Origin of the sequence: Bacillus xiamenensis (assembly GCF_001857925.1) — a bacterium.
GTDB lineage: Bacteria > Bacillota > Bacilli > Bacillales > Bacillaceae > Bacillus > Bacillus xiamenensis.
Genome location: NZ_CP017786.1, coordinates 1,614,802 through 1,730,144, shown reverse-complemented (window position 1 = coordinate 1,730,144; position 115,343 = coordinate 1,614,802). Strand labels below are relative to the sequence as shown.

Annotated in this window: 104 protein-coding genes, 6 tRNA genes, 3 rRNA genes, 6 pseudogenes, 2 riboswitches and 2 other annotated features (2 of these 123 only partly in view); of the genes and pseudogenes, 47 read left to right on the top strand and 72 right to left on the bottom strand. The window is 40.9% G+C overall.

Annotation, left to right across the window (positions count from 1 at the left end):
- Positions 1-47 carry the start of an NUDIX hydrolase gene (locus BK049_RS08765; RefSeq protein ID WP_071168313.1) on the bottom strand. It extends 577 nt beyond the left edge of the window, so 47 of the gene's 624 nt are visible here — the first part of the coding sequence; the start codon lies at positions 45-47; its stop codon lies beyond the left edge, outside the window.
- Positions 48-216: 169 nt separating this feature from the next.
- Between BK049_RS08765 and BK049_RS08760 the strand changes: the two genes are divergently transcribed.
- Together BK049_RS08760 and BK049_RS08755 are read left to right on the top strand one after the other, a co-directional pair.
- Entirely contained in the window at positions 217-423 is a 207-nt protein-coding gene (locus BK049_RS08760; protein WP_008359943.1) for a helix-turn-helix transcriptional regulator, read from the top strand.
- A complete protein-coding gene (locus BK049_RS08755; protein WP_071168312.1) occupies positions 420-1,100 on the top strand; it encodes a DUF3169 family protein in 681 nt (226 codons plus the stop codon). Before BK049_RS08760 ends, BK049_RS08755 begins: the two co-directional genes overlap by 4 nt.
- 43 nt (positions 1,101-1,143) lie before the next feature.
- Here BK049_RS08755 and BK049_RS08750 read toward each other — a convergent pair whose 3' ends face one another.
- Positions 1,144-2,493 (bottom strand): amino acid permease, encoded by a 1,350-nt coding sequence (locus tag BK049_RS08750; RefSeq protein ID WP_071168311.1) that lies wholly within the window; start codon positions 2,491-2,493, stop codon positions 1,144-1,146.
- 162 nt (positions 2,494-2,655) lie between these two features.
- A riboswitch (glycine riboswitch) is annotated at positions 2,656-2,735 on the bottom strand.
- A 278-nt stretch (positions 2,736-3,013) separates the two neighbouring features.
- Between BK049_RS08750 and BK049_RS08745 the strand changes: the two genes are divergently transcribed.
- The 3 genes from BK049_RS08745 to BK049_RS08735 all read left to right on the top strand — a co-directional run bounded on the left by BK049_RS08745 (position 3,014) and on the right by BK049_RS08735 (position 6,716).
- Positions 3,014-4,036, top strand: a complete 1,023-nt coding sequence (locus BK049_RS08745) for a LacI family DNA-binding transcriptional regulator (RefSeq protein ID WP_008359950.1) — start codon at positions 3,014-3,016, stop codon at positions 4,034-4,036.
- Positions 4,037-4,613: 577 nt separating this feature from the next.
- Positions 4,614-5,795 (top strand): MFS transporter, encoded by a 1,182-nt coding sequence (locus BK049_RS08740; RefSeq protein WP_008359951.1) that lies wholly within the window; start codon positions 4,614-4,616, stop codon positions 5,793-5,795.
- An 18-nt stretch (positions 5,796-5,813) separates the two neighbouring features.
- On the top strand, positions 5,814-6,716 hold the full coding sequence (locus tag BK049_RS08735; RefSeq protein WP_008359952.1) for a shikimate 5-dehydrogenase: 903 nt from the start codon (positions 5,814-5,816) through the stop codon (positions 6,714-6,716).
- A gap of 47 nt (positions 6,717-6,763) precedes the next feature.
- Here the strand turns inward: BK049_RS08735 and BK049_RS08730 are convergent, their stop codons facing one another.
- The 9 genes and pseudogenes from BK049_RS08730 to BK049_RS08690 form a co-directional block, all read right to left on the bottom strand.
- Positions 6,764-7,957, bottom strand: coding sequence for an MFS transporter (locus tag BK049_RS08730; protein WP_008359953.1), 1,194 nt, complete (start codon positions 7,955-7,957; stop codon positions 6,764-6,766).
- Positions 7,958-8,348: 391 nt separating this feature from the next.
- On the bottom strand, positions 8,349-8,963 hold the full coding sequence (locus tag BK049_RS08725) for a hypothetical protein (RefSeq protein WP_008359955.1): 615 nt from the start codon (positions 8,961-8,963) through the stop codon (positions 8,349-8,351).
- Positions 8,964-9,376: 413 nt separating this feature from the next.
- Positions 9,377-9,691 (bottom strand): YxiF family protein, encoded by a 315-nt coding sequence (locus BK049_RS08720; protein ID WP_244887381.1) that lies wholly within the window; start codon positions 9,689-9,691, stop codon positions 9,377-9,379.
- A gap of 288 nt (positions 9,692-9,979) precedes the next feature.
- Complete coding sequence (locus BK049_RS08715; protein WP_071168310.1) at positions 9,980-10,399, bottom strand: hypothetical protein; 420 nt, start codon at positions 10,397-10,399, stop codon at positions 9,980-9,982.
- Positions 10,400-10,424: 25 nt separating this feature from the next.
- Positions 10,425-10,712 carry an EndoU domain-containing protein gene (locus BK049_RS19760; RefSeq protein ID WP_244887380.1) on the bottom strand — a complete coding sequence of 96 codons (288 nt, stop codon included), beginning with the start codon at positions 10,710-10,712 and terminating at the stop codon, positions 10,425-10,427.
- 159 nt (positions 10,713-10,871) lie between these two features.
- A pseudogene (locus tag BK049_RS08705) lies at positions 10,872-12,068 on the bottom strand (ribonuclease YeeF family protein); the annotation flags it as partial.
- 155 nt (positions 12,069-12,223) lie between these two features.
- Positions 12,224-12,637, bottom strand: a pseudogene (locus BK049_RS08700) (TerD family protein); the annotation flags it as partial.
- Positions 12,638-12,648: 11 nt separating this feature from the next.
- Entirely contained in the window at positions 12,649-13,167 is a 519-nt protein-coding gene (locus tag BK049_RS08695; protein WP_425304336.1) for an Imm64 family immunity protein, read from the bottom strand.
- Between the two features lie 163 nt (positions 13,168-13,330).
- Positions 13,331-15,517 (bottom strand): Ig-like domain-containing protein, encoded by a 2,187-nt coding sequence (locus BK049_RS08690; RefSeq protein ID WP_071168308.1) that lies wholly within the window; start codon positions 15,515-15,517, stop codon positions 13,331-13,333.
- A 253-nt stretch (positions 15,518-15,770) separates the two neighbouring features.
- On the opposite strand from BK049_RS08690, the gene BK049_RS08685 reads away from it, so the two are divergent.
- Positions 15,771-16,667: a PhzF family phenazine biosynthesis protein gene (locus BK049_RS08685; RefSeq protein WP_071168307.1), complete on the top strand. Its 897-nt coding sequence runs from the start codon at positions 15,771-15,773 to the stop codon at positions 16,665-16,667.
- Between the two features lie 39 nt (positions 16,668-16,706).
- On the opposite strand, the pseudogene BK049_RS08680 reads toward BK049_RS08685, so the two are convergent.
- The 5 genes and pseudogenes from BK049_RS08680 to BK049_RS08660 form a co-directional block, all read right to left on the bottom strand.
- Positions 16,707-17,465 (bottom strand): annotated as a pseudogene (locus tag BK049_RS08680) (LysR family transcriptional regulator substrate-binding protein).
- A gap of 114 nt (positions 17,466-17,579) precedes the next feature.
- Positions 17,580-18,086, bottom strand: coding sequence for a hypothetical protein (locus BK049_RS08675; RefSeq protein WP_071168306.1), 507 nt, complete (start codon positions 18,084-18,086; stop codon positions 17,580-17,582).
- Positions 18,087-18,103: 17 nt separating this feature from the next.
- Positions 18,104-18,604, bottom strand: coding sequence for an LURP-one-related/scramblase family protein (locus BK049_RS08670; RefSeq protein ID WP_071168305.1), 501 nt, complete (start codon positions 18,602-18,604; stop codon positions 18,104-18,106).
- A gap of 105 nt (positions 18,605-18,709) precedes the next feature.
- Complete coding sequence (locus BK049_RS08665; protein ID WP_008347446.1) at positions 18,710-19,051, bottom strand: darcynin family protein; 342 nt, start codon at positions 19,049-19,051, stop codon at positions 18,710-18,712.
- Between the two features lie 71 nt (positions 19,052-19,122).
- Positions 19,123-19,689, bottom strand: a complete 567-nt coding sequence (locus BK049_RS08660) for a Crp/Fnr family transcriptional regulator (protein ID WP_071168304.1) — start codon at positions 19,687-19,689, stop codon at positions 19,123-19,125.
- Positions 19,690-19,789: 100 nt separating this feature from the next.
- Between BK049_RS08660 and BK049_RS08655 the strand changes: the two genes are divergently transcribed.
- On the top strand, positions 19,790-20,038 hold the full coding sequence (locus tag BK049_RS08655; protein ID WP_039962873.1) for a hypothetical protein: 249 nt from the start codon (positions 19,790-19,792) through the stop codon (positions 20,036-20,038).
- Between the two features lie 14 nt (positions 20,039-20,052).
- On the top strand, positions 20,053-20,295 hold the full coding sequence (locus tag BK049_RS08650) for a hypothetical protein (RefSeq protein ID WP_071168303.1): 243 nt from the start codon (positions 20,053-20,055) through the stop codon (positions 20,293-20,295).
- A 57-nt stretch (positions 20,296-20,352) separates the two neighbouring features.
- Here the strand turns inward: BK049_RS08650 and BK049_RS08645 are convergent, their stop codons facing one another.
- From BK049_RS08645 to BK049_RS08590, 11 genes and pseudogenes are all read right to left on the bottom strand, one after another.
- On the bottom strand, positions 20,353-21,201 hold the full coding sequence (locus BK049_RS08645) for an MBL fold metallo-hydrolase (RefSeq protein WP_071168302.1): 849 nt from the start codon (positions 21,199-21,201) through the stop codon (positions 20,353-20,355).
- A gap of 75 nt (positions 21,202-21,276) precedes the next feature.
- Positions 21,277-23,019: an AAA family ATPase gene (locus BK049_RS08640; protein ID WP_083381104.1), complete on the bottom strand. Its 1,743-nt coding sequence runs from the start codon at positions 23,017-23,019 to the stop codon at positions 21,277-21,279.
- Between the two features lie 176 nt (positions 23,020-23,195).
- A complete protein-coding gene (locus BK049_RS08635; protein ID WP_071168300.1) occupies positions 23,196-24,467 on the bottom strand; it encodes a DGQHR domain-containing protein in 1,272 nt (423 codons plus the stop codon).
- 10 nt (positions 24,468-24,477) lie between these two features.
- Positions 24,478-25,356 carry a hypothetical protein gene (locus BK049_RS08630; protein WP_145939403.1) on the bottom strand — a complete coding sequence of 293 codons (879 nt, stop codon included), beginning with the start codon at positions 25,354-25,356 and terminating at the stop codon, positions 24,478-24,480.
- A gap of 130 nt (positions 25,357-25,486) precedes the next feature.
- Positions 25,487-26,474: pseudogene (locus BK049_RS08625) on the bottom strand (IS3 family transposase); the annotation flags it as partial.
- A gap of 138 nt (positions 26,475-26,612) precedes the next feature.
- Entirely contained in the window at positions 26,613-27,092 is a 480-nt protein-coding gene (gene rlmH, locus BK049_RS08615) for a 23S rRNA (pseudouridine(1915)-N(3))-methyltransferase RlmH (protein ID WP_071168297.1), read from the bottom strand.
- A gap of 80 nt (positions 27,093-27,172) precedes the next feature.
- Positions 27,173-27,343: a CxxH/CxxC protein gene (locus BK049_RS08610; protein WP_008360116.1), complete on the bottom strand. Its 171-nt coding sequence runs from the start codon at positions 27,341-27,343 to the stop codon at positions 27,173-27,175.
- Between the two features lie 164 nt (positions 27,344-27,507).
- Positions 27,508-28,335, bottom strand: a complete 828-nt coding sequence (locus BK049_RS08605) for an energy-coupling factor transporter transmembrane component T family protein (RefSeq protein WP_071168296.1) — start codon at positions 28,333-28,335, stop codon at positions 27,508-27,510.
- Positions 28,326-30,041, bottom strand: coding sequence for an ABC transporter ATP-binding protein (locus BK049_RS08600; RefSeq protein ID WP_071168295.1), 1,716 nt, complete (start codon positions 30,039-30,041; stop codon positions 28,326-28,328). The genes BK049_RS08605 and BK049_RS08600 overlap by 10 nt, the downstream gene beginning before the upstream one ends.
- Before the next feature lie 19 nt (positions 30,042-30,060).
- Complete coding sequence (locus tag BK049_RS08595) at positions 30,061-30,618, bottom strand: ECF-type riboflavin transporter substrate-binding protein (RefSeq protein ID WP_071168294.1); 558 nt, start codon at positions 30,616-30,618, stop codon at positions 30,061-30,063.
- Between the two features lie 15 nt (positions 30,619-30,633).
- Positions 30,634-31,494, bottom strand: a complete 861-nt coding sequence (locus tag BK049_RS08590) for an SAM hydrolase/SAM-dependent halogenase family protein (protein ID WP_071168293.1) — start codon at positions 31,492-31,494, stop codon at positions 30,634-30,636.
- Between the two features lie 110 nt (positions 31,495-31,604).
- Positions 31,605-31,875: a binding site (T-box leader), on the bottom strand.
- Between the two features lie 192 nt (positions 31,876-32,067).
- Between BK049_RS08590 and BK049_RS08585 the strand changes: the two genes are divergently transcribed.
- Both BK049_RS08585 and BK049_RS08580 read left to right on the top strand, forming a co-directional pair.
- A complete protein-coding gene (locus tag BK049_RS08585) occupies positions 32,068-32,757 on the top strand; it encodes an ABC transporter permease (protein WP_071168292.1) in 690 nt (229 codons plus the stop codon).
- The gene (locus BK049_RS08580) at positions 32,758-33,639 is read left to right on the top strand and encodes an ABC transporter ATP-binding protein (protein ID WP_008360131.1); all 882 of its coding nucleotides are present in this window, start codon (positions 32,758-32,760) and stop codon (positions 33,637-33,639) included.
- A 39-nt stretch (positions 33,640-33,678) separates the two neighbouring features.
- Here the strand turns inward: BK049_RS08580 and BK049_RS08575 are convergent, their stop codons facing one another.
- The 11 genes from BK049_RS08575 to BK049_RS08525 all read right to left on the bottom strand — a co-directional run bounded on the left by BK049_RS08575 (position 33,679) and on the right by BK049_RS08525 (position 41,816).
- Entirely contained in the window at positions 33,679-34,170 is a 492-nt protein-coding gene (locus BK049_RS08575; RefSeq protein ID WP_071168291.1) for a GNAT family N-acetyltransferase, read from the bottom strand.
- Positions 34,171-34,212: 42 nt separating this feature from the next.
- Positions 34,213-35,400, bottom strand: a complete 1,188-nt coding sequence (locus BK049_RS08570) for a S1C family serine protease (protein WP_071168290.1) — start codon at positions 35,398-35,400, stop codon at positions 34,213-34,215.
- An 81-nt stretch (positions 35,401-35,481) separates the two neighbouring features.
- Positions 35,482-36,276 (bottom strand): MBL fold metallo-hydrolase, encoded by a 795-nt coding sequence (locus BK049_RS08565; protein WP_008360139.1) that lies wholly within the window; start codon positions 36,274-36,276, stop codon positions 35,482-35,484.
- A gap of 6 nt (positions 36,277-36,282) precedes the next feature.
- A complete protein-coding gene (locus BK049_RS08560; RefSeq protein ID WP_008360141.1) occupies positions 36,283-37,146 on the bottom strand; it encodes a two-component system regulatory protein YycI in 864 nt (287 codons plus the stop codon).
- Complete coding sequence (yycH, locus tag BK049_RS08555) at positions 37,133-38,512, bottom strand: two-component system activity regulator YycH (protein WP_008360143.1); 1,380 nt, start codon at positions 38,510-38,512, stop codon at positions 37,133-37,135. The genes BK049_RS08560 and yycH overlap by 14 nt, the downstream gene beginning before the upstream one ends.
- Positions 38,502-40,340, bottom strand: a complete 1,839-nt coding sequence (gene walK / locus BK049_RS08550; protein ID WP_071168289.1) for a cell wall metabolism sensor histidine kinase WalK — start codon at positions 40,338-40,340, stop codon at positions 38,502-38,504. The genes yycH and walK overlap by 11 nt, the downstream gene beginning before the upstream one ends.
- A gap of 7 nt (positions 40,341-40,347) precedes the next feature.
- Positions 40,348-41,055: a response regulator YycF gene (gene yycF / locus BK049_RS08545; protein ID WP_008360147.1), complete on the bottom strand. Its 708-nt coding sequence runs from the start codon at positions 41,053-41,055 to the stop codon at positions 40,348-40,350.
- Between the two features lie 348 nt (positions 41,056-41,403).
- A tRNA-Phe gene (locus BK049_RS08540) sits at positions 41,404-41,476 on the bottom strand.
- 27 nt (positions 41,477-41,503) lie between these two features.
- Positions 41,504-41,580, bottom strand: a tRNA-Asp gene (locus tag BK049_RS08535).
- Between the two features lie 82 nt (positions 41,581-41,662).
- Positions 41,663-41,734 (bottom strand) — tRNA-Glu (locus BK049_RS08530).
- A gap of 6 nt (positions 41,735-41,740) precedes the next feature.
- Positions 41,741-41,816 (bottom strand) — tRNA-Lys (locus BK049_RS08525).
- Positions 41,817-42,158: 342 nt separating this feature from the next.
- Here BK049_RS08525 and BK049_RS08520 point away from each other — a divergent pair.
- Positions 42,159-42,683, top strand: a complete 525-nt coding sequence (locus BK049_RS08520) for a peroxiredoxin family protein (protein WP_071168288.1) — start codon at positions 42,159-42,161, stop codon at positions 42,681-42,683.
- Positions 42,684-42,714: 31 nt separating this feature from the next.
- Here the strand turns inward: BK049_RS08520 and BK049_RS08515 are convergent, their stop codons facing one another.
- From BK049_RS08515 to BK049_RS08490, 6 genes are all read right to left on the bottom strand, one after another.
- Entirely contained in the window at positions 42,715-42,924 is a 210-nt protein-coding gene (locus BK049_RS08515; protein ID WP_008359151.1) for a hypothetical protein, read from the bottom strand.
- A gap of 14 nt (positions 42,925-42,938) precedes the next feature.
- Entirely contained in the window at positions 42,939-44,072 is a 1,134-nt protein-coding gene (locus tag BK049_RS08510; protein WP_071168287.1) for a DUF418 domain-containing protein, read from the bottom strand.
- A gap of 131 nt (positions 44,073-44,203) precedes the next feature.
- Positions 44,204-45,499 carry an adenylosuccinate synthase gene (locus tag BK049_RS08505; RefSeq protein WP_071168286.1) on the bottom strand — a complete coding sequence of 432 codons (1,296 nt, stop codon included), beginning with the start codon at positions 45,497-45,499 and terminating at the stop codon, positions 44,204-44,206.
- Positions 45,500-46,029: 530 nt separating this feature from the next.
- Positions 46,030-46,443 carry a VOC family protein gene (locus BK049_RS08500; protein ID WP_071168285.1) on the bottom strand — a complete coding sequence of 138 codons (414 nt, stop codon included), beginning with the start codon at positions 46,441-46,443 and terminating at the stop codon, positions 46,030-46,032.
- A gap of 130 nt (positions 46,444-46,573) precedes the next feature.
- A complete protein-coding gene (gene dnaB, locus BK049_RS08495) occupies positions 46,574-47,938 on the bottom strand; it encodes a replicative DNA helicase (RefSeq protein ID WP_003214779.1) in 1,365 nt (454 codons plus the stop codon).
- 281 nt (positions 47,939-48,219) lie between these two features.
- The gene (locus BK049_RS08490; RefSeq protein WP_071168284.1) at positions 48,220-49,176 is read right to left on the bottom strand and encodes a DUF4885 family protein; all 957 of its coding nucleotides are present in this window, start codon (positions 49,174-49,176) and stop codon (positions 48,220-48,222) included.
- A 109-nt stretch (positions 49,177-49,285) separates the two neighbouring features.
- On the opposite strand from BK049_RS08490, the gene BK049_RS08485 reads away from it, so the two are divergent.
- The 7 genes from BK049_RS08485 to BK049_RS08455 all read left to right on the top strand — a co-directional run bounded on the left by BK049_RS08485 (position 49,286) and on the right by BK049_RS08455 (position 56,704).
- Complete coding sequence (locus tag BK049_RS08485) at positions 49,286-50,143, top strand: hypothetical protein (protein WP_034739223.1); 858 nt, start codon at positions 49,286-49,288, stop codon at positions 50,141-50,143.
- 499 nt (positions 50,144-50,642) lie between these two features.
- Complete coding sequence (locus BK049_RS08480) at positions 50,643-51,524, top strand: alpha/beta hydrolase (protein WP_071168283.1); 882 nt, start codon at positions 50,643-50,645, stop codon at positions 51,522-51,524.
- A gap of 209 nt (positions 51,525-51,733) precedes the next feature.
- A complete protein-coding gene (locus tag BK049_RS08475) occupies positions 51,734-53,425 on the top strand; it encodes a helix-turn-helix domain-containing protein (protein ID WP_244887379.1) in 1,692 nt (563 codons plus the stop codon).
- Between the two features lie 33 nt (positions 53,426-53,458).
- Complete coding sequence (locus BK049_RS08470) at positions 53,459-54,424, top strand: iron-hydroxamate ABC transporter substrate-binding protein (protein ID WP_071168282.1); 966 nt, start codon at positions 53,459-53,461, stop codon at positions 54,422-54,424.
- 89 nt (positions 54,425-54,513) lie between these two features.
- Positions 54,514-55,251, top strand: coding sequence for an alpha/beta hydrolase (locus BK049_RS08465; protein ID WP_008359132.1), 738 nt, complete (start codon positions 54,514-54,516; stop codon positions 55,249-55,251).
- A 72-nt stretch (positions 55,252-55,323) separates the two neighbouring features.
- Positions 55,324-55,467 (top strand): YycC family protein, encoded by a 144-nt coding sequence (locus tag BK049_RS08460; RefSeq protein ID WP_008347524.1) that lies wholly within the window; start codon positions 55,324-55,326, stop codon positions 55,465-55,467.
- 22 nt (positions 55,468-55,489) lie between these two features.
- A complete protein-coding gene (locus BK049_RS08455) occupies positions 55,490-56,704 on the top strand; it encodes a CynX/NimT family MFS transporter (RefSeq protein WP_071168281.1) in 1,215 nt (404 codons plus the stop codon).
- 43 nt (positions 56,705-56,747) lie between these two features.
- On the opposite strand, the gene rplI is transcribed toward BK049_RS08455, so the two are convergent.
- The 3 genes from rplI to BK049_RS08440 are packed head-to-tail and all read right to left on the bottom strand — an operon-like array spanning position 56,748 to position 60,142.
- The gene (gene rplI, locus BK049_RS08450) at positions 56,748-57,197 is read right to left on the bottom strand and encodes a 50S ribosomal protein L9 (RefSeq protein WP_008359128.1); all 450 of its coding nucleotides are present in this window, start codon (positions 57,195-57,197) and stop codon (positions 56,748-56,750) included.
- Entirely contained in the window at positions 57,194-59,173 is a 1,980-nt protein-coding gene (locus BK049_RS08445; RefSeq protein ID WP_008359126.1) for a DHH family phosphoesterase, read from the bottom strand. Before BK049_RS08445 ends, rplI begins: the two co-directional genes overlap by 4 nt.
- A gap of 30 nt (positions 59,174-59,203) precedes the next feature.
- Positions 59,204-60,142 (bottom strand): YybS family protein, encoded by a 939-nt coding sequence (locus BK049_RS08440; RefSeq protein ID WP_071168280.1) that lies wholly within the window; start codon positions 60,140-60,142, stop codon positions 59,204-59,206.
- 302 nt (positions 60,143-60,444) lie between these two features.
- Between BK049_RS08440 and BK049_RS08435 the strand changes: the two genes are divergently transcribed.
- Positions 60,445-61,371: a manganese-dependent inorganic pyrophosphatase gene (locus tag BK049_RS08435; RefSeq protein WP_008359122.1), complete on the top strand. Its 927-nt coding sequence runs from the start codon at positions 60,445-60,447 to the stop codon at positions 61,369-61,371.
- A 68-nt stretch (positions 61,372-61,439) separates the two neighbouring features.
- Here the strand turns inward: BK049_RS08435 and rsiV are convergent, their stop codons facing one another.
- The 3 genes from rsiV to BK049_RS08420 all read right to left on the bottom strand — a co-directional run bounded on the left by rsiV (position 61,440) and on the right by BK049_RS08420 (position 63,596).
- Complete coding sequence (rsiV, locus tag BK049_RS08430) at positions 61,440-62,294, bottom strand: anti-sigma-V factor RsiV (protein WP_071168279.1); 855 nt, start codon at positions 62,292-62,294, stop codon at positions 61,440-61,442.
- Positions 62,295-62,789 carry an RNA polymerase sigma factor SigV gene (locus BK049_RS08425; protein ID WP_034323891.1) on the bottom strand — a complete coding sequence of 165 codons (495 nt, stop codon included), beginning with the start codon at positions 62,787-62,789 and terminating at the stop codon, positions 62,295-62,297. It abuts the gene before it with no gap.
- Between the two features lie 147 nt (positions 62,790-62,936).
- The gene (locus tag BK049_RS08420; protein WP_071168278.1) at positions 62,937-63,596 is read right to left on the bottom strand and encodes a hypothetical protein; all 660 of its coding nucleotides are present in this window, start codon (positions 63,594-63,596) and stop codon (positions 62,937-62,939) included.
- Between the two features lie 106 nt (positions 63,597-63,702).
- Between BK049_RS08420 and katX the strand changes: the two genes are divergently transcribed.
- Positions 63,703-65,292, top strand: coding sequence for a catalase KatX (gene katX, locus BK049_RS08415; RefSeq protein WP_008359115.1), 1,590 nt, complete (start codon positions 63,703-63,705; stop codon positions 65,290-65,292).
- Between the two features lie 48 nt (positions 65,293-65,340).
- Here katX and wrbA read toward each other — a convergent pair whose 3' ends face one another.
- The 8 genes from wrbA to BK049_RS08375 form a co-directional block, all read right to left on the bottom strand.
- Positions 65,341-65,964, bottom strand: coding sequence for an NAD(P)H:quinone oxidoreductase (wrbA, locus tag BK049_RS08410; protein WP_051009120.1), 624 nt, complete (start codon positions 65,962-65,964; stop codon positions 65,341-65,343).
- A gap of 59 nt (positions 65,965-66,023) precedes the next feature.
- The gene (locus BK049_RS08405; RefSeq protein ID WP_071168277.1) at positions 66,024-66,635 is read right to left on the bottom strand and encodes an alpha/beta hydrolase; all 612 of its coding nucleotides are present in this window, start codon (positions 66,633-66,635) and stop codon (positions 66,024-66,026) included.
- Entirely contained in the window at positions 66,632-67,618 is a 987-nt protein-coding gene (locus BK049_RS08400) for a ring-cleaving dioxygenase (protein ID WP_071168276.1), read from the bottom strand. Before BK049_RS08400 ends, BK049_RS08405 begins: the two co-directional genes overlap by 4 nt.
- 231 nt (positions 67,619-67,849) lie before the next feature.
- On the bottom strand, positions 67,850-68,089 hold the full coding sequence (gene rpsR / locus BK049_RS08395; protein WP_008359105.1) for a 30S ribosomal protein S18: 240 nt from the start codon (positions 68,087-68,089) through the stop codon (positions 67,850-67,852).
- Positions 68,090-68,129: 40 nt separating this feature from the next.
- Entirely contained in the window at positions 68,130-68,672 is a 543-nt protein-coding gene (gene ssbA / locus BK049_RS08390; protein WP_008359104.1) for a single-stranded DNA-binding protein SsbA, read from the bottom strand.
- 36 nt (positions 68,673-68,708) lie between these two features.
- Complete coding sequence (gene rpsF / locus BK049_RS08385) at positions 68,709-68,996, bottom strand: 30S ribosomal protein S6 (protein ID WP_008359103.1); 288 nt, start codon at positions 68,994-68,996, stop codon at positions 68,709-68,711.
- A gap of 108 nt (positions 68,997-69,104) precedes the next feature.
- On the bottom strand, positions 69,105-70,205 hold the full coding sequence (gene ychF / locus BK049_RS08380) for a redox-regulated ATPase YchF (protein ID WP_008359102.1): 1,101 nt from the start codon (positions 70,203-70,205) through the stop codon (positions 69,105-69,107).
- A 216-nt stretch (positions 70,206-70,421) separates the two neighbouring features.
- Positions 70,422-70,628 (bottom strand): DUF951 domain-containing protein, encoded by a 207-nt coding sequence (locus BK049_RS08375; RefSeq protein WP_008347561.1) that lies wholly within the window; start codon positions 70,626-70,628, stop codon positions 70,422-70,424.
- Positions 70,629-70,923: 295 nt separating this feature from the next.
- Here BK049_RS08375 and BK049_RS08370 point away from each other — a divergent pair, with 295 nt between their 5' ends.
- Together BK049_RS08370 and BK049_RS08365 are read left to right on the top strand one after the other, a co-directional pair.
- Positions 70,924-72,243, top strand: a complete 1,320-nt coding sequence (locus BK049_RS08370; RefSeq protein ID WP_071168275.1) for a hydrolase — start codon at positions 70,924-70,926, stop codon at positions 72,241-72,243.
- Positions 72,244-72,258: 15 nt separating this feature from the next.
- The gene (locus BK049_RS08365; RefSeq protein WP_008359097.1) at positions 72,259-72,669 is read left to right on the top strand and encodes a hypothetical protein; all 411 of its coding nucleotides are present in this window, start codon (positions 72,259-72,261) and stop codon (positions 72,667-72,669) included.
- 25 nt (positions 72,670-72,694) lie between these two features.
- On the opposite strand, the gene BK049_RS08360 is transcribed toward BK049_RS08365, so the two are convergent.
- Positions 72,695-73,750 (bottom strand): YkvI family membrane protein, encoded by a 1,056-nt coding sequence (locus tag BK049_RS08360; protein ID WP_083381103.1) that lies wholly within the window; start codon positions 73,748-73,750, stop codon positions 72,695-72,697.
- A 72-nt stretch (positions 73,751-73,822) separates the two neighbouring features.
- On the opposite strand from BK049_RS08360, the gene yyaC reads away from it, so the two are divergent.
- Positions 73,823-74,449, top strand: a complete 627-nt coding sequence (gene yyaC, locus BK049_RS08355; protein ID WP_008359093.1) for a spore protease YyaC — start codon at positions 73,823-73,825, stop codon at positions 74,447-74,449.
- A 25-nt stretch (positions 74,450-74,474) separates the two neighbouring features.
- Here the strand turns inward: yyaC and BK049_RS08350 are convergent, their stop codons facing one another.
- The 11 genes from BK049_RS08350 to rpmH all read right to left on the bottom strand — a co-directional run bounded on the left by BK049_RS08350 (position 74,475) and on the right by rpmH (position 84,821).
- A complete protein-coding gene (locus tag BK049_RS08350) occupies positions 74,475-75,329 on the bottom strand; it encodes a ParB/RepB/Spo0J family partition protein (protein WP_008360886.1) in 855 nt (284 codons plus the stop codon).
- Positions 75,322-76,083, bottom strand: a complete 762-nt coding sequence (gene soj, locus BK049_RS08345) for a sporulation initiation inhibitor protein Soj (protein ID WP_008360890.1) — start codon at positions 76,081-76,083, stop codon at positions 75,322-75,324. The genes BK049_RS08350 and soj overlap by 8 nt, the downstream gene beginning before the upstream one ends.
- 241 nt (positions 76,084-76,324) lie before the next feature.
- Positions 76,325-77,158, bottom strand: a complete 834-nt coding sequence (locus BK049_RS08340; protein ID WP_008360891.1) for a C40 family peptidase — start codon at positions 77,156-77,158, stop codon at positions 76,325-76,327.
- 129 nt (positions 77,159-77,287) lie between these two features.
- A complete protein-coding gene (gene noc / locus BK049_RS08335; protein WP_008360893.1) occupies positions 77,288-78,163 on the bottom strand; it encodes a nucleoid occlusion protein in 876 nt (291 codons plus the stop codon).
- 105 nt (positions 78,164-78,268) lie between these two features.
- Positions 78,269-78,988, bottom strand: coding sequence for a 16S rRNA (guanine(527)-N(7))-methyltransferase RsmG (gene rsmG / locus BK049_RS08330; protein ID WP_008360895.1), 720 nt, complete (start codon positions 78,986-78,988; stop codon positions 78,269-78,271).
- A gap of 13 nt (positions 78,989-79,001) precedes the next feature.
- A complete protein-coding gene (gene mnmG, locus BK049_RS08325; RefSeq protein ID WP_008360898.1) occupies positions 79,002-80,888 on the bottom strand; it encodes a tRNA uridine-5-carboxymethylaminomethyl(34) synthesis enzyme MnmG in 1,887 nt (628 codons plus the stop codon).
- A gap of 17 nt (positions 80,889-80,905) precedes the next feature.
- A complete protein-coding gene (gene mnmE / locus BK049_RS08320) occupies positions 80,906-82,285 on the bottom strand; it encodes a tRNA uridine-5-carboxymethylaminomethyl(34) synthesis GTPase MnmE (protein ID WP_008360900.1) in 1,380 nt (459 codons plus the stop codon).
- Positions 82,286-82,687: 402 nt separating this feature from the next.
- Positions 82,688-83,311: an RNA-binding cell elongation regulator Jag/EloR gene (gene jag, locus BK049_RS08315; RefSeq protein WP_008360902.1), complete on the bottom strand. Its 624-nt coding sequence runs from the start codon at positions 83,309-83,311 to the stop codon at positions 82,688-82,690.
- On the bottom strand, positions 83,308-84,090 hold the full coding sequence (gene spoIIIJ, locus BK049_RS08310) for a YidC family membrane integrase SpoIIIJ (RefSeq protein ID WP_145939430.1): 783 nt from the start codon (positions 84,088-84,090) through the stop codon (positions 83,308-83,310). Before spoIIIJ ends, jag begins: the two co-directional genes overlap by 4 nt.
- Before the next feature lie 158 nt (positions 84,091-84,248).
- A complete protein-coding gene (rnpA, locus tag BK049_RS08305) occupies positions 84,249-84,608 on the bottom strand; it encodes a ribonuclease P protein component (protein WP_008360906.1) in 360 nt (119 codons plus the stop codon).
- A 78-nt stretch (positions 84,609-84,686) separates the two neighbouring features.
- Complete coding sequence (rpmH, locus tag BK049_RS08300; protein WP_008360908.1) at positions 84,687-84,821, bottom strand: 50S ribosomal protein L34; 135 nt, start codon at positions 84,819-84,821, stop codon at positions 84,687-84,689.
- Positions 84,822-85,441: 620 nt separating this feature from the next.
- Here rpmH and dnaA point away from each other — a divergent pair.
- From dnaA to rrf, 12 genes are all read left to right on the top strand, one after another.
- Positions 85,442-86,782, top strand: a complete 1,341-nt coding sequence (dnaA, locus tag BK049_RS08295; protein ID WP_008360911.1) for a chromosomal replication initiator protein DnaA — start codon at positions 85,442-85,444, stop codon at positions 86,780-86,782.
- 196 nt (positions 86,783-86,978) lie between these two features.
- Positions 86,979-88,115 carry a DNA polymerase III subunit beta gene (dnaN, locus tag BK049_RS08290; protein WP_008360914.1) on the top strand — a complete coding sequence of 379 codons (1,137 nt, stop codon included), beginning with the start codon at positions 86,979-86,981 and terminating at the stop codon, positions 88,113-88,115.
- A 150-nt stretch (positions 88,116-88,265) separates the two neighbouring features.
- Positions 88,266-88,481 carry a S4 domain-containing protein YaaA gene (gene yaaA, locus BK049_RS08285; RefSeq protein WP_008360916.1) on the top strand — a complete coding sequence of 72 codons (216 nt, stop codon included), beginning with the start codon at positions 88,266-88,268 and terminating at the stop codon, positions 88,479-88,481.
- A gap of 16 nt (positions 88,482-88,497) precedes the next feature.
- Positions 88,498-89,610, top strand: coding sequence for a DNA replication/repair protein RecF (gene recF / locus BK049_RS08280; RefSeq protein WP_071168273.1), 1,113 nt, complete (start codon positions 88,498-88,500; stop codon positions 89,608-89,610).
- Positions 89,611-89,627: 17 nt separating this feature from the next.
- Positions 89,628-89,873, top strand: coding sequence for an extracellular matrix regulator RemB (gene remB / locus BK049_RS08275; RefSeq protein WP_008360920.1), 246 nt, complete (start codon positions 89,628-89,630; stop codon positions 89,871-89,873).
- A 57-nt stretch (positions 89,874-89,930) separates the two neighbouring features.
- Positions 89,931-91,847, top strand: coding sequence for a DNA topoisomerase (ATP-hydrolyzing) subunit B (gene gyrB, locus BK049_RS08270; RefSeq protein ID WP_071168272.1), 1,917 nt, complete (start codon positions 89,931-89,933; stop codon positions 91,845-91,847).
- Between the two features lie 232 nt (positions 91,848-92,079).
- Complete coding sequence (gyrA, locus tag BK049_RS08265) at positions 92,080-94,584, top strand: DNA gyrase subunit A (RefSeq protein WP_071168271.1); 2,505 nt, start codon at positions 92,080-92,082, stop codon at positions 94,582-94,584.
- A 407-nt stretch (positions 94,585-94,991) separates the two neighbouring features.
- Positions 94,992-96,540: ribosomal RNA gene (locus tag BK049_RS08260) — 16S ribosomal RNA — on the top strand.
- 95 nt (positions 96,541-96,635) lie between these two features.
- A tRNA-Ile gene (locus tag BK049_RS08255) sits at positions 96,636-96,712 on the top strand.
- A gap of 13 nt (positions 96,713-96,725) precedes the next feature.
- Positions 96,726-96,801 (top strand) — tRNA-Ala (locus BK049_RS08250).
- Between the two features lie 98 nt (positions 96,802-96,899).
- Positions 96,900-99,830 (top strand): 23S ribosomal RNA (locus tag BK049_RS08245).
- A gap of 60 nt (positions 99,831-99,890) precedes the next feature.
- Positions 99,891-100,006, top strand: a 5S ribosomal RNA gene (rrf, locus tag BK049_RS08240).
- Together the 16S, 23S and 5S rRNA genes with 2 tRNA genes alongside form the textbook arrangement of a ribosomal RNA operon.
- Positions 100,007-100,017: 11 nt before the next feature.
- Here rrf and BK049_RS08235 read toward each other — a convergent pair.
- Positions 100,018-100,986, bottom strand: coding sequence for a YaaC family protein (locus BK049_RS08235; protein ID WP_071168270.1), 969 nt, complete (start codon positions 100,984-100,986; stop codon positions 100,018-100,020).
- Positions 100,987-101,107: 121 nt separating this feature from the next.
- Between BK049_RS08235 and guaB the strand changes: the two genes are divergently transcribed.
- The 3 genes and pseudogenes from guaB (at position 101,108) to BK049_RS08215 (ending at position 105,328) form a co-directional block, all read left to right on the top strand.
- Positions 101,108-102,574, top strand: coding sequence for an IMP dehydrogenase (gene guaB / locus BK049_RS08230; protein WP_008362147.1), 1,467 nt, complete (start codon positions 101,108-101,110; stop codon positions 102,572-102,574).
- 160 nt (positions 102,575-102,734) lie between these two features.
- Positions 102,735-104,060 carry a D-alanyl-D-alanine carboxypeptidase family protein gene (locus tag BK049_RS08225; RefSeq protein WP_071168269.1) on the top strand — a complete coding sequence of 442 codons (1,326 nt, stop codon included), beginning with the start codon at positions 102,735-102,737 and terminating at the stop codon, positions 104,058-104,060.
- Between the two features lie 106 nt (positions 104,061-104,166).
- Positions 104,167-105,328, top strand: a pseudogene (locus tag BK049_RS08215) (IS3 family transposase).
- Positions 105,329-105,393: 65 nt separating this feature from the next.
- Here the strand turns inward: BK049_RS08215 and pdxR are convergent.
- Positions 105,394-106,872 (bottom strand): MocR-like pyridoxine biosynthesis transcription factor PdxR, encoded by a 1,479-nt coding sequence (gene pdxR, locus BK049_RS08210; protein WP_071168267.1) that lies wholly within the window; start codon positions 106,870-106,872, stop codon positions 105,394-105,396.
- A 246-nt stretch (positions 106,873-107,118) separates the two neighbouring features.
- Between pdxR and pdxS the strand changes: the two genes are divergently transcribed.
- The 9 genes and pseudogenes from pdxS to BK049_RS08165 all read left to right on the top strand — a co-directional run.
- Positions 107,119-108,003: a pyridoxal 5'-phosphate synthase lyase subunit PdxS gene (pdxS, locus tag BK049_RS08205; RefSeq protein WP_071168266.1), complete on the top strand. Its 885-nt coding sequence runs from the start codon at positions 107,119-107,121 to the stop codon at positions 108,001-108,003.
- A 20-nt stretch (positions 108,004-108,023) separates the two neighbouring features.
- Positions 108,024-108,614, top strand: a complete 591-nt coding sequence (pdxT, locus tag BK049_RS08200; RefSeq protein ID WP_071168265.1) for a pyridoxal 5'-phosphate synthase glutaminase subunit PdxT — start codon at positions 108,024-108,026, stop codon at positions 108,612-108,614.
- Between the two features lie 53 nt (positions 108,615-108,667).
- Positions 108,668-108,884 (top strand) — a binding site (T-box leader).
- 49 nt (positions 108,885-108,933) lie between these two features.
- A complete protein-coding gene (gene serS, locus BK049_RS08195; protein ID WP_008360325.1) occupies positions 108,934-110,208 on the top strand; it encodes a serine--tRNA ligase in 1,275 nt (424 codons plus the stop codon).
- A gap of 599 nt (positions 110,209-110,807) precedes the next feature.
- Positions 110,808-111,140 (top strand): annotated as a pseudogene (locus BK049_RS20100) (methyl-accepting chemotaxis protein); the annotation flags it as partial.
- 410 nt (positions 111,141-111,550) lie between these two features.
- Positions 111,551-111,635, top strand: a riboswitch (cyclic di-GMP riboswitch).
- 113 nt (positions 111,636-111,748) lie between these two features.
- Entirely contained in the window at positions 111,749-112,318 is a 570-nt protein-coding gene (gene folE / locus BK049_RS08185) for a GTP cyclohydrolase I FolE (protein WP_071168263.1), read from the top strand.
- Between the two features lie 14 nt (positions 112,319-112,332).
- Positions 112,333-113,166, top strand: a complete 834-nt coding sequence (locus tag BK049_RS08180) for a 6-carboxytetrahydropterin synthase (RefSeq protein WP_071168262.1) — start codon at positions 112,333-112,335, stop codon at positions 113,164-113,166.
- Positions 113,156-113,857 (top strand): SDR family oxidoreductase, encoded by a 702-nt coding sequence (locus BK049_RS08175; RefSeq protein WP_071168261.1) that lies wholly within the window; start codon positions 113,156-113,158, stop codon positions 113,855-113,857. The genes BK049_RS08180 and BK049_RS08175 overlap by 11 nt, the downstream gene beginning before the upstream one ends.
- 12 nt (positions 113,858-113,869) lie before the next feature.
- Positions 113,870-114,808 (top strand): ATP-binding protein, encoded by a 939-nt coding sequence (locus BK049_RS08170; RefSeq protein WP_008360315.1) that lies wholly within the window; start codon positions 113,870-113,872, stop codon positions 114,806-114,808.
- A gap of 45 nt (positions 114,809-114,853) precedes the next feature.
- Positions 114,854-115,343, top strand: partial view of an alpha/beta hydrolase gene (locus tag BK049_RS08165; protein WP_083381102.1) — the start only. 608 nt of this gene lie beyond the right edge of the window; only the first 490 of its 1,098 coding nucleotides appear in the window; its start codon is at positions 114,854-114,856; the stop codon falls past the right edge of the window.

The window sequence follows — 115,343 nt, the reverse complement described above, 5'->3', positions numbered from 1 at the left end:
AATGGCTGTGATTGATGTAAGTCATTTTTTAATTGATCAATGAACATGGGCATCACCTGTTTTCGTTTCTCTTTTCAATAGCGTATCATTGATTCCCTTTTGAATAAAGGCGATCTTTCTGACAATTATTTTTATCATTTTGACAACTATACTTGTCAAAATGAATATGATACTTTACAATTAGGAGAAGATTTTAATCAGAGCTGAGGTGACAGAATGAAAAATCGTCTAAAAGAGCTGCGGGCACGTGATGGTTTAAATCAGACTGAGCTTGCGAAACGGGCAAAGGTTTCCCGCCAGACCATTAGCTTAATGGAACGAGATGAATTGATGCCGTCTCTCTTACTTGCTATGAGGCTTTCTCGTATTTTTCAGGAACCCATTGAACGTATTTTTCTATTTGAGGAGGATGAACTCACATGAAAACCATATACAAAATGTTGTTAGGTGCTCTCCTTGGTTTTCTCGGTGCTTACTGTTTGCTGGCAGCCGAATTTGAGCTGACACTTCTGCAAGCTGCATTTGAAGCGACCCTTGTCATCACTGGATTGACTATCCTATTGATCATTTATTGTGTTTCAGGCATTTCACGTATGAAGAAAAGAGTATCACTTTCGGTATCTGGTGATGAGGAGGATGAACTGGAAGCAAAACAGTATCGAACTTTTACTGATGTAACGTTAGCTAATACGGTGAGTACCATTTTATCCATTATTGCCATTGGTATGGCCATCGTGACTGAGCAGCCACTCTGGCTTATTCTTATCAATGCCGCTTTGTTTATCATCACCATTATCAGTTCGTATGTTGCGCTCTCTGTTCTAAAACTCGTCTACCCTAATCGTCCTCTGCCAAGTCCATCCGATAAGGATTATGGCAAAAAGCTACTCGCCATTTCTGATGAAGGGGAAAAACATGTGATGCTGGATGGGCTATTTCACACCCATCAAATGATGAATATTTTATTGACCGGTGCCATGTTTATTTTGATTGTGTATTCTCTTGGAGCCAATCACTCTCAGCTCTTTTCGATCATCATCATTGGACTCGTTCTGATCATTTTGAATGCACATTATATGTTGAAAATTAGAAATCGGTAAATAGATCAAGCACAGCCACTGGAGAAGGCTGTGCTTTTTTCGTTCATGATGCTGATCGGCGTTTCTTTCGTGCATAAATCAACAATAGGAACCCGAACCATACTGGTGTCAATAACAGCGCTGGACGTGTTGCATCAGCGAAAAGCATGATGACAAGAATGGCAGCAAATAGCACAAGAACCGCTATATTCACAAAAGGTGTAAATGGCGCTTTAAAGGTAGACGCCTTATGCAGTTCAGGACGTGTCTTCTTATATTTCAAATGACATATTAAAATAATACTCCATACCCAAATGAAACAAATCGCACTGATCGTTGTCACAATTCCAAAAGCTTGTTCTGGAATCAGCTTGCTTAAAAGAGCCCCTACAGACACGACAATCGTTGAAACAAACAGTGCATTACTTGGGACAGCATGCTTATTCAAACGGCCAAAGGAAGCCGGTCCCTGCTTTTGGTGACTGAGATTATACAAAATTCGGCTCGTTGAGAACATACCGCTATTACAAGCGGAAGCCGCAGACGTCAGGACGACAAAATTAATGATCCCCGCTGCTACTGGTATACCAATGAGTCCAAAGGTTTTCACAAAAGGACTTTCTGATGCACCAAGCTCGGTCCATGGGTTGATACATAATAAAACAAAGATCGCACCCACATAGAAAAAGAGAATTCTTAATGGAATTTTATTAATCGCAGATGGGATATTTTTTTGAGGATTCGCCGTTTCTGCTGCGGATACACCGACAAGTTCCACTCCCACATACGCAAAAATCACCATTTGGAATGACAGTAAGAAGCCTGTGACACCATGTGGAAATAACCCGCCGTGTGACCAAAGATTTGTGACCGTCACAGGTCCAGCATCTGTTTGAAAACCAATGATTAACAGGACCATTCCAACACCAATTAACAGTAGAATCGTCATCACTTTAATCAGTGCAAACCAAAATTCCATTTCTCCAAAAAGCTTCACCGTTAGTAAATTAAACCCTAGTAAAATCAATAAACAAATAATGGCGGGAATCCACTGCGGAATGTCAAACCAATACTGCACATATACCCCGACCGCAATGACATCAGCCATCGCTGTCATTATCCAGCAAAACCAATACGTCCACCCTGTCACAAAGGAAGCCCATGGGCCAAGATAGTCCTCTGCAATATCCGTTAAGGATTGATAGCCCGTCTTCGATAAGAGCAATTCTCCAAGTGCCCTCATGACAAAAAAGATAGCCATTCCGACAATTAAATAGGCAAAAATGATCGACGGTCCTGCCAATTGAATCGCCTTTCCAGAGCCTAAAAACAGCCCTGTTCCGATGGTTCCGCCAATTGCAATCAACTGTACATGGCGGTTTGATAAATCTCGTTTTAACTCTTGCTGTGCCAATGTCAACGCCCTCCTACGACACGATCCTATACTGAAATAATGAACGCTCAAAAAGTCCATAAAAAAAGAGATTGGATGCGCTCCAATCTCATGGTCATAAAAGAATAGCAAAATAGAGAAAAGCAATACATGGCAACATCCATGCATCACAAATACAATATTTCGTACTCTTCTGTCCTTTTGCCTGAGATTGTGAACCCTTCGGCGCCGCACATACATGCGGTCTCTCCAGAAGCTGCTCCTGCCATAGTGTGACCCATAGCAATCATAGCTTTCGATATTTACTTAAAATGTTTCTATATCTGAATAATTTTATATTTTACGCCTCTAGAAGAAAGCTGTCAATGGTCATCTTTTTAAACTTTTATCCCCCCTATTTGACAATGCAATATGACATCACTTCATCAACACCCCCTGATTAAGGTATAATAAAACTAAGAATGTTCGGCTCGTTTGATGGAGAAATCCATCTTGATCATGAACCAAAGGTAGGCAATTCATTGAAGTTGGTGAAGATAAAATGAAAAAAATGAACAAGCAGCGTGTCACATTACAGGAAGTCGCCCGGCATGCCGGTGTATCGACTTCAACGGCCTCACTCGTTGTTCGCAACAACCCTAGAATCTCAGAAGCAACTCGAAAAAAAGTGCTGCAATCCATGGAAGATTTAGGGTACGTGTATGATCGCGTCGCCGCCAACATGCGGTCAAAAAGCTCAAATATTGTCGGTGTGATCGTTACAGATATTTCAAACACCTTTATTTCTGAATTTTTAATCGGCGTGCAAACCACACTTGAATCACTTGGCTATACCGTTTTGCTTGGGACAACCTTTGACAGTGTCGATAAACAGGAACGGCTCATTTCCACCATGGTAGAGCACCGAGTTGGCGGAATCATCTTAAATCCCGCTTCGAAAAGCTCTACACGGACGGTCAAACAGTTAAACAACATACGCACCCCAAAAGTACTGGCAAACCGTGAATTAGCGGATGTCCATTGTGATTATGTCGGCGCTGATTATGAACAAGGTACTTGGATGGCAGTACATCACCTGCTTCAAAAAGGACATCGACGCATTGCCTTCTTAGGCGGAATCAAGTCCTCATCGACTTGGATTGAACGAATGAAAGGTTTCCAAAGAGCCCATGACGAGGAATGCATAACGATTGATGAATCTCTTATTATCGATATCGAACCTACCCGTGAAGGCGGGAAAGAAGCACTTGCCCAAGTCATGGATCAGCCCAATCCGCCTACTGCTATTTTTTGTTTTAGCGACTTAGTCGCATTTGGGGTCATTCAAGAATTGTCAGCACGCGATATCAAGCCTGGTGAAGACATCGATGTTGTTGGATTTGATAATATTCCTGAAGCGGAGATGTATCACCCGCCGCTCACCACTGTCTCATCATTCCCGCGATCCATCGGGGTAAAAGCAGCGAATCTTTTATATCATAAAATGAACGGGCAGGATGAAGAGTTCCAGCGATTAATCTTAAAGCCACAACTTCATATTAGAGAAACATCTACATCCTCATGAATAGAAAAAGGGCTAAAATGAATGTTGATTTTAGCCCTTTTTTTCGTATCAGCAAGACCTGAAAACCTTTGAAGTCAAGGAAGGACGAGCATTGGTACACAGAACTGACACCAAATGTGAGGATTTGTCTATACGAAGAAAGGAGAATGGCTTCGCATTTCTTCTTTTTTTATTGACCAAGTCAACTATTTCTTTGTTACATTTTTCTTTTTTTAAATCACAAAGTCATAAACTTGACACATTTTAAACGCAGGAGTATATTTATCTCGTTGCTTCTTTTAGTATATCGTTATACTTATTTGGACATATCATTATTTTTTAGTAACGACGGTTGAAAATGAAGTTTTTTGATTCTGATCAAGTCATGAAATGCCATTTTATTATCATAACTGTTATCATTTTTTATATTCTAGTAGAACGATGTACTTATTTGAAAAACAGATGAATATTCATTATTTTTTCATTAATCACACAAGGGGTGTTGTGATGGCCTTAATATTATTTACTTTTAAGGAAATAACAAAGGATAACAAAGAAAATTTGACCCTCAAAGGGTTTCAAATATAGGAGTGGGAACATGAAAAATCCATATATTAAATCATCACTTGGCATGTATTTAAACTATTTCATGCTAGGCATGATCAACATTATTGTCGCATCAAACATGGAAAGCTTATCTGAACGCTACCATGTGGATATTCCGAAAATCAGCTTGCTTGTATCGGCAATCGGAATTGGGAAACTGCTTGCTCTCTTTTTCTCTGGCCGGCTGGCAGACAGCTGGGGACGTAAACCCGTCATTATTACAGGAAACTTTCTATACTTATTATTCTTAATTGGGATTCCAACGACTACCAATTATACATTAGCTTTTATCTTTGCGATTTCCGCAGGGATTGCAAACTCATTGCTTGATTCAGGGACATATCCTGCTCTGACAGAATCATTTCCTAAAAAAGCAAGTTCAGCTTCTGTATTAGTAAAAGCATCCGTTTCAATCGGTGCAACTGTTCTTCCATTTATCTTGGCATTCCTTGTTGCACATGATATCTTCTGGGGCTGGGCATTCTTTGGACTAGGACTTCTTTATTTACTGGTAGGGATTTACTTGCTCTTTATGCCGTTCCCAAATCACAAGCAAGCTGTTTCTCAAAATAACCTTCCAGTACAGGAGCAGATGAAGGCAGAACCTAAAATGTTTGGTGAAGGCTTAGCTGTTGTACTCATGGGTTTCACATCTACTGCATTGTTTGTGGTATGGCAGACGTGGCTTCCACAGCTCGGGTTAAAATTGATTGGGCTTGGCACTGGACAAGCAACACAGCTTCTTTCTTATTTTAGTATTGGTGCACTTGTGTCTGTTCTATTGCTTTCAATCGTACTAGATAAATATATTTCGCCGATTATGGTTGCCATTATTTATCCAATTGGGGCATTCCTTGCCATGCTTTCACTATTTCAAATCGAAACGTACGGTATTGTCATTGTGAGTACCTTTTTCTTAGGATTATTTACAGCAGGGATCTTCCAACTGTCTATGAGTATTATGATGAAATTATTCCCTACAAACAAAGCAACGGCTTCATCATACGTCAACATTGCGGCAAGCTCAGCGTTTATTCTTGTTCCGCTGATTACTAGCGGACTCGTCAGCACGTACGATATTAAAATGACTTTATTCTTCGATATGATCATTGCGGTCATTAGCGTATTGTTAGCAGTCTTTGTTCTAGGACGTATGAAAAAATTGTTTAGATAATTAAAGGAGATGTCAATTATGACAAACATACATGAACGTAATATTGATGGAAAAACAAAATTAGTCGGTCTTCTTGCGACACCAATCGGACACAGCCTGTCACCACGGATGCACAATCTTGGCTATACATTAACAGGGATCAACTATGCTTACCTAGCCTTTGAAGTAGGAAATGATGAGCTAGAAGCAGCTGTAAACGGAATGAAAGCGATGGGTGCAGCTGGATTTAACGTATCGATGCCTAACAAAATGAAAGTATTGGATTACTTAGATGAACTAGATGATTCTGCGAAATATACACGTGCAAGCAACACGGTTGTGAACAAAGATGGTAAGCTGGTTGGCTACAACACAGATGGTCTTGGTTACGTGAGAAACTTGATTGAACATGGCGTTGAACTAACTGGACAAAAGGTTACACTCGTTGGCTCAGGCGGCGCCGCAACACCGATTGCCATTCAGCTTGCACAATCAGGTATTCGTGAAATTAGTATTTTTGCTCGTAATGATCAATACTTTGTTCAAGCAGAGGAAAATGCAAATTACATCAACAACGAAATGAAATCATTTGGTGTCAAAGCTAACCTTTTCCCACTTGAAGACAAAGACGCTTTCCGTCGTGAAGTAGCTGAAAGTGCGATCTTAGCGAATGGAACAAGCCTTGGCATGAAACCATTAGATGAGCTCAGCATCATTGATGATACACTTGATGTACTGCGTAAAGACTTAATCGTGACAGATGTCGTTTACAACCCGCAAAAAACAAAGCTTCTTGCTCAAGCACAGGAAGCTGGCGCCAAAACGATTAACGGTCTTGGCATGATGCTATGGCAAGGTGCTCTTGCATACAAACTCTTTACTGGAGAAGATATGCCAGTTGAGCAAGTGAAACAGATTCTGTTTGAAAACGACCGTTTCTAAACGAAACATATAAAAAAGACGACCTCCTTCTTAGGAAGTCGTCTTTTTTATTCATGTATCATGATACGACGGTAGCGATACAGAATGTACATTGCCCCGATAATAGCGGCAACCGCCACAACAGCATCAAACATAAAGATCTGTAATATGGTCGAATGGCTTTCGATTAAACCAGTTACGACTGGGATGACGATGGCCGACACCCCGCCTGCTGTTGAGATAATCCCTGTCATCGTTCCTTTGTTCTTCCAGAAGAACTCAGCCATCACCGTTAACGTCAGCTGAAAGACACCCGCAGTTGAAAAGCCAAGTACAAATGCATTAACGGTCCCTATGACTGGAGACTTCACGACCAATAGCACACAGATGGAGACAAGTGTAATGATCGGATAGACAAGTAGCACAGTCACCGGACGAACAATGCGGCGCAAAAGAAATGTGAGCAATAACACAGACAGCAAACCACCCATGCTATAGTAACTAAGCAGCTTCACAGCACTGCCAGAAGCCATCCCCAATATTTCCTCACCGTACGTAGGCAGCCAAATTTGCGGCAAGGCGTAGAGACCATTTGACGTAAAACTGATCACAATGAGTGCGATCCCTTCCCTCCAAAACGTAGGCTCTGACGAGAAACGCGGCAGCTCCTCATGCTCCATCACCTGGACTTGCTCCACTTTGCGATGATTGGGAAATGGCAATGTCCACAGCATCAAAACATTCACAAGATAGATAAAAGCAGGAACAAAAAACGCAATCCCGTAAAACAAATCATGCTCCGCTAAAAAGAAAATAGCCAGTGGCAGGATGGTCGCCCCAATCGAAATAAAAGCCTTCACCATCACATTCGCAGATCCCGAGTTTTGCGGAAAAGCCTCCATTAACGCTGGGTACGTTCCTGCATCCATTGCCGAATTCGCCACCCCTGCCAAAATCGCAAACGCAAAGGCGATTTGATAATTTGGAGACAATGGGATTCCAATGAGGAACACCGCCATCAGCACACCTGAAACCAAAATCACCGGCTTTCGCCCAAAACGATCTGACAGCACACCTGAAAGACCATACGTGAGCACCCTGCCAATGCCAAGTGCGGATATCATATAACTAACCCCTGCACTATCGGTATTTAATTGTTTGATTAAAAACGGCATATTCGAAGCCAAAATAATATTGACCATACCTAATAAAAAATAATTGATATAAAGACTAGAAGCCGTTCTCAAATACGGATTCCTCATACTGACACACCCCTCAACACCATTGCAATGAAGTGACAAATAATGGCTACGCTTACAAGATCTCATGCGTGAGGAGGAACAGCTTCACAACCTTCACATGCAAACATCTCATCATCTCATGCAGCTCACAGCTTACATGCCCTTCATTTATCAAGCATTTCTTCAAATTTTCACTAGGTCTTATTTTATATGAATGTGAAAGGTAATGATAGTGAATTGCTTAAATTTGAGGGAAATGATTGATCCAGCGTATGTACCATTGATACAAAAAAGGAGTGGTCCTCTGCCACTCCCCTTTTATCTCTCAATTCTTTTCATCGTTTATTTTCAATCCATTTTGACACTGATTCTTCATTTCATTGAAAGCTTTTTAGGTGTTCGATAGGAAACCTTAATTTTCGATTTTCTCAATCTTGACGCTTGGAATCGTGATGTCACCATCTGTCGTGGATTCATATGTAATGACCCCATCAGAAGTCCCCATAAATGTAATCACGTCACCTTCTAAGACTCGCGATTTGACGAGATCGGCTGGATAATCACCATAAACAATATCATTGTAATAATCATCTACAGCTACTCTTATTTCTGTCGTGCCGTCGCCCTCCATTACTTGGACAACTTCACCTTTAAATTTCACCTTTTCACCTTTATATTTGTCTGGTGTTCTAGCCAATTGATCGTAAGTAATTCCAGTATCGTAACCCTTTTTCTCTTGTTCTTCCGCTTTTTTCTTCGCTAATTCTGCTTTCTTTTTCTCTTCTTCTTTTTTAGCTTTTGCTTCTTCTTCTTTTTTCTTTTCTAATTTCTCTAATTTCTCTTTTGCTTCAGCTTCTGCTAGCTTTGCATACGGAGCTAATTCATCTACTTTTTTCTGCAATGCTTCGTTTTCTTTCTTTAGCTTTTCACTTGCTTTTGACGGTGATGTACCAGACATTGCCGATCCAATAAACAGAGCAACGATGGCAACCACAATATACTTCCAACTTTTCTTTAAAAACTTCATTTCAAACTTCCTTCCTCAAAAAGATATAGTGTTTCATCACAAAATCAACTTCCTGAAACGCACATTTTTGGATGATAATATCTATATCGGACAGAGAAAGAAATTTTTAACAAAAAAATAGATCTTTATACTCAATATTCTCCCTTGAAAACAAAACGACTAATCTTTAGACTTACTTTTGATTTTAAGAACAAAGAGCATATTCATACAAAATTAACCCTGTGAGCAGCAATTGATCACATAACCCCAATTAAAATCTCCATATATCCTTTCACTTCGACTGATTAAACATTCCTGACAATTCTCACAGCCCCCAAGTACTTAACTCATAAACATATTCCGTACGCTCCATGCATAATCCGATTTGTGCTCAAGAAGTTTAGTTACATGATTAAACACTTCATCCACATTCATTAAAAGCGCTTCAATTTCATGCTCTCGGAAAAAAGCAATCTGCCTTGTTTAGGAGTCTCTTTCACCCTTTCGGCCATCTCTTTTAACACTTGTGTAGACTTTTCAATATGCTCTAGATAGTTGTCTCCATGTATTTGAATTTTATGTTCTCTCGATTGAAGAAATGTAAATACCTTCTGACAAAACAATTGATTTTCTTCAATCTCTAACAAAGGGGCTTCTGGAAGTGTCATATAGCTTAATTCGCTCATTAAGTGCTTACTTCTGCTTTTTCTTTTTAAGGTTTCCTTTTTTGTTTTTCGGTTTTTATTCATTACAAGATCACCTCCACAAGGCATATAAACACTTGCTCTCTAGTGAACTCAACCTGGGAATTTCTACTGTGTTTGTGGGGGAATGATGCTAGATAGGCAATCAATATAAATGGGGGTTTTTATAAAATAATTAATCATGACTCTTATATTGTTTAATATCTAGAATGAACGCTCCTACTTACTCTCTTTTTACAATGTATCATTTTTCATCCGTGTAAATGAAATAACCTTAATCAGTATTAAACCAATCAAGGTCTTATTTCATCATTAGACTTCATTAAAAACGAACTAATTTGAATGTGTTTTTGAAATGAAATCTTGAAGAACTATCTTTGCTGGTGGGTTCGCACTAGTAGCCAACATTTGATTGATCCGTTCTAAAATTTGAGGATGTTGCAGTACGATTTTTTTACCCTCTTCAATGGGATAACTTCTTAATGTATCAATACAAATCTCAAATAATTCCGTATCATTGGTATTCAGCAAATCCATTAAAATATTGAACTCATATTCATTGCACTCATTATCCAGACAGTACGCAATTTTCCGCTGCCACTCTATTGGTTTATTGAGCACCTGATTTGATAGTTCTTCCCAATCGTTCAAGCTAAAATCCGAGAGTATCTCACTAGCAATCAAACACCCATCGTCATACCACGAATCTACTGTTGTATCAGCAGATAAAAGATTATCTAATTCCTTAAACACGTTTAATACCTCCATTTAGTTCAAATTAAAATCCTGATGGACGTAAAGCATTTTCTGTACCTGTCGGATAGCCGCTAATTACATCTTTCCCGACTTTAATTACATCAATTTCTACACCATCAATACGTGCTCTATGCCAAGTTGCTCTATCTCTTAACCTTGATGAAATGGCTGCTGTATCGCCAACCTCGGTAATACTTCTGAGAATTCGCTCATCCTTCCACGAATCAGGAAAGAGCGTACTTTTTTTAATTTTGGATATATTTCCATCAGGAAACTGTTTTGTAAATAAAACATTTTTTTCCATCCGCATTTGTTGATAATACTTCAACTGCAAATTTTTCATTATCATTATTAATGTTGGACGAATGCCCACCTATTAACTGATTTTTCGGGACCTTACGTTGCCCTTCAAGAATTTTAGCCTCAATCTCTGGACGAATTACTGTTTTTTCAGTAGAATGTCGACCTTCACTTTTAATCCCCATCTTCCCATGAAACCCTTTCGCCCCAAATGGCAAAAGCATGCCAAGCGCCGCATTCATACTCGCTTCCTGCTGTTCTTTTGAGATCTTATTTCCAAACATGTCTCGGCCTGTAATCGCTTCGCTAAAGCCGTTGGTGGCGGTGAGGCCATACAAGCCTTTTTGAGATGTTTTTAAGGCATCAAAAGACTTCTGTGATGTCTTGTAAATGTCGACTGCTCTGACTGCGGCTGACGTAGCTTGAGTCGTTTTATAGACGGCTTTTCCGCCTTTGAAAATGCGTCCTGCCTAACCGACGACTGGGATATAACCCGCTGCTGCCATGCCGCCTGCAGCGACTCGCTGGCCTGCGGTGAGTTCTTCACCTGTGATCGGGTCAACGCCTGTTGCGGCACGTTTTGCATCGTTTACGCCGGTCAGCTCGTTGACGATATTTCCACCATAATCGAGTGCTTTTTCATACCAAGGACGGTTGGCAAGGGCTTCTTGTTCCTTTGCGATCTCACGAGCTTCTTGTTGTTCTTTTTTGATTTTGAGATATTCAGAAGTTTGCTTTTCAATATCGCTTTTTGCCTTGTAGATTTCACTATTTTGATACGCTTTCTTGTCACAATTCATAGGTGAAATGGCTTTTCCGTCATTTGTGGCATTCATCATTTCTGCGTATAATGCCATTGTAGCCTGCTGCTCCGTCTCTGACAAAGCATATTCATCTTTTAGATTTTGATCAAGCTCTATTAAATCTTTAACCGTTTTCTTCCGTTCATCTTCCGCATCTGCAATCTTTTCGTCAAAGGTTTTACTATCAAATACCTCCAGAGAAATGAGGTCATCAATATCTTGAAAAATCGTTTTGAGTGCCTTTTTTTGATCCTTCACGATGCTTTTGGCATTCTTGATTCCCATATGTACAGCGTTGTCTAAAAAGTGTTTTCTACAAAGGTGTCGCCGCCAAAATTTGTATCATCAAGTGTCCCAGAAACACCTTCATGAAAGGCTTTTTGTTTATCTATGAAGCTAATAAACATGTCCACATTTCCGGCGAGTTCTTTGTAGAAGCTTTTAATGTTATCAGCACCTTTTCCAGTGAAGTCGTCACCGAGGTTGGCAACACCTTGTAATGCCTTTTTTAAATCTATCATTTGTCCGCGGAGTTCCTGATAGTGTTTTGCCCTTGTATCCATGGCACTGGTTAGTGCTTTTGCATCTAAATGACATAAAAAATGGAATTAACCCTCTATCTAATTTACCCACTAATTCGGATAAACGAGTTTATCAATTGTAGGGATATAGAAAAAGCCAGACAGTTCATTATACTCTGTCTAGCCACATGTTCACGTTACTTATAGTCAATGATTGGTCCTTTATCCATCAAAACATCGATCTCATTTGCATATTTCATTTTTAATTTAGGTCTGCGCTCGGAATTTGGTTTGCTATAAAGCTCCAATGGACAGATGACCACACCATCATTCGTGTTTTGAAGAATACCTGGAACACAAGAATAAATTCGATCATTGTCATTTGCATGTTTCGCGTGAATCGTGACAGACGTTCCTTGATGATTATCGATACTCATAGACACTCTATATCTATAGAAAGAACCTGTTCCATTTGATTGAGCAGAGTAAACAACGGGTACCACCGCAAGGATATCATCATTTAACCTTAGTTTAATGACTTCTGTTTTCATTGATTCACGATCTCTACCGACATCTCCCATATGCTCAACAGCCCCGTTACCGTAACTTTCAGTAGGCTTTGCTACTGTTCTCTTTTAACCTTTAAATATTTCTTCCCTCTCTCTTGAGTAGTTAGCCCGTCAATGAGAGTATCACCATAAAAAACGACTAAATAATCCCCCTTACCTATAAGAACAACTGGAAAAGCTTGATGTTTTTGCAGACTCATTTCAACATCATCTGGATGAATCTCGACTTCCATTTCATGTCCAATGAATGCATACTCGAACGTAAGAGTATGATAAAGTTCTACAAGACACTGTACGATCTCCTGTTGAATACGAACTACATCATGTGAAACAACCTCTGTCCACTTTAAATATAGAACGAACCCCACAAAACCAGCTTCTTTTTGTATGTTCATGGTCGTATGTTTTAGACATGTTCCCGCCAATTCAAATTCTGTATAAAAACCTTCCAAGTAATTGTTTTTGATTTTATTCTCTTTTACATCATGTTCGATCCATGCTTCGCCATTAGCGTCCTGACTAAACTTTACTTTTGTTATTGACATTCCTTTTTTTGTTAAGTAGTCAGTCAGTTTGTGAAAAGTGGTTATTAAATGAATGTCATCATAGAATACCTATCCGATATTGATATATCCTCCTAAAGCTATGCTGACCCCCCCCCCCGCTTTCTTTTTGTTTTGTTCAAGCATACTACAAAAAAGCAGATTCTCTTTGAACCTGCCTTTTGATCTATCATTATTTTCTTTCAGCCTTAAACGTCTTTACCGTCTTACTACTCTCTGACATGCCTTTTCCTGTAACGGTGACGTAGATCTTTCCGCCCTTAGCGCCTAGTTGTTTGATGGTCACCTTCACAACCTTACCTTTAGAGACCGTTGACTGACCAATTAATTTTCCTGATTGGTTATAGATTTTAACAAGATCCTGTTTCGCTAATTGACTGACGGTGATCACGTCATTTTTCTTCTTGTTGTTGACGATGTTAATTTGGTTGCCTTTTAATGCAGAGGTTGGCTCACCTTTAAAAGAAACAGCTTGTTTTCCGCTTTCCAGCATCTTATCAGTGCTTCGTGTAACAAGTACTTTGCCGCTCTTAGCCCCAACTTGTTTGACGTACAATTTGATGGATGAACTTTTTGCCGGTTTTGATGTGACAAGTAATTTACCGTTTGTTGAGTAGACTTTGATGATGTCTTTTTTCTTGATCTTACTCACTGTAATGACGTCATTTTTATTTTTGAGATTATTGATTTTGATCTGGTTGACTTTTAGAGCGTCTGATTTTTCACCTTGATAGCGAATTGGTACTCGATTTCCCTCTTTTAGACCAGGCTCTTTCATGCTGATATAAAGCGTTCCACTTGTTTTACCCAATTGTTTCATGGAAATCGTCATGTTCGAGCTCGATGCAGTTTGCTGAGCAATCGCTGTTCCACCAGAAGCTTGTTTAAAGATTTTGATGACGGATTGTTTTTTGATTCCTTTTATCGTCACCGTATCGTTTTGACCTTTATTGTTCGTCACCTTCACTTGAGATGCTGCAAGCGAAGATGTGACGATTTTTTTGACGGTTATAGCAGGCAGGGAGACCTGTCTATTTCCACTTAGCAACGTGATCGTCACTTTAGATCCCTGTCTTAATTTCCCCGTTTTTAATTTGAAGTTTTTGCCTGGCGTAATGGCAAATGGTCCATATTTCTTTTTCGTGGAACTTGTGCTGAGCTTGGACATCGCTTTAATTGTGTTATTCGATGAATCAGATTGCACTTCTACAACAGCTTTATCCCCAAAAGTACTGGTACCATTAATGGTATCACTTGAGTCATCGATTTCTTCCACAAATACTTTCTGTACATCTTCTTGAGATTGATTTGCTTCAGTCGGGTTATCAGCCATGAACGACTTTACGGTCATTAAGTCGCCACCGATTAGCTTTGAAACAGGAACTTCATAAAACCCTTTAGCGTCTGTCTTACCTTCTCCAATGATTTGGCCCTCTCCATTTAGAATATGGACGATACTTTCTGGAGTTGCGGTTCCACTAATTGATGTTGATAGCTGGGTAAATGGGTTGATTGTTGGAGCCGTCGATTTGATACGAAAAAATCTTTCATTCAAAACATTGTCATATGCTGGTTCCATGACTTGTAATTTATTTTGGTCTAAGAGCTTTAGGGTATCTTTGTCTACACTAAATTCAAAATTTCCATCTCCATCTGCTGTCACCGATTGATTAATGACACCAGATTTCTCGTTTTTAAAGACGATCTTTGCATAAGGGATTCCCGTTTGGCCTTTCACTGATTTAGACCATTTTGTCGTAGGAATAAGTGAGATTTTATTAGGATTAACAATTTTTTTGTAAATGTCGATATTGCTTCCAGTCGTCATTTTCACTGTTAGGAATGTGCCTGCATTTAGGACAGGAAGCTTTAAATGAATGGCATCATTAAATGTTCCTGAGGCAATCACTTTACCATCTTTCATGACCTCTACTTTTGTGTTCTTCACAGTTTTCCCAGTTAGCTCCTGAGAAGTATCATATATCGGATCTAATGAGGTAAACGATTCCTTGAAAATATACACTTTGTTTGAAGAAAGCTTTGTCCCATTTTGGTCATACGTATCTAACTCCACCGTTTGGCCTGAACTAAAGTTCTGAGAAAACAACTTAAAGTTTCCGTTACTATCTGCTTTTGCGTAGTGCATATATCTAGATTTCCAGTTACTCGGAACACCCCAATCTACGAATGCAACGATTGCATTTGGCGCTGTTTTACCCGTCAGATAATTATCACCATATTGATAACGATCAACTGTTGTTATTGTTCCACCCTCTGCGGCACTCACATTTTCTTGTATATGAAAACTCAACATCATCATACAAAGAATAGAAGCTACTACTTTCAGGACTATTTTCATAAATATATCCTCTCATTTCCTATTAATGTGTTTATATACAAATATTATACATTTTAACCAATATAGTTACAAGGTTTAATGTTGAGCCTAAAGACTTATATAAAATCCATATTCATAGATATAGAGGATGATGTCGATCGATTTTTCATTTTGCATGAATAATACAAATTCATCACATCAAAAATATTCATTTTACGAATGCATCCTACACACTTATGATGAACACAACAACATGTTTAGGAGGATTCGTCAGATGAAAGATATTAGGGTGTATCATGTCGATGCGTTTACAACTGAGAAATTTCGAGGTAATTCCGCTGGGGTGGTGTTGGATGGGGAATGGTTAACGGAGGATGAGATGCAGAATATCGCCAAGGAGTTGAACTTACCCGAGTCCATTTTCTTGCTGCCGGCACATGATGAGAAAGCCGATTATCGAGTGAAATATTTCACTCCAACGGAAGAGGTCAATTTCTGCGGGCATGCGACGGTTGGGTTGACTTGGCTTTTAGCGACGGAGCTAGGGATGGCTAAAGAAAAATCAGGGGTGGTGTTAGAAACAAAGATCGGCCATGTTCCCGTTGTATGGCACGAAGAGAATGGCAAAGTTGTGGATGTGGAGATGACACAGGTCACGCCAAAGACGCGAGATTTTATCATCGATGTAGAAGAGCTTAGTGACATGCTCGGTATAAGCAGTGACAGGATTGATCCATCCTATCCTATAAAATTAGCAAACACCGGAAACTGGCATCTTCTGGTTCCGCTGAAACACCAGGATGACATTGATCAAGCAGCACCAAACTTAGCAACTTTAGGGAAAATGAATAAAGAGCAGGATATCACAACGACTCATCTTTATACGTTTCAATCCACAAAGGACTGTGATCTTTATACAAGGGATTTTGCACCTGGCATTGGCATACCCGAAGATCCTGTAACGGGAGCAGCAAACGGGGCATTGGCCGGATATCTTTATTTGGAAGGGGTCATTCCTCAGCAAGAAACCACTCATCTGAGCATTGCCCAAGGTGATGCAATCGGCAGACCAGGATTGCTTCGTATCACGGTCATTCCGAATGAAGCAAAGCCGGTCATTAAAGTAGCAGGTGCAGCAGTTATTACCATTCGTGGGATGATCACGCTATAAATTGATCAGCTTGAATAGAGACTCTCGTTCAAGCTGAATCTATTTAAAATGATCTTTGACTGCTTCAATCCATCTTTTAGTAGAGGGAGAGGCTGCGTTAAAAGATTTAAATGCCATATTGATTTCTCGATAAACACTGGTCTCAAGTGGAATTACGTTCGCATGAGGCACCTGAGGCGGCAAAATCAACTTCGGAATGATCGTGAGCCCAAGGCCTTCCTGAACCATAGAGATGAGCGTATTGTTGTCCCCAATCTCAAATAAAACATGGGGTTTTACGCCTCTTTCTTTTAATATGTTCTTAATGAGTTGATCACAGCCCGCTTTTGGCATAATAAATGGTTCATCTTGGAACGAAGCCACTTCCATCACCTTCTTTGTATGGAAACGATGACTCTCTTGCATGAGCACCACCAATTCATCTTGAAACAGTGGAACAGTTTACAAATCTCTAGGTGGCTGCGTTAAAAAACCCAGATCAACGGTGCCAGAAGCGATCCACTCTTCAATCTCTTCATATCCGCCTTCGTATAACTCCAATTGGATATTGGGATAACTTTTCGTAAAACGATGAATGAGCTGCGGAAGCATTTTTGAAGAAAAACTAGAAAACGTGCCGATCTTAATACTCCCCACTTCCATCCCTTGAATCAACGCCGCCTCCTGCTCAAGCAATGACGCATGATGAATGATTTGGCGGATATGTGGCATCACCCGCTCACCTGCATCTGTCAGCGACAGCCCGTTTCGATTCCGATGAAGCAGCACAATCCCAAGCTCTGACTCAAGCTTCGCCATATTATGACTCACCCCAGACTGCGTCAGCCAAGCTTCTCACCGGCTTTTGTAAAACTGCCGCATTCGACGACTGTTTGAAATACTTTGTATGGGAATGTCATTCGTTTGCTCACCTCACTTTAGATCTTGGCAAAACCTACTGTTAGACATGTCTGTGATTTTTCGATTTAATTGTTGTTCGACCAATTGAAAACATGTCTGCTGAATCCATAAACGTTTAAATGTATAGAGTTGTTCTTTTTCATCGCCATGCATCTCTTCATCTTTTTCTAACTGAAAATCTGTCAATTCGATTTTGTCATGAACATGCATATGAATAAAAACATGCGCATTGTGAAAATCATGCATATGCTCTACTAAAGCTGAGATATTGGTGATAAAGTCATCAAATATATCTTCTTCTAGCGTTTTCTTGAGATCTAGATGGCTGTGCACATCCATTGATATGTAATTATCTCTTTCATCCAGTTCTTCTTGAGTAGCCAGAGGGTTATCATGAATCGTTGCTTTTCTATTTAAATCTGTAATCGAGAAATAGACGATGATGTCTTTATTATCGAGAAATTCATACGCCCATATCTCTGCATCTCTTAATCTTAAAATGCGGGTGAGGTTGTCCAACTTTTTAAACCCTCCAATTAATTATTCGTCGACGAAGACCTAGACGCCGCTTCATCCGCTTTCACACAATCAATCGCAACAACCAATGCAATCATCACAGGCTCCATCTCTTCTTTCAAAATATCCACCTTGTAGCTATCCCCCCAAGTAAACCATTCCTTCTTTACCTGACCGATCACTTCGCCGCTTTGCAACACTTGGAAATTCATATCCCACCAGTTCCCTTGTACTTCGATACCAGCAGCATCAATTGAATATTTTGCTTTGAAGAACGTAAACTCTTTTTTGATCGTCAATACCTCTTGCCCACCGACTTCTACTAAAAACTTCGGTAAAAAGCTGAACATTTTCTTCGTGATTACAGCGATGACGTCTCGTTCTGTATTCAAAATGGTAAACGTCTTTGGCACCTTCATAAAGCTGCCTTCGACCACATATACATCATTCTCCTGTTGGTCCTTTACCGTAAACCTGCCGCTCAGACTAAATACCTTTTGCTTCATATATAGCTGCTTCATAAGTACCTCCGATTCCGTTCAAAAATTTATCCGTTCTTCCCTTACCCCTGATTATACCAAATAATAGAATGTGCAAAAAACCACCTGCTATCAGGTGGTTTTCGATTACTGATCCATTTTCAGAGATTCTTTTTCATATGTTTGAAAAGCATCTTCCATTCCCATGATGACCTCTTTTATTTTGACATAACCACTTGTATAAGGAATAGAATCTCTAATCTCTTCCCACATAAAATGATAGAACTTCAGGTCATCTGTTTCACACATCACAAAATCTGTGTAATCCTTACCCGGAAGAGCTTCAGCATCAAAAAAGCGCACCGTCACATGTTCCTCATATTTCTGCATCAACTCTTGCAGCGAAGCCGCATGGGTTCTGCGCTCCTCTCGTGGTAAAGCAAGCCAAGATGGATAGAACTCTAATAAAACAACCATCATATATTTCATCATCAAGCCCCTCGATTCTTCTATGATGTGATGATTGTACGCCAGTTCTAGAGAATGTGCATTAACATAGGTTAATGTTCAGCAGGATGCAGCAGCCTGCTCAGCGAAACTGGAGAAATACCGATATATGAGGCAATATGATATTGAGCGATACGTTGATGTAACCCGGGATATTTCAATAAAAACGCCTGATATCGCTCAATTGCCGGCAAATATAGCAGTTCCCTCTCACGCTCTTCCTTTCTCGTATACAGCCTCTCTACACTAACCCGAACAAACCGCTCCCACATATGACTTCTATCCATCAACATTTGAACAATAGAATCCTCCATCGCTTCAATCGAATAAGGAGAAGGCTGCCCGTTGATCATACTTGCATAAGAAGTAGCAAAATCATCTTCCAACGTAAAAGCCACGTTGTACTCCCTGCCATCCGGTAACAAATAGAAGAGACGGAAGAGACCTGTTATGCAGAAATAGGCATGCTTCACTGGATCGCCAGCCTTGATCATGCATGTACCCGCTTTTAACTGTTTAATCGTTGTTCCATCTTTGAAAGCTTGCCAATGATTTTGTTCAATTGGATATTTCGATATTTTGGTTTTGAAAATGTCGTATGGGTTAGTTATTTTGTCCATCTGTAAGTTACCTCTCTAGTAATAGAAGACTTGATATAAAATAGTGTCAGAAAACACTCAGGTTATAATGGAAATATAAGCGAAGATGAGGGGAGAAACAATGAAAAACATCACTTTTTTTGACTGGACCATCCATTTACAAGCAGACTTAACAGCGATTACCGATCATCATGAAAAGAAAATGGTCATTTTAGAGCCATCTATTGAACTAAATAGCATCATCTGGTTGGATGACAACAACGAGCTACAAATCAAACCTACTTGGGATTGTGTCATTTCAATTGATCCAACCAATAAATCACTGACAATCCGGCAAACAAAAGAAGTATTCGGAGATGTGTACGAATGAAAATAGGAGGAACTATGAAGAAAACTACTTTTTATGATTGGACGATTCACTATCCTGAACATTTAACAGCCGTCAAAGATGATACAGAAAAGAAAATGGTTTTTCTAGAACAAACGGTTGAATTCAAAGGGATTATCCGTATTGATGAGAATGATGAACTGCAAATTAAGCCGACATGGGATTGTGTCATTATTGTGAATGCAAAACAGATGTCTGTCACAGTTCGTGATGCAGAAGACTTTGTAGGTTTACCATAGAAATAAAAAAGTCTCGTTTGAGGAAAATCACTCAAATGAGACTTTTTTATTTATTATTTAATACCCATTTACAAAGTACTCTATAGTTTCTAATTCATCTTCTTTCAGTTCTCTGTTCACGTAATTTTGATATTCTATCGTGATTTTCTGTTGATCTCCACCACAAAGATCAGTGTATTTCGCCATCATCCTCAGCTTGTCTGTTTCCTGACGAAACTCTTCTTTTGACCACGGTCTTTGGTGTGAAGGAATATACGTTTCGGCATCAAAAGCTTCTAACTCATCTAAAAGACGCAAGATTTCTTTTACCGTATAATGTACTTTTTCAGCATACATTTTCGGATAAATGCAATCAGCAAGAAACAGGATTTTTTCCTCTTTCACATACACGATCACTGAATCTGCGGCATGATCGCCCCCAACATGCTGCACAACACAAGTGACCCCGCCAAGATCAATCTCCATCCGACGATCAAACGTCACATCCGGTAAAACGACCTGAATCTCTCGATGATTCTTAAATTCTTCTTTTATCGCCTTCGCGCAAAACTCAATCTCCGTTCCTTCCTTCACCCGCTCATCAATCGCCTCATCTGACCAAGAAAACGGAAGAAGCTTCTCCATTTCCTTTCTGGTTTTTGCAGAAGCAACTGAAACCGCATGAGGCAGCGCCGGCAGACCAAAAATATGATCCCAATGCCAATGCGTGAGGACAACCAGATCAGGCTTGGCGTTCTCTTGTTTTAAGGTCTTTTGGATAAAATAGTTCGCATGATCTTCTGAGTTACCAGCATCGATCATTAATGTTTTGTTATTGCCTACGACCATGCCTAGGATGGGGCGGTCGGTGAGTGATACTGGTGTGATGTAGGAGAAGGTTTTGCCTATTTTTTTGATTTTGTGCAATAATTATTAACTCCTTTCATAAATATAGTGTTATCCTCTTTAATTAAAGAAAGAAATAAATATATAGATAGTTACTTAACTTTCTATCCATTCAAATATACTCTTAATATCCGAAACGTTTGTCTCAACTAATGCTTTTGCTAATATTGAATCTGTTAATGAAATGCCGTATTTTGCTTTTATAAAGGATCTCACTTTTTTAATTATTGGTTTACCTCTAGCCCATTTCAAATATTCTTTTATATTTTGTTTCTTTTTTTCAAGTATTTGTTTAGATTCATTAAGACATTTAGATGGTCCCCATTTAGGATTTAATTGAGACAATTTATCCATTTGTTTATCTAAATGGACACTTTCTGTTTCTTCTAATATATACTTTAAAATTTTAATTATATCCTCTTCGGTTAATTCAAGATCTAGTGACTTCAAAGCGGCTGTTAAAACTTTAGGCTTAATTAATAAGTTCTCAACTTCATGCACATTAAGAACAAATGGAGTTAAATTATATTTATTAGCTTCATTGCAATATTCTACTAAATAATCCTCTGTATCAAAATCTCGATCTATAACAAAAGCAACTTTGCTATTAGGAAAATGTTTTTTATAAAATTCACTCGCCAAAAATAACCCAACTTTATTACTTTTCCCCTTAAATGTATTTACTAACACTTTAGACTCGAAATCATCCCCATATTTTTCTCTCAATATACATTTCCATAAAGTTAAATCCTCATCTTCTGAAAGTAAGTTTTTAGATTTAGGGTTAATTCTTAACTTATCAAGTTTGTCTAAGCCACCTAAATCTATATATGCTTGCACCATAGTTGCATCTGTTCCATCGATTTGAACTTCTTGATTTGAATTTAACCATATTATAGAGTTTGGAGAAGTGTTCTGTAAAAATTCCCTGGAATGAGAAGATATAATTACTTGAAATTCTCTCTCTTCACTAAGTTCTTTTAAAGTTTGGAGTAGTTTCAATTGATTATCTGCATGTAAATGTGAATCTGGTTCATCTAATAATAATATTTTGGGATTATACTCAAATATATATGATAGTATCTGGAGAGTTTGTAAAAAACCAGTTCCTGTAGTAACTATATCGAAATAAATCCCCTCATTACTTTTTTCAACCTCTACACTCAAGTACTCATCTGTGTCCTCATTATAACCCACTCTTAAATTTGTAATATTAGGGAATATAAATTTCAATTTATCTACCAATTCATTAAATTCATCTTTCTTTTCTTGATTTAACCCTAAAGAAACCACTATATTTCTTAACACAAGGTTTGCATCACCAACTGTTATTGATTTAGTTCTAGCGTACCTTCCAACATAGTTTTCTTTGGATAAAATCCCAGCCAATCCTGGAACTAATAGTGTACTAGGGTTTTTAGAATTAGCAAAAGATTCTAGAACTTCTGATTTTAGATTCTCGCTAGTTTCGAACCTTACTGCAACATTACCATTTTTCCCTTTTCTTAGAGCACATTCAATATATTCATCCTCAAAATATAATTTAATTTTTGCTTCATTAGACTGAGTAAATTTATTATCTTTCCAAATAGCATCTACATTCGATAAGGGAATTATTTTCAAATCATCAAATGTTAATGTCGTATTAACCAATTCTAACTTACTTTTTTTCTGAAGAGAATGTTTTATAATCTCGTGCGCTAGTAGAATTGCGTGTAAAATAGTGGACTTGCCACTATTATTTTGCCCAACAATTAATGAAAAGTGAGCTAATTCAATTTTTTTATAAGCATAATTTTTAAAATTTGTTAGTTCACAGTAAGTAATCAAAGTATTCACCTCACCTTTTTATTCTTGCATAAAAATAGGTATATCTATAAAACAATAGATATAACTACTTAATTTTTAAGTTACTTATGATAAGGCTCACCACAATGTATCTAAATGCGGTGAAAAGTTATTAATATTCCACAAAATTAGATGTCTACCTTAGTAGACAAAATAGGGTTTATATCTTAACTCAAAAGTATATCTTTTATTTTTTTCGCTAAATTGTTTATTGCAACTTTATTCGTCCCAGTAATAAAGATAGGTTCTTCATTAATATTGTCTCTAATATTTATATAGTCTGATTCATTCCAAACTATTTTCCCCTCTAGCCCTTTAAAAAGGTTGTACAATAAATTTTCTATTTTCTTTAATAAGTCTATTTTAAAATCTAAATTATTATTAATATCTCTAAATGATTCTTCCATCCTTACTTTAGAAAATCCTATATATTGCATTATTTCCGGAAATATCTGCAGCCATGCTCCAACACCTAATGTCTTAGGAAGTTGTGACTTTTTATGATTCAAAACCATTTCAGTATGCTCTAAATCAGTTGGATCTGTAGCTAAAACTGGCCAATCATTTTGAAATGTTTTCCTTATCATTCTAAAATAAGAGTATAAAACCTCAAATTGATCTTGTTCACTTAAATTTTCAAGAATACCTTTATGTATATGTGGATAGATTTGATCCACAAAAAAGGCTTGCGAGATCGATCCTGTTCCTGTTCCTAGCATTCTAATTTGTTTATAAAAAGGCGATGATTTTGATTTATAAAATGTCACACATATACTATGGCATTTTTTTAAACTGTTTATCTCTTTTTGTTTCAATTTTCCATTATCATTATCCTCACTTAAAACTGGCAATAAATCATACATTAAAGATTTATCTACAGATTTTTGATTTGAGTTTATATCTATAAATATTTTAGATGATACCGTTAGAGAAACCCCGAATAATAAAACTATAGGTACCTCTAACTCATCGATAATTTCTGAATCACTCATTATTAAACCTGCTAAACGATGCTGTCCGTCAATAGCTGTTAGCTCAAAGGTTGGATCCAATTTCATACTATACATATCCAGATTTTCATTTTCTATTTTTACCAGAGAACTGTAGTCTTCAATAAAATCACCATCTCTTTTAAAACACCCTAATATTAATGCATTAGGTAGAAAATTATTATCCCCTTTTATATAATTTGACAATTTTTTCATTTTATCAAGGTTAATCGCTCTTTGAATATTATTAGTACCATAACGATATTCTACTTTTAATTGTCCTAACTGTTCTAAATATGTTTCAAATTTCAATTCATCCATTTCATTTAAACTATCAATATACGGATATCTAAAATTTAAGACTATGTATTTTTTAAGGTCCTTAACCTTCATCTTAGAGATATAAAAGCTTTCTTTTTTTTGTTGTATTTTTATCAATGGTATCTTCATATTTCTCCTCCTAACATCTTTCTAAAGTAGATGCTTCTAACTCTTCTTCTCTTTCTAAAGGAACTGCTCCAGATAAGTTTTCCCCTTCGCCATCTCTTTCAAGAGGCGTTCTTTCTTCTTCAATTTCATCAATAATATTTTTTTCTTTTTGCATGCTATTATAATAAAAATCCATAATATTTGGTAAATCTCTAAAATAAATTATTTCTGAATCCCATTTATATTTAAGAATCCCAACAATTATTTCTGCCAGTACATAAAATCCAAAACTTGTACAAAGATTAATTACTATAGTTTGTAAAACACTGTTAGTTATTAAAAAAACCGCTAATAGGGATATTAAAAATAAACCAGTAAAAATAGCTAATAACCATTTATCTAACTGCTCAATTCTGTTCTTCAAAGTAACATTTATTTTTAAAATCTTTTCGTAGTCAAAATTAACCTTACCTGAATCATCCACTGGATATACACAGCAATTACTCTCTTTCTTGATTTCAAACCCTAATTTATCTCCAATAATATTTCTTATGTTTTTCCTAATACTGTTAATGCATTTTATTACGTCTTTATCCTTGCAAAAAATTATAATATCCAATTTTTTAAATGCTTCAGTATTAGGTGTTATTGATTCAAATATATAATATTCGTAATCGTTGTCATCAAAAGCTAATACTTCACCTAATTCTAATAGTGATTTTATAAAGAATAGTTTTGAAGAAGCAAATGTACGATTAATTAAATTTTTATAATCTTTCTCTGATTTATCACTCTTTAATTTTAAATCAGAATTTTCATAGTATATTTTCACTAGATTTTCATTCACATTTAAATGTTCTATTGATTTTTTAGATCTTCTAAAAATCCCTTCGCATTTAATAGCTAACATAATCTCCCTCACTTTCAAAAAATGATTCCCTTCAAATAATACTAAATATTTCAAATTAATTAAAGGAGAATAAAAAAGCCTAACTAATGGGGGGACTGACCCATAAGATGAGACAGGGATCAAAACACCTTTATACAGCCAATTGCCGATAGTTTATCGGTGATTGGTTGTTTAGTTTCGTTTGAATACGAATGTTGTTATAATAATAAATGTATTCTTTGACAGTGCGTTCTACGATGGTGGTCGTAGTACGATCAATGCTGTTAAGATAGAACGTTTCAGAGACTTTAGTGAGGAATGAAACGATTCGATGGAGGCATTATCAGCTTTCTGATACTCGTAAGATGTATACACAGAAGAACCTTGGTCACTGTGTAACACGCAATTCTCAGGCAGTGCTGGGAGCTGATTAAGTGTGTTTAAGATAAAGTCTGTGTCCTGCTTATCACCAATCGTAAAAGCAATCACTTCTCCATTATATAAATCCAATATGCTGGAAAGGTACAATTGTTTCTGTCCATAAGGCAAATACGTGATGTCCGTTACTAGTTTTTCAAGAGGGCGATCAGACTGAAAATTCCGATCCAGTGTATTACCAGCCACGGCATAGGGCTGCCCATTCTTCTTACGCTTTTTCATTTTAACCCGGCATTGCCACTGGTTTTTCTGCATGATACGTTGAACAGTTTTATGGTTAATACGCATTCCCATTTTTAGTATAGCTGTGATTTTCCGATAACCATATCGATATTTGTGCTTTCGGCACAACGTGCCGACCTGTTTCTCTAGTTGTCTTTTAGAATGATTTTGAGTCAAATCTTTTTTCCATCTATAATACGAAGTACGTAAGATGCCTAAATGGACACAGATGTCCTGTACCGTCATCGTTTTGCACAATTCTTCTACCAGTTTGATTGACGTTTCCTTATCAACTTCCTTTCCAATTCGTTGTACTTTTTTAAAACCTCATTCTGTTGACTCAAATAGTGATTTTCTGCCTGTAGTCTCTCTAATTCAGAAGAGTACTCGGGACCCTTTCCATAGGTATATTGTTTTCCAACAGGCTGTTCGAACCGGTGTGTATCCCCAGCCCTATTCCACCTCACTCTTGTCCCCACAGAAAAAACACCTCCATGTTTTATTTCAAATCACAACGATCCGTTTTCAAACTTGGAGGTGTTTTTTATTTGTCTCATCTTATGGGGTAAGTCCAATTAATAGTCAGACTGTTTTCTTGAAAAAATAAAAAACCTCATTTACTTATGATAAGGCTCCCCCCGCACAATCCGAAACGCCCGATAAACCTGCTCCACCAACACCAGCCTCATCAACTGATGCGGGAACGTCATCTTCGAAAACGACAGCTTCTCATTCGCCCGCTGCATCACAGCATCGCTTAACCCAAGGGATCCGCCTATGACAAAACACACCTTACTTTTTCCGTATGTTGCCAGCTTATCTATTGTATCGGCTAATTCTTCGGAAGTTTTCATTTTTCCTTCGATGGCGAGGGCGATGACGTGGGCGTCTGGGTTGATTTTGCTTAGGATGCGTTCGCCTTCTTTGTCTTTGATGATTTTCATGTCTTGATCGCTGAGATTCTCGGGTGTTTTCTCGTCTGCGAGCTCAATGATCTCGATTTTTGCGTATGCCTGTAATCGTTTTGTGTATTCGGCTATGCCTTGCTTTAAATATTTCTCTTTTAATTTTCCTACTGTGATAATTGATATATTCACAGGTCATCCCCACCTTAAGAACATGTTATTCATATAAGTTATCAACAATTGTGGATAAAATTTGTGTATTTTGTGTCCGATCATTCGTTCCCCACTATATATATTGCAGGTTCATCGCACAATTCACAGGTTGTGGATAAACTGTGTGTATGTTCGATTTTTCTGAATTCTGGCGGTGTTTCGTGATCATCTATGTACATGTCTAGTACGGTTTCTATATGTTCTGCGCAAGCATAAAGTGATTTGTTCATAAGTTTCTGATTCCTCCAATATGTTGTCTGGTTATTCACAAGTATTTCGCTCATTGTTCAATATAACCGATTTATTCACATGTTAATAGTGTTTTGCCATTTTCCACACCTTTTATCCACAAACGAAGCAAAAAAGCCTCCACTCCTGTGAAGGCTTCCTTCTATCAAAACGGATTATAAAATCTCGTTCCTCTAACAAATGTAATCACAAGCGACACGACCAGCACCACGCCAACAAACAATAGCGCGGCATAATCTGCTTTTTGAAAGTCTTTCGCCGTATACCATGTGCGCTTTTTATGCTTTCCAAATCCGCGCAGCTCCATCGCATTGCTGATCGTTTCAATCCGCTCTAAGCTGGAGAAAATCAGCGGCATCACAATCGACAGCGCATTTTTGATTCGTTTCCCCAGTTTTTCATTCTTCGATAAATCAATGCCTCTTGCTTGCTGAGAAATGGCAATCGTGCGAAAATCACGCTGAATATCTGGAATATAGCGCAAAGCAATCGCTACCGCATACGAAATCCGGTAGCTGACCCCAATTCTGCTGAGTGATGAGGCGAATTCACTTGGATTTGTTGTGACAATAAACAATAGCGCCGCTGGCATCACAGTCACGTATTTCAGTGTAATGTTCAATTGATAGAAAAGCTGTTCAAGTGTGACATTATACCAGCCTGCAATGTGAAAGAGCTCGTGCTTCGCTCCATAGATGGCGACACCTTGATGGGGCGCAAAGACGTAAATGGCGATGTTATTGATGACAAGAAAAATCGCCAAGACAATCACTACGAAAGAGATATCACGAAAGCGCACGTTCGACATTTGAAAGAACACGATACTGGCAGCTAGCATAAACACTAAAATGCCTGTATCATACGTGAGCATCGCTGCGGATGACCAGAGGATAAAGCAAATGAGTTTGGTGGCCCCTGTCAGCCGGTGAATCGGCGACGGGCGATCGATATAAGACAGCATGTCTACAGCCATGTCATTCGTTCCTTTCTGTCAACCTCAATGAAACGATCCACGAGTTCATTTGGATTTGGCCAGTCTGCTTTCAGCGCCAGTTCATACAGCGACGTTTCCTTTAAACTCGCCTTTTGGACAAGCCACTGATCTGTCAGCACTTTGGCTGGTGTATCATCTGCGATTTTTTCTCCATCTGAAATGACAATGGTTCTTGTTGTGTATTCGAGCATCAAATGCATATCATGGGTGATCATCAAAATCGTGACGCCCTGCTGATTTAATTGCTCTAAAAACGTCATCATTTCTGTGTAATGTCTAAAATCCTGTCCGGCGGTTGGCTCGTCTAGGATGATGATTTCTGGCTCTAACACAAGAATAGATGCAATGGTGACGCGTTTTTTCTGTCCAAAGCTGAGGGCTGAGATCGGCCAGTTCCGAAATGGATACAGTCCGCACACTTTCAGAACCCGCTCCACACGTTCCTTGATCTCGTCTTCCTGTACACCTCTTAAAACGAGTCCTAATGCGACTTCATCAAAAATCATTTGTTTAGAAATCATTTGATTTGGGTTTTGCATGACGACACCGATTCGTTCGGAGCGCTGTTTGATCGTGTCTCCTGTGATGTCTTCGCCATGTAAAAGGATTGTGCCTTTCGTTGGCTTTTCAAATGCGCAAAGGACCTTGGACAATGTCGTCTTGCCTGCACCATTGGCTCCTGCAATGCTGATCATTTCTCCTTTTTTGACGGTAAAAGAGATATTTTTCAGTGTGTTTGGTCTTGTCGGATAGTCAAAGCTCAGCTCGCGCACCTCTAGTAAATCTTGCGCTTGTTTCTGCTCAACTGACTGCTCAGACGCTTCCATCCATTGCTTGATTTTCTCTTTTGCCTCGTCATTTAAGGTGAGATGCTGTAAATTAGCGATCTGATCTCCTGCTTCAACCGGAATGCCTGCATACTTCATGGCTTTCACATATAAAGGCTCACGCAAATACGCCGCTTCTAAGACATTGGATGCCAGCAACTCATCTGGTGTCATATCCGCTGCAATCGTTCCATCATTGACGACAATGATGCGGTCGACATGACGAAAGAGGACATCCTCTAATCGGTGCTCGACCATCACAACGGTTTTTTTCGTTTCTTTTTGCAGACGGTCAATGAGGTCGATCACTTCTTTGCCTGTTGCGGGATCAAGGCTCGCAAGCGGTTCATCAAACAGCAAAATGTCGACATCATTGACAAGCACACCCGCGATGGCGGCACGTTGTTTTTGACCACCTGACAATTCATGCACAGATGATGCCAGCTTTCTGTCTACTTCTGTTAATCTCGCCGCTTCTTCTACACGGCCTTTCATCTCTTCTCGCGTCACCAGGTCATTTTCAAGTGTAAACGCGATATCTTCTCCGACGGTCAACCCTATAAATTGCCCATCAGGGTCCTGCAGCACTGTTCCAACGAGCTGTGAGAGAGAGAAAATGTTCTCTTTCTCTGCATCTTTCCCGCCGATGTGAAGACTTCCTTCCATAGACCCTTTATAAGACGCAGGAACTAGCCCATTGATACAATGGGCTAGTGTGCTTTTTCCCGATCCAGACGGGCCTGCGATGAGGACTTTTTCTCCTTCATAGATGGTCAGGTTGATATCTTTCAATGTCGGTTCTGACTGACTGCGATACTTGAATCCGAAATGTTCGAATTGAATCATCGGTTTCTTCATTTATGTGTTCCACCTTGCTTCATGATGTTTCTTTCGATAGGCTGCCGCTTTTGCTTCTCGTTTTCGCATAAGCCGCAATGATGATGGTTCCCAGTACACCGACTGTGATGATGTTCGAAACTCCTGCCACGATGCCTTGAACAAACACTTTATTCGCAGGTTCTGCATAGATCACAATGTCGAGGACAGGGGCAATGACAAACCAGCCTAATGCCTGTGCACCAGCTTGTACGGCGTTGAAGAACGCGATCTTTTTCCAGCCAAAGTCTCCCTCTTCTACTTTTAAACGGTTTGAAATGAAGCCGATCAATAAACCAACAATACCCGAAACGATAATCCAGCTCCACCAAGGGCCAAATGTAGTGGCATCTTTAATGAGATGGCCAATAAAACCAATCAGTGCGCCTGCAACAGGACCAAATAATACAGCCATTAACGCAAGGAATGCGTACGATGTTTCAATTTGTGTATTCGGAATTCCAGTTGGAATGGAGACAAAGCGTCCTAAAATGACAAAGACGGCTGCACCAATTCCGATGGCAACGACAGTTTTCGTTGAAAGATGTTTACCTGACATGATGTTTTCCTCCTCTTATTCGTATATAATGCGCGGAGCTTTGCGAATCGAAAGGCGCCATCCTGTGCCTGTACCGATATTATAAGCCTTTGCAAATGACCCTTGATTGATCGCCACGCCTAAATGATCGAGTGAATTGACATATACGAGTGGTTCGCCTACCTTTAAATCGGCAAAAGATCGTCCATAGGTCATGATATTTTTATACACATTTTTCGGCCCGTTGGCAATGGTAACTTCTATTGCATCCCCATAATTGATTGAAAGCTTTTCAAATAACGTATGATGAATGTTTGTCCATAGGTTGCCGAATCTCACATCTAAAATATCAATCGTCCCTGTGATCACTTCTTCTTCCGCATAAGCCTTTACAACTGGAAGATGAATAATATCCTCTATATCCGCCTTTGGCCCAACCTCTTCAAAGGAAATCACACCTGAAGCAATTCTTGCGCCTGTATAGGCGTAAATATCTCTTCCATGGAATGTATGTGATTTGCCCGACTTCGGCAGCCGGTTGATGGTTTCATCTAAATAACGGGCTTCCACAATACCAATATCCTGCGCAACGTGCGTCAGTGTCCCATTATCTGGTGTGATGATATAGTGGGAGCTTGTTGTTTTGACGACAAGACTCTTGCGCTCTGATCCAACGCCCGGGTCAACAACGGAGACGAAAACCGTTTCTTCCGGCCAATATGTGACCGTCTGAAGTAAGCGATAAGACGCTTCCCAAATGTCATATTGGGGAATGTTGTGAGTTAAATCAAAAATGCGGATGCTGCTGCTCACTGTATTTGCGACTCCGTACATTGCGCTGACCGCTCCGTCATCAATACCGAAATCTGATTGTAAAACCAATGCATGTTCACTCATGTTAATCTCCCTTTCATTTGAAAAAATGGTTGTGGTGTTTCACGTGGAACATTTGAACATTTGTATGAAAAAAGTGGAAAATAAAAAATACCCCATCCTTATCTATGAATCATAAGGACGAGGTATTTGTCTCGTGGTACCACCTTTATTTACTGTTTGCTCGCGCTAAACAGCCTCTACAAGTACAAAGCTCCAATTTGGCTCATATACTGTGGTTTTGATAACGAGTACCAACTCTCGTCGTAACCTACTGATATCAAAGATATGTTCAGTACGAGGCTCAGAGACCATTTTTCGAATCATTATTTTTGCTTCTTTTCAGCTGCCGAAGCTCTCTGTGGAAAAATTGATGATTGTACTTTCTCTCGTCATTGCCTGTTCAACTATTTTGAATTAAAGCTATCATACATGATGTGTTTTTAGAAATCAAGATATTTTTCTGAACATTTTTAAAAATGAATCAAGTCTTACTGGAAAAGTCTTCTTTTTATAAAATTTAAACAAATGTTAAAGAGCGAGATATGGTGTCTTTCTTTTCTAGCGTTATAATAAAGATGAAGGGAGGTACAGTGTGTGTGGACCATCTGTATGAATGAATTTAAGCAGCTCTTCAAAAGCACAAAATCCATTTTAACAATTGTTATTATTTTTATTTTATCTACTTTTGTATCAAGTCTTCCATTTATAGCTGCTTATCAAGGGAAATGGGAAGATGCAAAGGACCCTTATTCCATTGGGAATGAACTAGTGATTTCTTTATTTGGTTTCTTCCTTATTTTTTTATTGTCTCATGATATTTTGAGTCGCGAAATTCATTTGAAAACCATTCGTTTTCTCGTCAGTAAAACGACCCGTTTGAACATTGTCATCGGGAAATATCTTGGGCTGATGCTGTTTTGGCTCAGTTGCATTATGACCACATATATATTAAATATGGTGATTTCACATCGTTTTCTGTTCTCTGATGCCTTAAAAATATTAACGTTTATCAGTGTTGGCATCTCCTGTGCTTTGTTTTTGTCCATGCTCTTTCCAACACCACAGAAATCGATGTTTGTTGGTATGTTGTTTTCCTTTCTTTTTCCGATCATCAGTATGATGTCTGTTCTTTCTTCAGAACGGTTGATCCATTGGTTCCAATACGTGACACCTTATTATTATGCGCGCTGGAGTGAACCGCTGACCTATGTGCTGATGAATGCAACATTGACAGTTGTCTTACTCATTGGAACTGCACTGCTGTTTCAGAGGAGGGATGTCTAAATGCTACATACAAAAGGGCTGACAAAAAAATATCGGACAAAAGTCGCAATAGACCATATTGATCTTGATATCCATCAAGGGGATATCTTCGGCCTCATTGGACCGAAGGGTGCTGGTAAGACGACCTTTTTTAATATCATTACAGGAATCTCTCGCCCCACTTCTGGCACGTTTATGATGATGAACATGTCTTCGTTAAAAAAAGTACGGCATCACATCGGTGTTCTGCCGGAATATACGGATTTATATGAATCGCTTACCGCTATTGAGCATATTGCCTATTTATCAAAAATTACTGGCACACGCCAGAAAACGAGCTACTATGAAGAATTACTCGAATTCGTTGGTTTACATCGCTATCATCAAGAAAAGGTCGGTGCCTTTACACCTGGTATGAAGAAGCGGCTTGGAATGGCGCAGGCCATCGCTCATCGCCCTGACTTTATTTTACTAGATGAGCCTTTTGCCAATATTGATTCAGATTCTATCTTGCAGATTCAGCAGGTCATTGAATCGTTAAAGTCTGAAGGAAAAACCGTCTTTTTAACAGCAGATGAGCCAAGGTTCACCAATCATATTTGTACGAAAACTGCGTTCATTTCTGAAGGTAAATTAGTGTCCCCAAGTACTCATCCTCAAGAGAAAACCGTCACGTCCTCAACCATTCGTGCCATTTTCAAGCATGCATGGATTGATGATGAGGTGAGGCCTGTTCTCACGCAGTACTTACAAAGTGTGGGAACAGACCTTGTGATCAGTGATGACGAGACCTCATTGTTGATTCGCTCAGAAGCCCAAGTCCCAGCCATCATCCGTGCTTTCGTGAAGTGCAAAGTAGATCTATACCGAGTCACGGCTCAAGATGCCATGATCTCCTCATAAGAAAGTACCGTACGGTTTCCGCACGGTACTTTTTCTTTTTTATAAAGGTTTGCTCATGTAAATGCCGGTTTCCGCAAATCCTGTCTTTTCGTACAGTGAGCGGGCGATTTGATTATGAGCAAAGACATGCAGTGATAGTTTTTGCACACCTAATGACTTTGCTTGCTCTTCTAACGCTGCAATGGCCTGCTTCGCAAACCCTTTTCCTCGGTAAGCTTCAAACAAAATAAAATTATAAATAAATCCTTCATGTTGAGGGTGATTTGGATCATAGCAAAGCCAGACCCACCCAATGGCTTCTTCTCCATGTAAGAAGGTACACAGCTCATGATGCTCTGTCTGGAGGCCTTCAGGAAGCAGCCGATCAAATTGTTCCTCTGCGTTCTCCTGCGCCTCTCCCTGATCCCATGTCCCTGCCAGCACCTTTTCTTCTGCGTACCGTTTAATGGCTTCCTCTATCAAAGCGTCATAATCCGTCTGTGACATCGGCTGTAATGTGACCAATCGTACCTCCCCCCTTTCCTTTATCATATGCCGAGCATGCCAAAAAAACCAGTCCCCTATAGGAACTGGCTAGCCTCCGAATCGATCAGTTTGGGAGAGTTTGATCTCTACTGATTTTTTCTTTCCGCTTCGGTAAAATTGCACCTTTACCTTGTCGCCGACTTTCTTTTGATATAAATATTTACGCAGATCGACGATATTTTGTACATCCTTGCCATCAAATGAAGTCACGACATCTAGCTCTTTTAGTCCCGCTTTTCCTGCTGGGGACAAAGGCTCGACACTCATCACGACGACCCCGGTTGTGATCTTCGCTGGGAGTTTCAACGTTTCCTGCCAATGATAGCTCGCGATATCTGCGAGTGATTTCATGCCAACCCCAAGGTACGGACGTTTGACTTCACCATAGCGCTCTAAATCCTCTATGACAGGGATGACCAGATTCGCTGGAATGGACAGCCCAATCCCTTCAACTTCTGATTCGGCAATTTTCATTGAATTGATGCCGATTACTTTGCCGTCCATATTGATCAAGGCTCCACCACTGTTCCCAGGATTGATGGCCGCATCTGTTTGCAAAACTTCCGCATTCCAATCCGTCTGTCCATCGCCATTAGAATCAACAGGGATCGCACGCTCCGTTCCAGAAATCACACCTTGTGTGACGGAGCCTGCAAATTCAAGCCCTAATGGATTTCCAATGGCGATAACAGGCTCACCTGGTTTCACATGGTCTGAATTGCCGAAGGCGGCAGTTTTCTTGATCTTATCACTTTTGACTGTGAGTACAGCTAAATCCATGAGCTGGTCGCTTCCGACAAGATTTGCCCCAATCCTTGTTCCGTCCTGAAGGCTCACTTCAAGCTGGTTAGCGCCTTTGATGACATGGTGGTTGGTCACGATATAAAAGGTGTCACCCCTTTTTTTATAAATCACACCTGACCCGCTGCCTGCTTCTCCGCCTTCTTCCCAAAAGCTAGACTTTTGGATGTTAATCACACCGACAACCGTATCCGACATACTCGACACCACTTTTATCACCGCATCATTGACGTTTACATTGACGGTCTTTAAAGTGCCTTCTGATGCTTGCTGATCTCCGGCGGACTGCCATCTGAATGGACTGCCGCTCTGTCCAGATACATAAGGGAAAAAGAATCCCATTAAAAAAGCTCCTACCAATACACCGATCAAACCAGATAGGAAATATCCTTTTCTGCTTCGTCTCGGCTTCCACTCTACATCGCGATAATCCACTACGTTTCCTTCCTTTCAGTGAATAGATGATGTATATAGTGTTGGTAAGAAGCTCTTATCTTAATCATACGATTATAAAAATCATACGGCGCAAAGCGGGGTTGCTTTTTTCGGGTCCGTATCATATAAATCAAAGCCATCCCCTACAACAAAGCCCTTCATTTCAAGAGTCTGCTGAACCGCCATACGGGCTAAGTCCTTCATGTTGTTGTCTTGACTTAGGTGAGCCAAATAAATGCGTGAGGTGGCATCTCCAATCACATCTGTCATCGCAAGAGCCGCATCTTCATTCGATACATGTCCAACATCGCTCAGGATTCTGCGCTTAATACTCCATGGGTATCGCCCCATTTGCAGCATGCCGACATCATGGTTGCTCTCAAATACGAACGTATTGGCTGACTTAATAATCCCTTTCATGCGATCACTCACATAGCCTGTATCCGTCATGAGGGCAAGCTTACGCCCACCATAATGAAACACGTAAAACATAGGCTCTGCCGCATCATGTGACACGCCAAATGACTCGACATCAAGACCGCCAAACGATTGAACGGTCTCCATATCAAAGTGGAACTTCTGGTCCGTATCCACTTTCCCAATATGTGACTCCATCGCCTTCCATGTTTTCGCATTTGCATAGACAGGAAGCTTGTACTTTCTTGCCATGACACCGAGCCCTTTAATATGATCGGAGTGCTCATGTGTCACAAAAATTCCGTCCAAGTCTTCAGGCTTACGGTCAATTTGACCAAGCAGCTCGACCATCTGTTTGCCGCTTAAGCCCGCATCTACTAAAAAGGCATGCTTGTCTGTTTCTAAATAAAAAGCGTTCCCCGTACTTCCGCTCGCTAGTACACTGAACTGCAAGCTCATGTTCTCTCACTCCATTGAAGATTTGTCATCTTTCTCTATATGATCAAGTGTTGAGCCATCAATGGCATTGATCAAATACTCTTCCTCGGTTTTTTTCTTTGAACCAGCTGCTACGCCTTCAAGCTCCACTCGCCATACAGGAACCATGACTTGCGTACTTGCACCTGGATATTGCGTATAGTAGCCGAGTTCCACTTTTTTCACGGTCGTGTTTTGGCTCAGCATATTTTGTGTATACAAGTCCTTCACGGTTTCAAGCGCCGGGACAAGCGTTTCTTTTCTCACTTCATTAATGGATGTCACCATCGACTGCTGATACGATACGACTTCGTTTTGATCGTTCAAATCCAATGTGATTTTTCCGATGGTTTCATTGTCATCAAGACCTTCTTGGAAGATGTATTTCCCTTTATACGTTTGGAAAAAGACGATTTCACCTGTCTCTTCATCAATGCTCCAGAGCTTATAATTCTTTCCATCCAGCAAGCGCTGGTTCACGAGGTTTGTCGCTGCTGTACTCATGTCTTTTTTAGGCAATGCGACTGGTTTATTGAAGGTCATTTCAAGCAGCGTGACAGGATCATCTTTCTCTGTTTTCGGGAATGTGCTTTTCGCCTTTTGATCAGCTAAACCGTCCACATCCTTCTTTGTATATTGCTTCTTCTCAGCTGTAATACGGTAGCCAATCTTCGCTTCATCTGATAGATTGCCATATTTGATTCCGTCTGCCTTCATTTCTTCCAGCGTATCCGTTTTTTCGATAATTGCGAAATGATCGGTTGATCGTTTTTCAAAGTATTGAAAACCAAGAAAGATATCGAGAACGAGAAAGGCTAGGATAAAGATCGTTTTGGTCTTATTCCACTCCATTCTTCTCGCTCCCCTCTGTCAACAGATCCTTCGATAAAATCACGGTTTTGCCGTTATATTTCATGCACCATACTGGCTCCAGCCAGACAAACATCGCTTCATCCTGATCTGATGCCGTTGACGTTGCTTGATAGGCAGGGAAAATCTGTTCAATTTTCTCCAAGTCATCATATTTCGTCTGCTTGGTGATCAAGTCCTTCAACTCTGTCCCGTTCATCAGCTTAACCTGTTCACTCTGACTCGCTTTGTTGCCAAGAATGTAGTTTGGACGCTTGTAACTCAAGATGTCATCATTCGCCCATTGTACTTCAAGGGAGGTCATTCCAAATGGATGCTTTGTGCTGTTAACGATCGGCAGACCATCCATAAACATATTAAAGGACAGCTGCTGGTTGCTGTTGATGCCAAAGTATTGATAATCATCGGTAAAGCTTCCGGTATCATTGAAATACTTCACGCTCCGCTTGATCAAATCCCCCGTTTGGAATACGTTACTGGAATTGATATTGCGGTGCTGATATTGGATGCGGTGGTCTTTTTGATTGGCTTCAAGACGACTTGTTCCATCTGTATACACCGTCCGGTTTAAATTAGACTCCTCCCCAACAAGACTTGGGTCTGTAAACAAAGCGTCCTTGAATTTGCTTGTCTTAATCGTTTCGATAAAGAACATTTTCGCTTCAAGCTGCTTTTGTTTCTGCGGCAGGAGAAAATCTCGTTTCGAATTCGCAGAGAATGTATAAAGATCATAGCGCGGCATCTCGTTTTGAGCAGCTGCGATGCTATCCATCAGATTACGATAGTTGGCCGACTCAATCGTCAGCTCAAGCACCGTTTCCTTGCTGTATGAGACCAAATAGACTTTCTTATTAGCCTTATCCTGCTGGGAGAACGGCACAATCATTCGATCAAACGAGTTATATTCAATGGATTTATTCGGCCATTTAAACAGGGCTTGGAAAATATCAATCGGGATCGAATCATTGAACACAAGATCCAATGTCTTCCCTTGTCCTCCTCGTCCATAGAAGAAATTCTTAAATCTTTGCTCGGAATATTGATCCGACACGTCGGAAATCTCTTTAACATCCCACAGGCTCACATCATTCCAAAAGTTTTGGAAGAGTTCCTTTTGATCCACTTTGAAGTGCTCACCATTCGAATGGATGAACATCTCACGCGGCTTTACGACATCAATGAGACTTCGAGGCTCGTCGCTTGAAATCTTCTTCGTTTCCACGACCTGTGTGCCGGCATCTGCCTGGTCCTGCATGACGGGCTGGAACATCCAGATATTCCACGTAAACACAAGACTGATCGCAATTAGGATTGTCAATATAATGGTTTTAAAGGTCTCACGCTTCATCCCAATCATCCTCTTGTTCTTCATTGTACGGAAGGGTAAAGGTTACCGTTGTTCCTTTTCCTTCAATGCTGTCAGCCCAAATATCTCCGCCATGAGCCTGAACCATTTCTTTTGCAATCGCAAGGCCTAGGCCGGTTCCGCCAAGCTTTCTTGTTCTCGCTTTATCCACTCGATAAAAACGTTCAAAGATTTTATCCATATCCTTCTTCGGAATACCGATTCCTTCATCTTTGACGCTGAATAACACAAGACCTTTCTCCTCATCGAGATCGACAGTGAACGTAATGTGTCCACCCTCTGGTGAGTATTTCAAGGCATTGGAAATGATATTATCGAGCACCTGTGTGATTTTATCTTGATCAATTTCAACATACACTTCACGCTGCGGCAGGTTGCGGATGAATTCGACATGCTGCTCCTTCGTCATTTCAAAACGATCAATGACGAGCGAGATAAACCTGATAAAATTCGTCCATTCCCGGTTGAATTGATAATCCTTGCTGTCGAACTTAGACAGCTGAAGCAGGTCATTGACAAGCCTGATCATGCGCTCTGTTTCATTTTGCGTGACACTGAGGAATCTTGGTGCAAGCTCTTTATCACCAATCGCCCCTTCAGCGAGTGCTTCAAGGTAGCTTCGCATCGTCGTGAGCGGTGTGCGCAGCTCATGCGATACGTTCGCCACGAATTCACGGCGTTCAGCATCAATTTTCTCCTGCTCTGTTACGTCATAAATGACCGCAATTAAACCATCAATCTTCCCATGCTCTTTCTGAATGACTGAGAAATTAACACGCAAAACTGACAGCTGATCCTCGCGTTCAATTTCTAGCAGCATAGAGTCTTGATTTTCGACTAAATCTTCAAATGTATGAGTGTCCTCTAAACCAAGTAAGGACGTAATCGGCATCTCTAGTGCTGTTTCACGTGAAACATTCAAAAGCTCTAATGCCGGGCTGTTTAATAGAATAATGGCGCCGTTTTGATTCGTTGCGATGACACCATCTGTCATATAGGCAATGACAGAAGAAAGCTTTTTCCGCTCCCCTTCCGTCATCAGCTGCGCTTCCTCCAGCTCTCTCGTCAGATGATTAAAAGTCGTCGCAAGCTGCCCAATTTCATCATGTCCATACTTTCGAACCTTTCTGGAAAAGTTCCCTTTGGCGAGTTCGATCGCTTGCTTTCTCATATCCGAAATTGGGTGTGTGATCGTTCTGAAGATGAAGATACCAAGGAGAGCGGTTGTCCCAAGTGCGATCAGTGTACCAGTCGCCAAAATGGTGTTGATCGTTCGCATTTGGTTAAAAACACTTTCCATAGAAGAGACCACATAAATCACGCCAACTGTCTCTTGGTTCTCATTTTTCACGGCTGTCGCTGAAATACGCACCCGTTTATTTGATTCTGGGTCATAAAACTTCTTTTCATAGTCTTTGCCGACCGCAAAAATACGGCTAATGATTTGATCGGTGATTTTCTTACCGGCAATCTCTTGATTTCCGTTGTTCACAGAGGCAATAACCTCTCTGCTTTCGTCAATATAACTGACTTCAGAAATTTCATTAGACTCATCTTTATTGTTAAAATCGTTTAATATCTTTTGAGCATCCTCTTTTAATTCAGCCTTGCTTTTCGATGAATCTTGTTCCAGGTAATACGATAACGAGTAGATTCGCTGATTCAAGGAATTATCATATGAATTAATTAAGGACTGCTCTAGCTGCTTTACAAAGTACACGCCAATGATCTGCATGGCGACAATGATCAGCAGCACGTAGATTAAGGTCAATTTGAAATGAATCGAGCGAAAAAAACCTACTTTACTCATAAGAATCTTAGTCCTGCTCTGGGTTTCTTAAATAGTAGCCGACGCCTCGTCTTGTCACGATCCAGCTCGGGTGGCTAGGGTTGTCTTCAATTTTCTCACGAAGACGGCGGACTGTGACGTCTACTGTACGGACATCTCCGAAGTAGTCGTAGCCCCAAACAGTTTGCAGTAAGTGCTCACGTGTCATGACTTGTCCAATATGCTTCGCTAAGTAATGAAGCAATTCGAACTCACGATGCGTCAATTCAATCGTTTCGTCACGCTTAGACACGACATACGCATCTGGATAGATGACAAGTGATCCAACCTCGATATCATTTGATTCAGATTCTTCCTCCGATTGAGGAGTAGCAGTCTGTCTTCTTAAATTCGCTTTTACACGTGCAAGCAGCTCGCGTGTGCTGAATGGCTTTGTGACATAATCGTCTGCGCCAAGCTCAAGACCGATGACCTTATCAATTTCAGAGTCTTTTGCTGTCAGCATGATAATCGGCATATCATATTTCTTTCGCACTTCGCGGCATACTTCAACGCCATCTTTGTTTGGCAGCATGATGTCGAGCAAAATGATGTCCGGCTTCATTTCTTCTACCATTTCAAGGGCTTCATTTCCGTCATACGCACAATGAACCTCATAGCCCTCTTTTCTTAAGTTAAATTCCAATATATCCGCAATCGGCTTTTCATCATCTACGACAAGAATCTTTTTTTCCATTGTGATTTCCTCCTGCATGTTTAGCATCTATATCATTCGATTTTGCATGTCTCATTATGCCTTTTTCATTTGTGAAAAAAAGGCTCACTGTCTATTATAACGTTTTACGAGGCAAAGTTAAAAATAATAACGGCTTTCTTTTCTAGTAAACGTTGGATAAGAAGGACCCTGTTCAAAAAATTTGATGACTTTTTCCTTTTTTATTGAAACTTTTCCAATCGTCAATCGTCTATATACATGTAACGTCTTCTTCTTATGGAGCCGGGCCCTACCTAGGTCCGGCTTCTCCCTTTTTATGCCTTCTTTTCATAATAAAAACGCACCTGCGATTGCAGATGCGTTTGGAAGTGGCTCGGGACGGAATCGAACCGCCGACACACGGATTTTCAGTCCGTTGCTCTACCAACTGAGCTACCGAGCCATCATCAAAAAGATGAATATGTATAAATGGCGGTCCGGACGGGACTCGAACCCGCGACCTCCTGCGTGACAGGCAGGCATTCTAACCAACTGAACTACCGGACCTCAGTAACTTGCCCGAAAAAGCAATCGTGGTGCTCCTTCAAGCAAGTGAGGAAAAATTTAGCTTAACGCTAAAGTAAATCAATGACCCGTACGGGATTCGAACCCGTGTTACCGCCGTGAAAGGGCGGTGTCTTAACCGCTTGACCAACGGGCCAACACATGGTGAGCCATGAAGGACTCGAACCTTCGACCCTCTGATTAAAAGTCAGATGCTCTACCAACTGAGCTAATGGCTCTCGGTTTGTGAAAAGTGAATCTGAAGAAGCTGTATTGCGCCAAACCAATCGCTTTAAAAAGCTGGAACATCGCATGCTAACAAGTTTCAGAGACCTTTGCAACAACGAGATTTATAATATCATAGAGTCATTACATATGGCAATACGTTTTTCGACATTTTTTTTAAAAAAAGTGTTGGACTGGATCTCTTCTGTCAAACTACCTATTCCTGCAATCGCCTTCAATGAATCCTTTCTATGAATGGTCAATTCCTATTCAGCACACAGAAACGTTTGCTTCCAATCGAAAATGGTTATACAAGGAACAAACAGCATGGTGATTGAAAAAGGAGGAAGCACAGGATGAGTTCATTTAAATTAGGAGACAAAATGCCCGATTTTTCACTGCCAACCGTACAGGGCGATCACATTGATTTTTACAAACATTTAGAGGAGCACCAAAGCTGGCATCTGATCGTTTTCTTTAGAGGATCTTGGTGCCCGGTATGTGTAGAGGAATTAAAAGAGCTGGAAAAACAGCAATCCTATTTTCAAGACAAGGATATTCACTTAATGACGATTTCAACGGATACCCCTGAAAACTTGAAGGAACTTGCAGACAAAGAGGGACTTTCTTTCCCAGTCATGTCTGACCAAGACCTCACTTCATTAAAAGCTTATGAAGTCTTCTATCACGGGGAAGATGCCCCATACGAAGATCATGGGGTGCACGGAGAACCTGCCTACTTCTTATTAAATGAAAAAGGGCAAGTCCTCTATCAACAAAGACAAACAAGTCCGTTTGGCAGACCGCATGCCAACGAACTGCGCAAAATCATTCAATACATTCGCAAAAACTTAAAAGGCCAATATAAAAGCCTAAAATAAGAAAGAAGCTCTCATCAAGAGGGCTTCTTTTTTATGAATGTCTTTTGTTAAATAGCCAATCTGCGGCGAAAAACACAAGGAGACCCGCCATTAAAATCACAAACGTGACGGGTGGTCTGTCACCTTGAAAAAAAGCGTACAACGCATGTCCTCCTAATGCCAGAAGATAAAAGACAAACGCCGGCACTGCTGCTTGATGTGCGTTCACTTCTTCTCTTTTCGTCATTTTTTTAAAAAACATTGAGTCTATCTCCTTTATGATGCTTTCTTCATCGTCACCCGGCGAAGTGCCCGCGATCGAATATATTCCATTGGTCCCATTCGCCAGACGTTTAAGCAGCATGCCGAAATGGCAATTTGCAGCAAGGAGATCAACAGCCATGCCAAGACGATGAGAGGTGCGTTGATTTGACCGCCAAGCCCCAATCCCCAGCTGTAAAAAAGGATAGAGCAGATGACATTTTGCAGGATGTAACAGCTAAGTGCCATTTTCCCTACATATTCAAACCAAGTCCACATGAACCAAGATTCCGTTCGCGCCAAAAGCTTCGCCATGACAGCGATATAGAAAATAGAAAGGAATGGAGAGAACACATAGCGCACCACGAATTCCACTATTTCATTTGGTACGAAGACAAGTGCATTCAGCGGCAAACCAATCCACAAACCGATTCGGAATAAAGTTTTCCGCAGAGATCGTCCACGCTCATTTGCATAAAATACACCGGCTCTCATCATCCGTACACCTAATAAAAACAAAAATGTATTCATCGGGATAATAAAGATCGCTTCTTCTCGGTACATAAAAAAGTGCTGTAATCGGTCTTGAACTTGAGAAATCCATGTCTCTGGCATCTGTTCTTCTAACGCTGGTTCGCTGCTTTGGTCATAGGATTCAGTCTCCAATTCAGAGGGAGAGAACACAACCAGAAAAGCCATCACCAACAGATGGATTGCACCAGAGAAGATCATGCCTTTTTTAATGCGCCGATTCCCTCCACGTACAATAAAAGCCACAAGGAGACCCGTGACGGCATAACTCATGAGCACGTCATATTCCATCACAAGAGCAAAATGGACAAAGCCCTCGATGAATAAGAATAAAAGAATCCATAAATATGTACCCGGCCAAGGCGTATTTTTTCTTTTCGCCTGCTGATATTTCAGCTCTAGCCCTACACCAAACATGATCGTGAGCAGCGATAGCATTTTGCCATAAACGAACATAGAGACAAGACTTTCAAGAAAACTGCCATTCTCATATTCATCCGCAATTTGATCTGTTGCAAAGGTATCCCCTGCGTATGCGAAAAACCAGACGTTCGTACCCAATGTGCCTAATATCGCAAAACCTCGTAAAATATCTAATAATCGTATTCTTTCTTTCACTAGAACGCTCCTTCCCTTTTATACAGTTATCATATTTTGGTAATGACGGGAAGTCCGTTCCGTTGAAATTAAGGAACATTTAAACAAAAAAACACCAGTAAAATGTGTGATTTTACTGGTGTCTGATCAGTCTATAATGATGGACGGTACACGCTGCGGACAACGTTCGTTTGGGAACGGTCTGGTCCGACTGAGAAAATAGAAAGTGGAATACCTGTTAATTGTGAAATGCGCTCTAAATAATGGCGGGCATTTGCAGGCAGTTCACTTAAATTCTTCACACCTGTAATATCCTCTGTCCAACCTGGCATTTCTTCAAAGACAGGTTCACATTTCGCTAATTCCTTTAGACTTGCTGGGAACTCTTCAGTGATTTCTCCGTTTAATTTATAAGCGACACAGATTTTCAATTTCTCAATCCCTGTCAGTACGTCGATGGAGTTAAGAGATAAATCTGTAATTCCGCTCACACGGCGCGCATGACGGACAACCACACTGTCAAACCAGCCAACACGGCGCGGGCGGCCAGTTGTCGTACCGTATTCACGGCCAACTTCACGGATTTGATCGCCAATTTCATCATGAAGTTCTGTCGGGAATGGGCCATCACCAACACGAGTTGTGTAAGCTTTTGATACGCCAACCACATGTTGAATTTTCGTAGGACCTACACCAGAACCAATCGTCACTCCTCCAGCCACTGGATTAGATGACGTGACAAATGGATATGTCCCTTGATCGATATCAAGCATAACGCCTTGCGCTCCTTCAAACAGAACACGACGGCCTTCATCTAAAGCATCGTTTAATACAACAGATGTGTCCACGACATATTTTTTCACTTGCTGGCCATATTCATAATACTCATCTAAAATATCTTCAATTTTGAAGCCTTCGGTGTCGTACATTTTCTCTAAAAGACGATTTTTCTCTTCTAGATTACGTGCAAGCTTCTCTTCAAATACTTCACGGTCTAATAGATCTGCGATGCGGATTCCGACGCGGGCAGCTTTGTCCATATAAGCTGGTCCAATTCCTTTTTTCGTCGTACCGATCTTATTAGCCCCTTTCCGATCTTCTTCTACCTCGTCCAATTTTAAATGATAAGGCAGAATGACATGGGCTCTATTGCTGATTCTGAGGTTATCTGTACTCACATTCCGTTCGTGAAGATACGCAAGCTCAGTGACCAACGCTTTAGGATCAACCACCATTCCATTACCGATGACGCAAGTTTTCTCTTTATAAAAAATACCAGACGGAATGAGGTGTAGCTTGTAAGTCACTCCATCAAATTTGATTGTGTGACCTGCATTGTTTCCCCCTTGATAACGGGCAATCACCTCTGCATTTTCTGAAAGGAAATCAGTAATTTTCCCTTTCCCTTCGTCACCCCACTGCGTACCTACTACGACTACTGAAGACATATCGTGCACCTCCGTTAACCTTTCAAAACGTTATCTCTTTCAAACACATTTATTTTATCAATGCACAACGAAAAAGTCAACGCGAAATCCGAACATTAATATCTCGAAATCAAATTTTGTTCGTTTTACATGTGAAGAAAAGCGCTTTAATGGCTCCTTCCACGCTTAAAAAGGGAGATTTCGAGCAAAACAACTGTTTTATCGTTTCACACTGCTTATTGATTTTTAGTCATTTGAATCATTGGGCTTGCCATGACGTCCGGTGAATGGGGTCTACCTTTCCTCAGCTGTTCCAACATAAACAGAAATCACAAATTGGCGGGTCAGGCTTTGACCCTGCAACTTCTTTAAAATGGCTGTCTGACCCTCTATGCTCCTGCAAATGCTGATAGAAACGGTACATGTTGCATGGTAGAACATGCGGGATTAAGGCGAAGCTGGGATGATCGAAATTTTTTCTGACATCATTGAAGAAAAGCAGACAGCCCTTTATCAACCAACTAAAAAACTCCCGGTCGTGGGAGTCTTTTTTAAACAGGTGTAATGCCTTCTGTATTCATGAGCACCACTCGATATCCATCTGGATCTTCAATGGTCACTCCTCCTCGATCCCAGTACGGATTAGCAGAGATCACGCGGCGTCCGCCAAATGTGATCAGCTTCTCTTTCATCTGCTGAAACTCATCTTCATCAGGAATATAGAACACAAGCAGCTGCTCAGGATGCGGAATGGGAAGGGTCTCTTCCTCCTCATGCTTTGTGATTTCTAGATGGACATGCTGGTGAGGAAGCCCAAGCATGACCCCATCATACCCTTCATGCTGATCAAATGAGCCTATTCGTTTAAGCCCTAAACCTTCTTCATAAAAGGAAACAGCCTCTTTCATTTTGACGGTGGGGCGTGCGATGCGTAATTGAGCGGCTTCGAACAGTTGAAATTTCATCCGTTATCACTCCTTTTCTCCTTTTAGTATACGCTCTCTTTTTCTCCCTCTCCTCCTCATTTCGATGGTTTTTCAGTCATTCTTTCGATGTAGATGGATCAAAAAAAAGCCCAGCTTCTTGAGCTGGGCTTTAAGCACCGGGCGGAACACCCGCATCGTCAAACCTTCTTTCCAGGTTGACGAATTTGTTATATTCTTTGACGAACGCTAGTGATACCGTGCCAACTGGACCGTTACGCTGTTTCGCAATAATAATTTCAATAATGTTCTTATTCTCTGATTCTTTGTCGTAGTAATCATCACGATAAAGGAATGCCACAATATCAGCATCCTGCTCAATACTTCCTGATTCACGAATATCAGACATCATCGGACGTTTGTCCTGACGCTGCTCTACCCCGCGGGAAAGCTGAGATAGGGCAATGACTGGCACTTCAAGTTCTCTTGCGAGTGACTTTAAAGCCCTAGAGATTTCAGATACCTCTTGCTGACGGTTATCGCTTGATCGTCCGCTTCCTTGGATCAGCTGCAAGTAGTCAATCAGAATCATGCCAAGCCCGTTTTCTTGCTTCAAACGGCGGCATTTCGAACGAATTTCACTTACTCTAATGCCTGGTGTATCGTCAATGAAAATCCCACTGTTTGATAACGAGCCCATCGCCATTGTCAGCTTACCCCAGTCCTCTTCAGTCAGATTACCGGTTCTTAGGTTTTGTGCATTGATATTCCCCTCTGCACAAAGCATACGCATGACCAGCTGTTCAGCACCCATCTCTAAACTAAAGATGGCGACACTTTCATCTGTCTTGGTTGCGACGTTTTGTGCAATGTTCAAGGCGAAGGCTGTTTTCCCTACTGACGGACGAGCCGCTACAATAATCAAGTCATTTCGCTGGAATCCAGCTGTCATCCGATCAAGCTCTGAGAAACCCGTTGGAATCCCTGTAATATCACCTTTTCGGTTATGAAGCTGTTCAATATTATCATATGTTTGAACAAGAACGTCTTTAATGTTTTGAAAAGCCCCTGAGTTTTTACGCTGAGCCACTTCCATAATGGTTTTTTCAGCGTCACTCAATAGATCTTCTACTTCATCCTCACGCGTATACCCATCCTGTGCAATGGTTGTCGCTGTACGGATCAAACGTCTTAAAATGGATTTTTCTTCTACAATTTTTGCATAGTATTCAATGTTTGCAGCAGTTGGAACAGAGTTCGCAATATCGGTTAAATACGAAATCCCGCCTACCTCTTCTAGTAAGTCTGTATTGGCAAGTTCTGATGTCACCGTGACAAGGTCAACCGGTTCCCCTCTATCACCAAGTACAAGCATCGCATTGTAAATCTTTTGATGCGACATTCTATAGAAATCCTCTGGAATTAATACTTCAGAAGCGAGCGTTAGCGCAGATGGTTCTAAAAAAACAGCACCTAATACGGCCTGCTCGGCTTCTATATTTTGCGGCGGCAGCCGGTCATCGAGAAGTTCCGTCATGCCAAGCACCGTCCTTTCATAAAAAAATACGCTACTCATCATTTTAACATTTTCAGCAATAAAAAAGTGAAAAACATCGACTATAGTCAAAATTACCATGTTGATTTTTCTTTGAACAGCAAACCAACGCATTTCAATAGAAAAGACTCTGTAACATAAATTGTTAAAGAGTCCTTTGTATCGTTAATAGGATTTGTAGCTGTTGTTCACACATGTGATCGATACTCCAACATGGCATGTACACGCACATGATCAAATATTGAAAATATCAGGTGCGTTTTTTAATCTATCGTTTTCTTAACTCCGTAATTCACCTTTTGTCCAATGTCTTGTAAGGAGCCATTTTGATAACCAATAGATAGCACCAAATCGGGAATAGAATCATATCCGTTTTTGGCTAAGTCAAAGAGCTGTGCACCATAATGTGATGCAGCAATGCGGGCATTTTCTGCTGTGTATGGGTTTTTCAGAAGTTCTTCTTTGTAGATATCAAAAATATTCGCTCCGGTATCCGTTACAAATTGACCGTTTACAATGCTTAAATCTTTTAAATTGTAGCCTGTCACCGTTTTGATTTGATTGACAAGGTGGAACTTTGCAAGTGAATCCGGCGTGAATTGAGTCGAATCATCATTTCTACTTTTCATAATATGAAAAAATAGTTCTCTTGTATTGTTACTTGTATTTAATATGTCTTCTATTTGTTTGATCAGTGATTCATCAGTTGCTCCACTCACCACTAATTTGAAATGATTTGGGTCAATGGTAAAAGTTAAATTGGCGTTTTTAGGAATGTTCAAACCATTGGTAGAAAACAAAGCTTGCAGTTGTTCATTCACCTTTTGACGATTTAATAGTTTCTTTTCTACACTTTCTTGGGTAGGATCGTACCGTTTTTCATTACGGAAGATAGCATCATTGAAGTCATATTGTCCGCCTTTATTATTCCTTGCCCAACTCATTTCCATCGTATAAGCAGCTTCTCTCTCCACTTTAGTTAGATCACTTCTGAAATAAGAAGAGTATGGATTTCGATACTTATCATATATATGACTCTGAGGATCTTTGAATCGTTTATTTTGTTCATTTATTTTTTCGTATTTTTCATCTAATATTTTCATTCGTCTATCAGATTCGGTCATCACTTCGTTTGTACTTTTAATAGCTGATTGACCTTTAGAGTTTATTTGGTTCAAATTGTTCGAAGAACTGGCTGTATATGACGTATTAATATTCATTTTGATTCTCCTTTTTTAAGAAAATAGTGATTATTAAATATATCGGCAATTCAGTTAAAATTTGTTAGTTTAATGTCGATATAGTAATTATTACAAGGAGGGTTAATATATGACAATTACTATCTTTAAACGTTTATTATTACCAGCATTATTATTGGCGCTTGTTACTAGTTTTTTTGCACCTACTTCAGCGGAAGCAGCAATTACGGGGAATAACAGTCCTAACACTGCAAGTTCAATGGGATATTGGAAAAATAGTCGTTCAGACACGACAATCTTACCTGAAGGTGAAAATGAAGCGTATTATCAGTTTACGATCAATAAAGGGGAAAGAGTATATGTCAGAAGTTCGTATAATAAGCAATATACAGGGATGAATATCGAGGTGTATAATTCGAAATATTCTAGGACAGGATCCGAAGTTATAAATCCTGATTCAGTAACGCCTTTTATTTTTGCAAATACTGGTGACGTGACTTCAACTTCAGAAACTTATTTTGTGAAAGTAACCCGTGGTACATATACCGGTAACATGTATTTTACTGTTTCCATTCAAGATCGTATTAAATCTGGAAATGGGACATTCAATTTTACAGGGACTGCTACGAACTTAGGGAATTCTTCTTTAAATTTTTTAGGAGTTGACTCTTCAGTCATTACAATGGATTTAACGAATAATTCCACAGTTCCTAAACGCGCTGTAGTTAAATCAATTACGACAACTAGCACTCAAACGCCCAACCAAGGGAATGTCACACACAAACTGATGGCTAGTGATAGTAATATTTGGTATCAATCACTTTTCTCCTCTGCAACAAGTGGTTCTTATCGTATATCTCTGGATGATCAATTAAGAGTCGCTCAAAAATGGAGCTTTAAGTACAACGCAAAAGCTACCGCGAGATCTACTATGAGCAATGTCAAAGCCGATATCCGTTACGAATATGATGTTACCGATGGATTTTAATTGAATGATGTTTACAGATATGTACACCAATATGATCAAAAAGTAAGGGTACATCCCTTACTTTTTTTATTGCCTCGTTTTTGATGCTATATGTTATTTCGCCACTTTTAAAACAGCCCCTCCTCTTTCAACACGCTCTCTAGCAGAACCCCGACTGACCATTTCATTTTGTTATGAATGAAAATGTTAAAAAGAAGAGTAGTGTATTTTTGTATGAAAGGACGGTGCTTGGTATGGCGGAACTTCTCGATGACCGGCTGCCGACGCAAAATATAGAAGCAGAGCAGGCCGCATCAATGAATTGGGCGAAATTAACATTTACATAACTTTATGAACATTTGACTTTATAATTAATAACTATTATTATTTGGTTTGCTCACATGATAATTGAGAATCATTTTCATTTGAAGTTTTCAAGTAATACTCTCATCCAACCAATATTCACAAGTCTGCTTTTATCACCATATGAGGATCATTTTGAGGAAGGGAATTTTTATATATGTTGAAACACCCTGAAGGAATGGGTACTGAGAATTCACTTTTCGGAGAAAGCCGTCCCTTTTTTATACCTGGGACAGAGCAACTGGATATCACAGCACACCCATACAGACTTTTTATATTTAAACCGAATACCACTCCTCCCGCCGCTGGTTTTCCAGTCATGTACGTGCTTGATGGGAATTCACTTTTTGGCACAATGGTCGAAGCCATTCGTTTACAGTCAAGAAGACCTGAAAAAACAGGTGTCGTACCTGCCATCATTGTTGGGATTGGCTATCAGACAGAAGCGCCCTATCATCCGCTTAGGCATTATGATCTCACTCTTACTGGCCCTGACGCTTCCATTGGGGGCAAAAGAAAGGACTTCTCCATTCATACATATGGCGGCGCCTCTTCTTTCTTTTCTTTTATAGAAAAGACGGTAAAGCCTTATATCGAGCAGCGCTTTCCGATCAACCAGAGTCGTCAAACACTATTTGGGCATTCTCTTGGTGGTCTTTTTGTATTACACACACTATTTGAGCACCCTGATGCTTATCAGACATATATTGCAGGCAGTCCTTCTATCCACTGGAACAAAGAATTATTTCTAGAAAAAGAACATCAATTCACCAACCGTATACGTCAGGTGCCTATAGATGTCAGGCTGCTTGTAGGTGTAGGTGAGTTAGAAAAACATCATCCATGCCAAATGAATGCTTATGCAAAGTCACTAGCAAATCGTATGCTGCCTTTATCCTCATATGGCTTGCATACGGCCTATCACGAGTTCCTTGAAGAAGGACATACATCCGTTTTACCAGTGCTGATGAATTACGCTTTTCGTTTTGCACTCTATCATGATGGTCCTTTAACAACCACAGACATGAAAAAAAGCTAGTGAACACACGAAACATAGTAATCTATCTCAAAAGATTGCCCTTATCACAGGCGCAGGACGGACAACGAATACAAGTGTTTCTCTACACCCTATGCACCCTGATCTCCATCAGGGTACTTTTTTGACAGAATAAACACACCATTTTCCAGCTCTTTCTGATACAATTCAATTGAGAATGTTTATCAATTAATAAGAGATCAGGTGGTTTTATGGGAAACAATCATCAATTATGTACAAAGGTAAATGCTGAACAATGCATTTACCGATTAACATATACTGAAAAAATAAATAATGCAGATCTTCCACATACGGAGCAGCAGCTATCAGATACATTCTGCCTTCTTTTCAGCATAAGCGGCAGCGGTTTACTCACATTGAACGATCAAAAATGGCGATTGAAACATATGACACTCTATACGATCATGCCTGGGGAAACATTTATGCTGAAAACAGAACCTTATCAAAAACACGAGCTCTTTCTGTTTCGCTTTCAGCTCTACACGATGCAAGATCAAAACATAGGAGAAGTATCAACTGATCATGCCCGTTCTTTACTGAATGTGTGGCAATTTATCGATATTAGCTCGATTGAACAAATTCATTCTTTACTGTCCGACATGACAGAGGAATGGCAAAAGCCTGAATCCATTAGCTTTTTTAGAAGTCAAACTCTTTTTCAACAGCTCATTTTGCAGCTTTTCACACTGCATAAAGAAGATATTTGTGACACGGCACACGCCCTTTTCAAAACAAAACAATATATCGATCAACATTCCGAAGAACCTCTCAGCCTTACAAGTCTATCTCATATGGCTGGAATCAGCGCCAACCATTACAGTGAGCTATTTAAAAAGCATTTTGATGTGAGTGTGACTGATTATATCACCAAGAAAAGAATGGCTAGAGCCAAGCAGTTAATGGCAAAAGGCAATGCAAAGCTCAAAGACATTGCACTGGAAATCGGCTATCAAGATCCCTATTATTTCAGCCGCATCTTTAAGAAAAAAATGGGCATAACCCCTTCTACTTATATGAGAAGCCGCCAGCGAAAAATCGCAGCCTATGGACATTCCATACTCGGTCAGCTCACACCCATTCATATCATCCCATATGCTGCCCCTCTTCACCCTAAATGGACAGCACATGATTTTGAGCATTATGCAGAAGAAATTCCGATTCACTTGAGTGCACATCGTATCAACGAGCACGCTGAAGCCAATTTACAGCAATTAAAGGAAGCACAACCTGAGCTGATCATTGCCAATGATCATGTGACAGAGGAAGAAAAACAAGTGTTGAAAACCATCTGTCCTGTTCACTTTGTTCCATTCACACAAGTGGATTGGCGCACTCAATTCAGACAAACAGCTCTGTTCTTAAACGAAACGAGGGAAGCAGAAGAAGGGCTGCTTCATTACGAAAAACTCGTTAATCAAGCGAAAAAGGCATGCGTTATTGATCATCCACCAAGAACTGTCCTGCCTCTTCGTATCTTTCAAGATCAGCTCTACTTATCTGTCAATCGCACCATGTCAGAAGTAATTTTTCATGAAATTGGCCTTCTGCCAGCTTTTCAGAATGATGGCCAGCTCATCGAAAAAAAAATCAGCATTCACTCTATACAGCAGTTAGACCCAGATGCCATCTTCCTCTTGTTGCATAAAGAACCAAAAACCATTGCTTTTTATCAAAAATTAAAGCAACAGGAGGCTTGGCAAAATCTCAAGGCTGTGACGCAACAAGCCGTCTATCCACTCGCTTCTGACCCTTGGCGTGAGTACACAGCAGCTAGTCATCAACGAGTCATTCAGGACCTTTTATCTTTTTTTTCCGTAAAAAGTCCATCACTAGACAGATCATTGTCTATGGATAAAAGGATGAAAGACTACTACAATCTTTAATTGAGAACAATTATCATTTAAAGGGGAAAACAAATGAAAAAATGGTTTGCATTGCTTATCCTTTGTATCATGACGATCACCGCAGCAGCCTGTGGTGCTGCAGAAAATAAACCGGCTTCAAACACAACCAAAAGCAAGTCAGCTGAAGCAGCAGAAACAAACATCCAATATTTAGATCAAACGTACAAACTGAAAACACCAGTGAAACGAATCGTCATTGCTGGAAGCCTAGAATCGATGGAAGATGCAAAACTACTTGGTATCGAGCCTATTGGTGCTTCTACTGTCGGCGGCACTTTCCCTGAATTATTTAAAGACATTACAGCAAAAACAGAAGGCATTGGGGAAAAAACAGAACCGAACCTAGAAAAAATCTTAAAACTAAAACCAGACGTGATACTCGGATCAACCAAGTTCCCGCCTGCAACAATTAAAAAACTAGATAAAGTTCAAACGACGATCCCAGTATCTCATGTCTCGTCTGACTGGGAAAGCAATCTATTATTGCTCGGTGAGCTGACTGGAAAAAGTAAAGAAGCAAAAAACAGCATTGCTGATTATCAGAAAGATCTTAAACAAGCGAAAGAAACCCTGAAAGACAAAAGCAGCAACAAAACAGCTGTCATTTTACGCATTAGACAAGGCGACCTGTACGTGTACCCTGAAGATGTATACTTCAACTCTACTTTATATGGGGACTTAGGGTTTACAGCACCAAGTGATGTCAAAAAAGCCAAAGCACAAGCAATGATTTCATTGGAGCGCCTAGGCGAACTAAATCCTGACTATATTTTTGTTCAGTTCTCTAAAGAGGAAAACTCATCGAATCCAAATGCATTGAAGGACTTAGAACAAAATAAAATTTGGACAAGCCTAAAAGCTGTGAAAAATGGGCACATCAATGAAAATGTCGTTGACCCTATGCTTCAAGGAGGAACAGCACTAAGCAAAACAACCTTCCTTGATAAGGCTGTCAAATGGTTAGATCAAAACAACTAAAAAGATGCGCATCTTGACAAAGGGCTAAACATTTTAGCCCTTTGTTCTTCTTTTCAGCGGAGCTTGAAAACTTGAAGGAGAGAATACACATGAACGGAACGTTTCTATATGACGAATTGAACGGGCGGCAGCTCGATATTTACCTTCCACCGGACACCTCTATTGATGTTCCAGCTGTCTTTGTACAAGATGGCTCTTCTTTGTTTAGAACCCACCTGCCAGAGATCGAAAGCATGATTGAAGCCAAAACCATCTCGCCAATCATCATCGTCGGCATACACCCCTTCAATCGACTTGACGAATATACACCATGGAAAGCATCATCACTGCGTTCTAGATTCCCTGACTTTAAAGGTGAGGCACAGACATATGTGTCATTTTTAGCAAATGACTTGCTTCCATATATCAAAAGAGAATACCCAGTCAAACAGACCGGTCATGAACATAGCCACGTAGGTGCTTCACTAGGTGGGCTATTTGTTATTTATACCCTATTGATGCACCCTACCCTTTTTCAACGTATCGCATCTATCTCCGGGTCATTTTGGTATCAAGATTTTCTACCGTTTGCTAAACAACAAAGCATTCAATGTGTTGTGGATCACCTTATTTATTTGTCTGTAGGCAGTGAAGAAGGGAAAGGCAAAACATCTGCTCAACAGCACATGCCTTTATTCAACAAACAACTACATGACCTTTTATTACAGAAAGGGGTGCCGGAATGGCAGCTGCACTATCACATCGAACAAGGAGAGGGCCATCATCGGAAACAATTTCAAAAAAATTTCTTATCGGCCATCAAGTGGTTTTATAATAGAGAACGCTAATTTTTTATCAGCAAGGTACAAAGCCGATATGGTATATTGGAACGTATAGATTGAAAGAGGAGGGATTTGCGCATGAGACCTTTACAAATCTCAGCCGATACCGCACAGAAGCTTGCCGCATCACTCAATGTACCGTTAGAGCAAATCATGCATATGCCACAGCACATCTTATTAGCTAAATTAGCGGAGCTTGAACAGAAGAAAGATCGTTCTTAAAGAAATAAAGGAGTTTACATTCATGGAACAACAACTAGAAAAATCAACATTTCATCCTCGCAGTACAGGGCAAACCATTTTGCTGATTGCCGGGATTTTACTCATTGCCTTTAACCTGCGCCCTGCCATTACGTCCGTTGGCCCTGTGATTGGCGCCATTCGTTCTGATTTACAGCTTTCAAATGGACTTGCTGGTTTCCTCACGACATTACCACTGCTCTCATTCGCATTGCTATCTCCCATTGCACCTAAAATGGGAAAACGTCTTGGGAATGAACGAACACTTTGGCTTGGGCTTGCTGTCCTGCTCTTTGGGATTGTCATTCGTTCGTTTGGCACAATCACCTTTTTAATGATGGGAACGGCGCTAGTCGGCGTAGGAATTGCGATTTGTAATGTGCTCTTACCGGGGCTCGTGAAGCATAAATTCCCTGCACATGCTGGATTGATGACAAGCGTGTATACAACCTCGATGTCCGTCTTTGCTGCACTTGCATCAGGTGTCAGTGTTCCGCTCAGTCATGCGTTGCCCGGCGGCTGGAATACGTCATTTCTTGTCTGGGCTGGACTTGCGCTTATGGCCATGATGGTTTGGGCGCCTCAGCTTCTTCATCAGAACACAGCAGCTGCGAAAAGCATTTCGCTCACAGAGCAGCCGATTTGGCGTTCACGTGTCGCATGGCAGGTGACCTTTTTTATGGGCTTGCAATCATTTCTTTTCTATAGCAGCATTGCATGGTTTCCTGATATTTTGACATCTCATGGCATGAACCTCTCAACAGCTGGATGGATGCTGTCTATTATGCAGTTCGCTGGTCTGCCATCGACCTTTTTAACACCCGTTTTTGCAGAAAAATTAAAAACGCAAAGACCGCTTGTGTGCGGCCTTGTGCTCGTTTATTTATTAGGCATGATCGGTCTTCTTCTCGGAGGATCTACGCCTATTCTTGTGATCTCTGTCTTATTGATCGGGATTGGACAAGGGGCCAGTATTAGTCTTGCCCTCACACTTATTGGACTACGGACTACCCATATGGAACAAGCAGCTGCCCTTTCTGGAATGGCGCAGTCTCTCGGTTATTTATTAGCCGCTATTGGCCCTTTCATGATCGGTATTCTCTTTGATTTCAGCCATTCATGGACACCATCCATTATCATCTTTATCGTCATTTTATTCTTCATGTTCTTATCAGGCATGCGTGCCGGGCGAAATGTCTCTATATCCGATCCTTCTTAAACAGAACAGACCCCGTCTCACGAGGAGACGGGGTCTGTTCTGTTTATGCTTGTTCTGTCACATGCACCTTTAACGTTGCTTGTACTTCTGGGTGAAGCTTCACCGGTACATTTGTGTATCCTAACGCACGAATCGCATCATTCAGCTCGATTTTACGTTTATCGAGTTTGATTTGATGATCTTTTTGCAATTTATCAGCGATTTGTTTGCTTGTAATCGATCCAAACAGACGACCGCCTTCACCTGATTTTGCAGTGAGTTCCACTGTTAACGCCTCAAGTGTTTCTTTGAGTTGTTTCGCTTGTTCAAGCTCCTGGATGGCATTCTTTTTCTCTTTGTTTTTCTGCCCTTCCAATGCACTTAGGTTCGTTGGAGTTGCTTCAACAGCTAACCCTTGTTTGATGAGAAAGTTGTGAGCGTATCCGTCAGCTACATTCTTCACTTCGCCTTTTTTCCCTTTGCCTTTTACGTCTTTTAGAAAGATCACTTTCATCTTTGAACCCCTCCTTCGAAATATTCGTCTATGGCAGCTTTTAACTTCTCTACCGCTTCTTCAATGGTTATACCATAAATCTGGGTCGCAGCGTTAGTCAAATGACCGCCGCCGTCTAATGCTTCCATAATAATTTGAACGTTGATATCCCCTAATGATCTTGCACTAATGCATACGGTGTCGTCATCTCGTCTAGCGACAGCAAATGACGCTTCCACCTCACTCATTGACAAGAGAGAATCAGCTGTCTGTGCAATCGTAATTTGATCATAATATTCAGAGCTGTCAGACGGCAATGAAGCGATCGCTACCTGGTTTTGATACAGCTCTGTATGCTGAATGAGTTTTGCCCGTTTGATGTAATGATCGACGGTTTCTTTGAGAAACTTTTGTACAAGGACAGGATCTGCCCCCTTTGCACGCAGGTAAGAAGCTGCATCGAAAGTTCTTGACCCTGTTCTCAGTGAGAAACTTTTCGTATCCACAATGATCCCAGCAAGAAGGGCGGTGGCCTCAATCATGTTAATCCGCAATTTCTTCGGCTGATACTCTAACAGCTCTGTTACAAGTTCTGCTGTAGATGAAGCATAAGGCTCCATATAGACAAGTAAAGGATCACGGATAAACTCCTCACCACGTCTATGGTGATCAATGACAACGACATTTTCAATTTTATTGAGCAGTCGTTCTTCCATGACAAGAGACGGCTTGTGTGTATCGACGACCACCAGCAATGTATCATCCTTTGCAAGCTCCATGGCTTCCTCTGGTGTGATAAAACGTGACCAAAGCTCTTCATAATTCTTAATTTCACTAATTAAGCGTTGAACACTATCTCCAATCTGATTGGCATCAATGACGATATAGCCTTCTTTCCCATTGGCCTGAGCGACCTTTAAAATACCAATTGATGCACCAATTGAGTCCATATCGGGAAACTTATGCCCCATGATCATGACATTACCGCTTTCAGATACAATTTCTTTTAATGCATGAGAAATAACCCGCGCGCGCACTCGTGTCCGTTTTTCCATTGGATTGGTTTTCCCGCCGTAGAATTTCACTTTCCCATTCGGCTGTTTAATGGCTACCTGATCCCCGCCTCGTCCGAGGGCAAGGTCAAGACTCGATTGGGCAAGCGCTCCAAGCTCTTTTAAAGATGGAACCGACGCACCGATTCCGATACTAAGGGTAAGCGTTGCGCTATGTGCCCCTGTTTTCTCACGGACCTCGTCTAAAATGGAGAACTTCGACGCTTCAAGCTCTGCTAAGATGCTCTCATTTAATACCGCCATAAATCGTTCAGATGAAATTCTTTTCAAGAAAATGCCATATTCTTGTGCCCAATTGTTTAACAGCGATGTCACTTCACTATTAATGGCGCTGCGCACTTGATCATCAAGACCTTGCGTGACATCGTCGTAATTGTCTAAAAAGATATACGATAACACCGTTCGTTCATTTTCGTACTGCCTTTCAATCTGCACCTGTTCCGTGACATCAAAGAAATATAAAAGGCGCTCGGACCGTTTAATAATGACTTTGAATTTCCGGTCATTCAGCGTCACATTCTCTGTCTCGACCTCTTGCTTAATCAGAGGCACAATTGACTCAAATGTATCGTACAAGGATCTGCCGACAAGTGTGCTTTCATGAAAGCACGAAGCGAGAAATGGATTGGTCCATTCGATATAATACTGGTCATTAAACAGCATAATACCAATTGGCATCTCCATTAATGCTTCTTCTCCAACCTTTTTGACTCGATAGGATAATGTTGAAATATATGAATCAATCTCTTTTTGCACTTGCGTATCTGCCCACTTTAAGAAGTAAAGCACACCTGCAAGGACTAAAAGACCAACCGCTCCTATGATCCAATTAAAATAAAGGTTGAGGAGGACTGTGACCACCGCAAGAACAATTAACGCGAAGATCGGATACTTGATGACAGGTTTTCTATAGAAGCTTGGCACTGATATCAACTCCTCAACATTCAGAGTGAATTATTTGTTTTTTACTTTTTCTCTTAAATCAAAGCCTATGTCAGCAATCCCTATAATTCGCACAATCACACCGATCGGCGGAAAGAAAACCGTTAACACGACAGCGAAAATGGGTACCGCTTTTGAGATGTTTTTTTCGTGGCAATAATAGAAGATAAAAGAAAAGCCCTGAATAAGCACCAGTATATATAAAATTTGAAACGCACTCGTTTGCACGAGCCATAAAAAGCTGCCTTTCTCTGACTGAATCAGCATCAAAAGCAGTGTGAGTAAATAATACCATACCATGCTTTTTGGCAGACGCATATCCTTAAATTTCTTCAGGACTGGCATGTCTGGAACAAACCGTTTGAGCAAGGGACGAACGAACCAATGATTCACAAAAGACACCAGCGTGACAAAAATAAGCAGCGTGACAGGTAAAGCACTTAATGCCGTATCCTGCATCTCTCTAAACTGCTTGAGTTGTTTCGCTATGTCCTGTTCAGAAGCGCCGGATTGCTTTAAGACACTCTCTACCATCGGCATCATTTGGTCAATTGATTCTTTAGCAGCACCAAGTATATCTATCTGGAAAAGCTGGACACTGACGACAAAGTAGATGAGAAAACTGAATAAATAAATCAGCGCACCGGTAATGATGGCATTACCTGGCTGCCTCCTGCTGTAGAAAACACCCATTCCTATTCCGACAGCGATCAGTATTGGTGCACTCATCAGCCCGTTAATAGACCCAATTAAAAAGCTGATCACTATGCCAATAGCGCCAGCCGCAATTCCTTTTTTCAAGCCATGCCTGATTGTATAGAGAATGATCGGAATCGGAGCAGCTAGGCAGAAAATAATGGATAATAGCGGCACATACAAATAAAACAACGTCATCACCGCAAAAATGCTGATCATGATAGCGCCTTCTACTAACGCTTTTGTTTGTTTCACACCTTCACCTCTATCCAATCATTTGTCTATATCTTGCTCAATGTGTACTTCTATGTATACGTGCGATGTAAGCTCCGTCATATCTTGCCCCAACCTTTATTTTACCATAGCGGCAAATCGCAAGTAAAATGCAGGCTATTCTCGGAACGTTTCACGTGGAACACTTATATGGATGAGTGCATGCAAGTTTTCAGACAGCATGTTACAATTTTTTAGATTATTCTTAGCTATAAACCCTGAATTCAAGGTCAAAAGCTGTTAGAATAGAAACATCATCAATAAATGTAAGAAGGAGAATTCACATGGGAAAAACACTCGTATTCGGACACAAAAATCCTGACACAGACACGATTTGCTCTGCTATCGCTTACGCTGATCTAAAAAACAAAATCGGCACTGAGGCAGAAGCTGTCAGACTTGGAGAAATCAATGGAGAAACACAATATGCATTAGATTTCTTTAAACAAGAAGCACCGCGTCTTATTGAAACGGCTGCCAACGAAACAAAACAAGTCATTCTTGTCGATCATAACGAATTCCAGCAAAGTGTAAGCGATATTGATCAAGTACAAGTAACCGAGGTCATTGACCATCACCGCATTGCCAACTTTGAAACAAGTGAACCTCTTTACTATCGTGCTGAGCCAGTTGGCTGTACAGCAACGATCTTAAACAAAATGTACAAAGAGCATCAAGTCACAATCGAAAAAGAAATCGCTGGTTTGCTTTTATCTGCGATCATTTCTGATTCCTTACTTTTCAAATCCCCAACATGCACACAGCAAGATATTGATGCTGCGCATGAGCTGGCAAAAATCGCAGGAGTTGACCCTGAAGTATACGGTTTAGACATGCTGAAAGCAGGCGCTGACCTAAGCCAAAAAACGGTTCAAGAATTAATCACACTTGATGCAAAAGAATTTGCACTTGGGAACAGCAAAGTCGAAATTGCTCAAGTGAATACAGTGGATATCGCTGAAGTCACAGCAAGACAAGCTGACATTGAAGCAAAAATCAATGAAGTCATTACAGCGAAAGGCCTTGATCTATTTGTTCTAGTGATCACAGACATTCTAGAAAATGACTCTCTTGCGCTTGCACTTGGTGCTGAAGCAGCAAAAGTAGAAAAAGCATTTAACGTCAAGCTTGAAAACAACACGGCATTACTCAAAGGTGTCGTATCAAGAAAGAAACAAGTCGTGCCTGCACTTACGGACGCTCTTTCTTAATCAATAAAAAAAGGCTGCTGACCCGGGGACTGACCCCCGTTCAGCAGCCTTTTTTGTATGTCTTCTTTTTAATGAATATACACATCGCTGACGAGAATATCCTTTAGAGCACTTGTTGGAATCGTGAATTCAACCACCCCCATGTAGCCAGGCGCCACATCATATTCGTTGAAGGAAATCACGAGCTTGCCTTTCGAATTGATATAGAAGCTTTGTTCCGGCTGGATTTTCTTAAATGGGTCCATATCCTCTTTGCCGATCCAGTAAATCTTATTGGAATCCTCTTTCATCTGTTTTTTCATTTGTTCTTTAATGTTCTCACTAATTACATCAATATAACGCTCATCTTTAAACAAGCTTGGTAATGTAAGGAGTACATGGTTCTTCTTATCAACCGTATCGTACGTCATTTCTTCTGCCGCTGAAGCCTCAGTGGTCACTTTGTACCGGCCTATTGAGAGAATTTGATCATTGTTCGTTTTCACTTCATACCCGCTCTCAACACTCAAATGGCCATTTTGATAGCCCTTGGTTTCCTTTTCAAAATCTTGATACAGCTTTTTGTTTTCAGCTAAATATTTTTGATTCAGGCTGTCTTGTAATGTCCCGTCCCCAAGCCCTGAAACGTGTGGTGTTTTGAGATCAATATTTGTTCCCTGATTGCTCTTTTTAAATTCTGTGAACGTCACGACTTTCACAAGCTCACCAATGACAGGTACCTCTGAGATCGCTCTTGCTGCCTGTGGACTGACATTCACAGTGGTCACAAAAAGAGCAGCCGCAGCGGCGAGTCCAATGGCCCATTGCTGAAAGTGTAGTCTTTTATTTTTTCGCTTCAATGTTCGTTCAACCATAGCATCATATTCTGGCGGGATAGGGATTTCTAAATATCCCTCTTTTAACTGTTCCAAATGCTTATCCATTTATATTTCCTCCTGGGATAATTCTACTTTTAAAAGCCGCAACGCCTTATATAATCTTGTTTTAATGGTGTTTTCATTTTCTTCGAGAATATGAGCAATGTCCTCTAGTTTTAAATCTTCAAAGAATCTCAATATAATGATGACCCGATACATCTCCGGCAAATCTTCTATGGCCCGTCTGACATCTTGATCCTCATAGACATCCGATTCGCCCTTTGATAAGAATTCAAGTGTGTCATCATCTGTCACCTGCACCCGCTTCTTCTTTCGTAAAAAGTCTAGCGCAGCATTCACGACGATTTTATAAAACCAGCTATGCATTTTGCTTGCATCCTCTAGTCGGTGGACAGATTTGAGTGCTTTATGAATAGCCTCTTGAACGACATCCATCGCATCTTCCGGGTTTTTGACATAGCTATAGGACAACCGATAAAAACTGTGTTTATGCTCCATGACGTAATCCGCAAATTGATCGTCTATTTTTCGTTTCTTCATTTTACAAAGAGCTCCTTTATCTTAAATGCGCATCTGTTATTTCTTACATCGGATAGACGCGCACTCTTTCAAAATAGTTTGCGCTCGATTATTTTTACCATGTCAAAGTATGTATCTTTCTATACAAAAAAAGCGAACCTGTTGGGTTCACTCTTTCGTAGCCGCTATTGTTTGATGAACAAAGGATTTTAGTGGAGACAGCGGATGAATGATAGAAATGCCTGTCTCCTCCTCCACCTGCTGGGCAGCGTGAACCATCGAGAGCTGCATCACACAAATGTCTCCGTTTTTTTGCTTCATACATCTTTTCAGCTGCTCCTTGATTCGCTCGTCATAAGCTTGCATATGACCATCTAGGCAAAGATGAAAGGCATCCTCCATCACAACCATTTCTACTTCAACCTGCTTTTCCCGCTCTGTTGCATATGAATACAGCCGATTCATCGTGCCTTCTACTGTATCTGGGTTTGAAAACACTAACTGAAGCGGCCCTTTTTTCTCACAAATCTGCTCGAATAACGGCTCATCTATCGGAACAATCGGTTGTTTAAAAAGGTGCTGCTGATCCCCCAATGCCGCAATGTATTGAGTACACGTTAATAAGATCAGATCCGCCTCCCGCTCTTGCATCAGGCTACTGATGGCATAGGTTTGCTGCTTGTGAAGATCAAAATCGGGATCTTGTTTGGCCCGTTCCATAAATGATGAATCGACGATGTGATGCAGATCAAATCCTGTGTCATAGAAAGCGTCGTCAATGTAAGAAATATTAGATGGATGTGCGTGAAGGCAGTGCAATCGAATCATTAGGCCCGCTCCTCATAAAAGTTTTCACTCATTATATCAATCCTTGTATGAAATAGGGAGCAACATGGCCATATTGTTAGGGAGAAATTGAAGGAGGGATTCTACCTTGAAAGAAGAACAACAGCCTACATCATCTTCAGAGTCAGAAGAAACCTTGACGAATCGACAAGGTCACCCGGTAACAGATAATCAAAACATGAGAACCGTTGGGAATAGAGGACCGACTACGCTTGAAAACTACGATTTCCTAGAGAAAATCAGTCATTTTGATCGTGAACGCATCCCTGAACGTGTCGTTCACGCACGAGGTGCCGGCGCACACGGATACTTTGAAGCCTACGGTACATTCGGTGACGAACCCATTTCCACTTATACAAGAGCCAAATTATTTCAAGATAAAGGAAAAAAGACCCCTGTCTTCGTTCGATTCTCTTCTGTTATTCACGGCGGACATTCACCAGAAACTTTACGCGATCCGCGGGGATTTGCGATCAAATTTTATACAGAAGACGGCAACTGGGATCTCGTTGGGAACAATCTCAAAATTTTCTTTATTCGAGATGCTTTGAAATTCCCTGATTTGGTTCATGCCTTTAAGCCTGACCCTGTCACCAATCGTCAGGATGGAGAGCGCATTTTTGATTTCGTTTCACAATCACCTGAAGCAACACATATGGTGACATTTCTCTTCTCACCATGGGGTATTCCTGCCACATACCGGCACATGCAAGGCTCTGGCGTCCATGCCTATAAATGGGTGAATCATGAAGGAAAAGCAGTACTGGTCAAGTATCACTTTGAACCGAAGCAAGGGATTCGGAACCTGACACAAGAACAAGCCCAGGCCATTCAAGGGGAAAACTTTAATCATGCCACACAGGATTTATATGAAGCCATTGAACAAGGGGATCATCCTGAATGGGAAGTATACGCGCAAATCATGGAAGATGACACCCACCCCCATCTAGACTTTGATCCACTAGATCCGACAAAGCTCTGGTACAAGGATGATTATCCATGGAAACCGATCGGACGAATGGTGCTAAACAAAAATCCAGAAAATTATTTTGCAGAAGTGGAACAGGTTGCCTTTGGGACGGGGGTTCTTGTAGACGGATTAGATTTCTCAGATGATAAATTGCTGCAAGGACGTACCTTCTCATACTCTGATACGCAGCGATATCGTGTCGGGCCAAATTATTTACAGCTGCCGATCAATGCCCCGAAAAAGAATGTTGCCACCAATCAGCGAGATGGGCAAATGGAATATCATGTGGATCAAGGAAAAGGACAAAACCCCCATGTGAATTATGAACCGTCCATTCTAGGGGGATTAAAAGAAGCGCAGCAAGATGGAAAGGATCATACGCCTTTTGTAGAGGGTGAAGTCAAACGAGAAGCCATTGACCGCCCGAACAATTTCGGACAAGCGGGAGAAACCTATCGCCGCTTCAATGATTGGGAACGTGAGGAACTGATTAAAAACTTAGTCAACACCTTAGCTACCTGCCAAAAAGACATCCAAGACCAAATGATCGAAAACTTTACAAAAGCTGATCCTGACTATGGAAAACGTGTGGCCGATGGCTTAAAAGCCTTCAAACAAGAGGAACCAAGCGGACCAATTGGATCAACAGGCGTCGCACAGGCTGTAAACGATGCGATCAACAACAGCACACCTTCAGATCCTTATTAATGAAAAAAGAATGCAGCGGCAAGGCTGCATTCTTTTTTTATACATCTATTAAGCGTTTTGACCTTTTTTGATCCATTCTGCCACATTCACTGTACGTTTCGCCTGATGTTTCACGGCAGCTTCTGCATCCTCTTGAATCTTGCCATTTTGGTCCACTGTGACACTCACACCGTAAGGGTTACCCCCTGCGCCGTATAGGGAATCATCTGTGTATCCAGGAGCGGCAATAATAGCTCCCCAGTGGAACATGGTTGTATAAAGGCTTAGAACTGTCTGCTCCTGTCCGCCATTTGGATTTTGTGCAGATGTCATCGCACTCACTGCTTTGTTTGCCAATTTGCCTTGGAACCACAAACCGCCTGTTGTATCTAAGAATTGCTTCATTTGAGCCGGTAAGTTACCGAAACGTGTCGGCATGCTGAAAATAATGGCATCTGCCCACTCTAAGTCACTTAACTGAACCTCAGGGACATCTTTTGTTTCATCTAAATGTGCTTTCCATGCTGGATTTGATGCAACAACTGATTCTGGTGCCAATTCAGGAACCTTTAATATTTTGACTTCAGCGCCAGCTTCTTTCGCACCAGCCTCAGCCCATTTCGCCATCTGATAGTTTGTACCTGTTGAACTATAATAAATAATCGCTAGTTTTACGTTTTCCACTTGTTCCATCTCCTTTTGTTTGGTTTGCCCAAAAAGCTTCTGTAAAAATCCCACCTGTATTCCCCACCTTATTTAAATTGACGACGATACCACAATGCCGCAGCATCGACTTCTTCTCTCGTTAGCTGATGTCCACGATTTTCCCAATGAAGCGTTACGGATGCTCCCGCCTCCTGAAGCAGTTGCTCCAGTTCCTGAGATTCCTCAGGACGGCACATTGGATCATTTTCACCAGCTGCTATAAAGACTTGTTTCCCCGCTAATGAAGGTAATGAAACCCCTCGTCTTGGGACCATTGGATGATGCAGGATCGCTCCTTTCAACGCATCTCCGTAATGGAATAACAGACTTCCAGCAATATTCGCCCCGTTTGAATAGCCGATGGCTACAACATTGTGACGATCAAATGCATACTTATCTGCTGCTTCCCCGATAAATGTATATAATTCCTCTGTACGCTCAATTAAATCTTGCTCATCAAAAACACCCTCTGCCAAACGCCTGAAAAAGCGCGGCATGCCGTTTTCTAACACATTTCCTCTTACACTAAGAACAGATGCGTCAGGATCTACCACCTCTGCAAGCGGCAATAAATCATGTTCTGTCCCGCCAGTTCCATGCAGCAGGAGCAGGACCGATTTTTGTTCATTCTTTCCTTTTTGAAAAAGATGCTTCATCATGAATCTCCTTTCCCTTTTATTTCTCTTACCTCAATCGGAAGCACAATTTGTTCAATCTGACTGCGCTGCTCCTCATATTGCGGCGGCAGTTTCAACGCTTCACCCATTGTTTCCACAGATTCATCATGTGCAAAACCTGGGGGATCGGTCGCAATCTCAAATAATATGCCGCCAAGCTCTCGAAAATAAATGGAATTGAAGTAATTTCGGTCTTGCACAGGTGTCACTTGGTACCCGCTTTGCGCAATATGTCTTTGCCAATCTAATTGATCCTGATCATCTGTTGCTCTCCACGCAATATGATGTACAACACCCACGCCCATACGGCCTCGTGCAACAGGTGTCTTTTTCACATCAATAACATTCCCAATATCACCGAACGAACGGAATCTCACATAATCCTCATCTTCGCCGACTCGTTCAAGCCCCATCGTTTGCTCTAACAGCTGCATTGTTTGCTCCGGCTGTGATGTGAATAAAATAGCTCCCCCAAACCCTTTAATCGCTGCATCTGGAGTGACCCCATTAAATGTCCACTCATTTGGCTTTCCTTCCTCACGCTCTACAAGCTCAATCAACAAGCCGTGCGGATCTTCAAATGAGAGAAAGACCTCACCAAAGCGTTCAACCGTTTGATAAGAAACATCAAACTGCTCAAGACGTTCCTTCCAGAAAGAGAACGCGCCTGTCGGTACGACATAGGTTGTCACACCGACTTGGCCTGCTCCAATTTGTCCCTTTTGTGCGCCTGGCCAAGGGAAAAACGTAATAATGGTACCTGGAGATCCCTCTTCATTCCCAAAATATAAATGATAGGTGCCAGGATCATCAAAATTCACGGTCTTCTTCACAAGACGGAGACCTAAAACACCTGCATAAAAATCAACGTTCTCCTGAGGATGACCCACGATGGCTGTAATATGGTGAATTCCTTCTGTTTTCTTCACCTCTAATGACCTCCTAATACAAGTAACTCTATTCATTATGTCTTAACTGATGCCTTTATATTATCTCGAATTCGAGATATTAAACCAAAAAAATATATTTATCTCGAATTAAGGATATGATGTTTTTAAATAAATGTCAACGATTTTTGTTTTTCTTTTTAAAAAAACAGGGTCACTATACAAATAGCAAACCTGCTTTTCTTTTGATCTATTTTATTTAATAAAAAAAGCGAAGAGCTCAAGGCTCTTCGCTTTTAAGTCAACGACTTACTCACCAGTCACGTATGGAAGTAATGCCATTTGACGTGATCTTTTGATCGCTAAAGTCAATTTACGTTGATACTTAGCGCTAGTTCCTGTTACACGACGAGGTAAAATTTTACCACGCTCAGAAACAAACTTTCTAAGAAGATCAACATCTTTGTAATCGATGTGCGTGATACCGTTAGAAGTAAAGAAACATACTTTACGACGTTTCGCACGACCGCCTCTGCGTCCACCTGCCATTTGTTTTCACACCTTTCCTTTAGTTATTTTTTCAGTTCAATTAGAATGGCAAATCATCATCGGAGATGTCAATCGGTTTACCGTCATTCGCAAATGGGTCATCATTGAAGCTATTCCCCTGATTACGATTTTGGTTGTTTTGATTGCCATATGGACTTTGATTTGGTTCATTTCCAAATGGATTCTGATCGTTTTGGCTGCCGCCATAATACTGGCCTCCGCTATTGCCACCGCCGCTGTATCCACCTGAACCAGCACCGCCACTTTTCGGCTCAAGAAATTGAACACTTTCAGCTTGAACTTCTGTCACGAAGACACGCTGTCCTTGCTGGTTTTCATAGTTTCTTGTCTGCAAGCGACCGTCTACACCGGCAAGACTTCCTTTTTTCAAGAAGTTAGCCACATTCTCGGCTTGTCTTCTCCAAGTAACACAGTTAATGAAATCGGCTTCACGCTCTCCAGATTGATTCGTAAACGTACGATTCACCGCTAGAGTAAACGTGGCTACAGCCGCACCATTAGGCGTGTAGCGAAGCTCAGGGTCTTTTGTTAGTCTTCCGACCAATACAACACGGTTTAGCATATTGAAAGACCACCTTTAGATATATATTTCAATGATTTATTCTTCTTCTTTCACAACAATGTGGCGAATGATATCGTCACTGATCTTAGCTAAGCGGTCAAATTCTTGAACTGCTGCAGCGTCAGATTGAACGTTTACGATTTGGTAGAAACCGTCACGGAAATCGTTGATTTCGTATGCAAGACGACGTTTACCCCAATCCTTTGTTCCAGTGATCTCCGCACCGTTAGAAGTTAACACGTTATTGAAACGCTCGATAACTGCTTTTTTAGCCTCATCGTCAACTGTTGGGCGGATGATGTACATAACTTCGTACTTTCTCATCTGATTGCACCTCCTTTTGGTCTAAGCGGCCCTAAACGGGCAAGGAGCAATAAATTATATTACTCACAATTGTATATTATAACAAATCACTTGGTCTATGACAAGAACCTATACGTTAAAACGGAAATGAATGACGTCTCCATCTTTCACTTCGTATTCTTTACCTTCTAAACGAACTTTCCCTGCCTCTTTCGCAGCAGACATGCTTCCGCCAGCTAGTAAATCCTCATAAGCAACCGTTTCAGCACGAATAAATCCACGCTCAAAGTCCGTGTGAATAATTCCAGCACATTCTGGTGCCTTCATTCCTTTTTTAAATGTCCAGGCACGTACTTCCTGCTCACCTGCTGTGAAATACGTAGCTAAGCCTAGAAGTGAATAAGACGCTTTAATCAGCTGATCTAGTCCTGATTCTTTGATGCCGAGTTCTTCAAGGAACATCTGCTTCTCTTCTCCTTCAAGCTCTGCAATTTCAGACTCGATCTTAGCACAAACAACGATCACTTCAGCATTTTCGCCAGAGGCAAACTCACGAATTTGCTGCACATATTCATTACCGTCCTGATCCGCAACTTCATCCTCACTCACATTTGCTACATAAAGAATGGGTTTAGACGTTAGTAAATGAAGCTGTTTCACAAGCTTTTGCTGCTCATCTGTAAATTCTACAGATCTTGCAGATTTCCCAGCTTCAAACGCGTCCTTTAGCTTCGTCAAAATCTCAAATTCAGCTACAGCTTCCTTGTCCTTTTGTTTCGCAAGCTTACTCACACGAGTTAATCGCTTTTCAACCGTTTCTAGATCAGCCAAAATCAATTCTAAATTAATCGTTTCAATATCTGATACTGGGTCAACCTTACCTGATACGTGTGTAATGTTATCATCGGCAAAAGCTCTTACCACATGACAGATCGCATCTACTTGGCGGATATGAGAAAGGAATTTATTTCCTAACCCTTCACCTTTAGAGGCACCTTTGACAATACCAGCAATATCAGTGAATTCAAAAGCAGTCGGAACTGTCTTTTTCGGCCGCACCAATTCTGTCAGCTTTTGTAAACGTTCGTCTGGAACTTCTACAATTCCGACGTTTGGATCAATGGTACAGAACGGATAGTTAGCAGACTCCGCTCCAGCCTGTGTAATTGCATTAAATAGCGTTGACTTCCCGACGTTAGGTAAGCCAACAATACCAGCTGTTAAAGCCATTCTTTCATCTCCTCTATATGAAACGTGCTCGTTATACTGCGTAATATGAACCTAGAGCAATTATAAGTAGGTTTACATGAAAAGACAAGCTAACCGTTATGCATTTTCAATAGTAGAAACATCACCAAAAAGACTAAATCAGAACTTTAAAACGGAATATTGCATCTTTTTCTCTATACAAAAGACAAATTTAATCAAAAAAAGCATGAGGCCTACTTAAGCAGTCGGCTCTTCATGCTTGACGAGAATTTTTTTCATTTTTCGTTCAAAATCTCTTCTTGGGATCATCACGCTGTGCCCGCACCCTTCGCACTTAATGCGAATATCCATGCCCAAACGAATGACTTTCCACCGATTGGCACCACATGGATGGGGTTTTTTCATTTCAACGACGTCATGTAACCCAAATGCTTTGTCTGCCATCAGCCTTCACCTCTCTTGCTCACTTCATTGAATCTATTGTACAAAAAAACGGTGACGGAGAGCAATGAACAAAATAAAGAGATACTTTCTTGCGTCAGTCCCGTTCTTTTTTTATAAAAAAAATACTCCTTTTAGATCATTTTATTTGTGACCAATAGTTACTTAAACTCCGCTTTTTTTCAATATTGTCACAAACACTGTAGGTCAAAAGGTTTTTATTGGTAGAACGCTGTGGTTTTTCCATATTTTTTGATTTATGATATCTCCATAAATGTTATGTGAGGGAGCAGGTACGATGGTCAATCGAAAGGATAGATTAACCGATAAAGAATATAAAATCATATCCGATCATGCTGGAAACGCAGACAATTACCAGCAGCACCATACGATAGAAATAGGTCAGCAAACGCTCACTGTCCACGATTTTCTACAAATCGATCATCAATTATATGGTTTAACAATGCAGCATGAGCGTTCAGATGAATATATTGTCGCTTTTCACTGTCCGCTGCCAAAGCAAATGAAGGTCACATCCTCACAAGATGTTCACACGGCCGCCCTTTCATTGCTCAAAACGGATTATGTCTATCCCATTGAAAGGAAGTCCTTGGCTGGGAATCAAGATCATGTCTTTTTTAAAGGAAAAGAATACATTGAGCAAGTCTGTCAGAAGCACCCAAATGCAGCCATCTATCTCACTGGACAAGCTCTTGCCGGTGCTGTTTGTGCTTATATTGCGACAGAACAGCCAGCTGTCAAAAAAGCGATCACATTTGATAGCCCAAATATATGGAGCAGCCTGTCTCCAATGATTCAGCAACAGGCGCTGCAAGGAAAATATACTCATGTTCTCACGGAATATATTCAACCCAATCATTACGTAGGTTTACTTAATCGCCACGATCATGGGATTGGACAAGTGAAGTACACTGTACCGCCTCGGGACCAAGGCACAGTCCAAGACTCCAATCAATATAACAAAAGAGAAATGGACACCTTTTTAAAATCAGCTTTTGCGTCTATGAATATAGAATGGAACCCATCATTTGATACAAATGCATTTTTAGCTCTCGTATCAGGAGATTTCAAGGTAAATGGGTATTCATTCCATTCGAATGGAGCTGCTCGTATTTTAGATGAACAGCTTGATCACAATACAAGCTTTACGACCATGCTTTTGCAAGAAATCCATTCAGGCCGTGCATATGCACAAAACGGGCTTGAAATTATCATAAAATCCCATTTACTAAAAAATTCATCGTATGACCTACAAAGCATTATTGATCATGAGGTGCAAACGATATTTGAAAAAATAGATGGGATCGATGAAAGTGTAAAAGACGCTGTCCATCATGTAAAACAAGAGCTCAAAGGCCTTGTTGGCTTTGGCCACTATGATCTATTAAGTCATAGCGATGTAGAATCACTGTTAGAAGAAGTCAGGATGGAGCAGCACCATTCATCCTTTTATTCACATGAAAAACAACTGAATGCCTTGTACACCCTGAGAGACTATGAACAAGAACTTTCTACCCTTTCAAGACATATGTACACAATGGGTGATGACTATGCCAAGGCAGATCGACGCCTTGCGATGCAAATGGGTATTCGGTAAGAAAGGAGTCAACGTATGATCAACCAAAATAAACCTCCTAGTGACGCCCAGCGTTTTCTGCAAAATGTGAGTGCCCGCCGCTCGATGTCTGTATTCGAAAATCAGTCCGCACCTCAAGCACAATCGCAATCTCCTGAAGAAATTGCCGCCATCCAGGCTATGCGCAGAGAGGGACAGCGAAAGGATTTAAAGCGATTGCTGAAAATGCGGCTGCATGACGAATTGGCAAACACCCGCGTGCACTTGGAGTACCAATTGTCGAAAACAGAAGATATGATGAACCAGACAACCATTGTCAAACAACATCTATCCCAGCATTTAAAGGGACAAGCCATCTCAGAATTAGAGGAACGTCTTCAGCGTCTTCAGCACATGCCCGTATATGACGATATCAAAGAAGCCATCGATTCCATTCGGATCAAATAAGCACTACTCTTGGTAAGAGAGGTGCTTATTTTATTTTATCAATATAATTTTTAGACCGAGAGAATATCTTTTTACTTAAAATCGGATACAGCATTAAACAAACGAGCAAATAAAGGTTTAACAAGCTATAAATCGGATACAAAAAAGCAATCAAATCAGCAAATCCTAGCGAGGTTAAAGGCGCCATCAAAAGAAGCATAACGAATACAATAAACCATCGAGGCATTCGTACAAAAGAGAGCATCCGGCTGGATAACCCAAATAAACCCGCAGCTGTTGTTGTATAAATGGCTAAACAAAGGACAATGGTCATAAACACAAACAATGACGTTGGCGCCCCCTCTAATACTGTAAACAAAGGAATTCCCTCTGCTGAAAGACTGCCAGAAATATCGACCAGTATTTCATTATATACATAAGAGATGACGCCAAAAATCAAACCGCTTAGTATACTCGCAACCTTGGCTTCTCCAAGCCCCTTCATTTCTTTTCCAACCGAAGACAGCACCGCCACAACAGATAATATATTCAAAGAGGCAAAGGCAATACTGGCAGGCCAATTGTACTGCTGACCGAAATCAATTCTCCACATATGATCATGATTCATATAATAAAAAACAAACGCATAGATGAGCCCCACAACCAAAATTGGTATAATGAAAGCGTTCACAGATAAAAGCCCTTTCACGTCCCAGAAAAAAATCATAAATGAAAAGAAACAAAACGCTCCGATTCCAATCCAAAATGGCACATGATACATCTCAAGTGTGACCCCGCCGCCAGCAATCATGACCGTTGTGGTCGTGAATAAATAAAGGACAATTAAAATGTCATACACCTTAGCCAGCCATGGACCTACAAGCCGCTCTAGCACTGGCACAAAGTGATCGGCACGCACCTCATAGCTAATTTTTAACACCACATAGGTAGACAGCATAAACATCAGCGTAAACAGTAGAATGGCTAGTCCACTATCAAGGCCAAAAAACTGCCAAATTTCTTGACCGGAAGCATATCCCGCTCCTATTAAGCTTCCTAATATTAAAAGTGTCCACCTTGAACCAGCCTTCCACACAATCATCACCTCATAGGTATAGAATTAAGCTTGTTTCCGTATACTGTTACTAACTACTATGACAAGGAAGTGAGACCTATGAATAGCAAGAACGGTCTTTTTTTTAGAAATAGGGTGAAAGAATACGTGTCCCATACGGATACAAATGCCATTCAGCAGCTTAAAAGTATTTTATTCTCGCATCTTCAGAAAGCAGGGAAAAGACCCGTTGCCATCGTCTGCATTGGAACAGACCGCTCAACTGGCGACTCTCTAGGTCCACTTGTTGGAACAAAGCTTTCAGGTCTCGATTTGAAAAAGCTTCATGTATACGGAACCCTCTCTGACCCAGTACACGCTGTCAATTTAAAGGAAAAGCTCGCCGAAATTGAACAAGCTCATAAACATCCATTTATCGTAGCGGTTGATGCCTGCTTAGGAAGAGTGAAAAGTGTAGGTTCGTTCCAAATTGGAGAAGGACCGTTAAAGCCTGGGGCAGGTGTGCAAAAGGAGCTCCCGGAGGTAGGAGATATTCATATCAATGGGATTGTCAACGTGAGTGGGTTTATGGAATACTTCGTTCTCCAAAATACACGTCTTCATCTTGTCATGTCTATGGCCAATACACTTTCTGAAAGTCTATCTCACATTGATCAAATGGATTGGACAAGAGAAAAAAGCCGTTCTCTCTTCAGTCCTATTCAAAATATCACTGGGAGAATATAAAAAAGACCATCTCATATCAAGATGGTCACTCGGATGATTCTCTCGCAGACAGTAATTCAAGAATTCTTTCTAAATCTTCATTTGAGAGAAATTCAATCTCTATTTTCCCTTTTTTCTTCTGTTTTTTGATCGTCACTGAAGTACCAAAATAATTTTGTAAGAAGGACTCTCTTTCTTTCAACACTCGATCCTTTGGTGCTTCTTTTTTCTTTGTTTCACGTGGAACATTTTCATTTAATTGCTGAACAAGCTTCTCAACCTGACGTACATTTAACCCCTCGTCCACGATTTTCTTTACCAAAGGCGCAATCTTTTTCTTATTTTTCAAGCTAAGCAATGTGCGTCCATGTCCCATGGATAACGTTCCATCCGCAATTCGTTTTTGCACTTCTTCTGGTAATGTCAATAGACGAAGATGGTTCGCTATATGCGGTCTGCTCTTCCCTAGCCGCTTCGCTAATTCCTCCTGAGTCACACTTAAATGTTCCAGCAAGGAGGCATAGGCTTCCGCTTCCTCTAAAGGAGATAAATCCTCGCGCTGTAAGTTTTCCAAAAGCGCAATCTCTCTCATCAGCGTTTCTGAAAATTCTCTGACAATCGCAGGAATCGTTGTCAGGCCAGCTTGTTGTGCTGCTCTGAAACGTCGCTCTCCTGCTACAATGTCATATCCTTTAATCGACTTTCGAACAATAATTGGCTGTAAAACACCGTGCTGCTGAATTGATTCTTTGAGATCAGACAATGCATCATCGTCGAACGTTTTCCTCGGCTGATACGGATTCGGACGTAAATCCTTTAATTTGATTTCTTCGACAGTTTCTTCATTTGAGTCTACGTTGGTAAATAGTGCGTTAATACCCTTTCCAAGACCTTTAGCCATTCGCATCCACTTCCTTTGCTAAGTCTAAATAGACATCTGCACCTCTTGAACGTGGATCATACAAGATAATAGGCTTCCCGTGACTAGGCGCTTCACTCAGTCTCACATTTCTCGGAATGACGGTCTGATAGACTTTGTCTCTAAAGTATTTCTTCACTTCTTCAATAACCTGAATCCCAAGATTTGTTCTTGCATCAAGCATTGTCAGCAAGACACCTTCAATGGCAAGATCGGTATTTAGATGTTTCTGCACAAGACGAACTGTGTTTAACAGCTGACTCAATCCTTCAAGCGCATAATATTCACACTGAACCGGTATTAAAACGGAATCGGATGCAGTTAACGCATTAATCGTCAGTAATCCAAGTGATGGCGGACAGTCAATAATCATATAATCATAATTTTGCTTAACAGATTCAAGTGCTCTCTTCAGCCTCACTTCACGAGAGATCGTAGGCACAAGCTCAATTTCAGCCCCTGCAAGCTGTATTGTCGCAGGAATGACATCAAGATTTTCGACCTCTGTCGTCTTAATCACATCAAGTACATCTGCATCATCAACTAAAATATCGTACACACATTTCTCTACGTCGGCCTTCTCAATCCCAATACCACTCGTGGCATTGCCCTGCGGATCAATATCAACTAACAACACTCGTTTTCCTATGTATGCTAAACACGCACCCAAATTAACAGAAGTCGTCGTCTTCCCAACGCCGCCCTTCTGGTTGGTAATCGCTATGATTTTCCCCACGATGTCACCCACTTTCAACTTAACAAGTTTCTCATTCATTCATACTTTCTATTCTATCAAAAAAAGTATGAAACGTTTGCTTTTTTTGTTTCTCCATTATAAATTCGTCGGTGAATATCTATTTTCGTACATGGACGGATGAATGAACATACACACAAAAGATATATTAATATATCTTTTTGAGAGGAATGAATATACATAAAAAACCCCTCACTTTCATTAAAAGTGAGGGAGATCCATATCAAAAATGTAACCCGCCAATTTTACGTCCTTCGCTCACAATGACTTTAGGGGTCACTGTTTTATAGTTTTTCTTTTTCAAAAATCCATAGGGCGCCTTAATGGTAAATGTCGCATGACCAACAGCATCACCTGTTTTGGCGTAGGCCTGCCAGACAATCTTTGAACAATACGTCGGGTCCAACGATTGAATAGACATTGTGATCGAATATCGAGCCTTCGGATGGTCTTTCACATAATCGTGCGCCCAATCCCCTGCTAGACTCGCCTTTTCCTGATGATTGACCCGTATCACCTTTGTATTGGCACTATAACGAAACCAGCTATGGATGGAATCAATATTTGGATGCTGTCTAAACCCAGGAATAGATGCATAGTTTTTCTCGTTAATGACGATACCTGCATGACCAATTAAACCATTCAAAGCACCAGTGCTTGTCACCAATATATCCCCTTTTTGAGGCATAATATCGGTACCAGGATACGGCTTACCTAAAAGATGGCGAACAGTATGCGGCTTTTCATCAGATACCACCTCATCCTGTTTGTTTTGCCGTAAGCCATAATTCTTCAAAGCATCATCAGCCGTGATCACATCGATCGCATCACCCTGAGACCCCTGCTCAAGATTTAATTGTTGAACCGTCACATCTTTAGAAACCACGCCTTTTTTCTTCAGAACGTTCAGTTCTTCCTTCGTGATCGTTTCACCATCTGAATGAGCGTCCTGTCTCGGTGACGTACTCACAGCAAATACGGTCGTTTCATTTGAATAAAGAGAAAAAGAGAATAGTAAATAACAGATAATAGAAAAAATAGTCTTTTTCAACTTCATCAGTTAAATGTCACCTCCTTTCTACTATGAAAATCACATTTTACCAATTAATGAATAATAAGTAAATATGATGCATTTAGAAGTAAGGCATACAAAAAAAGCTGACGAGTGGATCTCATCAGCTGCTTTCTATTTAGGAATTCGAATGGTTAATTGGATATATTCCTCAAATTCTTCTTCCTCGGTATTTATTTTAAGTCCGCTGTCTTCTACCATGTGGAGAGACTGCCGAATGGTATTCATCGCAATTCGTGTGTCACGGCTAAATGCCTTGCGTTTTGGCTTCGGTTTGCGATCTGTTTTTTGTTCAAGCATTTTCACTACACGCTCTTCAGTCTGTTTCACATTCAGCTGCTTTTCGATGATTTCCTGTAATAGCGTGATTTGTAATTCTGGCAGCTTTAGGGGTACAAGTGAACGTGCATGTCTCTCAGAGATTTTCTTCTCCAAAATAGCCTGTTGTACCTCTTCAGGTAACTTTAAAAGTCTTAATTTGTTTGCAACTGTCGATTGTCCCTTACCTAAACGCTGAGCAAGCGCCTCTTGCGTTAAATCATGAAGCTCTAAAAGACGTGCATAAGCATGAGCCTCTTCAATTGCAGACAGCTCTTCCCTTTGCAAATTTTCAATCAATGCCACAGATGCCGTTTCCGTATCAGTAAAATCTTTTATAATAGCGGGGATCTTCTCCCATTGAAGAGTTTGTACCGCCCTCCAACGTCTTTCGCCGGCGATCAGTTCATATTTTCCTTCTTCTTCTGTTGGTCTAACAACAATCGGTTGAATAATGCCATGGGTATGAATCGTCGTGGCCAGCTCTTGTATTTTTTCTTGTGAAAAAATGGTGCGTGGCTGAAAACGGTTTGGCATAATTGTGTCGACCGGGAGCTCCTGTATCTCTTCCTTTAATGTATCATGCTCAGCAATCTCTGCCTCTAATTCGGTTTCATGCTCAGGATGTTCTTTGTCACCAAGCCCGAAGAAGCGTGAGAGTGAATGCTTCATGAACCTACACCACCTTTAAAAACTACCTTTTTATAATTCTATTTTCTCATGTTTTTTCCTTCTGTAAAATCTTAAATATTGAAGAAAAACCGACCTTTTACATGATCAACCTTCTATTGGTGATTTATTAGGTGTTCCTGGTTTTCTAGGATATTTTTTTGGTGTTTGCTTTTTCTTTTCAATGACAATGATGTTCCGTTCGCTTTCTTCTAAAGGAAGAACAAAGGAATGCTTTTCAACAACCTCTCCTCCAAGGACAGTGACGGCTTTTTTTCCTGCTTGCATTTCTTCATCAGCTGCAGATGCTTTTAATGCCACAAACAATCCGTCCTTCTTCACAAGGGGCAGGCAGAGTTCGCTCAAGACAGATAAACGCGCAACCGCTCTAGCAGTGACAAGGTCGTAGCTTTCACGCTGGTCCTTACGTTGGCCAAAGGTTTCCGCACGATCATGATAAAAAGTAGTATCTTGTAAGTTTAACCCTTTTGCTAACTCATTGAGAAACGTAATGCGTTTCTGAAGAGAATCAACAATGGTCACATGTAGATGAGGGAAACAAATTTTAAGAGGAATGCTTGGAAAACCAGCACCAGCTCCAATATCACAAATCGTTGTCACATTGTGAAAATCAATAAAAAATGCTGCTGATATCGAATCATAAAAATGCTTTAAATACACTTCTTCCTTTTCTGTAATGGACGTTAAATTCATCTTCTCGTTCCATTCTACAAGCATGCGGAAGTATGTTTCAAATTGTTCAAGCTGCACTGGAGAAAGAGTGATCCCTTTCTCCTCTAGTGCTGCTGTAAATTGATCAATGTTCATGCCGACATCCTTTCTACTCTGCTATCTTCGCAATACGTCCCTGCTCCAAATACACTAAAAGGATAGAAATATCAGCAGGGTTAACGCCTGAAATACGAGAAGCCTGTGCAACAGAAAGCGGTCGGACTTCTTTCAGCTTTTGTTTCGCTTCAGTTGCAATCCCTTTGATGGCATCATAATCGATTCGATCCGGAATCTTTTTGTTCTCCATCTTTTTCAGCTTTTCAACTTGTTGGAGCGACTTTTCGATATAACCTTCGTATTTCATTTGAATCTCTACCTGCTCACACACGTCAGCAGGAAGCGGTGTTTCAGCAGGCGCTAGTTTCACAACAGATTCATAGTTCATCTCTGGACGTTTCATCAAATCACTTGCACGAATCCCGTCCTTCAATTCACTTCCGCCAAGTGAACGAATATATTCTTGTGTTTCTGCTGTCGGTTTAATGATGACAGAATATAAACGTTTTTTCTCTGCTTCAATAGCTTCTTTTTTCTGCATGAATGCTTGATATCTTTCTTCAGAAATTAAACCAATGTTATATCCAAGTTCAGTTAATCTTAAATCAGCATTGTCATGACGTAGAAGTAAACGATACTCTGCGCGAGAGGTTAACAGGCGGTAAGGTTCATTGGTCCCCTTCGTGACAAGGTCATCAATGAGAACACCGATATATGCATCAGATCGGCTTAAAATGACTTCTTCTTTACCCAATGCTTTTCTTCCTGCATTAATCCCTGCCATAATTCCTTGACCTGCTGCTTCCTCATAACCAGACGTACCATTAATTTGGCCGGCCGTATATAAACCGGAAATTTTCTTCGTCTCAAGTGTCGGCCAAAGTTGTGTAGGCACAATCGCATCATACTCGATCGCATAACCCGCCCGCATCATTTGTACATTTTCAAGTCCTGGGATGGTTGAAAGCATACGCTGCTGTACATCCTCTGGAAGACTTGTAGATAAGCCTTGAACATACACCTCTTGCGTATTACGGCCCTCTGGCTCTAAGAAAATTTGATGTCTCGGTTTATCATTAAAACGAACCACCTTATCTTCAATGGAAGGGCAATATCTCGGACCAGTTCCTTTAATCATACCTGAATACATTGGAGAACGGTGAAGATTCTCATCAATAATTTGATGTGTCTCTAAACTCGTGTATGTTAACCAGCATGGCAATTGGTCTGTAATATATTCAACAGTTTCATAGGAAAACGCACGTGGTACCTCGTCACCTGGTTGAATTTCTGTCTTACTATAATCAATCGAGTGGCTGTTCACTCGAGGCGGTGTTCCTGTTTTAAAACGAACCAAATCGAATCCTAATTCTGCTAGATGATCTGATAATTTAATGGAAGGCTGCTGGTTATTAGGACCGCTTGAATAAGAAAGGTCCCCTAAAATAATGCGGCCTTTTAAGAAAGTTCCTGTCGTTAGGACAACCGCTTTCGCACGATAATTCGCGCCTGTTTGAGTCACAACACCTTTACATTGATCATCTTCTACAATTAAATGATCTACCATACCTTGCAACATTGTCAGGTTTGGTTCATTTTCCATTGTTTTTTTCATTTCGTGCTGATATTGGAACTTATCTGCTTGCGCTCTTAACGCACGGACAGCAGGTCCTTTCCCGGTATTCAGCATGCGCATTTGAATATGCGTCTTATCTATATTTCGTGCCATTTCTCCGCCCAGCGCATCAATTTCTCTGACAACAATCCCTTTTGCGGGACCACCTACGGACGGATTACATGGCATAAAAGCAACCATATCGAGATTAATGGTCAATACAAGTGTTTTGGCGCCCTGTCTTGCAGAAGCAAGAGCAGCCTCAACACCAGCATGACCGGCACCGACGACGATTACATCATATTGGCCAGCTTCATAACCCATTTCTTATGTTCCTCCCTTTACTTTCCTAAACAGAATTGAGAGAATAACTGATCAATTAAGCTTTCATGAACAGCATCCCCAATAATTTCACCTAGCTGCTCCCAGCAGCGCGTTAAATCTATTTGAACAATGTCGATCGGTACGTCCATTTCAATTCCTTCAAGAGCGTCCTCAATGGATTGTTTTGCTGCCTGAAGGAGCGCAATATGCCTCGTATTGCTCACATACGTTAAATCTCCACTTTCAATTGAACCTGTGAAGAATAATGATTGAATCGCCATTTCGAGCTCATCAATCCCTTTTTCTTGTAATAACGATGTCGTCACGACTGGACGATCCTTTGCTAACTGCTTGACCTTTTCTACATCGAGTTTAGGCTCAAGATCTGTCTTATTTATAATCACAATGACATCCATACCTGAGACAGCCTCAAAAAGCTTAATATCTTCTTCAGATAATTCCTCACTATAATTGAGCACAAGTAAAATCAGGTCAGCTTCTTTTAAGACCTGTCTTGATCGTTCAACTCCTATACGCTCAACTATGTCCTCAGTCTCACGTATACCCGCAGTATCTACTAGACGGAGAGGTACACCTCTTACATTCACATATTCCTCGATGACATCTCTCGTTGTTCCAGGAATATCCGTCACAATCGCCTTTGTTTCCTGTACAAGACTATTCAACAAGGATGACTTCCCAACATTCGGCCTTCCGATAATAACAGTGGATAAGCCCTCACGTAGAATTTTCCCTTGCTGCGAAGTCATTAGCAGCGATTCAATTTCCTTTTTCACAGATGTTGCCTTTTCAACTAAGACTCGATGTGTCATTTCTTCGACGTCGTCATACTCTGGATAGTCAATATTCACTTCAACATGGGCAAGTGTCTCCAATATCTCACCACGGAGTCGTTTAATCAAACCGGAGAGACGTCCCTCCATTTGAGTAATCGCTACATTCATCGCACGGTCTGTCTTTGCACGAATCAAGTCCATTACTGCCTCTGCTTGTGAAAGGTCGATCCTCCCATTTAAGAAAGCACGTTTTGTAAACTCACCTGGCTCCGCTAACCTTGCTCCTTCTCTTAAAGCAAGCTGCAATACTTTATTGACCGTCACAATTCCGCCATGGCAGTTAATCTCAATAACGTCTTCTCTCGTAAATGTTTTTGGCGCTCTTAAAACAGACACCATGACCTCTTCTATCACTTGCTCAGTACTCGAATCCACAATATGACCATAATGAATGGTATGAGAATCCACCGATACAAGTTTTTTCTCCTTAGGCCCCTTATACATACGATCAGCAATCTGTACCGCATCAGGCCCGCTTAAACGAATAATTGCAATTGCCCCTTCACCCATTGGCGTAGAAATTGCTGCAATTGTATCCACCGAACGTTCACCTCTTTCTCTGCTTAATAGACAGTCTTTTATCTATTAAATGGACGTTGTCCATCTCTATATCAAAAACGCTTAATCCAAAATTTAAAGATACCACAAATGAATGCGAAGCGAAAGTGCCCCACATCTAATTATCCACAGCTTTGCACCCTGTCTATTTTAACACTTAACTTATCCACATGTGAATAACGACGTTCTAAACTTGTCTTCACATCTTACACCTAAATCCAATAAATTAAAACGTCTTGATCCCGTTACTAGCTGCGGAAAATAACATTTTCCACGCAATTCATACACTAATTTTTTAGAAATTGAGGATGAATCTTCTATAGAAAGAGTATTTTTCAATAAAAAAAGACTAAAATCCAGCTTTGCTGAATCTTAGCCTTTCTGCTATTTTTTATACATCACAACAACATGACGTTTGCTGCCTGTATCTTCAGATGCCGTAGCGAGTTCTTTAGAAAATGCGGCAATCGTATCATGAACGACTTTTCGTTCATTTGAAGGCATAGGCTCTAAATGAACCTTTCTCTTCGTTTTCAAAACACGGTTTGCCGTCTTGATGGCATATTGTTCGAGTGCTTCTTGACGTTTCTTCCGATAATCTCCAATATCAATCGTAATATGATGATACTGATCGGAATAACGATTAAACACTAACTGTACCAATGTTTCTAAAGAGTACAACGTTTGTCCTCTTTTCCCAATCATTAATGACGTTTTGTCTCCATCAATGTGGAAAGAAATCTTTTTCGATTCTTTTTTCGACACAATTTTTGCTTTAGGATCAATTGATTTAACAATTCTATCCAAATACTGTGTGGCTAATTTTAGAGCATCTTTCTTTTCTACCAATTTGACAACAGCTTGTCTTTTACCGAATAATCCTAAAAAGCCTTTGTTACCTTCATCTACTATTGTGATATCTACTTCTTCTTGTAGTAGCTGAATTTGTTTAAGTCCGGAATCTACTGCTTCTTCGATTGTGCGACCGACAGCAGTTATTTCCTTCATTTTTTATTCCCGCCGGCTTTTTCTTTTGTATCAACTTGTACTTGAGGTGTTCGAATGACCAATGTTTGAATGATCATGAAAATGTTACCTACAACCCAGTACAGTGAAAGTGCAGCCGGGAAACTGATGGCAAATACAACGATCATGATCGGCATAACCCAAAGCATAATCGCCATTTGAGGGTTGTCCGAAGGGTTTCCAGCCATCATCAGCTTCTGCTGAACAAAAGTAGCTACACCCGCAATAATCGGTAATAGGAATAATGGATCTGGACTACCTAAGTCAAACCATAAGAAAGTATGTTTTTTGATTTCAGCTGTTCTCATGATCGCATGATAAAAACCAATGAGGATTGGCATTTGAATCAAAATTGGGAAACACCCTGCTAATGGGTTTACACCATTCTTTTGGAAAAGAGCCATTGTTTCCTGTTGGAGCTGCTGCTGCGTTTTTTGATCTTTTGAGCTATATTTTTCACGAAGCTTCTTCAATTCTGGCTGCAGTGCTTGCATTGCTTTTGTACTTCTTAACTGTTTAATCATTAATGGTAAAATGAGCAAACGGATCAAAATGGTCACGATAATAATCGCTACACCATAGTTTTCACCAGTCAAGTTTGCCATGTACGTAATTAATTGAGATAGCGGGTAAACAATATAAGAATTCCAGAATCCCTTACTATCTGATGTAATTGGTTCATTGATTTGTGTACATCCTGCCAATAGAACCAACACACCAATCAAGCTAAATATTAGTAATAATCGCCTTTTCAACAAGATTCCTCCCATTACTTCAAACTTTATTTAAGTTGGAATTGATTACGAAAGTGACTCACCTAATCAGTATGGTAACATTTTTTCATTACAAAGTGGTGGTTTCATTTTAATTCACTAGATGAAGGAAGCGCTTTTAAAAATTGATTCAACGAAAGTTTCTATTACGAAGACTTTTTCGGTTGTTGTTGATAAACAGCGGATTTTCTAAATAAATGCTGGAGAGACTTCTTAGTTTCCTCAAAGGTCAATTCGCTTGCTGGTTTTCGTGCAATGACTATGTAGTCTTTTTCTTGCTTTAACTTATGACCTTCCTCTAAAAACACTTGGCGGATCAGTCGTTTAATTCGATTTCGTATCACTGCATTACCTATCTTCTTACTGACAGACAATCCTAAACGCAGCTCATCTTGATTTGGTTGATCCAGCTGATAAATAACGAATTGGCGGTTCGCCATTGATTGACCTTTTTTGAACACTTTTTGAAACTCTTCATTTTTTTTTAGCCTGTTTCGCTTCTTCATGTTTTCTTCCACTCCGATAAAAACTGACAGTTCATTTACGATTTTATGTAAAAAAGACCACTGACATTATTCAGTGGCCTAAGCTGATAATTTTTTTCTACCTTTGCTGCGGCGTCGCTTTAAAACTAGACGTCCGTTTTTAGAACTCATACGGCTGCGGAAGCCATGAACTTTACTACGCTTACGGTTATTTGGTTGAAACGTTCTTTTCATTTATGACACCTCCCTGAGGAATAGCTGTTTAAGACAGTCTAACTCATTATATTTGTGTAACCCATCGATTGTCAATATCAATGATAAAACTCTTATTATCAACCTTATTAGCATAACACAAGTTATCAAGCGAAGAAACCTTCTTTTTCAGTTTCCAGCATTTTATTCTTTTTTTCCTCCTAAAAGACCTTCACAACAAGGGTGTGGATATTTTTCTAGCATATTTAGACTATCCACACTCATTATCGACATTTTTTTCACACAAATCACCTATGTGGATAATTATTTTTCAACAGGATGTAAAGTATGTGGATAAGTTTGCAACACCCATTGCACCATCTTGTTTATTTTGATATTATATTTGTGTTTTAACTCTTAATTACTTATCTGACCTATTTATATTATCCACAATTTGTGGATAACCTGTGGAAAGTTATTACACAGCTTGTTGAATTGTTTATCCACAACTTGTGTAATTTGTCGAAAAGACGTTTTTCTACTATATTAATTGTTTTCAACAAAATATGTGCACGAATGGTCTTGACCATTTTCTCTTTTTCGTGTTCTATAACAGTTTGATACTGGTCATTTTAAAAAGAAAAGGAGGGGGGAGAAGCCTTATGGAAAATATTTTGGATCTGTGGAATAAAGCACTTCAAAAAATTGAGACAAAATTGAGCAAACCTAGTTTTGAAACATGGATGAAGTCGACAAAAGCACATTCTCTTCAAGGAGATACGCTGACTATCACTGCACCTAATGAATTTGCTAGAGACTGGCTGGAGTCAAGATATCTTCACTTAATTGCAGATACCATCTATGAACTGACAGGCGAAGAGCTCAGCATCAAATTCATTATTCCTCAAAATCAGGACGAAGAGGAAGCAATGCCAAAGTCTCCAATCAAAAAAATGTCGAAAGAAGAACCTGTTGAAATTCCACAAAATATGCTGAATCCAAAATATACATTTGACACTTTTGTTATTGGTTCAGGTAACCGTTTTGCTCATGCCGCTTCACTTGCAGTCGCAGAAGCACCAGCAAAAGCATATAATCCGCTCTTTATTTATGGGGGCGTTGGTTTAGGAAAGACTCACTTGATGCATGCAATTGGTCATTACGTCATAGACCATAATCCATCAGCAAAAGTGGTCTATCTATCATCTGAAAAATTTACAAATGAATTTATCAACTCAATCCGAGACAACAAAGCAGTCGACTTTCGTAATCGCTATCGGAATGTAGATGTGCTTTTGATAGATGATATTCAATTTTTAGCAGGAAAAGAACAAACACAAGAAGAGTTTTTCCATACATTCAACACACTTCACGAAGAAAGTAAGCAAATCGTCATTTCTAGTGACCGGCCGCCAAAAGAAATTCCGACACTTGAAGACAGATTACGCTCTCGATTCGAATGGGGCTTAATTACAGACATTACCCCGCCAGATTTAGAAACACGTATCGCGATCTTGCGAAAAAAGGCAAAGGCAGAAGGTTTAGACATTCCGAATGAAGTCATGCTTTATATTGCCAATCAAATCGACAGCAATATCCGTGAGCTGGAGGGTGCTTTGATTCGTGTCGTTGCTTACTCTTCTTTAATTAATAAAGACATTAATGCTGATCTAGCAGCTGAAGCTCTAAAAGATATCATTCCTTCATCGAAACCAAGGGTTATTACGATTAAAGATATTCAAAGAATTGTAGGACAGCAATTTAATATTAGATTAGAGGATTTCAAAGCGAAGAAACGTACGAAATCAGTTGCTTATCCAAGACAAATTGCCATGTACCTCTCTAGAGAAATGACCGATTCCTCTCTACCTAAAATTGGAGAAGAATTTGGCGGACGAGATCATACGACTGTCATTCATGCTCACGAGAAAATTTCGAAATTAATCGTTGAAGATGAACAGCTTCAGCAGCATGTGAAAGAGATCAAAGAACAATTAAAATAAATACGCTGATATTGTTAGTACGGGAAAATGTGAATAACTTCAGCATAGTCATACACAGTCTGTCCACATGTGGATAGGCTGTCTTTCCTTTCTTTTTACCGACTTATCCACATATTCACAAGCCCTACTATTACTTCTACTATTTTTATTAAATAAATATATATACATGTCACTAAGAAAAATTAGGAGGACCACTATGAAATTCACGATTCAAAAAGATCGTCTTGTTGAAAGTGTCCAAGATGTATTAAAGGCCGTATCCTCTAGAACGACGATTCCTATTTTGACGGGAATTAAAATTGTTGCATCTGATGAAGGGGTATCTTTAACAGGGAGCGACTCTGATATCTCAATTGAATCTTTTATTCCTCAAAGAGATGGAGATTTAGAAGTCATTACAATTGATCGACCAGGAAGTATTGTGCTGCAGGCCCGCTTCTTTAGCGAAATCGTTAAAAAGCTGCCAATGTCTACTGTCGAAATTGAGGTAGAACAAAATCATCTAACAATCATCCGCTCTGGTTCGGCAGAATTTAATTTAAATGGCTTAGATGCTGAAGAATATCCACATCTGCCACAAATTGAAGAGCATCATGCATTTCAGATTCCAACAGATTTGCTTAAAAACCTCATTCGCCAAACCGTTTTCGCAGTGTCCACCTCAGAAACACGACCTATCTTGACAGGTGTAAACTGGAAGGTCGAAAAGGGTGAATTAATATGCACTGCAACGGATAGCCATCGTCTCGCTTTAAGAAAAGCGAAATTAGATATTAACGAGGATAGCTCGTATAATGTGGTCATTCCAGGGAAAAGTTTAACAGAACTCAGTAAAATTCTTGATGATGTACAAGACCTTGTGAGCATCGTCATTACAGAGACACAAGTTCTCTTTAAAGCACAGAACGTACTGTTCTTCTCAAGGTTGCTGGATGGGAACTATCCAGATACAGCTCGCCTGATCCCGCAAGAAAGTAAAACGGATGTAGTCGTGAATACGAAAGAGTTTCTTCAAGCCATTGATCGCGCCTCGCTTTTAGCAAGAGAGGGACGTAATAACGTCGTGAAGCTGTCTGCTGATCCTGCGCAAAGTCTTGAAATTTCTTCTAATTCGCCGGAAATCGGTAAAGTGGTTGAAACTGTTGAAGCCGATGAAATTAAGGGGGAAGACCTAAAAATTTCCTTCAGTCCGAAATATATGCTTGATGCTTTAAAAGTATTAGAGGGAACAGATATTCATGTAAGCTTCACTGGCGCAATGAGACCATTTCTTTTGCGCACACCGAATGATGATTCTATCTTGCAATTAATTCTTCCGGTGAGAACATATTAAATCAATCTAAAATGGCTGCTGTGTGAGTGCACAGCAGCTTTTCTTCTCGTTTCCCATGCTTTCTTTCATCACAGTTCGCTTTCCCCCTTTCCTTCTTGTCTTGTTTTTTAGTACAATTAGATATTAGTGATATTGAAAGAGGTCGATACAATGCCTAATCTTATAACCATTGAAACAGAAATGATTACATTAGGGCAGTTTTTGAAATTAGCTGAAGTCATTCAATCTGGCGGGATGGCGAAGTGGTTTTTGAGTGAACATGAGGTGTTCATTAATCAAGAGCCAGATAATAGACGGGGGCGCAAATTATACCCAGGAGATGTTGTCGAGATAGAAGGTTATGGCACATTTCAAGTTGTGAATTAGAAACGGGTGACAATACATGTACATTCAAAGTCTGGCGTTAACTTCATACCGAAACTATGAACACACCGAGCTTCAATTCGACAATAAGGTGAATGTCATGATCGGTGAGAACGCCCAAGGTAAAACGAACCTGATGGAAGCAATCTATGTATTGTCGATGGCAAAGTCTCATCGTACGTCAAATGATAAAGAACTTATCCGATGGGACGAAGACTATGCTAAAATAGAAGGTAGAGTCATCAAAAAAAACGGTCCACTCCCCATGCAGCTTGTGATCTCAAAAAAAGGAAAAAAGGGAAAAGTCAATCATATTGAACAACAGAAACTCAGTCATTATGTTGGTGCTTTAAACACCATCATGTTTGCACCAGAGGATCTCAGTCTTGTGAAAGGCAGCCCGCAAATCCGCAGAAGGTTCCTCGACATGGAGATTGGACAAGTTTCTGCTGTCTACTTACATGATTTATCGCTCTATCAAAAAATCCTCTCTCAGCGAAATCATTACTTGAAACAATTGCAAACAAGAAAGCAAACAGATCAAGCGATGCTGGAGGTTTTAACAGAGCAATTGATTGATGCAGCAGCGAAGGTTGTCAAAAGACGACTTACTTTTACGAAACAACTTGAAAAATGGGCGCAGCCGTTGCATTTTGGGATTTCTAGAGAACTAGAAACACTCACGCTCCAATACCAGACGGCGATAGAGGTATCAGAAGCGTCAGACTTGTCGAAAATAAAGAATAGCTATGAAGAATCGTTTCGAAAATTAAGAGACAGAGAAATAGACCGAGGGGTGACGATGTGGGGACCTCACAGAGATGACCTTCTTTTCTTTGTGAATGGTCGTGATGTTCAGACATATGGCTCTCAAGGGCAGCAAAGAACAACAGCTCTTTCACTAAAGCTGGCAGAAATTGATCTGATCCATGAAGAAATCGGTGAATACCCAATTCTTCTACTCGATGATGTGTTATCTGAACTTGATGATTACAGACAGTCTCATTTGCTCCATACCATTCAGGGACGTGTACAGACCTTCGTCACCACAACAAGTGTTGAAGGCATTGATCACGCCACCCTGAAAGAAGCGGAAATTTTCAGAGTAGCCAGTGGAAAAGTAATTGACTGATAAATGAGGTGTGAGTCTTGTATATTCATTTAGGTGATGATTGTGTTGTTTCTACACGAGAGATTGTCGCAATTGTTGATTACAAAATGAGGTCATCTTCTGTCGTAGAGGAATTTCTTCAAAAACAAGAGGAGCAAATCATTTCGTTATCACAAGGAACACCCAAATCCATCGTCGTCACAACTGAATCCGTGTATTACTCTCCTCTTTCCTCAAGCACGCTCAAAAAACGTGCTTCATTTGTGATTGAAATTGAAGTCTAAAAGCTCAATTCATATAAATATATCGTTTAAGAAAAGTGTAGGTGAATGTACGTGGCAATGGAACAGCAACATAATAGTTATGATGAAAATCAGATACAGGTGCTCGAAGGACTAGAAGCTGTTAGAAAACGTCCAGGAATGTACATTGGGTCAACCAATGCAAAAGGACTTCACCATCTTGTATGGGAAATTGTCGACAACAGTATTGATGAGGCATTAGCTGGGTATTGTACAGACATTACAGTGCAAATCGAAAAAGATAATAGCATTACAGTGAAAGATAACGGCCGCGGGATTCCTGTTGGGATTCATGAGAAAATGGGACGTCCTGCCGTAGAGGTCATTATGACTGTTCTTCACGCTGGCGGTAAGTTCGATGGCAGCGGTTATAAAGTATCTGGCGGTCTGCATGGTGTAGGGGCATCTGTTGTAAATGCGTTATCTACTACCTTAGACGTGACAGTATACCGTGATGGGAAAATTCATTATCAGCAATTCAAACGCGGCGTGCCAGTTGGAGATTTAAAGGTCATTGGCGACACAGACGTAACGGGGACAACCACTCATTTTGTGCCAGACCCAGAAATTTTCACTGAAACCACTGAATTTGATTACGATACACTGGCCAATCGTGTACGTGAGTTAGCTTTCTTAACAAAAGGCGTGAACATCGTTATTGAAGACTTACGTGAAGGCAAAGAACGTAGAAACGAATACTGCTACGAAGGCGGAATTAAGAGCTATGTAGAACATTTAAATCGCTCGAAAGAAGTCGTTCATGAAGAACCGGTTTACATCGAGGGTGAAAAAGACGGAATTACTGTTGAAGTTGCGCTGCAATACAACGATTCCTATACAAGCAATATCTATTCTTTTGCCAACAATATCAACACGTATGAAGGCGGAACACACGAAGCGGGCTTTAAAACGGGTCTGACACGTGTCATCAATGATTATGCTCGTAAAAATGGCGTATTCAAAGATGGAGACTCGAATTTGAGCGGTGAAGATGTGAGAGAAGGCTTAACTGCGATTATTTCGATCAAACATCCAGACCCTCAGTTCGAAGGACAAACGAAGACAAAGCTTGGGAACTCAGAAGCGAGAACCATTACAGACTCTCTTTTCTCTGAGGCATTAGAAAAATTTCTATTAGAAAATCCTGATGCCGCGAAGAAAATTGTGGAGAAAGGACTGATGGCAGCTCGTGCAAGAATGGCTGCCAAAAAGGCACGTGAGCTTACAAGACGTAAAAGTGCACTTGAAGTCTCCAGTTTGCCTGGAAAACTGGCAGACTGTTCTTCTAAAGATCCTTCCATCTCTGAGCTCTATATCGTAGAGGGAGATTCTGCGGGCGGGTCTGCTAAACAAGGTCGTGATCGCCACTTCCAAGCGATCTTACCGCTAAGAGGGAAGATCCTAAACGTTGAAAAAGCACGATTAGATAAAATTCTATCTAACAACGAGGTTCGTTCAATGATTACAGCGCTTGGGACTGGAATCGGAGAAGACTTCAATTTAGAGAAAGCACGCTATCACAAAATTGTGATCATGACAGATGCCGATGTTGATGGAGCGCATATCCGAACGCTGCTCTTAACATTCTTCTATCGTTACATGCGTGAAATCATTGAAAACGGTTATGTGTACATTGCGCAGCCGCCTTTATATAAAGTGCAGCAAGGAAAACGTGTTGAATACGTGTATAACGATAAACAGCTAGATGAGCTGTTAAAGACACTGCCTCAAACACCAAAGCCTGGACTTCAGCGCTATAAAGGTCTTGGAGAGATGAATGCTTCTCAGCTTTGGGAAACAACAATGGATCCTGACGCAAGAACACTTCTTCAAGTCACGCTTGAGGATGCAATCGATGCTGATGAGACATTTGAAATGCTAATGGGAGATAAAGTAGAGCCGAGACGAAACTTTATCGAAGAAAATGCACAATACGTGAAAAATCTTGATATTTAGATAGGTACCCCCTTAAGAACAACCTTATTTCTTGTTTGGAATAAGGTTGTTTTTCAAGAAACAGGGGCGTGAAACGAATGTCCTGGTTTTCCACGTTTCGCTGATTTTCTAGTAAATAAATGTGTATAAAGGCAAGATTATTGATATAATGGAGAATAGTCTTGAGAAGATAAATACATATTTTACTCCCACATAATTTATTTCATGTGATACGTAAAGGGAGGTTCTTATAGTGAGTGAACAACATACACCAAATGTACGTGAAGTGAATATTAGTCAAGAAATGCGTACGTCCTTTTTAGATTATGCAATGAGTGTTATTGTTTCGCGTGCATTACCAGATGTACGAGACGGATTGAAGCCCGTCCATCGAAGAATTTTGTATGCGATGAATGACCTAGGTATGACAAGTGATAAACCATTTAAGAAATCTGCACGTATCGTTGGGGAAGTTATTGGTAAGTACCACCCTCACGGTGATAGCGCTGTATACGAAGCAATGGTTCGGATGGCGCAAGATTTCAACTATCGGAATATGCTGGTTGAAGGTCACGGAAACTTTGGTTCAGTCGATGGAGACGGTGCAGCCGCGATGCGTTATACCGAGGCACGTCTTTCTAAAATCTCAATGGAGATCCTGCGTGATATCACAAAGGACACGATTGACTATCAAGATAACTACGATGGCAGTGAAAGAGAGCCAGTCGTCATGCCAGCTAGATTCCCGAACTTATTAGTCAACGGAGCAACAGGAATCGCTGTTGGGATGGCCACCAACATCCCGCCTCACCAACTAGGTGAAGTCATTGATGGGGTACTGGCAGTCAGTCAAAACCCAGAAATCACAACGCAAGAATTAATGGAGATTATCCCAGGCCCAGACTTCCCAACTGCGGGACAAATCATTGGTCGAAGCGGTATTCGTAAGGCTTATGAAACCGGGCGTGGCTCTATTACATTACGTGCAAAGTCAGACATCGAAGAAACATCTAGCGGTAAACAACGAATCGTCATCAATGAAATTCCTTATCAGGTCAATAAAGCTCGTTTGATCGAAAAAATTGCGGACCTTGTACGCGATAAAAAGATTGACGGCATTACAGATCTTCGTGATGAATCTGACCGTAATGGAATGCGTATTGTCATTGAACTTAGAAGAGATGCGAATGTTCATGTTCTATTAAACAATCTTTATAAACAAACAACACTTCAAACGTCATTCGGTATTAACTTGCTTGCACTTGTTGATGGACAGCCGAAAGTGTTGTCTCTCAAACAATGTCTTGAATATTATCTCGAACATCAGAAAGTGATCATTCGTCGAAGAACAGCGTATGAGCTGCGTAAAGCAGAAGCAAGAGCTCATATTTTAGAAGGCTTAAGAATCGCCCTTGATCACTTAGATGAGGTCATTGCTTTAATTAGAGGCTCTCAAACTGCTGAAATCGCGAGAAATGGTTTGATGGAAAACTATACCTTGTCTGAAAAACAAGCACAGGCTATTCTCGATATGCGACTCCAGCGTCTGACTGGTTTAGAGAGAGAGAAAATAGAAGATGAATACAAAGGACTTGTTGAATTGATTGCTGAATTGAAAGCCATTTTAGCAGATAATGAGAAAGTTCTTGAAATCATTAGAGAAGAATTAACAGAAATCAAAGAACGCTTCAATGATACACGTCGAACAGAAATTGTGACAGCGGGTATAGAAACAATCGAAGACGAGGACTTGATTCCTGTTGAAAATATTGTGATTACGCTGACTCATAATGGTTATATTAAACGCCTACCTGCATCAACATACCGCAGTCAAAAAAGAGGCGGTAAAGGTGTCCAAGGAATGGGAACCAACGAGGATGATTTCGTTGAACAGCTGATCTCAACATCTACGCACGATACGATTCTCTTCTTCTCTAATAAAGGGAAGGTCTATCGAGCGAAGGGATATGAGATTCCTGAATTCGGACGAACAGCCAAAGGAATTCCGATTATTAACCTTCTTGAAGTAGAAAAGGGAGAGTGGATTAACGCCATTATTCCGGTGAGCGAATTTGATGAAGATTCGTATCTCTTCTTTACAACAAGACACGGTGTATCAAAACGAACATCATTGTCTCAATTTGCAAACATCCGGAACAACGGTTTGATTGCACTGAGCCTGCGTGAAGAAGATGAGCTGATGGCCGTTCGTTTAACCAATGGTGAAAAACAAATCATCATCGGAACGAAAAAGGGCATGCTCATTCGTTTCGACGAGACAGATGTTCGTGAAATGGGACGTACGGCAGCTGGGGTTAAAGGGATCACACTTTCTGAAGACGACATCGTCGTTGGAATGGAAATCCTTGAGCCAGATGCAAACGTATTGATCGTAACTGAAAAAGGTTATGGTAAATTAACGCCTGAAAAAGAATATCGTGTTCAAAGCCGTGGCGGTAAAGGTCTTAAAACATGCAAGATCACTGACAACAACGGTCCGCTTGTTGCAGTGAAGGCGACCAACGCTGAAGCTGAAGAAGACTTAATGATCATTACAGGCAGCGGTGTCATCATCCGTATGGCCGTTTCAGATATCTCCACAACAGGCCGAGTCACTCAAGGTGTCCGCCTGATCCGTCTAGGTGATGATGAACATGTCGCTACAGTGGCATTAGTTGAACAATCACAAGAAGACGATGAAGAAAGCACTGAAGAAAACATAGAAAATGTAGAGTCAGATCAAGAGCAATCTGAGTAAAAATAAAGCCGGGTTTTCACCGGCTTTATTTTTTTGAAGAAACATGATTTTTTTTGAAATTTATAATGCTTTTTTCATAGATATGTGTTAATCTTTCAAAGGAGCAAAAAGAGGCTCTATTTTTTATCTCTTTCACAGCAAAACTTCTTAAAAAAAATAAAATGTTTTTCAAGAAAAACATTGACTGTTAATAGAGATATATGATATATTTAAGTGGTCGCTTTGAGAGAGTGACAAACAAGTTCTTTGAAAACTAAACAAGACAAAACGTACCTGTTAATTCGAGTTTTAATAAAAAAATCCTATGAAACATCATAGGTAGTCAGTCAAACTGACGAGGCAGGAAATGATCACATGCTAAGTTCGCTACATCGTGTAGCAACGCATGTGTGATATGCATCCTGCATACCTCGGAGAGTTTGATCCTGGCTCAGGACGAACGCTGGCGGCGTGCCTAATACATGCAAGTCGAGCGGACAGAAGGGAGCTTGCTCCCGGATGTTAGCGGCGGACGGGTGAGTAACACGTGGGTAACCTGCCTGTAAGACTGGGATAACTCCGGGAAACCGGAGCTAATACCGGATAGTTCCTTGAACCGCATGGTTCAAGGATGAAAGACGGTTTCGGCTGTCACTTACAGATGGACCCGCGGCGCATTAGCTAGTTGGTGAGGTAACGGCTCACCAAGGCGACGATGCGTAGCCGACCTGAGAGGGTGATCGGCCACACTGGGACTGAGACACGGCCCAGACTCCTACGGGAGGCAGCAGTAGGGAATCTTCCGCAATGGACGAAAGTCTGACGGAGCAACGCCGCGTGAGTGATGAAGGTTTTCGGATCGTAAAGCTCTGTTGTTAGGGAAGAACAAGTGCAAGAGTAACTGCTTGCACCATGACGGTACCTAACCAGAAAGCCACGGCTAACTACGTGCCAGCAGCCGCGGTAATACGTAGGTGGCAAGCGTTGTCCGGAATTATTGGGCGTAAAGGGCTCGCAGGCGGTTTCTTAAGTCTGATGTGAAAGCCCCCGGCTCAACCGGGGAGGGTCATTGGAAACTGGGAAACTTGAGTGCAGAAGAGGAGAGTGGAATTCCACGTGTAGCGGTGAAATGCGTAGAGATGTGGAGGAACACCAGTGGCGAAGGCGACTCTCTGGTCTGTAACTGACGCTGAGGAGCGAAAGCGTGGGGAGCGAACAGGATTAGATACCCTGGTAGTCCACGCCGTAAACGATGAGTGCTAAGTGTTAGGGGGTTTCCGCCCCTTAGTGCTGCAGCTAACGCATTAAGCACTCCGCCTGGGGAGTACGGTCGCAAGACTGAAACTCAAAGGAATTGACGGGGGCCCGCACAAGCGGTGGAGCATGTGGTTTAATTCGAAGCAACGCGAAGAACCTTACCAGGTCTTGACATCCTCTGACAACCCTAGAGATAGGGCTTTCCCTTCGGGGACAGAGTGACAGGTGGTGCATGGTTGTCGTCAGCTCGTGTCGTGAGATGTTGGGTTAAGTCCCGCAACGAGCGCAACCCTTGATCTTAGTTGCCAGCATTCAGTTGGGCACTCTAAGGTGACTGCCGGTGACAAACCGGAGGAAGGTGGGGATGACGTCAAATCATCATGCCCCTTATGACCTGGGCTACACACGTGCTACAATGGACAGAACAAAGGGCTGCGAGACCGCAAGGTTTAGCCAATCCCACAAATCTGTTCTCAGTTCGGATCGCAGTCTGCAACTCGACTGCGTGAAGCTGGAATCGCTAGTAATCGCGGATCAGCATGCCGCGGTGAATACGTTCCCGGGCCTTGTACACACCGCCCGTCACACCACGAGAGTTTGCAACACCCGAAGTCGGTGAGGTAACCTTTATGGAGCCAGCCGCCGAAGGTGGGGCAGATGATTGGGGTGAAGTCGTAACAAGGTAGCCGTATCGGAAGGTGCGGCTGGATCACCTCCTTTCTAAGGATATATGGAGCAGTGTGCGTTTTGGTCTTGTTTAGTTTTGAAGGAACTTGGAAAAGATCCTACAACATCATATCTTCGATATGAAAGATGGGCCTGTAGCTCAGCTGGTTAGAGCGCACGCCTGATAAGCGTGAGGTCGGTGGTTCGAGTCCACTCAGGCCCACCATCTTCTATAAATCGGGGCCTTAGCTCAGCTGGGAGAGCGCCTGCCTTGCACGCAGGAGGTCAGCGGTTCGATCCCGCTAGGCTCCACCAACGTGTTCTTTGAAAACTAGATAACAATAAGTAATACATTCACATTGAATGCAATGCAAAGTTCATCACACATAGTGATTCTTTCTAAAGTAAGAAATGGTTAAGTTAGAAAGGGCGCACGGTGGATGCCTTGGCACTAGGAGCCGATGAAGGACGGGACGAACACCGATATGCTTCGGGGAGCTGTAAGCAAGCTTTGATCCGGAGATTTCCGAATGGGGAAACCCACTGCTCGTAATGGAGTAGTATCCATACTTGAATACATAGAGTATGAGAAGGCATACCCGGGGAACTGAAACATCTAAGTACCCGGAGGAAGAGAAAGCAAATGCGATTCCCTGAGTAGCGGCGAGCGAAACGGGAACAGCCCAAACCAAGAGGCTTGCCTCTTGGGGTTGTAGGACACTCTATACGGAGTTACAAAGGAATGATATAAGCGAAGAGGTCTGGAAAGGCCCGCCAGAGAAGGTAACAGCCCTGTAACTGAAATGTCATTCTCTCCAGAGTGGATCCTGAGTACGGCGGAACACGTGAAATTCCGTCGGAATCCGGGAGGACCATCTCCCAAGGCTAAATACTCCCTAGTGACCGATAGTGAACCAGTACCGTGAGGGAAAGGTGAAAAGCACCCCGGAAGGGGAGTGAAATAGATCCTGAAACCGTGTGCCTACAAGTAGTCAGAGCCCGTTAACGGGTGATGGCGTGCCTTTTGTAGAATGAACCGGCGAGTTACGATCCCGTGCAAGGTTAAGCAGAAGATGCGGAGCCGCAGCGAAAGCGAGTCTGAATAGGGCGCATGAGTACGTGGTCGTAGACCCGAAACCAGGTGATCTACCCATGTCCAGGGTGAAGTTCAGGTAACACTGAATGGAGGCCCGAACCCACGCACGTTGAAAAGTGCGGGGATGAGGTGTGGGTAGGGGTGAAATGCCAATCGAACCTGGAGATAGCTGGTTCTCTCCGAAATAGCTTTAGGGCTAGCCTCAAGGTAAGAGTCTCGGAGGTAGAGCACTGATTGGACTAGGGGCCCCTACCGGGTTACCGAATTCAGTCAAACTCCGAATGCCGATGACTTATCCTTGGGAGTCAGACTGCGAGTGATAAGATCCGTAGTCGAAAGGGAAACAGCCCAGACCGCCAGCTAAGGTCCCAAAGTATACGTTAAGTGGAAAAGGATGTGGAGTTGCTTAGACAACCAGGATGTTGGCTTAGAAGCAGCCACCATTTAAAGAGTGCGTAATAGCTCACTGGTCGAGTGACTCTGCGCCGAAAATGTACCGGGGCTAAACGTATCACCGAAGCTGCGGACTGTTCTTACGAACAGTGGTAGGAGAGCGTTCTAAGGGCTGTGAAGCCAGACCGGAAGGACTGGTGGAGCGCTTAGAAGTGAGAATGCCGGTATGAGTAGCGAAAGACGGGTGAGAATCCCGTCCACCGAATGCCTAAGGTTTCCTGAGGAAGGCTCGTCCGCTCAGGGTTAGTCGGGACCTAAGCCGAGGCCGAAAGGCGTAGGCGATGGACAACAGGTTGATATTCCTGTACCACCTCCTCACCATTTGAGCAATGGGGGGACGCAGGAGGATAGGGTAAGCGCGGTAATGGATATCCGCGTCCAAGCAGTTAGGCTGGGAAATAGGCAAATCCGTTTCCCGTGAAGGCTGAGCTGTGATGGCGAGCGAAATATAGTAGCGAAGTTCTTGATTCCACACTGCCAAGAAAAGCCTCTAGCGAGGTGAGAGGTGCCCGTACCGCAAACCGACACAGGTAGGCGAGGAGAGAATCCTAAGGTGATCGAGAGAACTCTCGTTAAGGAACTCGGCAAAATGACCCCGTAACTTCGGGAGAAGGGGTGCTTCTTAGGGTGTTAAAGCCCCGAGAAGCCGCAGTGAATAGGCCCAGGCGACTGTTTAGCAAAAACACAGGTCTCTGCGAAGCCGTAAGGCGAAGTATAGGGGCTGACGCCTGCCCGGTGCTGGAAGGTTAAGAGGAGCGCTTAGCGTAAGCGAAGGTGCGAATTGAAGCCCCAGTAAACGGCGGCCGTAACTATAACGGTCCTAAGGTAGCGAAATTCCTTGTCGGGTAAGTTCCGACCCGCACGAAAGGCGCAACGATCTGGGCACTGTCTCAACGAGAGACTCGGTGAAATTATAGTACCTGTGAAGATGCAGGTTACCCGCGACAGGACGGAAAGACCCCGTGGAGCTTTACTGCAGCCTGATATTGAATGTTGGTACAGCTTGTACAGGATAGGTAGGAGCCTTGGAAACCGGAGCGCTAGCTTCGGTGGAGGCATCGGTGGGATACTACCCTGGCTGTATTGACCTTCTAACCCGCTGCCCTTATCGGGCAGGGAGACAGTGTCAGGTGGGCAGTTTGACTGGGGCGGTCGCCTCCTAAAATGTAACGGAGGCGCCCAAAGGTTCCCTCAGAATGGTTGGAAATCATTCGCAGAGTGTAAAGGCACAAGGGAGCTTGACTGCGAGACCTACAAGTCGAGCAGGGACGAAAGTCGGGCTTAGTGATCCGGTGGTTCCGCATGGAAGGGCCATCGCTCAACGGATAAAAGCTACCCCGGGGATAACAGGCTTATCTCCCCCAAGAGTCCACATCGACGGGGAGGTTTGGCACCTCGATGTCGGCTCATCGCATCCTGGGGCTGTAGTCGGTCCCAAGGGTTGGGCTGTTCGCCCATTAAAGCGGTACGCGAGCTGGGTTCAGAACGTCGTGAGACAGTTCGGTCCCTATCCGTCGCGGGCGCAGGAAATTTGAGAGGAGCTGTCCTTAGTACGAGAGGACCGGGATGGACGCACCGCTGGTGTACCAGTTGTTCTGCCAAGGGCATCGCTGGGTAGCTATGTGCGGACGGGATAAGTGCTGAAAGCATCTAAGCATGAAGCCCCCCTCAAGATGAGATTTCCCATTCCGCAAGGAAGTAAGATCCCTGAAAGATGATCAGGTTGATAGGTCTGAGGTGGAAGCGTGGTGACACGTGGAGCTGACAGATACTAATAGATCGAGGACTTAACCTATATTTAATGTGAAGCATGAACATTGTTATCTAGTTTTGAGAGAACATTCTCTCCATCAGGTTTGGTGGCGATAGCGAAGAGGTCACACCCGTTCCCATACCGAACACGGAAGTTAAGCTCTTCAGCGCCGATGGTAGTTGGGGGTTTCCCCCTGTGAGAGTAGGACGCCGCCAAGCTTTTCTAAGGATCAGTTCCATTTGGAACTGGTCTTTTTTGTGTTTTCTTCTAGCAGCATCATGATATAAGCTGGAAACTTGTCCTCTGCAATCTCCATATAGCGTTCAATCATGACGTAATCATCACTAATGTATTGAGATAAAAGCTCGTACCACCATTCTGTTTCGTAGCGGGCAATCATACTGAGGTTATACATTAACAAGTAATGGCTGATGATCTCAGGAATCCCTAAAAAGGCATCTCGTGTTGATGGGATAAACCACTGATTCATTTCTAAATCATAATGAAGATGAGTAGCAAGAGCAGGATTTTCTTCTGAAAATACGTCAAATGTCAGTTTCTTTGCTTCTCTCTGTTTAAGCTTCCAACTTGTATGAAACTCAAAATATTCAATAAAGCGTTCAGCCGACATGTTATAAAGCAATGGAATATGGTCTTGAATCAACATGCCATTTGCTTGTTCTACCTTCACTAATGTTGAGGGCTGCTTTTGGAACTCAAGAACATGACTCATTTCTGGTATTTTTGAAAGGAGATTGATCATCGTAAATCGCTCATCTTCAAGACCATTTAAATGAAATAAGTGCTTTAATACATGCATACATAATCCGTTTCGCTGAATCTTTACTTCATCCTCACTAAAACGATAATGTTGCTTCTTTCTTTTTCTTGAGGTTACACCGTGAGCTAAGACAGAGGTTTGAGATGGATAGTAGGGATCTACTGTCAGTAAACATGCCTTTAACAGCTGTGCCATTCCATAAAATAATAAAATCGGTTTTAGTTCGAGTGGAGCTATGGCAGCTTGTTCATAGAATGTATGACCATGTTTTAAAAAGTAAATAAATCGCTCACAGTTTTTATAGGCGTGTTGGTTTGCATCCTGAATGTTCCGTTTCTCGTATTGTTGAAATAGAAACTTCTGGGAAGTTTCGAGTGAGTAAAAACGTTTTAAATCCTTCCATCCTGAACTGTTCATCTTCTTCCTCAACTCTCTAATTATTTTCTAAAAATTGCAACTGTTTGTTGCTTCCTTGACATGCTGTTTCCTAGTTGATAATCTACATATAATATTTTGCCGAAAAGAGGGGGATTTACTAATGTGGGAAAGTAAATTTTCAAAAGAAGGTTTGACGTTTGACGATGTGTTGCTTGTTCCAGCAAAATCTGAGGTGCTTCCGCGCGACGTCAATTTATCAGTTGAGTTAACAAGCACTTTAAAGCTGAACATTCCGATTATTAGTGCGGGAATGGACACTGTGACCGAATCACAAATGGCGATTGCAATGGCACGTCAAGGTGGTCTTGGAATCATTCATAAAAACATGTCCATTGAGCAGCAAGCAGAACAAGTGGACAAAGTAAAACGCTCAGAGCGTGGCGTTATTACCAATCCATTTTTCTTAACACCAGATCATCAAGTATTCGACGCAGAACATTTAATGGGTAAATATCGTATTTCTGGTGTACCGATTGTCAATAACGAACAAGATCAAAAGCTTGTTGGGATTATTACGAACCGTGACCTTCGTTTTATTTCGGATTATTCAATGAAGATTAGCGACGTGATGACAAAAGAGGAACTTGTAACAGCTTCTGTTGGAACAACATTAGAAGAAGCTGAAAAAATCCTTCAGCAATATAAAATTGAAAAATTACCTCTTTTAGATGACGAAGGAACATTAAAAGGTCTCATCACCATCAAAGATATTGAAAAAGTGATTGAATTCCCTAACTCCTCTAAAGATGCACATGGCCGTTTAATTGTAGGTGCCGCTGTAGGTGTCACTGGCGATACAATGACTCGTGTGAAAAAATTAGTAGAAGCCAATGTTGATGTGATTGTCATTGATACAGCACACGGTCATTCTCAAGGTGTTCTAGACACTGTATCGAAAATCCGTGAAACGTATCCTTCTCTTAACATCATTGCTGGTAATGTTGCAACAGCTGAAGCAACAAAAGCATTGTTTGAAGCAGGAGCAGATATTGTGAAAGTTGGTATCGGACCAGGATCCATTTGTACAACACGTGTTGTTGCAGGTGTTGGTGTGCCACAAATCACAGCGATCTATGACTGTGCAACAGAAGCAAGAAAACATGGTAAAGCTATTATTGCAGATGGTGGAATTAAATATTCAGGTGATATCGTGAAAGCATTAGCCGCTGGTGGACATGCTGTTATGTTAGGAAGCCTTCTTGCTGGTACATCTGAAAGCCCAGGAGAAACAGAAATTTTCCAAGGTAGACGCTTCAAAGTTTATCGCGGTATGGGTTCTGTGGCTGCAATGGAAAAAGGCAGTAAAGATCGTTACTTCCAAGAAGATAATAAAAAATTCGTTCCAGAAGGTATCGAAGGCCGTACACCATACAAAGGACCAGTTGTTGATACTGTGTACCAACTTGTTGGCGGAATTCGTTCTGGTATGGGCTATTGTGGAACAAAGGACTTACGCTCACTTAGAGAAGAAGCTCAGTTCATTCGCATGACTGGTGCTGGTCTTCGTGAAAGCCATCCACATGATGTACAAATTACAAAAGAATCACCAAACTACACAATTTCTTGATAAATTGTGACAATCAAATTACATTTGACAGGGTCTATGACTCTGTCTATTTTTTTTGTCTTTATTGTGATAAAATTTATACTGTTGTGTTGAAATAAGCCCTTGTGGATTAAATATATATGAAAAACGTCGAAAAAAGATGAATACGGAGGTATGACGATTGAACAGCAAGATGTTGAAACAGCTTATGGTCTCTATCCTTGCACTGACATTGATTGTTACAGCGTTTACACCAATGTCCAAAGCAAAAGCGGCTGAAGATCCATTCAATGTGAATGCGAAAGCAGCCATCCTTATTGAAGCTTCTACAGGTAAAATTCTTTATAGTAAAAACGCAGAACAAAGACTGCCTATTGCAAGTATGGCAAAGATGATGACAGAGTATCTATTGCTAGAGGCTATTTCTGAAGGCAAAGTGAAATGGGATCAAACATATACGCCAGATGATTATGTGTACGAAATTTCTCAGGATCGCAGTTTATCAAATGTTCCTTTGAGAAAAGACGGCTCGTATACAGTGAAAGAACTTTATCAAGCAACGGCTATCTATTCAGCAAATGCCGCAGCAATTGGTTTAGCAGAGGTGATCGCTGGTTCAGAATCGAAGTTTGTTGAAAAAATGAACGCAAAAGCGAAAGAACTTGGTTTAACCAATTACAAATTCGTGAATGCAACTGGACTAGAAAATAAAGACTTGCATGGCAAACAGCCAAAGGGTACGGGTCCTAATGAAGAAAGTGAAGTATCTGCAAAGGATATGGCATTGCTTGCACAGCATCTCATCAAAGACCATCCAGAAATTCTTAAAACAGCAAGCATCGCAAAAACAAAGTTCAGAGAAGGCACAGATGATGAAATGGACATGCCAAACTGGAACTTCATGCTGAAAGGACTTGTGAAAGAATATGAAGGAGTAGACGGTTTGAAAACAGGCTCTACTGATTCAGCAGGTTCTAGCTTCACAGGTACAGCAAAACGCGGTGACATGCGCGTGATCGCAGTTATTCTGAATGCAAAAGGTAATCTTCATACAGCTCGTTTCGACGTGGCGAAAAAACTGTTCGACTATGCTTTTAAAAACTTTACGATGAAAGAAATGTACAAAAAAGGTCAACAGATCAAAGGACATGAAAACATCGAAGTCGATAAAGGGAAAGATAAAGAAGTGCCCGTTGTCACGAAAGAAGCTTTCTCTGTGCCAGTCAAAAATGGAGACGAGAAGAGCTATAAAGCAAAAGTGAATTTTGATCAAAAGAACTTAGAAGCTCCTATTAAAAAAGGAACGAAAGTTGGCATGCTGACGACTTCTTATTCTGGTGATGAGAAGGACTACGGCTATTTGAATAGAGACCAATCAGGTGTCGAGCTTGTGACGAAAACAGGCGATGAAAAAGCAAACTGGTTTATCCTTGCAATGCGCGGTGTAGGTGGATTTTTCGCCGGCATTTGGGGCGGAATCGTTGACACAGTAAAAGGTTGGTTCTAATAAAAAACTGCTCTCATGCATTAGACTAACCTAGTCAAATGGGACATAAAAAAACACCCTTCAAGTGGTACACTTAAACTAAGTGCTAATTTGGAGGGTATTTTTTATGAAAAAAAACAGATATTCAGCTGAAATAAAATGGGCGGTTGTAAAAGATAAATTAAGCGGACAGTTTACCAATCAACAAATTATGGATAAATATCATATAAAGAATGTATCTCAGATTAAAACATGGATGAAGTGGTATCGAGGAAATCAGCTACATCGATTCGATCAGCCAATTGGAAAACAATATAGCTTTGGGCATGGACCTGACAATGTATCCAAAGAGGAAAAAGTGAATAGGCAGATTGAACACCTTAAGATGGAGAATGACATTCTAAAAAAGTATTTGGAGATCGTAGAGGAGTTGAAAAGGGAGTAGCCTTGTGTTTGATCGAGGGATTACGGAAGAACTATACAGTAACGTCTGTCTTAAGTATTTTGCAGATCGCCAGATCGACCTATTATCGTTGGGTACCCGAAGGAATATGTAAAAAATCACAAGTGGAGAAGGCTGTTATTTCCTTATGCACCGAAACGTCGTTCCGGTACGGCCACCGTAAAATCCGAAAGCTGCTTCAGTGTCATATGATATCAAACGAAACCGAAATACTGTACAGCGCATCATGCAAAAATACCATCTTCAATGTCGTGTGAAGCGTAAAAGGAAATGGAAATCACAAGGGGAATCTGTCGTCATTGCCCCAAATATATTAAATCGAAACTTCACTGCAATACATCCGAATTTAAAATGGGTAACAGATATTACTTATATTCAGTATGGACCGAGAACGCTCTACCTCTCGACCATTATGGATTTGTACAACAACGAAGTTGTTGCCTATACCCTAGATGATCACCAACAGACATCACTCATATTGGACACATTGAGGGCAGCTTTAGAGAAAAGGAATTTGCCTAAAGGTGTACTTGTACATTCAGATCAAGGGAGTGTATACAGTTCGTATGCATATCAAAAGGAGCTGGGGGCAAGGAACCTCACAAGCAGTATGTCTAGGCGAGGTAACTGTTGGGATAACGCAGTGATTGAATCATTCCATTCTAGCTTAAAATCAGAGGAATTTATGTTTACTAAATTCAACTCTATATCAGAAAAAGATGTCAGGCAACGAGTCGACTGTTACATCAAATATGATAATGAAGAGCGTATCCAAGAAAAATTAGGCTACCACGCACCAAAAACATTTGGTAGCATGTCAGCCTAATAAGGGTGTTTTATTTGTGTCTCATTCTGCTATGTCAGTCTACATGGAGGGCAGTTTTTTTTATATTAAAAGAAAAGGGACTTTTTGTGGTTATGAGGTGTGGACAAGGCTTGCTGAAAAATACCACATAGCTTTTCCACCCCTTCAGTCAGTGCCTTTTCATTCACATATGAAAAGCTGAGGCGGATATAATTCTGTTTTGGTTCCCCAGGATAGCAGACAGAGCCTGGCAGGAAGGTAATTTGCTTCTTTCGTGCCTCATGTAACAGTGCACGTGTATCGACCCAGGAAGGAAAGCTGAGCCACAAATTGAGCCCGCCCTGAGGAATTTGCCAAGTGACGTCCTTTGGCGCATGCTTCGTTAAAACATCCATCATTAAATCACGTCTGACCTTCAAGGCTGTTCTTAATTTTTTTGTATGATCAATCATTTTCTTCGATGTGAGAAACGGTAAAATGGCCTTCTGTGTGAGAAGTGGACTGCCTAAATCATTATTGGCCTTTGCAGCAAGTAAACGGTTAAATATAGAACCTGACGCTGTAATAATTCCAATTCTGCACCCTGGAGCCAATGTCTTACTTAAGCCTCTTAAATAAATGACATGTCCATCGTGATCCAGACTTTTAATAGGAGCCGGCGGCTTTTTCTCAAAATAAAGTTCACGGTAGGGATCATCTTCTACGATAAGACAATCGATGCTTTGTGCCAATAAGAGAAGCTGTTTTCTTCGTTTCATGGACATACTGGCGCCTGTTGGACTGTGAAAAGTAGGAATTGTATAGATGAGCTTCGGTTTATATTTATCACAAATGCTTTGCAGCTGCTTCATGTTCATTCCTTCATGATCTACAGGAACTGTAATGATTCTTGCCCCTCTGCCCATAAAGACGTCAATCGCGCCTGGATAGGTTGGTGCCTCCATGACGACGACATCGTCCGGTCCGATGAACGTCCGGGCCACTAAATCAAGCCCTTGCTGAGAACCACTCGTCACAAGAATATTGTCAGGAGTAGAAGGCACATCTAATTTTTCTAAAAAAGATTGAATGACCTGACGAAGCTGAAGATCACCTTGTATTTCCCCGTATTTCGACATAATTTGAGGATGGCGTGCCAGTACATGCTGCATTTCTTTTTCTAGATAACGGTTAGGTAAAAGACCAGGATCAATCATAGAGGAAGAAAGGTTAATGGCTTCTTCTACATAGTGATACTGAGCGAATTGAGACCTTGGTAAATAATCTGGAATCGACAATTGCCAATCGAAAGAAGTAGATGGTGGAACAGGGGTGTCTGTGTGCTCTTGCAGTTCATCTACAAATGTTCCTTTCCCTTGTACAGTCGTTAAATATCCGTCGTCCTTAAGGCGTGTATATGCCTTTGCTGCCGTGACAAGACTCACATTGAGCTGTTTTGCTAAATCACGTACAGTTGGCAGCTTATCCCCTTGCTGAAGAAGTCCAGATTGAATGTGATCAATAATGGAAAAGTAAATCTGATTTGAAAGAGATGTATCTGAGTGTCGATGGATATCAATATGCATGAGAATCCTCCAATGAGTGCAAAATTGTTATACATTGTGTTGGATTGTTATAGTTGCATTATAGCATGTAAATCACACTTAAAAGAGAAAATGATACCTTTATAGCTGTAAAACCTTGATATATAAAGGTTTATCCTTTTTTATCAGCTAATTGAATTGTTATACTATTCTCTTTATTGTTATACTACCTCGCTTGTATGATAAAGATGTTGAATCAATCGAATAGACAAATGGGAGGAAACAATTGTGAGCAATAAGGGAACTGAACGAGTAAAACGTGGAATGGCAGAAATGCAAAAGGGTGGCGTCATTATGGATGTCGTCAATGCTGAGCAGGCAAAAATCGCAGAAGAAGCAGGTGCAGTGGCAGTGATGGCGCTAGAACGAGTGCCAGCTGATATCCGTGCAGCAGGCGGTGTTGCCCGTATGGCAGACCCAAGAATCGTGGAAGAAGTGCAGAATGCAGTAACGATTCCAGTCATGGCAAAAGCACGTATCGGCCACATCGTGGAGGCTCGTGTTCTTGAAGCACTTGGTGTCGATTATATTGATGAAAGTGAAGTGCTAACGCCCGCAGATGAGGAATTCCATTTAAATAAGAAGGAATACACAGTACCTTTCGTATGTGGATGTCGTGATTTAGGCGAAGCAACCCGCCGTATTGCAGAAGGCGCATCCATGTTGCGTACAAAAGGTGAACCAGGAACAGGAAACATTGTAGAAGCTGTACGTCATTTGAGAAAGGTCAACGCTCAAATTCGAAAAGTAGCGGCGATGAGTGAAGATGAACTGATGACTGAAGCAAAGAATCTGGGAGCACCTTATGAATTATTGCTTCAGATTAAAAAAGACGGCAAGCTGCCAGTCGTGAACTTTGCAGCTGGAGGCGTTGCGACACCAGCTGATGCGGCGTTAATGATGCAGCTAGGGGCAGATGGTGTATTTGTCGGATCAGGAATTTTTAAATCAGAAAATCCTGCTAAATTCGCAAAAGCGATTGTAGAAGCAACGACTCATTTCACAGATTATCGTCTCATTGCAGAACTGTCTAAAGAGCTGGGAACAGCTATGAAAGGAATTGAAATTTCAAATCTACTGCCAGAAGAACGTATGCAAGAACGTGGCTGGTAAGTAAGGGAGCGCAAACGAACATGCTAACAATTGGTGTACTAGGGCTTCAAGGAGCGGTGAGAGAGCATATTCAATCGATTGAAGCTTGTGGCGCAGCGGGAAAGGTCATCAAACGAGTAGAGGAGCTAGAAACTGTTGACGGTCTGATTATCCCTGGTGGAGAAAGTACGACGATGAGAAGACTCATGGATACGTACCAATTTATTGAACCGATCAAAGCGTTCGCAGCTCAAGGGAAACCGATTTTTGGGACATGTGCTGGTTTGATTATGCTTGCAAAACATATAGAAGATCGAGAAGATGCTCATCTTGGACTGTTAAATGTATCTGTTGCTCGTAATTCGTTTGGCAGACAGGTAGACAGCTTTGAAGCAGATGTAGAAGTGAAAGGGCTGGATGCACCGTTTACAGGGGTGTTCATCCGTGCGCCTCATATTATCAGCGCAGATGACAGCGTAGAGATCATGGCTAAGTACGATGGCAGGATTGTAATGGCGAAAGAAAACAATATTTTAGGTTGCTCTTTTCATCCAGAGCTGACAGACGACCACCGGTTAACACTGCTGTTTGTTGAGATGGTGAAGTCCTACAAAACGAAGCAAGCTGTATAAAACGGTTGAAAAGAGATAAAACTTATAGTACATTAAAATCACAATCAAAGATCGAAAAAGCGTTGACGGGAAATAGTAAGAAGCCCCTCTTTCTCAGAGAGCCGATGGTTGGTGTGAATCGGTGAAAGATGCATTCTGAATCCATCCTTGAGCGAAATGCTGAAACACGAGAAGTAAGCATTTACGGTGATGCCGTTACAGAGGAAAGAGGAAAGCATGCTTTTGCATGTTTTCAATCAGGGTGGCAACGCGAGAGCTCTCGTCCCTTTCATGGGATGAGGGCTCTTTTTATTTTTCGATAAAAAAAGGAGTGTAACACATGCTGGATATTAAACAACTGCGCACGGACTTTGATCAAATCAAAGAAAAATTAGCACACCGAGGCGAAGATTTGGCGGATTTTGATAAATTTGGTGAGCTGGATCAAAAAAGAAGAGAATTAATCGGTAAAACAGAAGAATTGAAGAGCCGAAGAAATGAAGTATCACAGCAAGTGGCTGTTCTAAAAAGAGAAAAGAAAGACGCCGATCACATTATTCAAGAAATGCGCGAGGTAGGCGATGAGATTAAGAAGCTGGATGATGAATTAAGAACAGTAGAGGAAAGCCTGAAAACCATCCTGTTCTCCATTCCAAATATCCCTCATGACTCTGTACCAGTTGGTGAAACAGAAGACGACAACATTGAAGTGAGAAAATGGGGCGAACAGCCAGCATTTTCATTTGAGCCAAAGCCGCATTGGGACGTAGCAGATGAGCTAAATATTTTGGATTTTGAACGAGCAGGAAAAGTGACAGGAAGCCGCTTTGTTTTTTATAAAGGGCTAGGCGCACGTTTAGAGCGTGCACTTTATAACTTTATGCTCGATTTACATGTGGATGAGTTTGGTTTTACTGAAGTACTTCCACCTTACATGGTCAACAGAGCAAGCATGACGGGGACTGGACAGCTTCCAAAATTTGAAGAGGATGCTTTTAAAATTCGGGAAGAAGATTATTTCCTCATTCCAACGGCTGAAGTGCCAATTACCAACATGCACCGTGACGAAATCCTTGAAGGGGATCAGCTACCAATCAATTATGCAGCATTCAGTGCTTGCTTTAGATCTGAAGCTGGATCTGCCGGCAGAGATACACGCGGACTCATTCGTCAGCATCAATTCAACAAAGTAGAGCTCGTGAAATTTGTCAGACCAGAAGAGTCTTATGAAGAATTAGAAAAACTAACAAATCAGGCAGAAAAAGTTCTTCAATTATTGAACCTGCCATACCGTGTCATGAGCATGTGTACGGGAGACTTAGGTTTCACAGCTGCGAAGAAATACGACATCGAAGTATGGATTCCGAGCCAGAATACGTATCGTGAAATTTCTTCTTGCAGTAATTTCGAAGCGTTCCAAGCAAGACGAGCAAATATTCGTTTCCGCCCAGAACCTAAAGCAAAGCCAGAACACGTCCACACATTAAATGGATCTGGTTTAGCGGTAGGAAGAACAGTGGCAGCCATTTTAGAAAACTACCAACAAGAGGATGGAACAGTGATTATTCCTGAAGTACTACGTCCTTATATGGGTAATAAAGATGTGATCAAATAAGATGCCGCCTTGGCATCTTATTCTTTTTACCTAAACTTCTACAGCTTTTATAAAATAAGCCGATAAAAAGACTAAAAGCTTCTAGGAAAGAAGGAATAATCTTGAATAGGCTTGACTATTATGTTGAAATGGCACATTTACTCAGAAAAGTTCTAGATGACAGTATCCTTTTCGGCATCTCTGATACAGAAAAGGTGCTTTGTTATTACCCGTCGAGTACAGTAGATTTTGGCATTAAAGCCGGGGACCCATTGAACCCAGAAGACCAAAACGTGGCGACAACATTAAGTGGACAAGAATACGACGGTTATTTACCGGAGTCTTTATATGGCTATGAAATTGCTGTAAAAGGTTATCCTATTTTTGATGAAGATAAAAAGGTGATTGGTTCTTTTTTAGTGGCTTTTTCACATCATCGTGAAAAGCAATTAAGCGGCTATATGGAACATATCAATAAAGTAGCGAAAGAACTACAAGGTGGAATTGAGCAAATTGCTGCACAATCACAAGAGCTGGCTGCTACGAGCTTAGAAATAAGCGAGCAGGCTGGAAGAGCAGAAGAGAAATCGGCGAATATTGAAGAAGTCGTCAAAACCATTGGCGGGATCGCGAGACAGACAAACCTGCTAGGGCTCAATGCTGCAATTGAAGCGGCAAGAGCAGGTGAAAATGGAAAAGGCTTTGCTGTTGTTGCAGATGAGGTACGTAAGTTATCAGATGGATCGAAGGAAGCAGCTGAAACCATTAATACATTTTTAAAAGAAATCCAAGACAGCATAGGAACTTTGTCTGAAAACATCTCACAAATCAGCAGCTCAACAAACGAACAGGCCAAACAAGTGACAGACTTTACTAAGATTATCGAATCATTAAATGATTTTAAAGAAGAGATGAATCATTTTATTGAAGAAATTAGACAGGATACGAAATAGATCAATCATCACGTGAGAATCATTGCAACCTAATATAATGAGCATGAATATCTATGCCTTTTAAAAAAGATCGTCATTGAATTGACGATCTTTTTTTTGTGCTAAATGAAGGGAAAGATGAGATATGGAGAAAAATCTAGAATAAATATATGAAGTCAGTTTTGCATTTTTTTTAAAAAAAACTAAAAAAATCAATTTTTTCTTGATTATTTCTATAATTGATCGGATAATGAGATTATAGGCCTATTTTAAAAATAAGATTAAACAGGATTTTATACCTATTAATTGCTGTTTTTTGTCATAGTAGTTGAATTGATGATTTTAGTGCCAAGGGAGATAGAGCGATTGAATAAAAAGACGTGTTCTAACGTCTCTATAAAATTATAAATAAATATATTAGAGAAGAATACCTTCGATAATGGCAAACTTGTTGAAAGATAAGGACGCAAAGCTACGGGTCTAAGGCTGAAAAGCTACGATCGCCGGGTTACCGAAAAAGGATTGAGAAGTGAGAGGAATAGCATGACAAATTGCTACTCCTCTTCAGAGAGACTCGACAATCTTTTAGTCGGGTCTTTTTTGTGCGTAAAAAATAGGAGGAAAGTACTATGAATGATGATTTGAGAATGGGTCTATTGGAGGATCAGATTCGAAACATGCTGGAATTGCTCGGGGAAGATCCAACTCGAGAGGGTTTACGTGATACACCGAAGAGAGTAGCAAAAATGTATAAAGAAGTGTTTGAAGGGATCGGAGTAGATCCTGAAACGGCTTTAACAACAACATTTGAAGAAGAATATGAAGGTATGGTAGTTGTCAAAGACATCAATTATTACACATTTTGTGAGCATCATCTTATACCGTTCTTTGGAAAAGCACATATTGGCTATATTCCAAAAGGGAGAGTCGTAGGATTAAGCAAATTTGCAAGGCTGGTCGAATTGATTTCAAAGCGCCCGCAAGTTCAGGAGCGTATGACACAACAAATGGCGAATGCCATTATGAATGTCTTGCAGCCAGAAGGCGTTATCGTAAGTGTGGAAGGACAACATCTATGTATGTGCGCTAGGGGAGTGAAAAAACCAGGTAGTTCCACAGTCACAACTATTAAAAAAGGTTTATTCAAAGAACAACAATCTTTGGTTCATGAGTTTGAGCAGGCTTTGATAAGAGATTAAAAGGAGGGTATCACATGCTTTATTTATCTAGAAAGATGTATTTCTCATCACTTCATTCCTATAGGGTGAAAGAATGGAGTGATGAATATAATCAGCAAGTATTTGGCCCTTGCAGTAACCCAAACGGACACGGCCATGATTATACACTTGAAGTAATGGTCAAAGGGAAACTTAATAGACAATCCGGGATTGTCGTGAATATCACAGATATTGATAAGGTAGTTAAATCATTTGTAGCTGAAAATCTAAATGGGAAATTTCTGAACATGGAGAACGATTATTTTAAACATCACATTCCTACAACTGAAAATATCGCAACCTATCTTTGGGAATCTTTAGACGGGAAAATCGATCACTGTCAGATTCATAAAATTCGCCTTCATGAAAACAACTTTTTATATTCCGAAAAGGAGGATGGACAAATGGTCCGATTAACACGTAAATATCATTTCTGTACAGCACACCGTTTGCATAGTGAACAACTTAGCGAAGAGGAAAATCAGGAACTCTTTGGGAAGTGCAACAATCCATACGGCCACGGTCATAACTATTATTTAGAAGTCACTGTAAACGGGGAGCCTGATCCAGTGACAGGAATGATCGCAAATTTAAGTGACATCGACAGTGTCGTAGAGAAAGAGATCATGGAGAAATTTGATCATAAACATTTGAATTTAGATACGGAAGAATTTAAAGACCTGAATCCGACGTCTGAGAATGTAGCTGTCGTAATTTGGGATCTGTTATCTCCCCAACTGACTAATTTATTTAAGATTGGTCTTTATGAAACAGAAAAGAATTACTTTGAATATTGCGGCCCACAAGAGGATATGAAGTATGGCGCATGATGAACGATTAAAAGGTAAAACAATTTTAATCACAGGTGCCAGTAAAGGAATAGGACAGAAAACGGCTCTTCTCCTTGAAAATGAGGGAGCAAATCTTGTACTTGGAAGTCGTAATTATCAAGAAAAACGTAGACAAAACGTACTCGAACTACCGCTTGATGTAAGGGATGAACAGTCTGTTCAACAATTTGCAGCAAGGGCTATTCATGAATTTGGTTGTATTGATGTCCTGATTAACAGTGCAGGATTGGGTGTATTTGACAGTATTCTTGATACGTCCATTGAAGCATTTGATCAAATGATATCAACCAATTTACGAGGATCTTTTCTCATGTCCAAATGTATAGGAAAACATATGGTAGAAAGAAAAAATGGTCATATCATCAATCTTGTATCTGTAGCAGGTACAACGGCTCTTCCAAACTGTGGTGGATATTCCTCTTCTAAATTTGGTTTGCTTGGTTTAACGAAAGTGATGCAAGCTGAATGGAGGAAGCATGGTGTGCAGGTAACGGCCATCATTCCCGGCGCTGTCAGTAGTGATTTTTGGGAAAACATTGAACCAAAACCAGATCTCGATGCTATGATTCCGACTGAAACGGTGGCAGCTTATCTACTCGGCTTAATTGCTCAGCCTCCAGGTGCATACGTTGATGAAATCACGATTATGCCACCATTAGGCATTCTATAGGGAGGGAGCTTTATGAGGCGGCTGATAGATAAAGTGTTCAAAGATCACACGGTTGAAAGAGGATTTCAGTCTCTTCCCCTCGATCTTTCATATAAAGAGGTTGAGTATCGAACGAAGAGGGGGTTTCTCGCCAGAAAACTTTGTTACTACACAGGTACAAAGGTGGCAGATGGTGAGGATGTATTTTATAAATCTCTGGCGCGTTCTGTGTGTGATGAGGAAAGCGATGGACAAGAATACTTTCTTTTTATGAGCGAACAGATGCTGACATGGGCAAAAGAGAAAGATCACAATATACGAGAGAACATTTTAAGGATGAATGTTAAGGCCAATTTTCAAAATGCGATGTTAAAGGCCTATGAAATATTTAAAGAAGATTTGTTAGCACCTGAAAAAAGTGGACCCGCACCTCAGTCCTCCATGTGGGAAGAATGGAAAGTATACAGAGATGTCATCTTGGCTTCTACTCAAGGGAAATTTCTTCTGGCTTCAGAAGAGGACCTCGTAGGTTTTAAAAAAGGCAGGATATTTTGTGAAGGAGAAATCAAACAGCTTTCTGATATTCCGAACTGTCGCCATATGGCTCGGGATAGCCTTGAAGCCATGGGGTATAAAAATTCTACGACTATGGGATGGCTGCTTGTTCTCTCAGAAGCCATTACCAACACAATTAAGCACGGTGAAGAAGGAAAGATGACACTTATAGAGGATAAAGATCAAAATGAAATTCGGTTTATCATTGAAGATCGCGGACCCGGATTTTCACTAAAAGAACTACCTAAGATGACATTGCTTGCTGGTTATTCTACTAAGAAATCAATGGGACAAGGCTTTACATTAATGATGAAAATGTCAAAACAGGTTTCTTTGTATACGACATCTGAAGGCTCCACGATCATTCTATCTTTTAATAGAGAAGAATTTTCAGGGGATGTAAAGGTAGAGGGATAGAGCACACTGCCTATCCCTATCATATTTTAAAAGGAGTGAAGATGAATGATAAAGATGGATTCCGTTGTCATTTCAAAAACCATTCATCGAACATTGAAAACGGCAAGATTATTTGATGTTTTTTGGGAAAGATGGCTCGTGCATGGTTTAGATGAAAATGATCTGCAAGGGGCCAGATCCGATATCCATTCTTTAGAAGGATGGTATACGACATGGTCAAAGCTTGCAGAAGACAAAGAAAAAAGAGGAAGAGAATTGGAAGTGCTACAAAACTATAGGGAAGCGGAAAAGAATTATCGCCAAGCAGCACTTTATTACATTCTAAACTATTGGATCGATCCCTCTTACTCAGACGTTAAAATGGGTTGGTATCAAAAAAGTTTAGATTTTATGAGGAAAGCAGATTCTCTTTCAGATACAACAACAGTGTATCAGAAACTGTTATTAAAAAATCATATCATTTGTTCTGGCCGAATTAGGGTTCCGAAAAACCAAAAAGGGGTCATCATCATTGTAAACCCTATCGATTCAACGA

Excerpts from the sequence above, each read along its gene's own strand:
- BK049_RS08760 (WP_008359943.1), top strand. The coding sequence starts at position 217 with ATGAAAAATCGTCTAAAAGAGCTGCGGGCACGTGATGGTTTAAATCAG.
- BK049_RS08755 (WP_071168312.1), top strand. The coding sequence starts at position 420 with ATGAAAACCATATACAAAATGTTGTTAGGTGCTCTCCTTGGTTTTCTC.
- BK049_RS08745 (WP_008359950.1), top strand. The coding sequence starts at position 3,014 with ATGAAAAAAATGAACAAGCAGCGTGTCACATTACAGGAAGTCGCCCGG.
- BK049_RS08740 (WP_008359951.1), top strand. The coding sequence starts at position 4,614 with ATGAAAAATCCATATATTAAATCATCACTTGGCATGTATTTAAACTAT.
- BK049_RS08735 (WP_008359952.1), top strand. The coding sequence starts at position 5,814 with ATGACAAACATACATGAACGTAATATTGATGGAAAAACAAAATTAGTC.
- BK049_RS08730 (WP_008359953.1), bottom strand. The coding sequence starts at position 7,957 with ATGAGGAATCCGTATTTGAGAACGGCTTCTAGTCTTTATATCAATTAT.
- BK049_RS08725 (WP_008359955.1), bottom strand. The coding sequence starts at position 8,963 with ATGAAGTTTTTAAAGAAAAGTTGGAAGTATATTGTGGTTGCCATCGTT.
- BK049_RS08720 (WP_244887381.1), bottom strand. The coding sequence starts at position 9,691 with ATGAATAAAAACCGAAAAACAAAAAAGGAAACCTTAAAAAGAAAAAGC.
- BK049_RS19760 (WP_244887380.1), bottom strand. The coding sequence starts at position 10,712 with ATGCGGATGGAAAAAAATGTTTTATTTACAAAACAGTTTCCTGATGGA.
- BK049_RS08690 (WP_071168308.1), bottom strand. The coding sequence starts at position 15,517 with ATGAAAATAGTCCTGAAAGTAGTAGCTTCTATTCTTTGTATGATGATG.
- BK049_RS08685 (WP_071168307.1), top strand. The coding sequence starts at position 15,771 with ATGAAAGATATTAGGGTGTATCATGTCGATGCGTTTACAACTGAGAAA.
- BK049_RS08670 (WP_071168305.1), bottom strand. The coding sequence starts at position 18,604 with ATGAAGCAGCTATATATGAAGCAAAAGGTATTTAGTCTGAGCGGCAGG.
- BK049_RS08665 (WP_008347446.1), bottom strand. The coding sequence starts at position 19,051 with ATGAAATATATGATGGTTGTTTTATTAGAGTTCTATCCATCTTGGCTT.
- BK049_RS08660 (WP_071168304.1), bottom strand. The coding sequence starts at position 19,689 with ATGGACAAAATAACTAACCCATACGACATTTTCAAAACCAAAATATCG.
- BK049_RS08655 (WP_039962873.1), top strand. The coding sequence starts at position 19,790 with ATGAAAAACATCACTTTTTTTGACTGGACCATCCATTTACAAGCAGAC.
- BK049_RS08650 (WP_071168303.1), top strand. The coding sequence starts at position 20,053 with ATGAAGAAAACTACTTTTTATGATTGGACGATTCACTATCCTGAACAT.
- BK049_RS08635 (WP_071168300.1), bottom strand. The coding sequence starts at position 24,467 with ATGAAGATACCATTGATAAAAATACAACAAAAAAAAGAAAGCTTTTAT.
- BK049_RS08630 (WP_145939403.1), bottom strand. The coding sequence starts at position 25,356 with ATGTTAGCTATTAAATGCGAAGGGATTTTTAGAAGATCTAAAAAATCA.
- BK049_RS08610 (WP_008360116.1), bottom strand. The coding sequence starts at position 27,343 with ATGAACAAATCACTTTATGCTTGCGCAGAACATATAGAAACCGTACTA.
- BK049_RS08605 (WP_071168296.1), bottom strand. The coding sequence starts at position 28,335 with ATGGCTGTAGACATGCTGTCTTATATCGATCGCCCGTCGCCGATTCAC.
- BK049_RS08600 (WP_071168295.1), bottom strand. The coding sequence starts at position 30,041 with ATGAAGAAACCGATGATTCAATTCGAACATTTCGGATTCAAGTATCGC.
- BK049_RS08595 (WP_071168294.1), bottom strand. The coding sequence starts at position 30,618 with ATGTCAGGTAAACATCTTTCAACGAAAACTGTCGTTGCCATCGGAATT.
- BK049_RS08590 (WP_071168293.1), bottom strand. The coding sequence starts at position 31,494 with ATGAGTGAACATGCATTGGTTTTACAATCAGATTTCGGTATTGATGAC.
- BK049_RS08580 (WP_008360131.1), top strand. The coding sequence starts at position 32,758 with ATGCTACATACAAAAGGGCTGACAAAAAAATATCGGACAAAAGTCGCA.
- BK049_RS08575 (WP_071168291.1), bottom strand. The coding sequence starts at position 34,170 with ATGATAAAGGAAAGGGGGGAGGTACGATTGGTCACATTACAGCCGATG.
- BK049_RS08565 (WP_008360139.1), bottom strand. The coding sequence starts at position 36,276 with ATGAGCTTGCAGTTCAGTGTACTAGCGAGCGGAAGTACGGGGAACGCT.
- BK049_RS08560 (WP_008360141.1), bottom strand. The coding sequence starts at position 37,146 with ATGGAGTGGAATAAGACCAAAACGATCTTTATCCTAGCCTTTCTCGTT.
- yycH (WP_008360143.1), bottom strand. The coding sequence starts at position 38,512 with ATGAAGCGTGAGACCTTTAAAACCATTATATTGACAATCCTAATTGCG.
- walK (WP_071168289.1), bottom strand. The coding sequence starts at position 40,340 with ATGAGTAAAGTAGGTTTTTTTCGCTCGATTCATTTCAAATTGACCTTA.
- yycF (WP_008360147.1), bottom strand. The coding sequence starts at position 41,055 with ATGGAAAAAAAGATTCTTGTCGTAGATGATGAAAAGCCGATTGCGGAT.
- BK049_RS08520 (WP_071168288.1), top strand. The coding sequence starts at position 42,159 with ATGAGTTCATTTAAATTAGGAGACAAAATGCCCGATTTTTCACTGCCA.
- BK049_RS08515 (WP_008359151.1), bottom strand. The coding sequence starts at position 42,924 with ATGTTTTTTAAAAAAATGACGAAAAGAGAAGAAGTGAACGCACATCAA.
- BK049_RS08505 (WP_071168286.1), bottom strand. The coding sequence starts at position 45,499 with ATGTCTTCAGTAGTCGTAGTAGGTACGCAGTGGGGTGACGAAGGGAAA.
- BK049_RS08500 (WP_071168285.1), bottom strand. The coding sequence starts at position 46,443 with ATGAAATTTCAACTGTTCGAAGCCGCTCAATTACGCATCGCACGCCCC.
- dnaB (WP_003214779.1), bottom strand. The coding sequence starts at position 47,938 with ATGACGGAACTTCTCGATGACCGGCTGCCGCCGCAAAATATAGAAGCC.
- BK049_RS08490 (WP_071168284.1), bottom strand. The coding sequence starts at position 49,176 with ATGAATATTAATACGTCATATACAGCCAGTTCTTCGAACAATTTGAAC.
- BK049_RS08485 (WP_034739223.1), top strand. The coding sequence starts at position 49,286 with ATGACAATTACTATCTTTAAACGTTTATTATTACCAGCATTATTATTG.
- BK049_RS08480 (WP_071168283.1), top strand. The coding sequence starts at position 50,643 with ATGTTGAAACACCCTGAAGGAATGGGTACTGAGAATTCACTTTTCGGA.
- BK049_RS08475 (WP_244887379.1), top strand. The coding sequence starts at position 51,734 with ATGGGAAACAATCATCAATTATGTACAAAGGTAAATGCTGAACAATGC.
- BK049_RS08470 (WP_071168282.1), top strand. The coding sequence starts at position 53,459 with ATGAAAAAATGGTTTGCATTGCTTATCCTTTGTATCATGACGATCACC.
- BK049_RS08465 (WP_008359132.1), top strand. The coding sequence starts at position 54,514 with ATGAACGGAACGTTTCTATATGACGAATTGAACGGGCGGCAGCTCGAT.
- BK049_RS08460 (WP_008347524.1), top strand. The coding sequence starts at position 55,324 with ATGAGACCTTTACAAATCTCAGCCGATACCGCACAGAAGCTTGCCGCA.
- BK049_RS08455 (WP_071168281.1), top strand. The coding sequence starts at position 55,490 with ATGGAACAACAACTAGAAAAATCAACATTTCATCCTCGCAGTACAGGG.
- rplI (WP_008359128.1), bottom strand. The coding sequence starts at position 57,197 with ATGAAAGTGATCTTTCTAAAAGACGTAAAAGGCAAAGGGAAAAAAGGC.
- BK049_RS08435 (WP_008359122.1), top strand. The coding sequence starts at position 60,445 with ATGGGAAAAACACTCGTATTCGGACACAAAAATCCTGACACAGACACG.
- rsiV (WP_071168279.1), bottom strand. The coding sequence starts at position 62,294 with ATGGATAAGCATTTGGAACAGTTAAAAGAGGGATATTTAGAAATCCCT.
- BK049_RS08425 (WP_034323891.1), bottom strand. The coding sequence starts at position 62,789 with ATGAAGAAACGAAAAATAGACGATCAATTTGCGGATTACGTCATGGAG.
- BK049_RS08420 (WP_071168278.1), bottom strand. The coding sequence starts at position 63,596 with ATGATTCGATTGCACTGCCTTCACGCACATCCATCTAATATTTCTTAC.
- wrbA (WP_051009120.1), bottom strand. The coding sequence starts at position 65,964 with ATGGAACAAGTGGAAAACGTAAAACTAGCGATTATTTATTATAGTTCA.
- BK049_RS08405 (WP_071168277.1), bottom strand. The coding sequence starts at position 66,635 with ATGATGAAGCATCTTTTTCAAAAAGGAAAGAATGAACAAAAATCGGTC.
- BK049_RS08400 (WP_071168276.1), bottom strand. The coding sequence starts at position 67,618 with ATGAATAGAGTTACTTGTATTAGGAGGTCATTAGAGGTGAAGAAAACA.
- rpsR (WP_008359105.1), bottom strand. The coding sequence starts at position 68,089 with ATGGCAGGTGGACGCAGAGGCGGTCGTGCGAAACGTCGTAAAGTATGT.
- ssbA (WP_008359104.1), bottom strand. The coding sequence starts at position 68,672 with ATGCTAAACCGTGTTGTATTGGTCGGAAGACTAACAAAAGACCCTGAG.
- rpsF (WP_008359103.1), bottom strand. The coding sequence starts at position 68,996 with ATGAGAAAGTACGAAGTTATGTACATCATCCGCCCAACAGTTGACGAT.
- ychF (WP_008359102.1), bottom strand. The coding sequence starts at position 70,205 with ATGGCTTTAACAGCTGGTATTGTTGGCTTACCTAACGTCGGGAAGTCA.
- BK049_RS08375 (WP_008347561.1), bottom strand. The coding sequence starts at position 70,628 with ATGGCAGACAAAGCATTTGGGTTACATGACGTCGTTGAAATGAAAAAA.
- BK049_RS08370 (WP_071168275.1), top strand. The coding sequence starts at position 70,924 with ATGGTCAATCGAAAGGATAGATTAACCGATAAAGAATATAAAATCATA.
- BK049_RS08365 (WP_008359097.1), top strand. The coding sequence starts at position 72,259 with ATGATCAACCAAAATAAACCTCCTAGTGACGCCCAGCGTTTTCTGCAA.
- BK049_RS08360 (WP_083381103.1), bottom strand. The coding sequence starts at position 73,750 with ATGATTGTGTGGAAGGCTGGTTCAAGGTGGACACTTTTAATATTAGGA.
- yyaC (WP_008359093.1), top strand. The coding sequence starts at position 73,823 with ATGAATAGCAAGAACGGTCTTTTTTTTAGAAATAGGGTGAAAGAATAC.
- BK049_RS08350 (WP_008360886.1), bottom strand. The coding sequence starts at position 75,329 with ATGGCTAAAGGTCTTGGAAAGGGTATTAACGCACTATTTACCAACGTA.
- BK049_RS08340 (WP_008360891.1), bottom strand. The coding sequence starts at position 77,158 with ATGAAGTTGAAAAAGACTATTTTTTCTATTATCTGTTATTTACTATTC.
- noc (WP_008360893.1), bottom strand. The coding sequence starts at position 78,163 with ATGAAGCATTCACTCTCACGCTTCTTCGGGCTTGGTGACAAAGAACAT.
- rsmG (WP_008360895.1), bottom strand. The coding sequence starts at position 78,988 with ATGAACATTGATCAATTTACAGCAGCACTAGAGGAGAAAGGGATCACT.
- mnmG (WP_008360898.1), bottom strand. The coding sequence starts at position 80,888 with ATGGGTTATGAAGCTGGCCAATATGATGTAATCGTCGTCGGTGCCGGT.
- jag (WP_008360902.1), bottom strand. The coding sequence starts at position 83,311 with ATGAAGGAAATAACTGCTGTCGGTCGCACAATCGAAGAAGCAGTAGAT.
- rnpA (WP_008360906.1), bottom strand. The coding sequence starts at position 84,608 with ATGAAGAAGCGAAACAGGCTAAAAAAAAATGAAGAGTTTCAAAAAGTG.
- rpmH (WP_008360908.1), bottom strand. The coding sequence starts at position 84,821 with ATGAAAAGAACGTTTCAACCAAATAACCGTAAGCGTAGTAAAGTTCAT.
- dnaA (WP_008360911.1), top strand. The coding sequence starts at position 85,442 with ATGGAAAATATTTTGGATCTGTGGAATAAAGCACTTCAAAAAATTGAG.
- dnaN (WP_008360914.1), top strand. The coding sequence starts at position 86,979 with ATGAAATTCACGATTCAAAAAGATCGTCTTGTTGAAAGTGTCCAAGAT.
- yaaA (WP_008360916.1), top strand. The coding sequence starts at position 88,266 with ATGCCTAATCTTATAACCATTGAAACAGAAATGATTACATTAGGGCAG.
- recF (WP_071168273.1), top strand. The coding sequence starts at position 88,498 with ATGTACATTCAAAGTCTGGCGTTAACTTCATACCGAAACTATGAACAC.
- gyrB (WP_071168272.1), top strand. The coding sequence starts at position 89,931 with ATGGAACAGCAACATAATAGTTATGATGAAAATCAGATACAGGTGCTC.
- BK049_RS08235 (WP_071168270.1), bottom strand. The coding sequence starts at position 100,986 with ATGAACAGTTCAGGATGGAAGGATTTAAAACGTTTTTACTCACTCGAA.
- guaB (WP_008362147.1), top strand. The coding sequence starts at position 101,108 with ATGTGGGAAAGTAAATTTTCAAAAGAAGGTTTGACGTTTGACGATGTG.
- pdxR (WP_071168267.1), bottom strand. The coding sequence starts at position 106,872 with ATGCATATTGATATCCATCGACACTCAGATACATCTCTTTCAAATCAG.
- pdxT (WP_071168265.1), top strand. The coding sequence starts at position 108,024 with ATGCTAACAATTGGTGTACTAGGGCTTCAAGGAGCGGTGAGAGAGCAT.
- serS (WP_008360325.1), top strand. The coding sequence starts at position 108,934 with ATGCTGGATATTAAACAACTGCGCACGGACTTTGATCAAATCAAAGAA.
- folE (WP_071168263.1), top strand. The coding sequence starts at position 111,749 with ATGAATGATGATTTGAGAATGGGTCTATTGGAGGATCAGATTCGAAAC.
- BK049_RS08180 (WP_071168262.1), top strand. The coding sequence starts at position 112,333 with ATGCTTTATTTATCTAGAAAGATGTATTTCTCATCACTTCATTCCTAT.
- BK049_RS08175 (WP_071168261.1), top strand. The coding sequence starts at position 113,156 with ATGGCGCATGATGAACGATTAAAAGGTAAAACAATTTTAATCACAGGT.
- BK049_RS08170 (WP_008360315.1), top strand. The coding sequence starts at position 113,870 with ATGAGGCGGCTGATAGATAAAGTGTTCAAAGATCACACGGTTGAAAGA.